Raw genomic sequence first — 115343 nt, forward strand, 5'->3', positions numbered from 1 at the left:
GGGTTCCCGACCCCCTTTGCTCCGTGGAGGACACATCCATGTGCGGGATCATCGCTGTCGTCCGGCGGCCTTCGACTCGACCGACACCCGCCGCGGCTGACGTCGTCACACCGCTGACCGACCTCGCCGCCGCCCTGGGGTCGGCCGAGGACATCACCTCGGCCCTCCGCCGGGCCGGCGACGAGCTCGAGACAGTCGATGCGCTTCTCCGTGGTGTCCCCGGTGTCCGGCTCCTGCTCGAGGACGCCTCGGTCGCGCCGGCGCTGAGCCATCACTGCGCCGCGGTCCAGGCTGCGGTGGAGGCGATCGAGGCGGCGATGGAAGCCGGTGCGGCTCTGCCCACCGCGGAGCTGGAGCGCCGCAATCACGAACTCATCCGCGTTCGCGACGGGGTGTGGGCGATCACCCGCGACCGGATCCGCGCCGCGGAGGTCGTGGCCGAGCTCGCCGGCGATTCCCGTTCGGCCGGTGCGCTCGAAGCGTTCCTCTCGGTGCACCAGGCACTCTCCGCGCTCGATCGTCTCGAGGTCCGCGGTCGCGACAGTGCGGGCCTGCACCTGCTCGTCCACGACCACGCACTCGATCTCGCCGACCCCGCGGTCCAGGCGCAGATCGAAGCCCGCTCCGGCGACGCCAACTTCGGTTCCGGCAGCGTCCGTGTCGTCGACGGTGTGTTCAGCGTCGTCCACAAGACCGCGGCGGAGATCGGCGAGCTCGGCGACAACACCGCCGTCATCCGTCGGGCGTTCGCGGAGGACGAGCTGCTCCGGGCCGCCCTCGCCAACGACGAGGCCCGCACCCTCGTGCTCGGGCACACCCGCTGGGCGTCGATCGGCATCATCAGCGAACCCAACGCGCATCCGTTGAACAGCGAGCTGGTCGACGCCGAGGGCCCCTACGTCGTTGGCGCGCTCAACGGCGACGTCGACAACTTCGCCGATCTCATCGCCGAGGAAGGTGTCACGATCACCCCGGCGATCACGACCGATGCCAAGGTGATCCCGAGCCTCATGAGTTGTCGGCTGGGTGAGGGCCTCGAGTCGGCCGAGGCCTTCCGCCGCACGGTCGCCACGTTCGAGGGCTCGGTGGCGATCGCCGCGTCCACTGCGTCGGCGCCCGACAAGCTCCAGCTCGCCCTTCGCGGCAGCGGACAGGCGCTCTACATCGGCCTCGCCGAGGACAGCTACATCGTCGCGTCGGAGCCCTACGGCGTGGTCGAGGAGACCGCCCGCTACGTCCGCATGGACGGCGAGACGCCGGGCAATCCGGAGAACCCGAACGCGAGCCGTGGCCAGATCGTCGAGCTCGACGGTGCCTCCGCCGGGTCGCTCGAGGGCATCCTGCGGCGCGCCTACGACGGCACCGATCTGCCGGCGACCGAAGACGATGTCGCCGTCGCCCAGATCACCACCCGCGACATCGATCGCGGTGACCACCCCCACTACCTCATGAAGGAGATCGGCGAGGCCCCGACCTCGTTCCGCAAGACCCTCCGGGGCAAGATCGTCGACGGCGACAACGGGCTCGAGGTCGCCCTCGGTCCGGAGATCGTCCCGGTCGAGGTGCGCGAGGGTCTGCGCGACGGCTCGATCACCCGGGTCCTCGTCATCGGCCAGGGAACCGCCGCGGTCGCCGGCCAATCGCTCGCGGCGGCGTTGGACGTGCTGATCCCCGAGGGTGAGGTCAGCGCGGAGGCGATCCTGGCCACGGAGCTGTCCGGGTTCTCCCTGCGGTCGGACATGAGCGACACGCTGATCGTCGCCGTGAGCCAGTCGGGCACGACAACGGACACGAACCGCACGGTCGACATCGTCCGCAACCGCGGGGCGAAGGTGATCGCCATCGTCAACCGCCGGGGCAGTGATCTCACCGACCGCGCCGATGGCGTGCTCTACACCTCCGACGGGCGCGACGTGGAGATGAGCGTCGCGTCCACCAAGGCGTTCTACTCGCAGATCGCGGCGGGCCTTCTCCTCGCCGTCACCATCGCCGACGAACTCCTGGGCGAGGTCGGCAGTGAGGATCGTCGCTCGCTGCTCGAAGGCATCAACGCGATGCCGGCGGCGCTCGAGACGGTGCTCGGCCGGCGCGACCTCATCGGGGAAGCCGCTCGGCAGTTCGCCCCGAGTCGCCGCTACTGGGCGATCGTGGGGAATGGCGCGAACCGCATCGCGGCCCAGGAGGTGCGGATCAAGCTGTCGGAGCTCTGCTACAAGTCGATCGCGGCGGACAGCACCGAGGACAAGAAGCACATCGACCTCTCGTCGGAGCCGCTGATCCTCGTCTGCGCGGCCGGGCTGTCCGGCTCGACCGCCGACGACGTCGCCAAGGAGGTCGCGATCTTCCGGGCCCACAAGGCGGCCCCGATCGTCGTGGCCGACGAGGGCGAGGCCCGGTTCGACGCGGCGCTCGCGGTCCTCCCGGTGCCCTCCGTCGACCCCCGCCTCGGCTTCATCCTCTCGACGATGGCCGGTCATCTCTTCGGCTACGAGGTCGCGCTCGCGATCGACGCGCAGGCCATGCCGATGCGCGAGGCCCGCAGCGCGATCGAGCAGGTCGCGGCGCGCGACGACGTGGACGGCGAAGCCGCGCTCGAGCTGGTCCGCCCCGCGCTCGAGCGGACGGCGACGGCGTTCTTCGACGGTGTGCGCACCGGCGCCTACAACGGTCACCTCGAGGCCGGTACCGCGGTCAAGGTGGCGTCGCTGCTGCGCTTCGCGCTCGGCTGGTCGCCGCTCGAGGCGTATCAGATCGAGTACGGCAAGGTCGGCACGCCGGCGGTCGTGCTCGACGATCTCGCGGCCGCGCTCACGCTCAGCATCGAGGAGCTGACCCGCCCGATCGACGCCATCAAACACCAGGCGAAGACCGTCACGGTGGGAATCAGCCGCTCGGACGAGACGCTGCTCGAGGCCGCCCTGGCCCGCGCCGCGCTCGAAGCCGGCGCCCCGCGCGACCGACTCAGCTATGCGTCGCTGCGCACCCTCGCCGATCTCGATCCCGCGGTCGCCGAGGTGCTCGGCCACACCCGCTACCGGATCGAAGGGCTCGACGAGGACGGGTCCGGCGAAGCCGCGGCGGTGGTCGTGGACCGGGGCGGCATCAGCCGCAACATCCCGAGCCGCACCGACCGTTCGCCGACGCTGCGGGGCACGAAGCACCAGGTCGCGCTGGAGCGCCGGGTGTTCGTCGCCCGGGGGCGCAGTGACGGTCGCACCGTCGTGATCGTGCCGGAGCTCAAGGACAACGTCACCACCGGGCTCACGCTGCTCCAGGTGCGTTTCGCCGACGAACTCTCGCCGGGGGCCGCCCGTGGCGTGCTCCAGGGCTACCGGAACCGGTACTCGGCGTTGCGTGACGCCGTGATCGAGACCGAGGACACCTTCCGTGAGGACCTGCTCGGTGAGCAGGACGTCGCCGACCTCCTCACCCTGCCGATCAACGCCCTCGCCGATCGCTGGCGACTGAGCTGACGGGAGCGCCCGGGTAGTCTCCGGGCATGTTGGGTATCGGGACCGACCTGGTCGACATCGACCGCTTCCGCGAGGTCCTCGCGCGCACGCCGAGTATCGCCGAACGGCTCTTCCGTCCGGGCGAGCGGGCCTACGCCGAAAAGGCGGCCGACCCGACCGCCCGCCTCGCGGCTCGTTTCGCCGCCAAGGAGGCGACGCTGAAGTCCCTCGGGCTCGGCCTGGGGGGCATGAACCTCGCCGACATCGAAGTCGTCAAGCACGACGACGGCCGGCCCGAGCTCCGGCTCCACGGTGCGGCCGCCGAGGTCGCCGGCGCCGCAGGGGCGACCCGGTTCCTGCTGACGATCAGCCACACCGACACGCTCGCGCAGGCGACGGTGGTGGCGCTCGCCTCGTGATCCCGATTCTCACCCCCGCGCAGATGGCCGCCGTCGATGCCGTGGCCGCGGACCGCATGGACGACCTCATCGACCGCGCCGGGCGCGCCGTCGCCCTCGCCGCCCTCGACATGCTCGGCGGGACCTACGGGCGCCGCGTGACCGTACTCGTCGGACCCGGCAACAACGGCGCCGACGGGCGGGCGGCGGCCGCCCACCTCCGCCGGCGAGGCGTGCGGGTCGAGATGGTCGACGCACTCGCCCCCGGCGATCGTGCGCTGCTCGCCGACCTCGTGATCGACGCGGCGTTCGGGAACGGTCTGTCGCGTCCCTACACACCGCCACCGATCGACCCTGCGTCGCCGGTGCTCGCGGTGGACCTGCCGTCCGGGGTGAACGGGCTCACCGGCGAGCGGCTCGGCGATCCGTGGCCCGCCGACCGCACGGTCACCTTCGTGGCGCTCAAGCCCGGGTTGGTGCTCGAGCCGGGTCGCTCGCTCGGCGGTGACGTGCAGGTCGTGGACATCGGGCTCGACGCCGGGGCCGTGTCGTCCTGCGCGGTCGACGACGGGGATGTCGCGGCCCTCCTGCCGCGACGACCGGTCGACGATCACAAGTGGCGCGCCGCGGTGCGGGTGATCGGTGGGGCGCCCGGCATGACCGGTGCGGCGTCCCTTGCCGCCCGAGCGGCGGTACGCCTCGGCGCCGGCATCGTGCAGCTCGCCCTTCCCGGCGGGCGGGGTGACGAGGGCCCGACCGAAGTCGTCGGTCACCCCTTGCCGGCGACGAACTGGTCGGCGGAGGCGACGGACGGCCTCGAGCGGATCGGATGCGTGCTGGTCGGCCCGGGTCTCGGTCCGGCCTCCCTCGACGACCTTCTCGCGGTCGCGGCAACCGATGCGGCCCTCGTCGTCGACGGGGACGCGCTCCAGCCGGAGTTGCTCGCCGCGCTGTCCGCTCGGTCGGCGCCGACCGTCCTCACCCCTCACGACGGTGAGTGGGCCCGGCTCGGCGGCTCGACCGATCCGGATCGGCTCGCGGCCACGAGCGCGTTCGCCATCGCCCACGGTGTGACCGTGGTGCGCAAGGGGCCCACGTCCGTCGTCGCGGGGCCGAAGGGCATCAGCCGGGTCGTCACGTCGGGCACGGCCGCGCTCGCGTCCGCGGGAACCGGCGACGTGTTGGCAGGAGCGATCGCCGCCCTGCTCGCCCGCGGCCTGGACGGTCGCGACGCGGGCGTCGTGGCCGCTCACCTGCACGGGCGGGCCGGCACCGAACTCGGCGTCGGCCTCCTGGCGTCGGAGGTCGCCGATCGGCTGCCCGACGTCGCCCACCGGCTCCGATGACGATGCGAATCGACCTCGTCGAACCGTTCCTCGGTGGCAGTCACGAAGCGTGGGCGCGGGGTTGGGCCGTTCGCTCCCGCCACGATGTCGACCTGTTCGGCCTCGCCGCGAATGCGTGGCGCTGGCGGATGCGGGGGGCGTCGACCACGCTCGCCGCGTCGGTGGACGAGCGGGCGGCGGTCGAGGGTCCGCCGGCCCTGCTGGTCGCCTCGGACATGGTCGATCTCGGCGACCTGCTCGGCCGCCTCCGGCGCACGCACCACGCCGTTCCGGCCGTGCTGTACCTCCACGAGAACCAGCTCACCTATCCGCGCCAACCCGGTGAGCCGCTCGACCCCGGGCTTGCGTGGACGACCTGGCGCAACCTCACGGTCGCCGACGAGATCTGGTGCAACTCGGCGTTCCATCGAGACGAGCTGCTCGCGGCCCTGCCGCCCTTCCTCGCCGCCGTGCCGGACGGCGACCACCTGCACCTGCTGTCCGCCGTGACCGCCAAGATGCGGGTCCTGCCGGTCGGGGTGGATCTGCCACCGGAGAACCCGGGACCGCGGGCGACGCCGCCGCTCGTGGTCAGCAACCAGCGGTGGCACCACGACAAGGACGTGGACGCGGTCGTGCGTGCTCTCGGGCAGCTCGCCCGCGACGGCCTCGACTTCCGGGTTGCGGTCCTGGGCGACGGGCACGGCGGCCACGCCGACCGGATCGACCCGCTGCTCGACGAGCTCGGCGATCGGGTCGTCGCCCGCGGCCATCAGCCCCGCACCGAGTACCTGCGCCTGCTCGCCGACGCCGAGATCGTGGTGTCCGCGGCCCGCAACGAGTTCTTCGGGATCGCCGTGATCGAGGCGGTGGCGGCCGGGGCCACGCCCGTCCTCCCGTCCGCCGTCGCCTATCCGGAGACCATGCCCGCGTGGGCCCATCCCGTCGCGCTGTACGAGCCCGGCACGCTGCGCGCCGCGCTGCGGACGGCGATCGTCGACGCCCCTGCCCGGCGTCGGGCCGTGGCCGGGCTCTCGGCCGAGATGGCGCCGTTCGGCTGGGATGTCCTCGCGCGGATTTACGACGATGCGGCCGAGCGGGTCGCCGCCACGGTCGAGGGCTAGCGTCGGCTGCGTGGAACTCGCCGTCGCCGGACTCACCGTCGGTCACTGGACCGACCCGGAGGCCCGTACCGGCTGCACGGTGGTGCGGTTCCCGAGCGACACCGTCGCCTCGGGGGAGATCCGGGGTGGCGCGCCGGCCAGTCGTGAGTTCGCGTTGCTCGAACCGACCCGTCTCGTTTCCCACATCGACGCCGTGGTGCTGACCGGCGGGAGCGCGTTCGGCCTGGCCGCCGCGGACGGCGTCGTCGCCGTGCTCGAGGACGAGGGCCGCGGCTTCCCCACGGCGAACGGCCCGGTGCCGATCGTGGTCGCGCTCGGGTTGTACGACCTCGGCGTCGGGCGGGCCGACGTGCGGCCCGATGCCGCCGCCGGAGCCAGTGCGGCGCGGGCCGCCGACGCCGATCCGGCGACGGGCGCGGTCGGCGCCGGTGCGGGCGCGATGGTGGGGAAGTGGCGGGACCCTGCCGAGGCTCGCCCGGGAGGCATCGGGATCGTCAGCGTGACCCGCGGTGAGCTCGCGGTGAGCGTGATCCTGGCCAACAACGCGGCGGGCGATGTCGAGGACGGTCTGGTGAGCGCGACCGTGCGGGCCGGCACGTTCCCGGGATTCCCGGACCGTGAGGGCTACGCCAGCAATACGGTGATCGGGGTCGTGGCGACCAACGCCCGACTCGACAAGGTCGGGTGCCGTGTGGTCGCCGAGGGCGCTCACGACGGGCTCGCCCGGGCCATCACGCCACCCCACATGCGCTCCGACGGAGACGCGTTCGTCGCCGCGTCCACCGGGCTCGTCGAGGCGCCGGTGGACGAGGTGCGCCTCCTCGCCGTCGTCGCGGTGGAGCAGGCCGTGCGGGAGTCGGTCGGTAGCATCGAGGGGTGAAATCCGCCTCCGAGATCCGGCTTCGCACCGCCACTGCCGCGCAGACGCGTGGCCTCGCGGCCGCGATCGCGCCTTTGGTCGGCGATGGCGACCTGCTGATGCTCGTCGGCGATCTGGGCGCCGGCAAGACCGCCTTCACCCAGGGTCTCGCGGCGGCGCTGGGCGTGACCGAGCCGGTCACGAGTCCCACCTTCACCCTCGCCAACCGGTACGAGGGTCGTCTCGTGGTCAACCATCTCGACGTCTACCGCATCGAGGCGTTGGAGGAGGCCCAGGACCTCGCCCTCGTCGAACTGCTGGAGGAGGGCGTCACGTTGATCGAGTGGGGCGACATCATCCTCCCGGCGCTGCCCGAGGACCGGCTCGACGTCCGGATCACGTTCGGCGACTGTGACGACGACCGCGAGTTCGTGATCGCGGCCGTCGGCGCGCGGTGGACCGGGCGCATGGAGGCACTCCGGGGCGCACTGGGGGAGTGGGCCGCGTGAACGCACCCCTGATCCTCGCGATCGAGTCCGCCACCTCGTGTGTCGGCTGCGCGCTCGGCACGGTCGACGGTGCCCTCGCGGCGACCCACACCGTGCAGGCGCGGCGCCACGCCGAGTCGTTGGCGCCGCAGATCCGGTCGGTACTCGCCGAGGCGGGGCGCGCCGTGCGCGACATCGACATCGTGGCGGTGGATGTCGGCCCCGGTCTCTACACCGGCCTCCGCGTCGGCATCACCACCGCGCGGGCGATGGCCCACACGCTCGGCGTCCCGATGGTCGGGGTCACGTCGCTCGAGGCGGTCGCCTGGCAGGCGGGCGTCGACGTGACCGTCGCGCTCGATGCCCGTCGCCGCGAGGTCTTCCACGAGACCTTCACGGCCGGGATCGGGAGCGGGCCGGCGGTCGGCCCGCCGACGGATGCCATCGCCGCGGGCCGGACGCTCGTCGGCGACGGTGCGGCGGAGTACGAGTCCGACGTCCTCGCCGCCGGCGCGACCGTGGACCACACCGTCACCGCGTACCCCCTGCCGGAATCGATCCTCGCGCTCGCCGCCGGTCGGGTCGGCGAGGCGGGAGCTCCCGAGACGATCCGACCGCTCTATCTCCGCGCCCCGGACGCCGTCGCGAAGTTCGGTCCGGCATGACCGCACTCCGGATCGAGCCCATGAGGGCCCGTCACATCGATGCCGTCCGGGCGGTCGACGAAGCCGTCTACCCGAATCCGTGGTCCGTGGACACCTGGCGCAAGGAGCTCGGGGGTGCCGACCGGCATCATCTCGTTGTGATCGACGACGATCGTCTCGTCGCCCATGCCGGTCTGTTGTTCGTGCTGGACGAAGCCCATGTCACGACCGTCGCCGTCCTGCCGGACCGCCAGAGCGAAGGAATCGCCACCGCCCTGCTCCTCGCCCTGCTGACCGAGGCGCGGCGTCACGGGAGCGCGGCGGCGACGCTCGAGGTGCGCGCCGCGGACGAACGGCCGCAGCAGCTCTACGCCCGCTTCGGCTTCCGACCCGTCGGGGCCCGGAAGGGCTACTACTCCGACCCCGACGACGACGGGATCGTCATGTGGTTGACCGATCTCCAGTCCGACGAGACCGCCTCCCGGTTCGCGGGTCTGACCGCCGCCCTCGCCCCGGCCCCGGAGGCCTGACATGACCGCTGACATCATCCTCGGCATCGAGACCAGTTGCGACGAGACCGCCGCCGCCGTGGTGGTGGGCGGGTCGGACGTGCGGGCGAACGTGGTCTCGTCGCAGGTCGACATCCACGCGCGCTACGGCGGCGTCGTGCCCGAGGTCGCGAGCCGAGCCCACGTCGAGACGATCATGCCGGTCGTGGACGAAGCCCTGGCGGTGTCGGGGCTGCGACCCGACGAGATCGACGCGGTCGCCGCCACCCACGGCCCGGGCCTCGTCGGCGCATTGCTCGTCGGGGTGTCCGCGGCGAAGGCGATGGCGCTCGTGTGGGATGTGCCCTTCATCGGCGTCAACCATCTCGAAGCCCACCTGTACGCCTCGTTCCTCGAGGAGCCGGACCTCGAGATGCCGCTCGTGATCCTGCTCGTGTCGGGTGGCCACACGATGCTGATCCTCATGGAGGATCACCTGCGCTATCGCGTGCTCGGCGCGACCGTCGACGACGCGGCCGGCGAGGCGTTCGACAAGGTCGCGCGCGTCCTCGACCTGGGCTATCCCGGCGGGCCAGCGATCGATCGGCTGAGCGCCGATGGTGACCCGGATGCGATCCCGTTCCCGCGGGCGATGGCCAACGACGGATGGAACTTCTCCTTCAGCGGCGTGAAGACCGCCGTGGTCAACCATGTCCGCAAGCACCCCCACACGCCGATCGCGGACGTGGCGGCCTCGTTCCAGGAGGCGGTGGCGGATGTGCTCCTCACCAAGGCGCGCAAGGCGGCCCGGCAGTACGGCGCCAGCGGCCTCTGTCTCGCCGGCGGCGTCGCCGCGAACTCGCGCCTGCGCGAGCGGGTCGCCGAGGCGGCGGCCGCGGACGGGCTCCGCGCCTTCCTCCCGAGTCGTGCGATGTGTACCGACAACGCCGCGATGGTTGCCGCCGCGGGCTGGTGGCGCCTGGCTGCGGACGGTCCATCGGGCCTGGATCTCGGCGCCGATCCGTCATTGCGTCTCCCGACGAACTGAGTCGAACGGCCCCTTCGGCCCGGACCATCGTCGGTGGTCGCTGAAGTGACACAAGACCCGGGACGATCGGAATGGTGTGAACCGTTTCGCGCGCCGCCTCCTGCAACGTGATGTGCCGCTCGATGCCCGCTTCCAGCGCGGCATCCGGGCGGGCTTCCTCGTTGCCGCGGTCCTGGCGTTGGGGACGCTGGTCCTCACCGAGGTCACCAGCACCTCGCTCGAGCGGGACGTGGCCGCCCTCGACGAGCTCAGTGAGCAACGAGCCGAGGTCGCCCGCATCGGGTCCCTTCTGCCCGTGCTCGCGGGGGCAGAAGACCCGGCTCTGGCCGACGACCTACGCATCGAGATCGGCGTCGCGCTCGAGTCGGTCGCCGCCCGCCAGATCACCCTGCGGATCGACCATCCGGAGATCGTCGGGAGCGACGTCGAGTTCGATGGATCGACCATGCGCTTCGATCAGGCTTTCCAGCGGATGACGGCCGAGGTCGAGATCGCCGTCGAGGAGCTTGCGGACCCGAATCTCGCCGCGGGTTCTCGGATCGATGTCGTCGGCGACGCCGCCGTCGCGGTCACGGCCCTCGACGTCAGCTATGCGGGCGCCGCGGACGGTCGTGCCGGGGACGGTCTCGCCGCCGCCGGCGCACTGCGGGTGATCGGCCGCTGGGTCGCCGGCATCGGCATCCTCCTGGCCGCCGTGCGGCTTCTCGTCCTCGGGCGGCCGCTTGTCTCGCAGCTCCGGACCGACCAGGTCATGCACCAGAGCGTGGCCGACGAACAGCAGGAGGTGCAGATGCGCACCCTCGTCAACTCACGCCTCGTCGAAGGCCTGGAGGCGGTCGACACCGAGGCCGGGATCCAGGTCGCACTCACGCGGATCGTCGGACGCCTCTTCGGTGACCGGCCCGCGGAGGTCCTGCTCGCCGACTCCTCGCAGGCGCATCTCAGCCTCTTCGCCCACAACGAGACCCTGCCCGCCCCCGGATGCCGCGTGCAGTCCCCCTGGTCGTGCCCCGCGGTGCGGCGGGCCGGCACCCAGATCTTCGACGACTCCGAGGGCATTCGGACGTGTCCTTACCTCTCCGACCGGTCCGGCGGCGCCTGCTCTGCCGTGTGTGTGCCGGTGACGTTCGTCGGCGAGTCCATGGGTGTGCTCCACGTCACCGGTGAGGTCGGGTGGACGCCCAGCGACTTCGACATCTACGCGCTGGAGGCCGTCGCCGGTCAGACCGCGGTCCGGCTCGGCGCGATCCGCTCGTTCGAGAAGGCGGAACTCCAGGCCAGTACGGATGTCCTCACCGGCTTGCCGAACCGCCGAGCGGTCGAGGATCGCCTCGCCCGGTTCATCGCCACCCGCGCCCGTGGCGCCGTGGCGATGGCGGATCTCGATCGCTTCAAGCGGCTCAACGACACCTACGGCCACGAGGCTGGCGATCGTGCCCTGCGCATGTTCGCAGACGTCGTTCGGGGCGCGGTTCGCACGGACGACCTCGCCGGCCGGTGGGGTGGGGAGGAGTTCGTCCTGCTGCTCCCCGGTCTCTCGGCGCGAGAGGCGGCCGAGGTCCTCGATCGGATCCGGACCGATCTCGCCGCCGCGTGCGAACGCAGCGACGGGCCGCCCTTCACCGTGTCGATCGGCGTCGTCGACACGACCGCGGGAGACAGCGTCGACGCGCTCGTGGGGCTGGCGGACGATTGTCTGTACGCCGCGAAGGAAGCGGGCCGCGATCGGGTGATCGTGGGGCCGGTCTCGTCGGCGGGCGACACCGCGTCGACCCACGTAGGGGTCATGGCATGAGGCGCCTCCTGCGGAAGCGGCCGAGGAAGCGGACGCAGAAGCCACTGCACACGCGGTTCGCCCGCGGGTACATCGCGGGACTCGTCGCCGGTGTCGTGTGCGGAGCGGGCGTGTGGTTCACGACCCAGACGACACTCGACGCCGTGGGTGAATCGAACCGTGAGTCTCGGGTGGCCAACTCCATCGTGGCCGAGACCCGCTCCGTCGCTGCGACGCTCGGCGCGGTCGAGGACGAGCCGCACTCCATCGTCCTGCGCTCCACCCTCGGGCGTGAGCTCGCCGAGCTCGATGAGATGTGGGCCATCCTCCTGGCTTCGGACGACCTGCCCGACGACGTCGCTCTCGTGCTCGCCGGATCGAGCGGGCTCGGAGCGCAGATGGACTCGTTCATCGCGGATGCCTCCGCGCTCGCGGCCGATGCGTCACTCGGCACCGCCGCGCTGGGAGCGGCCGATGGGGTGGAAGCAGGTCGACTCGAATCCACGGCGGCGACCATGACCGGTCGGCTGGAGAGCATCATCGCCTCCTTCGAGGCGCGCGGCGACGATGCGATCGCGGGCATGCGAACGACCAGCCACGCCACGTTCGTCTTCATCGCGTTCTTCATGGTGGTCCTCGTCGGGGTGCTGCTCCGCCCACTCAAGGAGCAGCTGAAGAACGAGTCCGAGGCTCTCCGGGATGCCAATCGTTCGCACAAGAACGAAGCTCAGCGCCAGGAGCTGGCCTCGCACCTGAGCGATGGACTCGAGGCGGCGGAAACGGAAGAGGAAGCGCAGCTCGTCGTCGGCCGGGCCTTCAGCCGGCTGCTCCCCGACCACCCCGTCGAGATGCTTCTCGCCGGCACGGACCACGGCACGCTGCGCCAAACGGTGACCCACCCCCAGCACGGTGGTCCCGGTTGCGGTGTCGAGGACCCGTGGACGTGCCCGGCGGTGCGCCGGGGGCGGACCATGAACTACGACGATTCCCGAGCGATCAACGCCTGTCCGCACCTCGCGAAACGAGAGGGTGGCGCGTGCGCGGCGACGTGCGTCCCGGTCAGCTTCATGGGTCAGTCGATGGGTGTCCTCCACACCACGCGAGCGGTCGGCGCAGAGGCGCCGCGGGCGGGCAACGAGATCCTCGGCCTCATCGCGAGCCAGGTGTCGATTCGTCTCGGCACGCTGCGATCGTTCGCCCAGGTCGAGATGCAGGCGTCGACGGACGCGCTCACCGGCCTGCCGAACCGCCGCGCGACCGAAGACCGACTGCGCCGGCTGTTGAACGCCGGCACCGGCGGCGCCTTGGCGATGGCCGACCTCGATCAGTTCAAGCTGCTCAACGACCGCTACGGCCACGACGCCGGCGATCGGGCGCTGCGCATGTTCGCCGAGGCGGTCGCCGAGGCGTTGCGGGGTGACGATTGGATCGGTCGCTGGGGAGGGGAGGAGTTCCTCCTCGTCATGCCGGGACTCGATGTCCACGAGGCCAAGGAAGCGCTCGACCGTGTGCGTGCCCATCTCGCCGACGCGTGTGCGCGGGCCGAAGCGCCGAGCGTGACCGTGTCGATGGGTGTCGTCGACACCACGGCCGCATCCGGCGCCGACGACCTCGTCCGGCTCGCGGACGACGCACTGCTCGTGGCCAAGGCCCAGGGCCGTGACCGGGTCATCACGGGTCCGGTCCTGGGTCCGATTCCCGACGACGCGGACGCGATCACCTCATGATCCGTGCGCGAGCGGCCGTGTCGAGCTGGTGGTCCGGCGTCGAGCGACACGCTCGCCTCAAGGGCGCGGTGCTGCTGTGCCTCGGGGTCCTGTTCGCCCTGGTGGTCGCCTTCGTCATCACCGTGCGAACGCTCGCTGTCCAGGCGGAGGTCGGGCTCGGACATGTCGACGAGTTCTCGTCCGCGGCCGCTCAATCCGAGAACGTGGGCGTGCTCCTCGGTACCGGGATGATCTCCACGGACGAGGCCCGCACCGAACTGGTCGCTGCGCTGGAGGCACTTACGCGCGACATGGATGTGATCGATCCCGACGGCACGTCCGACGCGGCGGGCGAGTTGGCCGAGCTGACCCGGTCCGTTTCGGAGTACGTCGACGCGTCGGCGGACACGAGAACCCTGCTCGAAGGAACCATGCGTGACCTCGCCGGCCGCTTCGAAGACCTGGCGGTCCAGCTGGAGGTGGAGAGCCGCATCCAGACCACGGCGACGCTCGACCACCTCGATCGTGTGTTCACGATGATGCAGATCGTGGCCGTGAGTGCCGCGATCATCTTCCTCTTCGTCGTCGCGACGCAGATCCTCCCCCTGACGCGTTCGATCCATCGCTCGATGGCGAAGCTGCGGGAGTGGAACGAGCTCGCCGCGTCGGAGTCCCGTCGTCGCACCCTGTCGCGTCAGGTCATCGAGGGGCTGGACGATGCGGTCGACGAGTCCGCGGCCTATGGGGTCATCGCCCGTTCCCTGCGTCTCGCAACCCCTGACCATCGGGCCGAGATGCTCCTCGCCGACTCGTCGCAGGCCCACCTGCGCGCCGCCGTGGTGCATCCCGAGAACGGCTCGCCGGGTTGCGGCGTCGTGTCCCCGTGGTCCTGTCCGGCAGTCCGCCGCGGGACCACGCAACGCTTCTCCGACTCCGAGGCGATCCGGGCCTGCCCGCACCTGGCCCGTCGTGACGAACCGTGCTCCGCCGTCTGCGCCCCGATGACGTTCATGGGCGAGCCCATGGGCGTCCTGCACGTCACCGGCCCGGTCGGGGAAACGGCGACCGACGAGCTCGTCACGGACATCTCGATGCTCGCGGCCGAGTCGGCGACCCGCGTGGGCACGCTGCGGGCATTCGCCCGCGCCGAGCTGCAGGCTGCAACCGACGTGCTCACCGGTCTGCCGAACCGGCGGGCGTCGGAGGAGCGGTTGCGAACCCTGCTGGGCACCGATCACGGTGGCGTGGCCGCCGTGATCGAGATCGTCGGGCTCCGGGCGATGAACGACGAGCACGGCACCCCTGCCGGCGACATCGCGCTCAAGGTTGCGGCGGAGGCCCTGTCCCAGGCGATGCGGGCCGACGACTGGTGCGGCCGCTGGGCCGGCGCGGAGTTCGTGGCCGTCCTGCCGGGCGAACGAGCGACGACCGCCCGGGAGGTCGTGGCGCGGGTCGAAGCACACATCCGCGACATGCTCGCCGCCGCGGACATGCCGGAGCTGCGCACCGTCGTGGGCATCGCGGACACGCGTGGGGCCCGCACGGCGCACGGGATGATGGGCCTCATGGGTGACGCGCTCGCCGACGCCCGGCGCGACGCGGGGGAGACCCCGGAGGAGACGGCGGACGCAGACGAGAAAATTCTCTCCGATCCGCAGTTGTCCACTCCGTGAGTCGGTTCTAGCATTAGCACTCGCGACATCCGAGTGCTAACGATCCGTTGGCCCCTCGTGATGAAGCGAGTGTCAACCAACCGATCTCGGAGGATCGAATGAGCTTGCAGCCCCTCGAAGACCGCATTGTGGTCCGCTCCAGCGAAGCGGAGTCCACCACGGCCAGCGGTCTGGTCATCCCCGATACTGCGCAGGAGAAGCCGCAGCAGGGTGAAGTCATCGCCGTCGGCCCCGGCCGTCGCTCGGAGCAGACCGGGGAGATCATCCCGGTCGACGTCGCCGTCGGCGACACCGTCGTCTACAGCAAGTACGGCGGCACCGAGATCACCGTGCAGGGCGAGGAACTGTTGATTCTCAACGCCCGCGACGTCCTCGCCAAGATGGGCTGAGGTACGAACCATGTCGAAAGAACTGAAGTTCAACGAAGATGCGCGCCGTCGGCTCGAAGCCGGCGTCAACAAGCTGGCCGACGCCGTCAAGGTCACCCTTGGCCCGAAGGGCCGCAATGTGGTGCTGGACAAGAAGTTCGGTGCGCCCACGATCACCAACGACGGCGTCTCGATCGCTCGCGAGATCGAGCTCGAGGACCACTTCGAGAACATGGGTGCCCAGCTCGTGAAGGAGGTGGCGACCAAGACCAACGACATCGCGGGTGACGGCACCACCACCGCCACCGTGCTGGCGCAGGCCCTCGTCAAGGAAGGCCTCCGCAACGTCGCCGCCGGCGCCAACCCCATGGGCCTCAAGAAGGGCATGGAGAAGGCCGTCGCCGCCGCGGTGGACAGCCTCGCCACCCAGGCCGTGCAGGTCGACGACAGCAAGGACAAGATCGCTCAGGTCGCGTCCATCTCGGCTGCCGATCCCGCCATCGGCGAGGTCATCGCGGAAGCGATCGACAAGGTCGGCAAGGACGGTGTGCTCACCGTCGAGGAGTCCAACACCTTCGGCATGGATCTCGAGTTCGTCGAGGGCATGCAGTTCGACAAGGGCTACCTGTCGCCGTACTTCGTCACGGATGCCGAGCGCCAGGAAGCCGTGCTCGAGGAGCCCTACATCCTGTTCAACCAGGGCAAGATCTCGAACGTGCAGGATCTCCTGCCGGTGCTCGAGAAGGTCATGCAGTCGGGCAAGCCGCTGCTGATCGTCGCCGAGGACATCGAGGGTGAGGCTCTCGCCACGCTCGTGGTGAACAAGATCCGCGGCACGTTCAACTCCGTCTCCGTCAAGGCCCCCGGCTTCGGCGAGCGACGCAAGGCGATGCTCCAGGACATGGCGATCCTCACCGGTGGCCAGGTCATCGCCGAGGAAGTCGGCCTCAAGCTCGACACTGCCGACCTCAGCCTGCTGGGTCAGGCCCGCAAGATCGTCGTCACCAAGGACGACACCACCATCGTCGAGGGCGCCGGTGACAGCGCCGACGTCGAGGGTCGGGTCAACCAGATCAAGGCCGAGATCGACAACACCGACTCCGACTGGGATCGCGAGAAGCTCCAGGAGCGTCTCGCGAAGCTGGCCGGTGGCGTTGCCGTCGTCCAGGTCGGCGCGGCCACCGAGGTCGAGCTCAAGGAGAAGAAGCACCGCATCGAAGACGCCGTGTCGGCGACCCGTGCGGCGATCGAGGAAGGCATCGTCGCCGGTGGCGGCACCGCCCTGCTCCGTTCGCGTGCTGCGGTCAACGACATCCTCGGCTCGCTCGAGGGCGACGAGGCCACCGGTGCCCGGATCATCGCGAAGGCGCTCGAGGCTCCGGCCAAGCTCATCGCGGCGAACGCGGGCCACGAGGGCGCCGTCATCGTCCAGACCGTCGAGGCGGCGTCCGGGGCCACCGGCTTCAACGCAGCCACCGGCGAGATGGTCGACCTCATCGAGGCCGGCGTCATCGACCCGGTCAAGGTCACCCGTGCGGCGCTGCAGAACGCGGCGTCGATCGCCGGTCTGCTCCTCACCACCGAGGCACTGATCGCCGACAAGCCCGAGGAAGCCCCGGCCATGCCCATGGGCGGCGGCGACCCCATGGGCGGCATGGGCGGCATGGGGATGATGTAACCCTTCCCCTTCTGTGAGTAGAAACCAGCACCTGGTGCTGACTTCTACTCACAGAACGAAGGATTGCGGGGCGGCCCGGGCTTCGGCTCGGGCCGTTTCGCGTTCAGGGACGGGGGCATCGATGCAGGGTGGGGGGTGGATAGCCTCGTCGGCATGGATCGACCGCCGCCGGACCCGCACAAGCTGCTCTCCCAATGGGAGGAGTGGGAACGCGGTGAGACCCCGCCCGGACGGGTGATGAGCAACCTGAAGACGGGTGGGCTCCCGGACCTGCTGCGGGCACTGATCGAGGGTGCTGACTCCTGAGCGATCCCACCGCCCCGCAGGACGAGTGGCCCGTGTCGACGGAGCCGCTTGCGCCCGTTCCGCCGGGCCGGGGTGGACCGCAACGTATTCCCCGGCCGGAAGGCGCGGCCCTCGGCGGCCCGCCGCCCTGGGTCGAGTCGCCACCGGAGTCCCGTCGGCCCTCCCTCGACGACGTCGTCGGCGCCCTGCACGGTCGCGGTTCGGTCCGTATCGGCGACGAGATGCCCGACGTCCGCCAGAGCGCGGTGTTGTGCCTGCTCTACGAGGAGGACGGCGAGGCCCATGTGGTGTTGACCCGACGGGCCCGGGGCATGCGCCACCACGCCCACGAGGTCGCGTTCCCTGGCGGCCGGCGCGACGACACCGACCCCGACCTGTGGGCGACCGCGGTCCGCGAGGCCGAGGAGGAGGTGGCGCTCGACGCCTCCGTGATCGAGCACGTCGGCGCGCTCGACAGCTTCGTCACCGTCGGCTCGCGCACGCTGGTGACCCCGTTCGTCGCCGTGACAGACCGTCGCCCCGATCTCACCCCGTCGCCGGTCGAGGTCGAGGAGATCCGCCACGTCTCGCTGTCCGAGCTGCTGCTCGACGAGGTCTGGCGCGAGGAGATCTGGCCCCTGCGCCACTTCGGCCGGCCGCGGGCGATCACGTTCTTCGAGTTGGAGGGTGACACGGTCTGGGGCGCGACCGGAGCCATGTTGCGTCAGCTGCTCGCCGTCACGACCGGGGCGCACGACCGCATCGTCGGGGGGCCGGGCTGATCCGGCGTTCGCGCCCTAGTATCGATCGATGCCCGAGATCCGTTTCAGCGCCGACACCCACCCCGAGTTGGTCCGCCAGGTCACGGTCTGGCTGGAGTCGACGGACGGCGACCGCACCGCGGTCGACGTGGTCGAAGGAAGTGCGGCGCTGACCAAGGACGCCCTACGGATCGTGGCCGCGGCCGCCCCTGCACCGATCGCCGACAGTGAGCTCGTCAGGCGCCTCACCGAGCTCGGCCATTCGGCGGTCGACGCCCAGCGTGACGCCACGCTCGCCGGCCTCGACGCGCTCGCCCAGGCGACCGACGGCACCCTGGTCAAGAAGGTGTCCGAGGGGGGCACGAAGGCCGCCTACGAGATGAACGCCAAGGTCGCCAAACAGCTCATGAAGTCGCTTCTCGGCGGCTAGGCTCCTCTCTTTCCACCCGGGCTCCCGCCGGTCGGCGAGGCCCGACGAAAGGTCGAGCGCGTGGCCGAGATCCAGATCGGGCAAGGCAAGAGCGGACGGCGGGGCATCGACCTCGCGGACGTGTCCATCGTGCCGGCACGGCGCACGCGCGACCGCGGCGACGTCGACTTGTCGTGGAAGATCGACGCGTACCGGTTCGCGCTCCCGTTCGTCGCCGCCGGCATCGAGCGGCCGTTGGGCACCGATGACGCGATCGCGGTCGGCGAGCAGGGTGCGCTCGCGCTGATCGACCTCGAGGCGATCTGGGCCGAGACCCCCGACCCGGGCGAGGTCAGTGCCCACATCGCCAAGGTCAAGAGTGCGGACGTGCGGGTCGCGGTGTCGGTGAGCGCGAGTCACGTCGAGGAGCTCGGCCCCCACGCGATCGCGGGTGAGGCCGACATCCTCGTGATCCAGGGAGACGTCGTGTCGGCCGAGACGGTGTCGTCGGACGAGACAACGCTCAACCTCAAGACGTTCATCCGCCGCCTCGACATCCCGGTGATCGTCGGCGGCTGTGGCAGCTACTCGGCCGCCCTGCACCTCATGCGCACCGGCGCCGCCGGCGTGATCGTCGGTGTCGATCTGCCCGACCTCGGAGTGGGCGTGCCCCTCGCCTCTGCGATCGGCGACGCCCGCAGCGCCCGCGTCCGCCACCTCGACGAGACCGGCGTCTACTGCCACATCATCGCCCGGGGCCCGATCGCGAGCGGCGCCGACGTGGCGCGCGCCGTCGCCTGTGGGGCCGATGCGGTCCTCGTCGACGCCTCCGTGGTCGTGAACGCCGATCCGCAGGCCGACGACGTCGTGGGCAACCTGCGGGCAGCGATGGCCACGTGCGGGTACACCGATCTCAAGGCCTTCCAGAAGGCGGAAGTGGTGGTTCGATGAACGCATCGGCCCCCGGCAGCGAGGAGCTCGTCCTCGTCGTCGACTTCGGCGCCCAGTACGCCCAGCTGATCGCCCGGCGGGTGCGCGAGGCCCACGTCTACAGCGAGATCGTGTCGCCCACGATCGCCGCCGCCGAGATCGCGGCGAAGGAGCCGATCGGCATCATCTTCAGCGGCGGCCCCGATTCGGTCCACGCCGAAGGGGCGATCGCCATCGATCCGGGCGTCTACGAGCTCGGCATCCCCATCCTCGGCATCTGCTACGGCGCCCAGCTCATCGCCCAGCAGAACGGCGGCCTCGTCGACCGCACCGATCGCGGCGAGTACGGCCGCACGACGCTCACCGTCGAGGGGCGCGACAGCACCCTGCTCGGCGGCACCCCGGCCGAACAGAAGGTCTGGATGAGCCATTTCGACGCGATCGTGAAGCCGCCCCTCGGCGTCACCGCCATCGCGAGCACCCCGGACGCCCCGGTCGCCGCGTTCGAGGACAGTGAGCAGAAGCTCTACGGGGTGCAGTTCCATCCGGAGGTCATGCACACCGAACACGGCCAGCACGTGATCGAGCAGTTCCTCGAGCACGGCTGTGGCGCGACGGGCTCCTGGACGATGGCGTCGATCATCGACACCGCGGTCGAACAGATCCGCGAGCAGGTCGGGGAACGCCAGGTCATCTGTGCGCTCTCTGGTGGTGTCGACTCCGCGGTGGCCGCCGCGCTCGTGCACAAGGCGATCGGCGATCAGCTCACGTGTGTCCATGTCGACACCGGCCTGATGCGCCTCCACGAGGCCGATCAGGTGATCGAGACCTTCGAGCGCAACTTCGGTGTCCATCTCATTTTCGTGGACGCGGGGGAGCGGTTCTTCTCGGCCCTCGCGGGCATCACCGAGCCCGAGGCCAAGCGCAAGGCGATCGGCGAGCTGTTCATCCGCGTCTTCGAGGACGCGAAGGCCGAGGCCCGGGGCGCCGAGTTCCTGGTGCAGGGCACCCTCTACCCCGATGTCATCGAGTCCGGCAGCGAGCACGCCTCGACCATCAAGTCGCACCACAACGTCGGCGGGCTCCCGGAGGACATGGAGTTCGAGCTCATCGAGCCGCTCCGCAGCCTCTTCAAGGACGAGGTCCGTCAGGTCGGATCGGAACTGGGTCTGCCGGACGAGATCGTCCAGCGCCAGCCGTTCCCCGGTCCGGGTCTCGGTGTGCGCATCATCGGCGAGGTCACGCCTGACAAGGTCGCGACGCTCCAACATGCCGATTTCATCGTGCGCGAGGAGCTCAGGAATGCCGGCCTGGAGGGCGAGATCTGGCAGTCGTTCGCCGTGCTGCCCGACATCCGCAGCGTCGGCGTGATGGGTGACGAGCGCACCTACGGCTATCCGATCATCATCCGGGCCGTCACCAGCGAGGACGCCATGACCGCCGACTGGGCACGCATCCCCTACGACGTGCTCGAGTCGATGAGCAGCCGCGTGATCAACGAGGTTCCCGGCGTCAACCGCGTCGCCTACGACATCACGTCGAAGCCGCCCGGCACGATCGAGTGGGAATAGCGGATGGGCGTGACCCTCGGCCCGGCCGAGGCGTACCAGCGGGCGGCCGCGCTGTTCGGGGAGACGATCACGGCACTGTCCGATGACGAGTGGGAGTTGGCGACCGGCGACGACTGGACGGTCGTCACCACGGTCGCCTGGGTCGTCGTGGGCGACTCCCACATCGCCACCGCCGTGGCCGGTGAGCCCCTCGGTGCCGTCGGTGAGTTCGACGCCGCCGTACTCGGCACCGCGCCGGTCGCGGCCTGGCGGGGGACGGCGGTCGGCGCCATCGCGGCGCTGCGCGAGCCGGGCGCGCTCGCCGGTGTGGTCAGCCACCCGGACGGAGAGCTCGCCGTCGCGGACCTCGTCGGCCAGCGCGTGAGCGAGAACCTGGTCCGCGCCTGGGACATCGGCCGCGCCGTCGGCCGGATCGTGGAGATCCCCGAGGATCTCGCCGACTGGTGTCTCGACTTCTGGGCCGCACACGCCGACGCCGTCCTGGCCGGTGGTGTGCTACCCGACACTCCACTCGAGCCGCCGGCCGATGCGTCGCCGGTCGAGCGGCTGCTCGCTCTCACCGGCCGCGCCTGACCGCCGTCTTCAAGGTTCGGTGTCAGGTTCGGGGTCTGGCCTGGGCTGCCGCAGTGTTCGCCGCCACGTTTTGCGACATGCGACAACGGTTCCCGCGATCGTCGCCGGGCCCGGTCGCCGGTGTCGGTGACATGCCGGCGCGCCCCGCTCATTGCTTGTTGCTTGTTGCTTGTTGCTTGTCGCTTGTCGCAAAACGTGGCGGGAGTCGTCGACTGCGTCTCGCCTTCAGCGGACGCCGCTGAGTCGCTCGACCACCGGGGCCATCGTCTCGAGCGCGTCGGCGCTCCAGGTGACGTAGGACAACCCCCACCGCTCCCGCCACGAGCGGATCGACGCACACATGTCATCGACGGTGCCGACGAGCGCGTGGGGCATGGTCGCCGCGTCCTCGGGGGTCCGACCGAACCCGGGCGCGAGTGCGGCCATGGTGCCGTCGCGGTCGTCCGTCTCCATGACGAAGTGGACCCGGGTCTGCAGCTCGACGTCGTCGAAGCGATCCCCGGCACCGGCACGGATGGCGTCGATCTTGGCGTCGGTCATCTCGGCCGTGCCGGTCGCTCCGGCCGCGACGTCGAACGCCCCACCGGCGAGCGAGAAGTTGATGCCGACGATGTCCGCCTCACGGCCGGCGAGTCGGAGCACCCGAGCGCCCCCGCCGGCGAGGAGCAGGGGCGGGTGCGGTCGCTGCGTCGGCGTGGGCCGGCCGACATGGCCCTGCACGCGATAATGCTCGCCGTCGTGGGAGTACGCGTCGCCGGCGAAGCACCGCCGCATGACGGCCACGGACTCGGCGAGCCGGGTGATGCGGGTGCCCGGCGGGTCCAGGGGGATACCCGTGCGCTCGTAGTCCGACGTCTGCCAGCCGGCCCCGATGCCCCAGTCGACGCGGCCGCCGGACAGGACGTCCAGCGTCGCCAACTCCTTCGCGAGCACGACCGGGTTCCGGAAGTCGTTCGCGAGCACGAGGGTGGTCAGCCGGATGGTGTCGGTCGCCCCGGCCGCGGCGGTGAGAGCGACGAGCGGCGCCAGTCCGTCGTCGAGATGGTCCGACATCGAGATCGACGCGTAGCCGAGCGCCTCGGCCCGCTCCGCGAGGGCCACGAACTCGTGGATGTCGGTGAGCGCACCACCGGAGACGCCGAATCGGAAGGGCTTCGTCATGGTCGGCGAACCTACCGCCGCTGGGGCTCGTTCACCGAGAGTTCAGGTCGTGCCGGTGGGGCGTTCACCCGGGCGGCTCCTCGATGCAAGACGGGGTTCGTACGTTGCCGGCCATGCAAACACCAACCAAGCGAAGCTCCCTGCTCGCCATCACCCTGCTCCTTCTCGTCAGCCTGTTCGCAGCGGCGTGCGGAGACGATGGCGACACCACGAACACCGAGGAGAACAACCAGTCCCCGGACGTCCCCGAGCCGACCGACGACGTCGGGTCGGCCTCAGAGATCGAGGGTCAGTTCCTCGTGTCCGGATCCTCGACCGTCTATCCGATCGTCCTGAAACAGGCGGAGGAGTTCTCGGCCGCCAACGGTGCGGTGGCGATCTCCGTCGAGGGGCCGGGTTCCGGTGACGGCGCCCAGAAGTTCTGCGCGGGGGAGGTCCCCATCGCGAACGCCTCCCGCCTCTTCAAGGACGAGGAGATCGAGATCTGTGAGGCCGCCGGCATCGAGTTCATCGAGATCCGGCGAGGGATCGACGGCATCTCCGTCATCACCTCCTCGTCGAACGACGCGATCGAGTGTCTGTCGTTCAACGACCTCTACGCCCTGCTGTCCGACGAGGCCTTCGGCTTCGAGTCGTGGTCGGACGCCAATGCCGTGACGGCCGACTGGTCCGGCACGGAGTTCCCCGACGAAGCGCTCGAGGTCTTTGCCCCCGGCCAGGAATCCGGTACCTACGACTCCTTCGGTGAGATCGTCATCGAGTCCGTGTACAAGGGCAAGACCGGGCTGGACGTCGAGGCCCGTGAATTCGTCGAGTCGATTCGCAACGACTACGCCGCGAGCGGCAACGACAACGTCATCATCGAGGGCATCGCCTCGAGCCCGTACAGCCTCGGCTGGGTCGGCTACGCGTTCGCCCAGGAGGCAGCGGATGCCGGCACCGTGAGCCTCGTCTCGGTGAGCGTCGAGGACGGCGGCGAGTGCGTCACGCCGACGCCGGAGACGATCGCCGATGCGTCGTTCCCGATCGCCCGCTACCTGTACACCTACGTCAACGCCGAGGCCGCGGCGAACGATCCGGCGGTCGCCGCCTTCGTCGACTACATGCTGAGCGACGCCGGCCTCGAAGCCGTCACCGCCGCCGGCTATGTGGACCTGTCGGACGCGGACCAGACCCTGGCGGCGGCGGTCTGGGAGAACCGGACCACCGGTCGCAGCTGGAACTGAGCCGGCGACGTTCAGTCGTCGAGGTCGTCGTCGTGGACCTCGTGGTGCAGTGGCTCCGTTGCGGAGATCACGATGCCCGCGAGGTTCGCGACGATGCGCTTCCAGTAGCGATACAGGATCGCCCGGGGCACGACCTCCGACCCCGGCTGATCCGAGTGCATGCACTCCCGGATCTGGGTCTCGAGTGAGAAGCGCAACGCATCGGCTCGTTCCCGGAACGCGGCGGCCGTCGTGGCGTCCGGTTCCGAGACGATGTCGGCGGTCTCGCCCATCATGGCGGAGATCTCCCGTCGGGTCGCCGTGAGTTCGGCCGAATCGGCGGTGCCGCTCAGGTCGACGCCCTCCTGGGCGAGGTCGAGGATGTTCTTGGCCTGGTCGCCGATCCGTTCGATCTTCTTGATCAGCAGGGTGTAGGCGAGGACCGCGCCGATGTCGTCGGTGCCCTGGACGGAGACGTGCACGACCAGCTCCCGTCGTAGCTCGTGCTCGGTCGCGTTGATCCGATCGTCGGTGCTGTACACGTCGTCGGCGACGGCCTCGTGGCTGGCGCCGCTGAGCAGTGCCGTCGAGGCCATGTCGAAGCTGTGGCGGGCGTCGGCGAGCATCGACACGGTGTGCGCGGTGATTGCCTCGAAACCACCCTCGGACCGGCGGAAGAACGACATGACCATGATGCGGGGCCTTTCAGCGGAACGTCGCGACGCCGACGAGCGGCACGATGAAGAAGACGGTCACCACATAGGTGACCGCCAGAGCTTGGCGGGTGACGGCGAGTTCGGCCAGCCCTTGGGCGAGCCGGATCGGGATCTCGCGCACCCGCTCGATCGGGTAGAGGAGCAGGATCCCCGTCACGTTGAAGATCGTGTGGACGAGCCCGACGGTCAGCGCCTCCGGGCGGGACGCGGCGAGCGCGGCCAGCAGCGCCGTGATCGTCGTTCCGACGTTGGCGCCGAGCGTGACGGGGAAGATGTTGTGCAGGCTCACCACGCCGGCCGCGGCGAGCGGAATCATGATCGACGTCGTGATGCTGGAGGACTGCACCGACACCGTGATGATGAGGCCGAGGAGCATGGCGACGGTGCCGCCGCCACGGCCGAGCACGGCATTGAGCGACCGCTCGACGCGGTCGGCGACGAGCTGGCGCATGTTCTTCGTGATGAACGTGAGCGCGAGGAGTACGACGACGAGACCGGTGATGACCATGACGGTGCCGAGGATGTTCTCCTCGAACCCGACGTCGGCGTAGACGTCCTGGATCCAGCCGACCGGCTCCTTCACCCACCGCTTGATCGGGCTCTTCCAGTCCGATCCGGCCGCCCCGACGAGCTGCTCGCTGATCGCCTCCGCGGCGGAGCTCAGCCACCCGGTGACCAACTCGACCGGGAGGAGGATGGCGACGGCGATCACGTTGAAGAAGTCGTGCACCGTGGCGGCCGCGAACGCTCGCTTGAACTCCTCCGACTGACGCATCGACCCGAGCGACACGAGCGTGTTGGTCACGGTCGTGCCGATGTTGGCACCCATGATCATCGGGACGGCGGCGTCCACGCCGAGCGTGCCGGCACCGACGAGGCCGACGATCACACTGGTACTCGCGGAGGACGACTGCACGAGCACCGTGCCGAGGATCCCGACGAACAGACCGGCGAGCGGATTGCTGACGCCCTCGAAGAGACTCTTCTGGGTGTCCTCGCCCATGACCTTGACGCCGGACTCGAGCAGCGAGACGCCGACGAGGAATCCGTAGATGAGCAGGAACACGAGCACGGAGCGCGCCCACGTCGGCATGCCGCGATCGTCCGGCCGCGCCGTCGTGCTCGTCATACGACGGCGAAACGTAACAGTTCGCCACGGACGCTGCTGGCGCTGTTCACCGGTTGTTCACCTGGAGCCAGCCGGCGTTCATCTCGGGGCCGGAGAGACGACACGCGGGCCCCGTAGATTCGCAACCGGTGACCGAGCTCCTGCCCCCCACGCGCGCCGATCGAGTCCGGGCCGTCGTCCTGGTGCTCACCTTGCTGGCGGTCTTCGGTGGGGTCGCGGCGATCGTCGACGCACTCGGTGACGAACCGACCGTGATCGTCCAGTCCCGCTCCACCACCGACGACGACAACGTCGGTCCGACCACACCGTCGGGCCCACTGGAGGGCTCGTTCCTCGTGTCCGGTTCGTCGACGGTGTACCCCATCGTGCTGAAGCAGGCCGAGGCGTTCGGTGAGGACAACGGCGGCGTCGCCATCGCGGTCGAGGGCCCGGGTTCGGGTGACGGCGCCCGCAAGTTCTGCGCCGGCGAGGTGCCGATCGCGAACGCCTCGCGTCTCTACAAGGACGAGGAGATCGAGATCTGCGAGGCCAACGGCATCGAGTTCATCGAACTCCGGCGCGGCATCGACGGCATCACCGTCATCACGTCGGCGGAGAACGACGAGATCGACTGCGTCTCGTTCAACGATCTCTATGCGCTGCTCTCGGACGAGGCCTTCGGCTTCGACTCGTGGGCGGACGCGAACGCGATCACGGCGAACTGGAACGGCACGGTGTTCCCCGATGTGCCGCTCCAGGTCTTCGCCCCCGGCCAGGAGTCCGGCACCTACGACTCGTTCGCCGAGATCGTCATCGAGTCGGTCTTCGCCGGCAAGACCGGACTCGACACCGAGTCTCGTGAGTTCGTCGAGTCGATCCGCAACGACTACACGGCCAGCACCAACGACACCGTCATCCTCCAGGGCATCGAGTCGAGCCGGTACAGCCTGGGCTGGGTCGGCTACGCCTTCGCCCAGGAGGCGTCCGACGGGGGAACGGCCCGCATGCTCCCCGTCTCCAAGGGCGACGGCGGGGCCTGCGTGGACCCGAGCCCGGAAACCATCGCCGATGCGTCGTTCCCGATCGCCCGCTTCCTCTACACCTATGTGAACGCCGAGGCCGCCGCCACCGACCCGGCCGTGGCCGCGTTCGTCGACTACATGTTGAGCGACGAGGGTCTCGAGGCGGTATCCGCGGTCGGCTATGTGGACCTGTCGCCGGTCGATCAGACCCGCACACAGACGATCTGGACGTCACGGCTCACGGGGACCGGCCAGTGGGAGTGAGTGTGCCGACGCTCCAGGCGCGGGCGTGGATCGGTGCCGTGGAGGTGTTGCTCTTCCTGGTCCTGGCGCTCGCCTTCGCTCTGGCCGAGTACTTCCTTTCGGGACTCTTCACCGACTTCGGGCCCTCGAACTTCTGGCTGGCGTTCGTCGTCCTCGCCGCGTGGAATGCATGGCACTTCGCGGGATCGCAGACGGCGCTCGGCGCGGTTGTCGGCCACACGGTCCTGACGCTCGACGGCCGACCGGCATCGGTGCTGACCATCGCCGTCCGCCAACTGATCCGCTTCGGCGTGCTCTACGGCATCCCCGTGCTCGCCATCGACTTCGACCTCCGGGTCGGGCTGCTGATCTGGGCGGTCGTCGGCGTGGTGGCCCGGTACACGCCGGGGCATCGGGCGCCGTGGGACCTCGCGGCGGGAACCATCCTGGCGACCGACTTCGGGTCGCCGAAGGGACTCGCCTCGCTCCCGCTCGTGCAGCAGCCGTCGGACCTCCGACTCGACCCCCGCCGCGCCAGGCTCGACCGGCGGGCCTCCCGGCTGATGTTCCTCGCCGGGCTCACCTCGGTCGTCATCAGTGCGTTGATCGTCTGGAACATCTTCACGGAGGCATGGACCTTCGTCGCCGACGACGAGTTCAGCTGGGGGATCCTGACCGATCGCGGGTGGTTCCCCCGCGACGGCGAGTTCGACCTCTCGACGCTCTTCGTCGGCACGCTCTGGATCACCGGCATCGCGATGCTCGTGGCCGGCCCGGTGGGACTCGGCGTCGCGTTCTACCTGTCCGAATACGCGTCACCGCGGGTGCGCGGCGTGGTCAAGCCGCTCATCGAGACGCTCGCGAGCGTGCCGTCGGTCGTGCTCGGACTCTTCGCGATCAGTTTCATCGCCCCCGAGATACTCCAGCGGATCTTCGACGACATCGGGATCTTCTCGCTGCTCGCGGCAGGCATCGGCGTCGGCATCCTCACCGTCCCGATCGTCGCGTCGATCTCCGAGGACGCGATGCGCGCCGTGCCGATGGAACTGCGCGAAGCCAGCTACGGGCTGGGTGGGCGCAAGGCCACCACGGCGCTGCGCGTGGTGTTTCCCGCCGCGCTCTCGGGCATCTCGGCCGCTGCGATCGTCGGCATCTCACGCGCGATCGGCGAGACGATGGTCGTCTTCATCGCGGCCGGGGGCAACGGCGTGTTCAACACCGACCCCGTCGACCAGGGGCAGACCATCACGGCGGCGATGGCGTCGCTCGGCGCCGGCACGGACCAGGTGGCCGGATCGGGCCTGGCGTTCCAGAGCCTGTACTTCCTCGGTGCGCTCCTCTTCATCATGACGATGCTCCTCAACGTCATCTCCGACGTGATCGTCCGACGATTCCGGCAGGCCTACTGATGGCCGGTCCAACGACCACGGTGGACCTCGGCGACCTGCGGGCCCGGCGCGGTGCCGACGTGCGCGGCCAGATCTTCCTGGCGCTGCTCGTCGCGTCCGTCGTCCTCGCGTTCGCGATGGTCGGTGCCGTCTTCTACGACGTCACCGTCGACGCGTGGGACATCATCTCGAACCGGCTCGGGGACTTCCTCCGCATGCCGTCGTCGTCCGATCCGACGAAGGCCGGCGTCGCCCAGGGCATCCGGGGCAGCCTCCTCATCGCCCTCATCGTGGTGGCCACGTTTCCCATCGGTATCGCCGGGGCGATCTATCTCGAAGAGTACGCCGACGACACCTGGAGCACCCGCCTCATCCAGGTGACCGTGCGGAACCTCGCCGGGGTGCCGTCGATCGTCTACGGCCTGCTCGGGCTGGCCGTCTTCGTGCAGTCCCTGCGCGGGCTGACCGGCGGGTCCTCGGTGATCGCGGCCGGATTGACCCTCGCGGTGCTCGTGCTTCCCGTGGTGGTCATCACGTCGGCCGAAGCGGTCCGCGCCGTCCCCCCGGCCCTGCGCGAGGGGGCCTACGGCCTCGGCGCCACCCAGTGGGAGGTCATCCGGACACAAGTCGTGCCCGCGGCGTTGCCAGGCATCCTCACCGGCACGGTGCTCGCCGTGGCGCGTGCGCTCGGTGAAGCGGCCCCGCTGCTCGTCATCGGCGCGGCCGGGTTCTACACGACCGGCAACCTCGACTTCCTCGAGCAGACCCAGGGCGCGTTCACCGCCCTCCCCATGAACATCGCCAACTTCGCCCGCCTCCCTGCGGAGACGTGGCGGGGCCACGCCGCGGCTGCGAGTGTGGTCCTGTTGGTGCTCGTGTTCATCGTCAACCTCGTGGCGATCACCGCCCGAGCCCGTATCTCCAAGAAACTCGGACGCTGATGCAGATGACTGAACCAACCACCCGGATCGAGACGAACGCGACCGTCGGCGCGAGCGAGTCCGTGCCGCCGGACCCGGCGAGCGAGGTCTTCGCCGTGCGCGATCTCAACGTCTACTACGCCGATCTGCGCGCCGTCGCCGACGTTGACCTCGACGTGCACGAGCGTCAGATCACGGCGTTCATCGGGCCGTCGGGCTGCGGCAAGTCGACCGTGCTGCGCTGCTTCAACCGGATGAACGACCTGATCGACATCGCCCGGGTCGAGGGGTCGGTTCGCTATCGCGGCATCGATCTCTACGACGCGGCGGTCGATCCGGTCGCGGTGCGGCGCCGCATCGGCATGGTGTTCCAGAAGCCGAACCCGTTCCCGAAGTCGATCTACGACAATGTCGCCTACGGCCCCCGGGTGGCCGGACAGAAGGGGAACCTGGACGACGTCGTCGAGCAGTCGCTGCGCGATGCCGGCCTCTGGGACGAGGTGAAGGATCGCCTCGACGGCTCCGCCCTCGGCATGTCGGGCGGGCAGCAGCAGCGCCTCTGCATCGCCCGTGCGATCGCCGTCAACCCCGACGTGTTGCTCATGGACGAACCGTGCTCGGCGCTCGACCCGATCGCGACCGGACGGATCGAGGAGCTCATGAAGGAGATCCAGAACGACTACACGATCGTGATCGTGACCCACAACATGCAGCAGGCGGCGCGGGTCAGCGACCGCACCGCCTTCTTCACCGCCGAGTTGGACGAGTCGACCGGCCAGCGGCGCGGCAGACTGGTGGAGCTCGACGACACCGGCACCATCTTCTCGAATCCCTCCGACGAGCGGACCGAGGCCTACGTGACCGGCCGATTCGGTTGAGTCGAGAGGAGACGCCGTGACCGAGATCCGCACCCAGCTCGACGATCGTCTGCGCGTCATCGAGACCAAGCTCCTGGAGATGGCCGAGCTCGTCTCGGTGCGGGTCGGCGACGTCACGTCCGCGATCCTCGAGGGGGATGTCGAGGCGGCCGACCAGCTGGTCCGGGCCGATGACGACATCGACCTGCTGTCGCTCCAGGTCGAGGAGGGCTGTATCGACACGCTCGTGCGCGAGCAGCCCGTCGCCCGCGACCTGCGGTTCGTGGTCGCGGCGATGCACATCAACACCGACATGGAGCGATCCGGTGACCTGGTCACCAACATCGCGAAGGCCGTTGGCCGGCTCCAGGGCGCGCACCCCGATGATCACGTCCGCGATCTGGTCGCCCGGATGTCCGCCCAGGCCCAGGTGCTGATGCGACGCGCCGCGGAGTCGTTCCGCAGTCGCGACGCGGAGCTGGCGGCGTCGATCGACGAGCTCGACGACGTGCTCGACGACCTGCACTATCGCTACATCCAGCACGTCATCAGCGACGCCCGCCGCGGTGACCTCGATCCCCAGCAGTCGCTCCAGCTCGCGCTGGTCGGCCGCTTCTACGAGCGCATCGGCGATCACGCGGAGAACATCGGCGAGCGGGTCCGCTACATCATCGACGGATGGCTGCCGGAGGCGCAGGCGGCCGAGCGGGCCCGGGCCCGGATCGCGAGTGACGAGTTCCGACCGACCCGGGGTCTGGCCGTGATCGACTCGGTGGCCGAGGAGCGCCGGATCGACGCCATCCGCCGCGACTTCGTCGCCAACGTGTCGCACGAGCTCAAGACGCCGGTGGGCGCCATCTCGCTGCTCGCAGAGACCCTCGCGTCGGAGCAGGACGAGACCGATCGCGATCGCCTCACGGACATGCTGCAACGCGAGGCGAAGCGCGTCGGCGACATCATCGACGACCTCCTCGAACTCACGCGGCTCGAGGAGACCGAGACGGCGACGAAGAAGATCGACGTGGACGACATCGTGCGCCGGGCGGTCGACAAGGCCCGCGGTCTCGCCGACGCCCACCGGGTGGAGATCGCCGTGGTCGGCGTGCCGAGCGACCTCGTGGTGCGGGGCGAGCGCCGTCAGATCGTCCGCGCCCTCACGAATCTCCTCGACAACGCCGTGCGCTACTCCGATCCCGACTCGCAGATCTCGCTCACGGTCGAGGCGGTCGAGGGCGCCGTGACCATCACGGTGCGCGACAGCGGCGTCGGGATCCCGCGGACCGAACTCGAGCGGGTGTTCGAACGCTTCTACCGCGTCGACCGGGCCCGCAGTCGCGAGACCGGCGGCACGGGCCTCGGCCTGGCCATCGTGCGCCATGTCGCCCAGAACCACGGGGGCAGGGTGCTCGTCGAGTCCAAGCCCGGCGAGGGGTCGAGCTTCACCCTCCAGCTACCGACCGTCGGTGCGGCCTCGCAATGACCGCGAATGTCAGCGTGCTCGTCGTCGACGACGAGCCGGCCTTTCGCGAGGGGCTCCGCCAGGCGCTGAAGCAGGAGGGCTTCATCGTCCACCTCGCCGCCGACGGCGAGGAGGCGCTGGAGGTCTGGCGTGCGTACAAGCCGGACGTCGTTCTGCTGGACGTGATGCTCCCGCGGATGTCGGGGATCGACGTCTGTCGCGCGATCCGTGCCGTCGACGAGACACCGGTGATCATGGTGTCGGCCCGCAACGAGGAGATCGACGCGGTCGTCGCCCTCGAGGTCGGCGCCGACGACTATGTCGCCAAGCCCTATCGGGTACGCGAGCTGGTCGCTCGGATGCGCACCGTGCTGCGGCGAGCCTCCGTGGCGGCACCCGCCAGCGAAGAGGACACCGTGCTGGAGGCGGCCGGCGTCCGGCTCGACCGGGAGCGGCACGAGGTCACCCGTGACGGCGAACTCGTCCAGCTGCCGCTCAAGGAGTTCGACCTGCTCGCGCTCCTCATGGAGAACCAGGGCCTCGTGGTGACCCGCCAGACGCTCATCGACCGGGTCTGGGGCTACGACTATGTCGGCGACACCAAGACCCTCGACGTCCACATCAAACGCCTCCGAGCCAAGATCGAACCCGACCCCGAACACCCCGCCGTGATCGTCACCATCCGCGGCCTCGGCTACAAACTCGCCGGCTAGCCGCTTCACCTGGGGTCTGACCCGCGCTTCACCTTCGGCCGGTCAGTTCTGCTGGAGGAAGATTTCGTTCCAGAGCTCGGCGAACGCGTCGGTCTCACCCCGGAGTCGTAGCCAGACGATCGCGAAGACGAGCGTGCCGATCGCCAGTCCGACGGCGCCGGGCCCCGGATCCGGCAGACCCCGCCGACGCAGGCGGACGATCCACACGATCGAGCAGGCCAGGGCGGCGAACACGAGCGCCACCAGGATCGGCGCGGCGCTTCCCATCCGCTCGTCCCACTCGCTGAGATGGTCGGCCAGCACGTCTGTGATCCTCGCGCAGTCGGGGCGGCCCTCGCTGTCAGCCCCCCTCGCTAGGGTGAGCCGGTGCCCGACTCGCCCCTCCTCGACGGCCTCAATCCCGCCCAGTTCGACGCCGTCATCCACAAGGGCGGGCCGCTTCTCGTCGTCGCCGGTGCGGGCTCGGGCAAGACCCGCGTTCTGACCCATCGCATCGCGCACCTCATGGAAGAGGGGATGTCACCGTTCGAGATCCTCGCCATCACCTTCACCAACAAGGCCGCCGGCGAGATGAAGGAGCGGGTCGGCGGGCTCGTCGGACCGGTGGCGCAGAAGATGTGGGTGTCCACCTTCCACTCGGCCTGCGTGCGGATCCTTCGCCGCGACGTCGAACGTCTCGGCTTCCCGTCGCGCTTCTCGATCTACGACCAGGCCGATGCGGTGCGCCTCACCGGCTACGTGATCCGCGATCTCAACCTCGATCCGAAGCGGTTCCCGCCCCGCTCGGTCCACGGCGCCATCTCGGCGGCGAAGAACGACAACATCGGCGCCGAGCAGTATGCGGAGGACGTCCAGCAGATCTTCGAGCGCAAGATCGCCGACGTCTACTTCGAGTACCAGAAGCGGCTGCTCACGGCCGGCGCGATGGATTTCGACGACCTGCTGCAACGCACCGTCGAGCTCTTCCGGGCCCACCCGGACGTGCTCGACGGCTGGCGACGCCGCTTCGGCCACGTCCTCGTCGACGAGTACCAGGACACCAACCCCGTCCAGAACGATCTCGTGCTGATGCTCGCCGAGGAGCACCGCCAGGTCACCGTCGTGGGCGACAGCGACCAGTGCCTCCCCCCTGGCACCCTCGTGTCCACCCCGGCGGGCGACCGGGCGATCGAGACGTTGGTCGAGGGTGACCTCGTCCTCGGGACCGGCGGCGGAGCCGACCTCGTCGCTCGACCGATCTCCCACGTGCACCGGTCGATCCACGCCGGTCGGCGTTACCGGATCCATGCGGGCGAGCACGTGATCGAGGGCACACCGCACCACATCATCCCGGCCCGACTCGGTGGCTACACGCCTGGCGCCTGGCTCCTCTGGGACTCGGTTCTCGGCTACCGCGTGGGCGAGTCCGTGCCGGTCGGCGCGAAGGCGTGGTCGATACCGCGGGAGGTCGTGGACGTCCCCGCGGGGACGTTGTTCGAGACGCTCGATCTCCATCCCGACTTCCCGCACGTCCGTCATGATTCGGCGGTCGAGCTCGCGATGTTCGAGGTCGACGGACGCCACCGCGTCGGTGAGATGGCCTTCACCTCCTACCGCGAAGCGACTTCGGCCGCCCGGCTCGTCGCCGGGGATAGCGGTCTCGAGATCGCTCGGCGGGCGGTGATCGATGGCGACGTTCATCCGTTCCAACCGCTGTCACACATCCGGCCCGGTATGACCGTCAAGGTCGTCGGTCCGGCTGGCTTGGTCGACGCGGCTGTGGATCGGGTCGAGATCGTCGAGACCGACGGGCCGGTCTACGACCTCGAAGTGGACGACATCCACACCTACGTGGCCGGCGGCGTGCTCGTGCACAACAGCGTCTATGGCTTTCGCGGCGCCGACATCCGCAACATCCTCGAGTTCGAGGACGCCTTCCCCGACGCGACGGTCGTCGTTCTCGAGCAGAACTATCGTTCGACCCAGTCGATCCTCGATGCGGCGAACGCGGTCATCGCGAAGAACGTGGGCCGCAAGCCGAAGGACCTGTGGACCGACCAGGGCCCCGGCGACAAGATCGTGCGCTACCACGCGGACGACGAATCCGACGAGGCCCAGTACGTCGCCAACGAGATCGCCCGGCTCCACGACCAGGAGCACATGCGCTACGACGAGATGGCGGTCTTCTACCGGACCAACAGCCAGTCCCGCGTGCTCGAGGAGTTCCTGCTCCGGGTCGGGATCCCCTACAAGGTCGTCGGCGGCACCCGCTTCTACGACCGCCGCGAGATCAAGGATGCGATCGCCTACCTGCGAGCGATCGTGAACCCCACCGACGAGGTGTCGGTCAAGCGGGTGATCAACACCCCCAAGCGCGGCGTCGGCGACTCGTCGATCGGCAAGCTCGACGCGTGGGCCACCCGCACCGGCGAGTCGTTCGACCAGGCGGTGGTGCGCTTCGACGAGGCCGGCGTGTCCGGCCGCGCCGCCACCGGCATCGAGAAGTTCCTCGTGCTGACCACCGAGATCCGCAAGCTCGATGCGAGTCCGGCGACCATCATCGAGGAGGCGCTCGATCGCTCCGGCTATCTCGAGGAACTCCAGGCCGAACGCTCGGTCGAGGCCGAAGGAAGGCTCGAGAACCTGTCGGAGCTGGTCGGCATGGCCCGCGAGTACGAGACGGTCGACGAGTTCCTCGAGCAGATCTCGCTGGTCAGCGACACCGATGATCTCGACGAAGCGGAGTCCACCGTCACCCTGATGACCCTCCACTCGGCGAAGGGGCTCGAGTACCCGGTCGTGTTCATCATCGGGATGGAGGACGGCGTGTTCCCCCACATCCGCGCCCTCGGCGAGCCCCACGAGCTCGAGGAAGAACGCCGCCTCGCCTACGTCGGCATCACCCGGGCGATGCAGAGGCTGCACCTGACGAGCGCGTGGAGCCGCATGCTCCACGGCACCACGCAGTACAACCCGCCGAGCCGGTTCCTCGACGAGATCCCGGCCGAGTTGGTCGAGGAGGTCGGTGGTGCCCGCATGCTGCGCAGTCGCAAGGAGCGCAGCTCCTACGGAGGCGGACACGGCGGCGACCGTCAGCGCGTCGGGGCGAGCCGTGAACACATCGTGGAGCAGGCGATCTCCGCGGGGGCCGGGCCCACCCCGTCGGGGGCCGACACGATGGGGCTGCGCATCGGCGACGACGTGCGCCACTCCCAGTGGGGCGAGGGCGTCATCATCGACATCGAGGGCAGCGGCGACAAGGCCGAGGCGAGCGTGCACTTCCCGTCGGTCGGGGAGAAGCGGCTCCTGCTCAGCTGGGCGCCCCTCGAGAAGATCTGACCCACCCGGCTCGGCGAGTTCGGGACGTGGGACTTTTGGCCCAGATCCGTTGATGCCGAAGGCCATCGGCCGACACGAGAGGTGACATGTCACTTGTTCCCGAGCGCGGCGCGCTTCGATGACGGACGTCCGCGTGCCGTCTGCTCCGACGACGATGGGTCGTCGCACGTTCCTCGGCCGGACGGCCGCGGTCGGCGTGGCGACCTGGGCCGTACCGACGGTGCTCTCCACGGACCCGGTGGCCGCGGCGACCGGCTCCTGCTCGGGCGTGTCCGTCTACGAGTTCACGTCCGGACTCGAGGGGTGGACCATCGACAACTCGTGGGGCTCCGGCGTCGACGGCCTGTGGAACCACAACACCGAGGCGAGCCGCGACGGCGGGTCGCTCCACTACGGTCGCGGCACGAACGGCAACTTCGAGACGGGCTCGAGCCGCAACAGCGGACGGGTGCTGTCCCCCGAGTTCGAGATCCCCTCGTCGGGGACCACCGAGGTCCGCTTCACGGTGTGGCGTGAGGTCGAGACGCAGGACGACGGCTACGACCGCCTCCGCCTGCGGATGGTCGGGCCACCGAACTCCACGCTCTATTCGGTCTCGTCGATCGGCAACACCTCGGGGTTCGAGCTCCACACCATCTCGCTGCCCGGCGGTGCGCGCGGCCGCACCGTGCAGTTCCAGTTCGACTTCGACACCCGTGACGGTCTCTACAACGACCACGAAGGCATCTACATCGGTCGCTTCGAGGTCGACGCCTGCCCGCCGCCGGGCGCGGGCGCATCCTTCGCCCCGCTCGCTGCGTCCCGCTTCAGCGCGTCGGCGTCCTCCGCGTCCTCCGCGTCCTCCGAGGATGCCGAGGCGGACGCGCCGCCTCCCCCGCGCCGCTGATCACTCGTCGGCGCAGCTGAGATCCGGACCCTCGGGTGCGGGATCGTCGTCCCCGTCACCCACTGCGGCGGCGACCTCCTCGGCCGTCTCGTTGAGGAACACGATCACCTTGTCGTCGATCACCTCGACCGGATAGCGGACCAGGCCGCACCCCAGCTCGTCGAACGTCACGTCGTCGCAGACCCGGTCGGTGCTCGAGACCATCGAGAACGTTGCGGTCGCCGGATCCCACACGACCGAGCAGTCGCGCGGGTCGCCGACCCGCCGGGCGGAGAACGCGAGCCAGCCGACGTCGGGGTCGTCGCCGACGTGCTGGACGTAGAGGTCGCGCTGGCCGCTGCTCCCCGCGTCGGCGTAGAGGATCGGCCCCCGGGCATCGATCTCCTCGGCCTGACGCGTGGTGAAGCCGGCATCGAACTGCGCATCGCCGAGCTGGATCTGCACGTCCCCGCTGCTGCGGGCGACCCACAGGACCATGCCGCCGAGCACGAGCGCGATGATGACGCCCGTCAGCCCGACGAGAATGGCGCTGCGAGCATTGATCTGCGGTCCGCGGGCGACGGGCATGAGCTCCTCGGCGAATGTGGAGGGGGTGCAGGGACCCGCCTAGTATCGCCCGAGTGCCGCCGTGGGGCCGCTTCGGCCGGTGCGGCACTTTTCGCGTCTTATCAGGAGGATCCGGTGGATCTATTCGAGCACCAGGGCAAAGAGTTCTTCGCCCAGTACGGCATGCCGGTCAGTCCCGGCGAGGCGGCGTTCAGCGTCGACGAGGCGGTCGCGGCCGCGGAACGGCTGGGCACGCCCGTGATGGTGAAGGCCCAGGTCCACACCGGTGGTCGCGGCAAGGCCGGGGGTGTGAAGTTCGCCGGCGACATCGATGCCGTCCGCGAGCATGCGGGCAACATCCTCGGGCTCGACATCAACGGTCACATCGTGCAGCGCCTCTGGATCGAGAAGGCCAGCGACATCGCCGAGGAGTACTACGCCTCGTTCACGCTCGACCGCTCGGCCAAGAAGCACCTCGGCATGCTGTCGAAGGAAGGCGGCGTCGAGATCGAGACGGTCGCGGAGGAGAACCCGGACGCGATCGCGAAAGTCTGGATCGATCCGGTGGACGGGCTGGACGAGGACGTCACCCGCGCCTGGGTCGCGGCCGCGAACCTGCCGGACGCCGCGGTCGAGGGCACCGTCGACATCCTCCAGAAGCTCTACACCGCCTACACGGAGGGCGACGCCGATCTGGTCGAGATCAACCCGCTCATCCTCACGCCGGAGGGCAAGGTGCACGTGCTCGACGCCAAGGTGACCCTCGACGGCAACAGCGAGTTCCGCCACGAGGACTACGCCCAGTACGACGAGACCCAGCCCCGCGACGAGCGCGAGGAGGCAGCCCACGCGAAGGGTCTGCAGTACGTCGGGCTCGAGGGCTCGGTCGGCGTCATCGCCAACGGCGCCGGCCTCGCCATGAGCACGGTCGACGTGGTGAACCAGGTCGGCGGCAGCCCAGCCAACTTCCTCGACATCGGCGGCGGCGCGAACGCCGACGTGATGGCGGGCGCCCTCGAGGTGATCAACAACGATCCGGCCGTGAAGTCGATCTTCATCAACATCTTCGGCGGGATCACCCGCGGCGAAGAGGTGGCGAACGGCATCATCGAGGCGATGAACCGGGTCGCCATCGACTCGCCGATCGTGATCCGACTCGACGGGACGAACGCCGACGAAGGTCGGGCGATCCTCGCCCCGAACCTCGACGACAAGCTGATGATGGAAGAGACGATGTTGGACGCGGCCCGCAAAGCCGTCGAATTGGCGAGCTGAAGGACCAGACGAACATGAGCATTTTCGTAGACGAGAACACCAAGGTCATCTACCAGGGTCTCACCGGCTCGCAGGGCAGCTACTACGGCCGCCTGAACGCCGAGTACGGCACCCAGGTGGTCGCCGGCACGCACCCGAAGAAGGCGGGATCCGACGTCGACGGCGTCCCGATCTACGCCAACGTGGGTGACGCGGTGGCGGCGACCGGGGCGACCGCGAGCTGCATCTTCATTCCCGCACCCGGCGTGCGCGGCGCGGTGATGGAGGCCGCCGAGGGTGGCGTCGAGTTCATCGTCGCCATCACCGAAGGGGTGCCGGCCCACGACGAGGCGTACTTCTACAACGAGCTGAAGCGGAGCTTCCCGAAGGTGCGCCTCCTCGGCCCGAACTGCCCGGGGATCATCAGCCCGGGCAAGTGCAACATCGGCATCACGGCCGGCCACATCGCCAAGGAGGGTGGCCCGGTCGGCATCGTGAGCCGCTCCGGCACGCTCACTTACCAGGCGCTGTACGAGCTCAAGCAGAAGGACATCGGCGTGACGACGTGTGTCGGCATCGGCGGCGATCCGGTCCCGGGCACCTCGTTCATCGACTGCCTCGAAGCGTTCGAGGCCGACCCGGAGACCAAGGCCGTCATGATGATCGGCGAGATCGGTGGCTCGGCCGAAGAGGAAGCCGCCGACTTCATCAAGAACCACATGACCAAGCCGGTCGCCAGCTACATCGCGGGCGTCACCGCTCCTCCCGGCAAGAAGATGGGGCATGCCGGTGCCATCGTCTCGGGCGGCAAGGGCACGGCTGCCGCCAAGATGGAAGCGCTCCAGGACGCCGGTGCGAAGGTCGGCAACAACCCGACCGAAGCCGGCGAACTCATGGCCGAGATCGTCGCCGGTCTCTGACGCATTCGAGAGAGGGGACGAGATGGGACGGGGCTCTGAGCCCCGTCCCATCTCGGGGTGTCACCACTTGGGGTCCGGTGGCTGACAGCGTGGAGTCGTGATCCCTCGCGCCCTGGTGGCTGTCGCTCTTCTCGCCGCCGCGTGTGGGACCTCCTCGGTCGAGCTCGCGGACGAGCCCGACGTCGTCACGCCCAGCACGGTGACGTCCTCGACGACCACCACCACGACCACGACGACCAGCACCACGACGACGACCACGACGACGACCCTGCCGGTGCCGCCGCTCGCCTTCGACGAGCAGGGGGTGCCGATCAACGGCCAGACCTCCGGCGTCGTCCGCACCCCGACCGGCTGGGTCGTGCCCGTGCTCGAGCGGCTCGACGACGGTTTCCGCGTGTGGACGCCATGCGGGAGCGAAGCGGTGATCGGGTCCGGCACGTTCGTCGACTCGGTCGACATCGTCATCGACCCGGGACACGGCGGCTCGGAACCGGGTGCGGTCGGTCCGGGCGGCACCAAGGAAGCGGACATCAACCTCCAGGTGAGCCGGCGCGTGCGCGACGGTCTCGAGGCCGCGGGATACTCGGTGATGCTCGTGCGGGACGCAGACGTGCGGGTGCCGATCGTGACCCGCGCCGAGATCGGACGGGCCCTCGACCCGATCGCCTTCATCTCGATCCACCACAACGCCGGCATCGACGCGCTCAGCCCGACGCCCGGCACCGAGATGTTCCACCAGGTCGCGTCCGAGGAGTCCCGCCGGCTGGCCGGCCTGCTCTACGAGGAGACGCGCGAGGCCCTCGATGGGTACGGGTCGGAGTGGTACGCGATGAGTGACGCCGGCGCCATGCCGCGCGAGAACCGCGAGGGGCTCGACTACTACGGCGTGCTGCGGCGCCCCGGCCCGGTGCTCAGCGTGCTGGCCGAGTTCGCCTACATCACGAATCCGGTGGAGGAGGAGCTGCTGAACCGGGCCGACGTCCAGGATGCGCTCGCCGGTGCCGTCGTCGATGCCGTCGACCGGTTCACCGGAACGGACGATCCGGGCTCCGGGTTCACGGAGGACCCGATCTTTCGCGGCTACGGACCGACGGGTGCCGGGCGCACCACCAACTGCGACGATCCGGAGCTGGAGTGAGGCGGCCGCTCGCGGTCGGCGCGCTCGTCGTGCTGCTCGCCGCCGCCTGCACGGGCGACGAAGGAGGCGATCCGGTGCCCACCCTGTTCGACGACTCGACGTCGACCAGCGAGGTTCCGGCCGACGGCTCGAGTTCCTCCACGACCACGACCACCACGGCCCCGATCTCCACCCGGCTCCCCCCGCTGCCGACGGACATCCCCGGCGCGGTGCGGGCGGCGGACGGCACCCTGCGCGCCGTGACCGGCACGGATGGTGAGGTGTGGAACATCCGGGGCGCCTGCCGTGAGACCGCCGTCGAACCGGCGTCGACCGCGGTGCTCGTCGGCCCGCAGCACGTCGTGCTCGACCCGGCCGGTGGGGGAGCCGACGATGACGACGCGGCCCGGGTCCTCGTCCTCGCCGAAGCCGTCGCCGAGGACCTGCGGGAGCACGACATCGCGGTGACGTTGACCCGCACGTCCGACAGCCCCCTGTCCGGCGAGACCCGCGGCGCGGCCGGGGCCGCGGTCGGGGCCGCCGCGTTCATCACGCTCGCGCTCGGCGACGGCGGCGAGTCGACGACGACGCCGCGGCCCGCCGTGCACCACCAGAGCGACGATGCGGAGAGCCGGCGGCTCGGGGGCCTCGTCCACACCCACCTGCGCGCCGCGCTCGTGGCGATCGGCGGGGAATGGTCTGCCCTCGCGGACGCCGGGGTGCGCCCGCTGCTGAACCAGCGGGGTGAGGACTACTTCGCCGTGCTCCGCGCGAGCGCGCCGCCCGCCGTGCGCGTCACGGTGCTGGCGTCGGCCGGGCGCGAAACGGCCCTCCTCGACGACGAGGAGGGCCGATCCACGATTGCCATGGCACTGGCCGAAGCCATTGCCCGCTTCCTCGTCACCGACGAGGTCGGTGACGGGTATGTCGAACCGGACAATCCGGTGCGGCAGGCGCCGACGTCGAATGCGCCGGGCGGCTGCCCCTGAAGCTCAGAACTGCGTGGGGGCTTCGCCGCCGCCACCGTCCGTCGCCCGCATGTCCATCACCGCAGCGGCGACGATCACCGCGGAAGCGATGAAGCCGAGCAGCACGCCGATCTCGCTCGGACCACCGAGGAAGAAGCCGAACAACGGAACGAAGGCGATCATGCCGAGCATGAAGTGGAGCTGGTTGTGGTCGAAGCCGAGGATCTTGTCCGGCATCTTGACCCCCGCGAACTGCTGGGCGGCGACCCCGCCGGCGACGGCGGCACCGATCAGGAACACGAAGATGCCGAACAGTCCGAAGGCGTCGTTCTCCCAGCCGCTGACCCCGAGGTCCGGGCTCCCGCTTCCGAAGACGTCGTCGAAGTCGATGTTGAATCCGATCTCCGCCCAGTCGAGGAACGTGCTGATGGCCAGCACCACCCCTCCTGCGATCAGCATGATCGTGCTCGGCTTGATGTCGTTGTTTTCCATGAGCCCTCCCGCGGCTACACCTGAACCGACACAGTAATACCAAGAGGGGGTCGTCGCCGTGGAAGGTCGCTCACGACGGCTTTGCTAGGTTCGCCCGTGATGTCGAACGAACCCGTCCGTCGCGCCCTTCTGTCCGTCTACGACAAGACCGGAATCGCCGATCTGGCCGCCGGTCTGGTCGACCTCGGGTGGCAGCTGATCTCGAGCGGCGGGACGGCCCGGGCGATCGCCGACGCCGGCCTTCCCGTCACCGACGTGGCCGAACACACGGGTTCGCCGATCATGCTCGGCCACCGCGTCGTGACCCTGCACCCGAAGGTCCACGGCGGGATCCTCGCCGATCGCGACGACCCCGAGCACCGGGCCGACATGGCCGAGCACGACATCGTGCCGATCGACCTCGTGGTCGGCAACCTCTACCCGTTCGGCACGAGCATCGCCGAGTTCCAGCACGGCGCGGGCCGACCCGAGGAGCTGATCGACATCGGTGGCCCGGCGATGGTGCGGGCCGCGGCCAAGAACCACGCCCAGGTCGGCGTCCTCGTCGATCCCGAGGACTACGGCACCGTGCTCGCCGAGTTGCGCGCCGAAGGGTGGCTCTCGCACGCCACTCGCTGGCGCCTCGCCCGGTCCGCCTTCGCCCAGACCGCGGCGTACGACGCCGCCATCGTCACGTGGTTCGACGAGACGGACGAGGAGGCGGACACCCTGCCGCCCACGATCCATCTCGCGCTCGAGCGCCGTGACGTGCTCCGCTACGGCGAGAACCCCCACCAGTCCGGTGCCCGCTACCGCCCGATCGGCGAGACGAGCATGTGGGACACCGTCGAGCAGCACGCCGGCGTCGCCCTCAGCTATCTCAACCTCTTCGACGCGGACGCGGCCTGGCGGCTCGCCCACGACCTCGGCGATCAACCCGCGGTCGCGATCATCAAGCACGCCAATCCGTGCGGTGCCGCGATCGCCGACGACCTCGCGACGGCCTACCAGCGGGCGTTCGCCTGCGACCCGCGCAGCGCGTTCGGTGGCATCGTCGCGACGAACCGGATCATCGACCTCCCCACGGTCGAGGCCATGGAGGACGCGGCGCAGGCGGACGTGGTGATCGCGCCGGGCTACGCCGACGGCGTGATCGAGCGACTCGTCGCCAAGCGCAAGAACACCCGCCTGCTGACGGCCGCCCCTCCCGCGCCGGCCACCGGGCTCGAGATCCGCCAGATCGGCGGCGGCTATCTCGTGCAGGACGCCCACCACTTCGCGGCGGAGCCCGCCGACTGGCAGGTGGTCACCCAGCGTCAACCGACGGCCCAGGAACTCGCCGACGCCGCGTTCGCCTGGCGGATCTGCGGGCACGTGAACTCGAACGCGATCGTGCTGGCCAAGGACGGCGTCGCGTGGGGCATCGGCGCCGGTCAGCAGAATCGCGTCGAGTCCGGGGAGATCGCGGCGACGAAGGCCGACGGACGGGCCAAGGACGGTGCCTGCGCGAGCGACGCGTTCTATCCGTTCCCCGACGGGATCGAGGCGGCGGCGGATGCCGGCGCGGCGATCATCGTGCAGCCGGGTGGCTCGGTCAACGACGAGAAGACGATCGCCGCGGCCGACGCGCGGGGGATCGCAATGGTGTTCACCGGCGAACGCCACTTCCTGCACTGATGACCGGATCGGATGCGGCCGAGACCGACGATTCCGTCGGGGAGAAGCCGGCGAAGAGTCTCGAATGGGCCCAGCGGGTCGGCCACAACCGCTCGTCGCTCGCGTTCTACCGTGTCGTCCACTTCCTGATCCGCACCCTGCTGCATCGCTGGTTGCGGACGCAGATCCGCGGCGCCGAACACCTCAGCACCGAGGGGCCGGTGATCATTGCTCCGGTCCATCGCTCGAATCTCGACGCCCCGCTGATCGCCGGGGCCGGCACCCGCCGGATGCGGGCGCTCGGCAAACGCTCGCTGTTCACCAACCCGGTGAGTGCCTGGGTCTGTGCCGCGCTGGGCGCCATCCCACTCCGACGCGGGGAAGCGGACCGGGACGCGATGCGGGCGGCTCGCACGATCCTGGACGACGGCGAGATGATGATCGTCTTCCCCGAGGGCACGCGGCAGTCGGGTGACCGGGTCCAGGGCGTCTTCGACGGGATGACCTATCTCGCGAACAAGACCGGCGCCGTGATCATCCCGATCGGGATCGCGGGGACCGAGGCGGCCCTGGCGTCCGGCTCCAAGGGGATCAAGCGGGTCCCCACGGCGGTGGTCGTCGGTGAGCCGATCGCCGCGCCAGAGGGGCGGATGAGTCGCCCGGCGCTGACCGCCTTCAGCGAGGACGTGGGCGCACGACTCCAGGCGGTGTTCGACGAGGCGAACGAGCTCATCCGGACATGACCGGTCGCGCCTCTGGCGCGTGCAACGATTGGGGAATGCGAATCACGGCGGCCCTCCTTCTCGTGGCGATGCTCGCGAGTGCCTGTAGCGACGACGCGGGCGACAACGCGTCGACGACCACGACGTCCACGACGACGTCGACCACGGCTCCGACGTCCTCCACCACGTCGACCACGACCACGACGAGCACCACCACCACGACCACGACGAGCACCACCACCACGACGACATCCACGTCGACCACCACCACGCTGCCCCCACCCAGCACGACCGATCCCGCCCTGTTCGAGTCGTTCACCACCGCCGAGATGCAGGAGGCGCTGGCCGACACCCACGTCTATCTCGGCGGCGCGATCATCGACGAGGCGTTCGACTGGGCCGTCGAACAGTGGGGGCTGGGCACCGTCGACGATGTCGTCGCCTGGTACGACGTCGGCGGCGACATGGAGGTGTGGGTCTCCGAGCTCATCGAGCGCACCGACGACGGCATCCCGATCTGGCACCGGACCGACCTCGTCCTCACGACCTACCTGCCGGAGAACGGCTGGGCGTTCTCCGCCCGCTGCCGGCTCGGCGGCGACCCGACCGAGGGCGTGTTCGCCTGGTACGACCCCGGCGACGGCTCGGCCCAATGGGTCCCTGCGGTCGAGGCATGGCGAGTCGACTTCCCCTCGGGCGTCGCCGCCCCGATCAACGCGGGTGTGGTCGACTGCGAGAACGAGGGATTCGGCATCTGATCGCCCGGTTCCGGGGCGATTCTGTCCCGGTTCGCGGAACGATTCCGGTCTGTGGAACACGCCGCGTTTCGGTTCCGTGAATGAGTCGAATGCCCCGGTTTCGGCACGAAGCTAAGGCGTACCTTGGTGCGCCATGACCACGATCCGTGATCTGCTCGAACGCGGCCGCACCCTCTCGTTCGAGTTCTTTCCGCCCAAGACCCACGAGGCCCGGTCCAAGCTGCGCGCCACGGTCGACCTGCTCGAGAAGGCCGAACCCGACTTCGTCTCCGTCACCTACGGCGCCGGCGGCACGACCCGTGAGACCACCCGCGACACGGTGCTCGACTTCATCGAACACCGCACCTTCCCGGCGATGCCCCACCTCACGTGCGTCGGGCACAGCTACGCCGAGGTCGTCGACCTGATCGACGACTACAAGGCCCACGGTGTGCACAACATGCTCGCCCTCGCCGGCGATCCCCCCGAGGACGGCAGCCCCAATCCCGGCGACTTCCGCTACGCGCTCGAGCTCGTCGAGGCGTTGCGGGAGCACAGCGACATGTCGATCGGCGTCGCCGCGTTCCCGGAGATCCACCCCCGCTCCGTCTCGCGTGAATCGGACCGACACCATCTCGCGGAGAAGCTCGACGCGGCGGACTTCGGCATCACCCAGTTCTTCTTCGACCCCGCCGACTACTTCGCCATGATGGAGGACCTCGCGGCGCTCGGTTGCGACACACCGGTGCTTCCGGGCGTGATCCCGGTGATCAATCCGGCGAGCGTCCGTCGTTTCGCCGACATGAACGGCTCGGCGGTCGACGAGGAGCTGTGGAGCCGCCTCGAGGCGGCTGCCGATGCCGACGAGCGGCTCGAGATCGCCGTCGACGCGACGGTCCGCCAGATCGACGAGTTGCTGGCCGGGGGCGCCCCCGGCGTCCACATCTACACGCTCAATCAGGCTGCCGCGACCGTCCGGATCTGCGAGCGGATCGACATCCGCTGACGTCTCGTTTCGGGGGCGCATCGGTATAAGGTCGCCCGCATGGCTGACAAGATCACGATGCAGGACGACGGCACGCTCGCCGTACCCGACAACCCGATCATCCCCTTCATCGAAGGTGACGGCACGGGGGTCGACATCTGGCCTGCCGCGAAGCTCGTGCTCGACGCCGCCGCCGGCAAGTACGGCCGGACCATCGAGTGGCGGGAGGTCCTCGCCGGGGAGAAGGCCTTCAACGAGACCGGCGACTGGCTTCCCCAGGCGACGATCGACGATTTCAACGAGTACCTCATCGGCATCAAGGGTCCGCTGACCACGCCGATCGGTGGTGGCTTCCGCAGCCTCAACGTTGCGATCCGTCAGATCATGGACCTCTACGTCTGCCTGCGCCCGGTGCGCTGGTTCACCGGCGTGCCGTCACCGGTCAAGGAGCCCCAGCTCGTGGACATGGTGATCTTCCGCGAGAACACCGAGGACATCTACGCGGGCCTCGAGGTCGAGTCCGGCACGCCGGAAGCCAAGAAGATGATCGAGATGCTGCACGACGCATTCGGCTGGGAGATCCGCGAGGACTCCGGCATCGGCGTGAAGCCCATCTCGAAGATGGGGTCCCAGCGCCTCCAGCGTGCCGCGATCGAGTACGCGGTCAAGCGGGGCCGCAAGCGGGTCCACTGGGTCCACAAGGGCAACATCATGAAGTTCACGGAGGGCGCCTTCCAGAAGTGGGGCTACGAGCTCGTCCGTGAGGAGTTCTCGGATGTCGCGGTCGGTTGGGACGACTGCGGCGGCGACGCGGGCGACAAGATCCTCGTCCAGGACGCCATCGCCGACATCGCCCTCCAGCAGGTGCTCACCCGCCCGTCGGAGTTCGACGTGATCGCGACGATGAACCTCAACGGTGACTATCTGTCCGACGCCCTCGCGGCCCAGGTCGGCGGCATCGGCATCGCGCCGGGGGCGAACATCAACTACGTCACCGGCCACGGTGTGTTCGAGGCCACCCACGGCACGGCGCCGAAGTACGCCGGCCAGGACAAGGTGAACCCGTCATCCGTACTGCTCTCGGGCGTGATGATGTTCGAGCACCTCGGCTGGCAGGACGCCGCCGACGACATCATCACCGCGGTCGAGGCCACCATCGGCGACAAGGTCGTCACCTACGACTTCGCCCGACTCATGGACGGCGCCACCGAGGTCAAGTGCTCCGAGTTCGCCTCCGCGATCGTCGACCGCCTCTGACGGTGCGAGGGGTCCGGCGCTCCGTCGCCGGCGACGACATCGTCGACCGCCTCTGAAAATCGTCGCGGCCTCGTGGGGGGCCGCCGATACCGTGGCTCCGTGACAGAAGTGGTCGGGGCGCGCCTCGAAGGCGGCGAGGTCGAGCATGTGTGGCGACGGGGCGGTCGGCTGATCGCCCGGTCCCTGCGCGCCCATCCGTGGCCGCACCTGACGGCCATGGTCGCGGCGCTGCTGTTCGTCCTGGCGGCGGTGGGCGGCGCCTGGGTGCTGCGCGCCATCACCGACGATCTGATCGTCCCGGCGTTCGACGACGGCCGGGTGGACGGGGGCGACGTCTGGCGGGCCGTGGCCGCGCTGGTCGGCGTGTCGATGGCCCGGGGGGCCACGGTGGTCATGCGCCGGCTCTTCCTGTCCATGGCCGAGTACCGCACGCAGCGCGACTGGCGCCGGGATCTCCTCCGGCACTATCTCGAGGTGCCCCTGCGCTTCCACCGCTCGAAGCCCACCGGGGAGCTGCTGGCGCACGCCGACATCGATCTCGTGCAGGCCACCATGGTGCTGAAGCCGCTGGCGTTCTCGGTCAGCGTCGTGCTGCTGGTCATCGTCGCCATCGTCAGCATCCTGCTCGTCCACTGGACGCTGGCGCTCATCGCCGCCGTGCTGTTCCCCGCCCTGGTCGTGCTCAGCCGCATCTACACGGCGAAGGTGGAGGGCCCGGCCGCTCTCGCCCAGCAGCGGGTCGGCGAGGTCTCGGCGGTCGCCCATGAGAGTTTCGACGGTGCCCTCGTCGTGAAGACCCTCGGCCGCCAGGAGGACGAGGTCCGCCGCATGACCGAGGCGTCCGACCGTCTGCGTCAGGCGCGGATCCACGTCGGTCGGCTGCGGGCCAACTTCGAACCGGTCATCGACGCGTTGCCGAACGGCGGGATCGTCCTGCTCATCCTCACCGGCACGTGGCTGATCTCGCGGGGCGACGCGACCCCGGGCGACATCGTGTTGGCGGCGAGCCTTTTCGGTCTCCTCACGACCCCGCTGCGCGTCTTCGGGTTCTTCCTCGAGGAGATGCCCCGGTCGGTGGTGTCGCTCGAACGCGTCGACCGGGTGATGGCGTATCCCGTCGAGCCACGCGGTGGTCAGGGCGGGCTGGCCGAGACCCCGCTGGACGTCGTGGTGGACGGACTCACGGTTCGCTACGGCCACCACGACGTGCTGCGCGACGTCTCGTTCACGGTGGCCGCCGGTGAGACCGTCGCGATCGTCGGCGCGACCGGATCGGGCAAGACGACCCTCGTCGAGTCGATCGTCGGCCTCCTCGATCGCGAACGGGGAACCGTGCACATCGGTGGGGTCGACGTCGAGCAGCTCGCCCCCGAGGAACTGGCCGCCCGCGCCGCGCTCGTCTTCCAGGAGGCGTTCCTCTTCGCCGAGTCGGTCGCGGAGAACGTCGGCATGGGCCGCGCGTCGGACGACGTCGTCGCGCGGGCGTTGGCGATCGCCCGGGCCACCGAGTTCGTCGAGGCGATGCCCGAGGGCGCCGACACCGTGGTCGGCGAGCGCGGCCAGACCCTCTCCGGCGGGCAGCGACAACGGGTCGCCCTGGCCCGCGCCCTGGCCCGCTCTCCCCGCCTGCTGCTGCTCGACGATGCCACCAGCGCGGTCGATCCGCTCGTGGAGGCCGAGATCCTCGACAACCTCCAGCGCGAGCTCGACACGACCCTGCTCGTCGTGGCCCATCGCATCTCGACGATCACGCTGGCCGACCGGGTCGTGTACCTCGACGACGGCCGGGTCGTGGCGATCGGCACCCATGCCGAGCTGCTCGGGCGCGACGACTATCGCACGCTCGTCACCGCCTACGAAGCGGAGTCGTCATGACCGCGGTGCCCGGCCAGCCCGACCTCGACGACCCGGTGCGCCTCCTCGACGACGATTCCGTCGACGACGTCTCGGCGATCATGGTCCTGCGCCGCGGGCTGGCGATCAGCCCCGAACTGCGGACCGGCCTCCGGGTCACGGTCGCCCTCGCCCTCGTCGCGGCGGTCGGTCGCCTGATCATCCCGATCACCATCCAGCAGGTCCTCGACCGTGGCGTACTCAGCGACGACGGGTATCGCCCCGGGTTCGTCTGGGCGGTCTCGCTGGGTGCGTTCCTCATCGTGATCGGAGTGATGGCGGCGAGTCGTGTCGCCCACATCCGCCTCGTCATCGCGGCCGAGGCCGTCCTGCTCGGCCTCCGGACCCGGGCCTTCGCCCACATCCACAAGCTGAGCCTGGCCGACCACAGCGAGAGCCGCCGCGGCGTGCTGGTGAGCCGGGTGACCTCCGATGTCGAGTCGCTCGCCCAGTTCACCCAGTGGGGGGCGATCAGCTGGATCATCAACTCGGCGATCATCTCCGGCGCCCTGCTCGTGATGCTCGTCTACAACTGGCAGCTCACCCTGGTGGTCATCGCGTGCCATCTGCCGCTGTTGCCCTTCCTCAAGTGGGTGCAGGTGAAGCAGTTCAGCGCCTACAGCCTCGTGCGCACGCGCGTGGCCGAGACGCTCGGCGAGACCTCCGAAGCGGTGACCGGTGCGCCCGTGATCCGGGCCTACGGCTACGACGCACCGGTGCGGGCCCGGCTCGACGACGCGATCGACAACCAGTACCGATCGCAGATGCGCTCGACGATCTGGTTCGCCGGCCTGTTGCCGGTCGTGGACTTCTTCTCGTCACTGTCGCTCGCCGCCGCGGTCGGCGTGGGTGTCTGGTACGCCGACATCGTCGACGTGGGGGTCGGCGAACTCGTCGCGTTCCTGTTCCTCGTGAACCTGCTGCTCAACCCGATCGCCGAACTCGGCGAGGTCCTCGACCAGACCCAGACCGCGTTGGCCGGCTGGTGGAAGATCCTCCGCGTGCTCGACGTCCCGATCGACGTCGAGGAGCCGGAGCTCGGCGCTCACCTCCCGAGCGGCCCGCTGGCGGTCGCCGCGACCGGCGTCAGCTTCCGCTATCGCACGGGCGAACAGGTCCTCCACGACGTCGACGTGCGGATCGAGGCCGAGGCGAACGTCGCGATCGTGGGTGAGACCGGCAGCGGCAAGACCACGTTCGCCCGCCTCCTGGCCCGACTCGCGGACCCGATCGAGGGGGTCGTCGAGATCGGCGGGCTCGATCTCCGGACGGTCGACCCGGCGTCGCGCCGCGCCGCCATCCGCATGGTCCCCCAGGACGGCTTCCTCTTCGACACCACGATCGAGGAGAACATCCGCTACGGCCGGATCGGCGCCTCCCGCGCCGACGCCGAGGAATCGATCTCGTCGCTCGGTCTCGGCGCCTGGTTGGCGAGCCTGCCCCTCGGCATCGACACCCCGGTCGGCGAACGCGGCGGCCGGCTCTCGGTCGGCGAACGCCAGCTCGTGGCGCTCGCCCGGGCCCAGGTCGCCGACCCCGGTCTGTTGCTGCTCGACGAGGCGACCTCCGCGGTCGATCCGGAGACCGAGGAAGCCCTTGCGTCAGCGCTGGCGCGGCTCGCGGTCGGACGGACCACCATCTCCGTCGCCCACCGTCTCTCCACGGCGGAACGGGCCGATCTCGTACTCGTGTTCGACGCCGGCCGCATCGTGCAGCAGGGCCACCACGACGAACTCGTCGCGGTCGACGGGATCTATCGCGGGCTCCACGAGTCCTGGATCGGCAACACCCGCTCCTCGGGCTGACGCGCCAGGAGCACCGCGACGGCAGCGAACGCGAACACGACGAACGGCGCGAGCGGGGAGGCATCGACGACGCCCTTCCCCAGGTGCACCAATCCCAGCGCCCACACCCCGGCGACGATGCGCACGTCGATGTGCCCGCGGTCGAGCAGGACCAGCGTGGCGAAGAGCAGTAGGGCGCTGTCGTAGTAGATCGTGTGCGGTCCGACGAGCAGGAGCCCGGCGGTGGTGATCGCGAACCGGGCATCGAGGGCGAGTCGCCCCTGCCACCACACGGTCGTCAGCACGGCGATCACGGCGGCGGACACGAGCCCGCCGACGAGGAGCGCAGCGGTGCTCTCGGTGCCCCACAGGGCGTGCAGGAAGCCGATCGGCGCGATCTCGTTCGCCGCGTTCACCTCGGCGTCGGCTTCGAGCAGGGGACGGACGCCGTCGAGCCAGTCGGTGATCCACGCCGGGCCGAGCAGCGCGGTGTTGACGAGCCAGACGCCGATCGCCCCCGCGCCGGCCCAGGTGACGGCGCGCCAGTGTCGTCCTAGAAAGAGCAGGCCGACGAGCGGGATCGCGTACTGGGGTCGGAAGAGCAACAGGGCGAGCGCGAGGCCGGTCAGTGCCTCGCGATCGTCGTGCAGCGTTCGCCAGACGGCGGCGAGGAGGAACAGCGAGAGCGCGGTGTTCTGTCCGCCCCCGACGCCGACGAACACGGGGTAGGCGGTCATCACGGCGGCGAGCGTGAGAGGGAAGTAGCGGTCGACGGCGGGGACGAGCGGCCGGAGCAGCTGCAACGTCCCGACGAGGAGGCCGACCATGAGGGCCGTGTGGACCGCGTACGCGACCCGGTACGGCAGCGCGGACAGGGGGGCGTAGGCCGCGGCGACATGGGGTGCGTAGGGGAACATGATGAACCCGTCCTCGTCGCCGAGGAGATCCACCTGCGCCGCCTGCTGGACCTCCAGGTTCCACAGCTGGTCGATGTCGCCATCGGCGACGATGGTGCCGGCGCCGTAGAACGCGGGGAAGTCGCCGCCCACCCGGCCGGACGCGGTGTCGGACCCGGAGCCGCTGACCAGGACGAGCACGAACGCGAGGGCGAGCGCGCCGAGGAGCGCCTTCGGGTACCGGGAGAGTCGTTCGTCGGGCGCGGCCGGGGCGGGTGCGGTCAGCGTCGTCACAGTGTCCAATCGGCGGGAGACCACCGAGGATTGAGGGGCTAGGCGCCCCGGGTGGACCGCTTCACCTCGTACATGGCGTCGTCGGCGGTGGCGAGCAGCCGGGCGGCCGTGGGGTGGTCGCCGGTCATCGCGCTGCCGATGCTGACGCCGACCTCCACGAGTTGGTCGCCGGCGAAGATCGACTCGCTCAGCGCCGCACGGATGCGATCGGACACTTCGTCGCGGATCGCCTCGTCGGCGCGGGGCAGCACGACGACGAACTCGTCACCGCCGAGGCGGCCCACGAGGTCGCCCGGTCGCAGCGAGCGCTCGAGACGCCGGGCCACCTCCACGAGGACCTGGTCGCCGGCCGCGTGCCCGATCCGGTCGTTCACCGCCTTGAAGCCGTCGAGGTCGCAGAACAGCACGACGATCTCGTTCTGGAAGCCGTCGTCGACGAAGTCGTCGAGCTTGGCGAGCAGGGCTCGACGGCTCAGCAGGCCGGTGAGGCCGTCGTGGTCCGCCATGTGGCGTAGCGCCTGCTGGGTGGTCTTCAGGTCCGTGATGTCGGTGGCGGACACGACGTAGGCGGCCACCAGCGGATCGTTACGGAGATCCGTGATCGACAGGTCGACGGTCACGAGCTCGCCGTCGGGGCGGATCATCCGCGCCTCGAGCCGCTCCGTCCGCTCCGATCGGAGCATCGCGCCGCGGACCAGGGCCCGGTCGTTCGCCTCGACGAGCATCTCGAACGGCTCCCCGGCGACGAGCGCGAGGTCGTGGTGCAGCATCCGCGACAGTTCGGCGTTGGCCCGCAGGATGCGGCCCTCTTCGTCGAGGGTGACGAGCAGCGAGGTCGCATGGTGGACCAGGGCGCGCAACTGTTCGGGATTGCCGCCCCCCAGCTCGAGCTGCTGACGGTCTGCCACGTCGCGCAGCACGACCACGATGAACCCGTCGTCGCCGTCGCCGGCCGGGACCATCCGCCCTCGGATCTCGAGCTGTCGCCAGGCACCGAGTCCGTCCTTGACCCGGACGTCGATCAGGGACCCGCGTTCCTGCGTGGCGACACCCTCGAACGCCGCGAACGCGATGGCATGGTCGTCCTCGTGCAGGAGCTCGAAGACGCTGCGACCCAGCCACGTGGCCGGGTCCAGCTTGATCAGATCGACCGCGGCGTGGTTGACCCAGGAGATCGCACCATCGGGTTCGAGGATGACGATCGCGTCCGGAAGCTCCACCGCGATGCGTCCGAGATCGGTGGTGAACCCAGGCATGGGTCTCCGTCGGCGGCGGCGCACATCCCTTCAATGGGCCATTCGGCCCGGTTCGACGCTAGGTTTTCGTGGGTTTTGCCCACAATCTCAACCATCCGTACACGGAGAAGAAATCATGAACGAGCCCGTTCGCGTTGCCGTCACCGGCGCCGCCGGCCAGATCGGCTACAGCCTCCTCTTCCGCATCGCCAGCGGCTCGATGCTCGGCCCGGGTCAACCGGTCATCCTCCAATTGCTCGAGATTCCGCCCGCGATGGGCGCCCTCGAAGGTGTCGCCATGGAGTTGGATGACGGCGCGTTCCCGCTGCTCGCCGGTATCACCCAGAGCGACGATCCGAACGCCGCGTTCGACGGGGCGAACATCGCCCTGCTCGTCGGCTCGCGCCCCCGTTCGAAGGGCATGGAGCGCAAGGACCTCCTCGAGGCCAACGGGGCCATCTTCACCGTCCAGGGCAAGGCCCTCAACGACAACGCGGCGGACGACATCAAGGTGCTCGTCGTCGGCAATCCGGCCAACACCAACTCGCTCATCGCCATGAACAACGCGCCCGACATCGACGACGCCCGCTTCACGGCCATGACCCGCCTCGACCACAACCGGGCGAAGGCTCAGCTCGCCCAGAAGCTCGATGCCTCGGTCAACGACATCACCCACATGACGATCTGGGGCAACCACTCCGCCACGCAGTACCCGGACCTGTTCCACTGCGAGGTCAACGGCCAGAACGCAGCGGCCGCCGTCGGTGATCAGGACTGGCTGGAGAACACCTTCATCCCCACGGTGCAGCAGCGGGGCGCGGCGATCATCGAGGCCCGCGGCCTCTCGTCGGCGGCGTCGGCGGCGTCGGCCGCGGTCGACCACGTCCACGACTGGGTGCTCGGCACGCCGGACGGTGACTGGGTCTCCATGGCAATCCCGTCGGACGGCAGCTATGGCGTGCCCGAGGGGCTCATGTCCTCCTTCCCGGTCACCTGCTCGGGCGGCGAGTACTCGATCGTGCAGGGGCTCGACATCGACGAGTTCTCGCAGAGCCGGATCGACGCGACCGTCGCCGAGCTCGCCGAGGAGCGCGACACCGTCCGGGATCTCGGACTGATCTGAGCGCATCGCCACAGCCGGGTACGCTCGTCGGCATGGCCGAGTCGGTACCGGACGACACGAGCGAAGCGGGCGCGGACATCGTGCTCTTCCCGGTCGGTGGCCGGGACATGCGATGGCGCGACGTCGTCGGCGACGTGCTGCGTGACGAACGCCGGCGGCAGGGCCGCACGCTCGCGGAGATCGCCGAGACCGCCGCGGTCTCCGTGCCGTATCTCTCCGAGATCGAGCGGGGCCGCAAGGAGGTCTCCTCCGACGTCCTCCACGCGGTCCACACCGCGCTCGGGTTGGACCTCGGCGACGTGCTCGAGCGATCGACCCGCCGGCTACGGCCGCAAGGCCAGGGCCCCGTCCTGCTCGCCGCCTGACGCCGGCATCCGATCCACGACACGATCGGCGATCCCGTAGTCCACCGCCGCCGGGCCGGCGAGCACGAGAGCCCGGTCGGTGTCCGTTCGGATGTCCTCGACCGTTCGCCCGGAGTGGGTGGCGAGCAGTGTCTCGGCCTCGATCCGTACCCGCGCCAGTTCTGCCGCCTCGAGTGCCAGATCACTGATCGAGCCTCGCGTGCCCTCGGTGTGGGGCTGGTGGAGCAGCACCCGGGCATGAGGGAGCACCGCCCGCTTTCCCGGGGCCCCGGCGGCCAGCAGGATCGCCGCAGTGGAGGTGGCCTGGCCGATGCACAGCGTCGCCACGTCGGCGGCCACGTACTGCATGGTGTCGTAGACCCCCATCATGGCGCTGAACGAGCCGCCCGGGGAGTTGAGGTAGAGCTGGATGTCGGTCGCCGACTCGGCGGCGAGGTGGAGGATCTGAGCGACGATCACGTTGGCCACGCCGTCGTCGATCGGCGTGCCGACGAACACGATCCGCTCGCCGAGCAGGCGGCTGTAGATGTCGGAGACCCGTTCGCCCCGCGGGGTCGACTCGACCACGGTGGGAATCGTGTAACTGCTCATCGATCCGATCCCACCAGTCCGATGCGGCGGGTGGGGCGCGCCGGCACGATCTCGTCGATCGACGACACGACATGGTCGACGAACCCGTACGCCTTGGCCTGTTCGGCGTCGAACCACCGGTCGCGCCCGACATCGTCGATCACCTGCTCGATCGGGTGGCCGGTGTGGCGGGCGATGATGCCGCGCATCCGGTCGAGGGTGGCGGCGAGGTTGGCGGCCTGGATCTCGACGTCGGCCGCCGAACCGCCCAACCCGGCCGACCCTTCGTGCATGACCACCTGTGCGTTGGGGAGCGCGTAGCGCTTCCCCGGGGCACCCGCGCACAGCAGGATCTGACCCATGCTCGCGGCGAAGCCGACGGCCACCGTTGCGACGTCGTTGGGGATGAGCTGCATCGTGTCGTAGACGGCCAGCCCGGCGAGGACCGATCCGCCGGGGGAGTTGACACAGAGGCAGATGTCGCTGTCGGGGTCGTCGTCCGCGAGCACGAGGAGCTGGGCGACCAGCCGGTTGGCGCTCTCGTCGCCGACCTCCTCGCCGAGCAGCAGGATGCGCTGTTCGAAGAGGCGGTCGGTGAGTGCGGGAGCCGAGTTGGAGGAGAGGGTCATGTCCCGAGTGTGGCAACGGCGAACGGTGGGGAGGAGCCGTTCTGCCAGAGGCAGAATCGCACCTCGGGGCCTAGCCTTTCGTCCATGCCGGAGTTGCCGGAGATCACCGCCCACGCCGAACGGCTGGCGGACAACTGGTTGGGGGCCGAGCTGACGGCCTTCCGTCCGCTCCACCTGACCGCGCTCAAGACCTACGCACCCCGCCCCGACGACGCGTACGGCCGCGCCCTGACGGGGACGGGGCACCGCGGAAAGTACCTCTACCTGCACTTCGACGACCTGACCTTCGTCATCCATCTCATGCAGGGTGGCCGCCTCCGGCCGGACCCCAAGCAGGCGAAGAAGCCCCGCGGCGGTATGGCCCGCTGGGTCTTCGCCGACGGCGGCGCCCTGTTGCTGACCGAGGCCGGCACGGAGCACAAGGCCGGTGTCTGGCTCGTGGCCGGTGACCCCGAGGGCCAGGAGCCGGTCGATCATCTCGGCCCGGACGCGACGTCGATGAGCCGTGACGACCTGGCGGCGGCGCTGGCGTCCGAGAACACCCGCGTCCACGGTTTCCTGCGCGATCAGCGCCGCATCGCCGGGATCGGCCGGCTGCTGTCGAACGAGATCCTCTGGACCGCGAAGCTCTCGCCGTTCGCCATGACGAAGAAGCTTCCCGCCGACGACATCCACCGGCTCCACGACGCGATGCAGTCCGTCATTCGGCACCACATCGAGTTCGAACGCACGCTCGACGACATCGGGAAGTCGGCGGACCGACCGAGCGCGGTGCACCACCGGATCGGCTTTCCGTGCCAGGACTGCGACGACGAGGTCCGCTCCGTGGAGTACCGGCGCTACACGGTGGCGTACTGCCCGACGTGTCAGACGGGCGGCAAGGAGCTGGCGGACAACACCACGAGCAAGTTCCTCAAGTAGCGCGGAGCAGGGCGCCCAGCTGGGCCAGTGCCTCGCGGTTCGCGAGCAGGGCGGCGATGTCGCCGCCGACGCGGAGGTCGCCGTCCAGGAAGGCGCGTTGGGCGGACCCGTCCCCGGCCGCGAGCCGTGCCGCCACCTCACGACTGGTCGCCACCGACACATCGGCGTCCGGATCGGGCCCGGCGGCCACGGTGACCTCGCCGTCGGCGATGACGACGTGCCACACCGCCTCGTCGTCGAAGCGCTGCTCGATGCGCAGCGCGAGCTCGGCGGGCGGGGAGAGGTCGGCGGCGCGGGCCTGGAGGCGGGCGAGCCAGCTCGCGGGATCGAGGTCAGCCACGTGGTCAGGCTAGGGGCTGCGCTCCTAGCCTCGGCTTCTTGACGACGCGAGAACTCCCGGCCGGGCTCGGCTGGCGCTTCGGCGCCCGGATCATCGACGTGGTGGCGTTGACGTGGCTCGTGGTGTTCGTGCTGGTCGAGATCGACCAGCGGCTGCTGGGCGGCGACCCGCTCGGTCAACGGCAGGCCCGGCTCGGGTTCGACTCGGCCCGGTCCGTCGTGCTCCTGCTCGTCATCGTGGCGGCGTACGAGGTCGTACCGGCGGTGCTGTGGGGGGCCACCGCGGGCAAGGCGCTGCTGGGACTGCGCATCCGGCTCACCAGCCGGGCCCCGGGCGCACTGATGGCCCTCGGTCGCGCCGCGGTGCTGTACCTCCCGCTCATCTTCCTCGGCGTGTTCGGGTTGGTCGTGGTGCTGGTGCTGCTCGTCTCGATCGTGATCGCGGCCGACGGGCGGGGTCTGCACGACCGCCTCCTCGGTACCCTCGTGGTGTCCCTGCCCCGTGAGGATGAGCGTTGATCCTTTCCCGACTTCGACTGGCCGCCCTCGTGCTCGGTGTCGCCCTTCTGCTGCTCGCGTGTGGTGACGATTCGGGCGCGCCCGCCGGCGACGTCGATGCGGGGGCGACGGGTGACGCGGGCGGCCAGGCACTGGAGTCGGTCCGCACCGTCCGCACCGGCGGCATGGGCACGGCGTTCGACGACAGCGAGCGGGCGTTCAGCCTCACGGCCCGCAACGTGAACCACTACGAGCGCCAGGCGTTCGCCGACGGCAAGGACGTGTTCGAAGCGACCTGGGACCCGCGTCCGGGCGAGGAGTTCTCCGGCCTGGGACCGAACTTCGACGCCCGCGCGTGCGCCAACTGTCACCTCGAGGACGGCCGCTCCGCCGGCCCGGCCGGCGATGGGCCGTTGCCGACCGGGATGACCGTGCGGCTGACCACCGATGATCCGTCGATCATCGACCACTACGGCGCCGGGCTCTCGTCCCAGGCGTTCGACGGCGATCCGGAAGCACTGGTGACCGTCGCCTACGAGGAGATCGCAGGCGTCTACGACGACGGCACGCCGTATTCGCTGCGCCGACCGATCTACACGGCGACCGTCGCCGAGGGCCCCGGGCTCCCTGACGACGCGGTGCTCGGCGTGCGCGTCGCTCCGCAGCTTCCCGGCATGGGCCTGCTCGAGCTCATTCCGGATGCCGATCTCGTCGCACTCGCCGACCCCGACGACCTCGACGGCGACGGCATCAGCGGCCGTCTCGGTGAGGCCGTGCATCTACTCACCGACGAGCCGGCCATCGGTCGATTCGGGTGGAACGCGACCCAGCCGACCGTCGAACAGCAGACGGCGACTGCGCTCTTCAACGACATGAGCCTGACGTCGCGCTACTTCCCGTCGGATCTCTGCGACCGTTGGGCGCCCTGCCTGCGGGCGGGGGTGCCGCTCTCGACGGAGTACAACGTCGAGGACTACGGGGACCCGAACTTCGGTGTCCAGGAGCCGGCCGGCGGCGAGGTCACGGACCGACAGCTGCTCGATCTCACCGTCTACACGCAGATCCTCGCGGTTCCGGGGGCTCGCGACATCGGCGATCCGGTCGTCGAACGCGGCAGCGAGCTCTTCATCGACGCCGGCTGCGCGAGCTGTCACACCGGCGGCTACACGACCCGGAAGGGGCCGATCCAGGGTCTCAGCAACCAGCTCATCCAGCCCTACTCGGATCTGCTGCTCCACGATCTCGGCATCGAGTTGGGTGACCGGACCGTGGGCGGCGAGCTCGTGGCGACGGAATGGCGCACGCCGCCGCTGTGGGGCATCGGCCTGCTCGACACCGTGAGCGGCCACACGACCCTGCTGCACGACGGCCGGGCCCGCGACTACGAAGAAGCCGTGTTGTGGCACGGCGGTGAGGCGACCGCGAGCGCCGATGCATTCCGGGCGATGTCCGCGGACGACCGCGCGGCCCTCCTGGCGTTTCTCGAATCGCTCTAGGCCCCGGACCGGGGCCGCTGGTCAGGGACGCTCGGGGACCTGGATGGCGTCCAGATCGAGCACCATGGGGACGTCGATGGCCGGCATCGGCGGATCGGTGAGCGGGTCGCCGGGCATGGTCTCGAAGTTCAGCTCCGGGGCGGGGATGTCCTTGTAGTCCACCGGGTCGAAACCGACGTTGAACTTCTCGAGCAGCTCGAGCAGCGTCAACAGTTCGGCGGTGTCGGCGCCGTCGCACGGCAGCACCGTCTCGATGTCCGCCGGCGTGGTCGCGCCGGTGGTGTTGCCGGAGAAGCAGTTGCCGTTGCCGCCGTTCTCGTTGCTGTACAGCGCCATCAGCAGGTCAGCCTCGAGTGTGGATCCCTCGATGACGTTGTCCCGGATGATGTTGTCCGCCGCGAGATGGTCGCGGCCGTTGCCGTTGGCGAAGATCGCGTCGATCCAATCGACGACGATCACGCCGGCCCGTTCGTTGTCCACGATCAGGTTGCGTTCGACGATGTTGTTCGTCGTGCCCGTCAAGACCACGCCGCTGCCGAGACCGGTCTGGAAGCCGGTGTTGCGGCTCGGGACCTCGGTGTTGTTGTTGTCGTGGATGTAGTTGCCGATGATCGTGGTGCCCGCGTTGGGGGCGAGCTCCTCGCCGTCCTGGCTGTTCGGCACGACACCGATCATGTTGTCGTAGAACTCCGAGTTCGCCACGATCGTGCCGGTCGAGTTCGTGCCCGAGTAGCCGAGCTGGCTGTTGACGCCGACGACGTCGTAGAGCAGGGCGTTGCAGGGGTTGCACTGGCCGATGTAGAAGCTCGAGTCGTCGCTGGCGCCGGCATACGCGTGGTCGATCTGGCCGTTCACGGCGTTGAACGCGTACATGCCGTAGACGCCGATGTTGTGGGCCGTCACGTAGGAGGCGCGATAGCCGTCGACGAGGATGTCGCTGCCGTAGTCGCCCGTCCAGAAGAGACCGTTGCCGGTGTAGTTGCGCACCGTCAGGTTCTCCACGGCGACGCCGTTCGAGAACACGATGACGCCGTTCTCCATGCCGTCGGCGTGTTCGCCGTCGAGGATCACGGTGTTGCGGTCGACGCCGCGGATGACGATGTTGTCGGTCTGGACGACGACGGCCTCGTGGTAGACGCCGGCGTCGATCAGCACGAGATCGCCCGGCTCGGCGGCATCCACCGCCGCCTGGATGGTGGGGTAGTCCGCCGGGACGTTGTGGGTCGTCCAGTCCTGCTCCGGGGGCGTGTCGCCGTCGTCGCCGGTGTCGTCGGAGCCCGTGTCGTCACCGGAGTCGTCGGCCGTGTCATCAGAGCCGGTGTCGTCGCCGCCGTCGTCGGTGTCGCCGGACACGACGTTGGCATCGTTCGAGTCGCCGTCGTCACCGCAGGCGGCGGCGATGAGGCCGAACACGGCGAGGAGGGCGAGGAGCTTGAGCAGTGGGCGTCGCAACATGGACGCCGATGCTACGGGTTTGTCGCCGCGCCCGCAGACTCGGGGCGAACCGCGTTCGGCTTCAGCCGGCGCCGACGATCACGTAGCCGGTCTGTCCGCGGGTGCTCGTGCCGTGGATCGAGCAGTAGAACGGGTAATCGCCGGGGGCGTCGAGAACCAACGCCTGCGGGCCCCCGGCGAGCGCGTCGTCGGAGATCGGCGGGAAGGCACCCTCGGCCGACGGGCGCACGTTGTGGGTGTTGGCCCCGCGGTTGACGAACACGATCTGGGTGCCCGGATCGACCCGGAAGAAGCGGGCGTCGAAGACGTTGTCGCGGATCTCGATCTCCACGATGTCCTGACCACGGAAGTCGACGAACTTGTCGGCGGACGGGCGGGGGAAGTCCTCGGCGATCGGCGGGAAGACCGTGGTGGTGGTGACGACGCTCTCGTCCTGGGTGCTGTCGCTCGGTGGGGCCGTGGTCGTCGTCTGGGCGGTGATCTCGAAGACGAGCGGGTCGTCGGTGGCACACCCGAGCAGGGCGAGCGACGTGAGGCCGATAAGCAGGGCGCGGCGGAGCGTGTGCACCCGATGAGACTACGAGGGGCCACGGTGGCGACGACCAGTCGGCCCGGTGCCCGGGCGCGGCACGTCAGCGGGTGATGGCCAACTGGCGGGACTGGGCGAGAAGGCGTCCGTCACTGGACCAGATGTCGCAGTCCTCGTCGGCGAAGCCATCCGCCACATGGCGGGTCGTGCACTCGGCGTAGACCCGCTCGTCGGGCGGCGCCGGATCGAGGGGGAGCGAGGCCCGGATGTGGACGGTGAGGTCGACCGTCGGCATCGCGGCCCGCTCCGTCATACGCGGGAAGCCCGCCGGCGGGAGGGCGTCGGCGATGGCGACGAGTTCGATCGCGTCCAATGGTCGTGGCTCCGCGGCGCGGATCCACTGGCCGACGCGCGACGAGCCCTCACCGGAGAAGAAGGGCGCGTCGGTGATCGGATGACCGGTCCAGTTCCGTGCCACGGGCGGTCGGACGCTGTCGTGATCGACGCCCTCGTCGTCGGCATGGGCCGACAGGGGCACCGACCATCCGGCCACGGCCGACTCCCAGGGGATCGAGAAGGCGGCGATCGCCGAGCAGATCGGTCGGTCACCCTGGGTCATCGTGGCGTGAACGGTCGACAGGCTGCGACCGGAACGGATGACGTCGACCGAGATCTCCGCCTCGTCGAACTCGGGCCGGGCCAGGAAGTGCACGGTCAGCGAGCGGAGGCCGCGAGCCGGATCGGCGATCGTTTCGGTCATGGACCGGGCGATGAGCGCCGCCAGGTAGCCGCCGTTGGGTCCGGCGACGATGTTCCAGCGGTCGAGCAGCGTGGTGCCGTAGCGATCGTCGCCGAGTGCGGTGACGGCGGTGTCGGCGTCGAAGTCGGGGAGTTCGTCGGTCACGGGCCCAATCCTGCCGGGCGGCGTGGCGTCTGCCACCCTGGCGTGATGCACGTCACCGAGGCGGACGACCGGGGTGTCCCGAGGGCCGCCGACATCGATCTGATCGAGGTGGACTTCGTGGCCGAGGACCGATCGATCGCGGGGTGGCTGCGGCTCGACGTCCGCCGGACGGCCGGCGCCACGCGCTTCCTGGTGGCGCTCCTCCCCGCCGGCGAGGACCCCGTGGTGGTCGTCGACCACGACCTCCCGGTCGTCTCCGGCGCCTTCGAGTTCCGCGCCCCGGGTGTGTGGACCGAGTTCTGCTGCGAGACGCCGCTCGACCACTGGACCATCGGGCTCGAGGCCTTCGGTCTCGTCGTCGACCCGGCCGAGACGATCACGCCCGCGACCTACGGCGAGCGGGTGCCCGTCGGGCTCGATCTCGACCTGGACACCGTCGGTGCGCCCGAGGGCGACGCGTCCTCGTTCGGGATGGACATCCGTGTCCACGGCGAGGTTCTGATCGCGGATCGGACGTGGGATCTCGACGGCACCGGACGGCGGCGGCGGGCGTCACACGATCGGTCGCGCCCGCAGGAGCAGGCGATCGAGGCGGCCCTCACGGTGGGCCTGCCGAACGACGATGGCGTCCTCGTGCCCGTGCGACGCGGGTGGGTCGGGGGGAACCGACCCGGTTGGGTCGACCTGCCCGCTCAGTCGGCCGTGTAGCGGGCGCCGACCCGGGCAATCCCGAGCACGACGATCGCCGCGAGCACCGCCAGCAGGCTGGGCCCGACCCAGTCGCCCGCCTCGGCCGGCCATTCGAGGCCGGTGCCGTCGATCACCTCCGTCTGGTCCTCCGAGATCACGCCGACACCGTTCGGCCAGGGCCACAGCACCCGCAGCGATCCGACCATGAGCCCGATCAGTGCCGCCATGACGGTGTCGAACGCCCGATCCATCACGAAACCGAGGATCGAGGAGAACACGGCGAGTCCGATGACACACCCGAGCCCGATGAGGAGGACGTCCACGATCTCCCGTTCGTCGATCGTGTGGATCACGGCCGCGTACATCCCGATCATCAACAGGATGAAGGACCCGGAGATGCCGGGGAGGATCATGGCGCAGATGGCCAGCGCGCCAGCGCCGACGAAGACCAACGGCGACGGGTCGAGGACCGGCCCGGACTGGTAGCCGAGCAGGAGGAAGACGAGGACCGCGACGGCGGCGATGATCAGCCCGGCCTGCGCCGTTCGCTCCGTCAGCAGGCCCAGCGCGACCACGATGGAGGCGACGACGAGCCCGAAGAAGAGTCCGGCCATCGCCTCGGGGTTGTCGTGCAGCTGGGTCTCGATGACCGACGCCAGGGCGCCGACCGCGATCAGGATGCCGAGGCCGAGCGGGACGATGAACCAGAAGTCGATGGCGCGCATGCGGGTCCAGAAGCCCTTCACATCGCCGCGCAGCAGCGTGCCCAGCGCCCGGGCGCCGTCGCGGATCGTGTCGATCAGCTTCTGGTAGATCCCCAGGACGAGGGCGATCGTGCCGCCGGACACCCCCGGCACCACATCCGCGGCACCCATGAGGAATCCGCGGACGAGTTGGGCACCGGCCTTCTGGATCACGGGGGCCGACAGTACCGTTGGCGCCGATGACTGACGCGGCAAGCGAGGCAGCACGAGGCGAGGCGGTCCGGGTCGGCGACGTCGACCTGTGGGCCGACATCCAGGGACCGGTGGACGGCGAGGCCGTGGTGTTGATCGCCGGGTCCGACGCGCCCGGGTTCCGGTGGTCGTCGGCGATCGTCGATCCGCTCGTGCGCGACGGCTACCGCGTGCTCCGCTTCGACCATCGTGACTGCGGTCGATCGACCCGGTTCGGCCCCGACGACGCCTACCGCCTCGACGACATGGTCGCGGACACCGTCGGTCTGCTCGACCACTTCGGCATCGAGGCGGCGCACGCCATCGGCCGGTCGATGGGCGGCATGATCGCCCAGCTCCTCGCGTTGGACCACCGGGAACGGGTCCGTTCCCTCACCCTGTTCGGGTCGAGCCCCGCGCCCGGCGACGATCGACTTCCCGGCCCGCTCGACGAGTTCCTCGAGAAGATGACGGAGCGACTCTTCGCGGGCCCGCCTCCGGACCGCGAGGGCCGTGTGCGCTGGCTGGTCGAACTCGACGAGCTGCTCAGCGGGCCGGGCTATCCCGTCGATGGGCCACGCCAGGCGGCGTTGGCGGACGCGGAACTCCGCACGGGCTGGGCGCCCGAGACCGGCCACGGGATCGCCGTCCATTCCAGTCCGGGCCGCCTCGATCGGCTCGCGTCGATCGACGTCGCCACGATGATCGTGCACGGCACGGCCGATCCCGTCTTCCCGCCGGCCCACGGGCGGGCGCTCGCGGCCGGCATCGAGGGCGCGGTGCTCGTGGAGGTCGAGGGGCTCGGCCACGATGTCCCCGACGCGCTCGCCCGGGACCTGATGCCACGGCTCCTCGCCCATCTCGGGGAGGCCAAAACGGCCAGATGAGACACCCCGGGGCGGGGGTGCCTCATCTGTGAAGGAAGGTCCTCACCACGCCGTCGCAGCATTGGAATCTTCTCTCTGGAGCGCTTCTCCTCACACCTTCGTAGAGGTGCTTCGGGCGCGAGAAGCTCGTGGGAGCGGTTCCTGCCACGTTTCGTCGTGGGTTCGTATGGCGGTATCTGAGGCGCACGGTTTCCGTTGGCCGGATCGTGCCGTGCTTCGAAGCGCCGTCCTCCCTTCGGTCACCGATCCTGACGGTGCGTCGAGGCGAGTGCGTCGAGCGGGTGACACCGGCAGAACCAACTGGATGTGACGTTTGTCACCGTCGCGCCGGAGGCGGAGAACGTCAAGGGGAACCTCGCGCGGTGGCCGATTGTGAACCCGCGTACGAGCGCGGCCGGTCGGGCTACTGCGACGCCAGCGAGCGGTTCTTGATCTTCGCCTTGACGTAGTCGCGGTTCATGAACGCGATGAAGTCGAGGCTGATCTCCTTCGGGCAGGCGTCGTGGCACTCGCCATGGTTCGTGCACGACCCGAAGAAGTCCTCCATGGTCTCGACCATGGCCTCCGTGCGCTTCCACCGTTCGGACTGGCCCTGGGGCAACACGTTGAGGTGGCCGAGCTTGGCGGAGGTGAAGAGCTGGGCGGCGGAGTTCGGACACGCGGCGACGCAGGCACCGCAGCCGATGCAGGCCGCGGCGTCCATCGCCGTGTCGGCGACCTCCTTGGGGATGAGGGTCGCGTTCGCGTCCTGGGGCGTGCCGGTCGGGACGGAGATGTAGCCGCCCGCCTCGATGATCCGGTCGAACGCCCGCCGGTCGACCATCAGGTCCTTCAGCACCGGGAACGCCTCGGCCTTCCACGGCTCGATGACGATCTCGTCGCCGTCGTGGAACTTGCGCATGTGGAGCTGGCACGTCGCCGTGGCCTTTTCCGGGCCGTGGGCCTGACCGTTGATCATCACGCCGCACGTGCCGCAGATGCCTTCACGGCAGTCGTGCCCGAAGGTGACGGGTTCGACGTCGTCGGCGATCAGTCGTTCGTTGACCATGTCGAGCATCTCGAGGAACGACGCGTCCTCGGGGATGTCGTGCGCGTCGACCTCGAGGAACGCCCCCTGCGAGTGGGGCCCGTCCTGGCGCCAGATCTTCAGCTTGAGGTTCAGCATGCCGCTCACTTGTAGCTCCTCTGGGTCAGCGCGACGACTTCGAACTCGAGGTCCTCCTTGTGGAGGGTGGGTTCGTTGTCCTCGCCCTTCCATTCCCACGCACCCACGTAGGCGAAGTTCTCGTCGTCACGCAGCGCCTCGCCCTCGGGGGTCTGTGACTCCTCGCGGAAGTGGCCGCCGCAACTCTCCCGGCGATGGAGTGCGTCGCGGACCTTCAGCTCGGCGAACTCCATGAAGTCGTCGACCCGGTTCACCTTCTCGAGCATCGTGTTGATGCCCTCGCTGCTGCCCAGCACCTTGACGTTCTTGCGGAACTCGTCGCGCAGGGCGGGGATCTCGGTGAGCGCCTTCTGGAGGCCGGCCTCGTTGCGGGCCATGCCGCAGTACTCCCAGACGATCTTGCCGAGCTCGCGGTGGTAGTGCTCGACACCGTGGGTGCCTCGCTTGGCCGTCCACTGACGGTTCTTCTCGGCGATCGTCGTGAGCGCGTTGCCGAACACGGGATCGTCGGTCGGCACCGCGTCGTCGCCGAGCTTCGGGGCCAGATAGTCACCGATCGTGTAGGGCAGCACGAAGTAGCCGTCGGCGAGGCCCTGCATCAGTGCGGACGCACCGAGCCGGTTCGCGCCGTGGTCGGAGAAGTTGGCCTCGCCGAGGGCGTAGAGGCCGGGCACCGTGGTCATCAGGTTGTAGTCCACCCAGAGGCCACCCATCGTGTAGTGGGTGGCGGGGTAGATGCGCATGGGCCGCTGGTAGGGGTCCTCGCCGGTGATCCGTTCGTACATGTCGAACAGGTTCCCGTAGCGCTCCTTGACCGCTTCGACACCGTCACGCTCGATGGCCGCGGCGAAGTCGAGATAGACGCCGTTCTTCAGGGGGCCGACGCCGCGACCCTCGTCGACAACGGTCTTCGCGTTGCGGCTCGCCACGTCGCGCGGCACGAGGTTGCCGAAGCTCGGGTACTTCTCCTCGAGGTAGTAGTAGCGCTCGTCCTCGGGGATCTCGGCGGCGGCGCGGGAGTCGTCCCGGCTGCTCGGCACCCAGATGCGGCCGTCGTTGCGCAACGACTCCGACATCAGCGTGAGCTTCGACTGGAACTCGTCACTCGCCGGGATGCAGGTCGGGTGGATCTGGGTGTAGCAGGGGTTGGCGAAAAGGGCGCCCCGGCGGTGGGCCCGCCACGCCGCGGTGACGTTGGACGCCATCGCGTTGGTGGACAGGTAGTAGACGTTGCCGTAGCCGCCCGTCGCCAGCACGACCGCGTGACCGTTGTGGGCATGGACCTCGCCGGTCAGCATGTCGCGGGTGATGATGCCGCACGCCTCGCCGTCCTTGGTGACGATGTCGAGCACGTCGGAACGGTTGTAGAGCGTCACCTTGCCCGCCGCGACCTGGGCGGCGAGCGCCTGGTACGCCCCGAGCAGCAGCTGCTGGCCGGTCTGACCGCGGGCGTAGAAGGTGCGGCTCACCTGGGCGCCGCCGAACGAGCGGTTGGCCAGCAGGCCGCCGTACTCGCGGGCGAACGGCACGCCCTGCGCGACGCACTGGTCGATGATGTTGACCGACACCTGGGCGAGGCGGTGGACGTTGGCCTCGCGGGACCGGTAGTCGCCACCCTTGATCGTGTCGTAGAACAGGCGATGGACGGAGTCGCCGTCGTTGCGATAGTTCTTCGCCGCGTTGATGCCGCCCTGGGCGGCGATGGAGTGGGCCCGCCGCGGCGAGTCGTGGAACGTGAAGACCTTCACGTTGTAGCCGAGCTCGGCGAGCGAGGCGGCGGCCGAGGCGCCGGCGAGCCCGGTGCCGACGACGATGATCTCGAACTTGCGCTTGTTGGCCGGGTTGACGAGCTTCACCGAGAACTTGTGGTTGTCCCACTTCTCGGCGATCGGCCCGTCCGGGATCTTGGCGTCGAGGGTGACCATCAGTCGCCTCCTCCTTCGCTGTGGTCCACATCGGTGTCGATCACGTCCTCGGTGAACCCGATCGGATCGGCCCGATTGTCCTCGTCGATCAGGCCGAACTGCACGGCGAGCGGGAAGCTCAGGTTGCCGACCAGGATCACCCCGGCGAGACCCTGGGCGATCCCCCGACGCAGCGAGTTGAACCGGGGGTTGTTGATGCCGAGGCTCTGGAACATCGACCATGCGCCGTGGAAGATGTGGATCGCCAGGGCGACGTTGGCGGCGATGTAGATCAGCGCGATCGGGACGGCACTCATCGAGCTGTAGACGTTGTGGTACGGATCGCCCCGGACCCAGTCGTCATCGACCCAACCCCAGGTGAGGTCGGCGAGGTGGAACAGGACGTAGAGCAGGATGATCGGGCCGGTCCAGCGCATGGTGCGGCTGGCGAACGTCGCCGCGGTGTAGGTGCGGGCGCCGACATAGGCGCTGTCGGCCTTGTGGCTCATCCGGCTCAGCGACCAGGCGCTGTGGATGTGGACGGCGAACATGCCGATCAGCCCGAGCCGCATCACCCACAGCAGGAACGTGCGGGGGGCGAGGTGGCCGCCGAGGTCACGCAGGGCCTCGGCGTAGGCGTGCACCTGGTACGGGCCCTCGTAGAGGTGGAGATTGCCGATCATGTGCACGAGGACGAACCCGAGCAGCCCGATGCCGGTGATCGCCATCGCGTACTTCTTGCCGACGGCGGTCTGGTAGATGTTCAGCGGCCACGGGAGTCGTGGCGGCCGTTTCCGGACCGGTGCCACGTCGTGTCGCGACGGTGATGTTGCCTGTGCCATTCCGGTGCACCTTCTTCTCACGCGGGTATCGCGCACGGTACTTCCCCGGCACGGCTGCGGCCCACTTCTGCCCGCCGCTACCTCACCGGTGCGGAGTAGCGGTTCGTGACCGAGAGGTCGGCGCCGGTGAGGTCGAGATCGACGACGATTCGGTCCGTCCCGTCCGGCACGACGAACGAGAGCTCGCCGATGCGTGAGCACTCGTCGGCGGCGATGGCGCCACCCCAGGCCTGGGTCTGCGTGTCGATCGTCTCGCCGGTCCCGTCGTGGGAACGCACCGTCGCCCGCACCACGGCGTCGTCGATCGTTTCGCGCCGGTCGGACACCACGTGGATCGCCACGGCCAGGGCCTCGCCCCGGTGCGCGACGGCCGGAAGGGGATCGGCGACCACGATGACCGGTCGACAGGCGTCCACCAGGGCCTGCCACGCGGGTTTCGGGCGGCGATCGTGGTCGAGCACGCCGAAGCCGCCGGCCGGTGACGGATCGGCGAGGTAGAACTGGGCGAAGCCGCCGGTCGGCCGGTACTTGAGCCGGCGCAGCAACTCGACGCTCGTGCGGATCACCTCGGCCTGGGCAGCCTGGGTGAGCCGGGCCCAGGCCGCGCCGTCCTCGACACCGGTGGGCGGGACGAGGTGGTGCAGCGACCCGACGGACGCGCCCAACGCCGCGGCGAGGGCCTCCCAGTCGACGGCGGGCCAACGCGGATCCGCCACGAGGTCGCTCCCGGGGTCGACCGACGCCGCGCCGAACGCCGTCACGAACCGGGCCATGCGCGGCACCCGGGCCGCGGTGGCGGCGAGGTCGCCGGCTCGGCCCTCGTGCCAGCCGAACCAGAGGTGGCTGGTGGTCCCGTCGAACGACGGGAAGTGCGGCGGCACCGCCGTGTGGGAGATGACCGGACGGGAGCCGTCGGTGCGGGTGAGCACCCGCTTGACCGAGCGGTCGAGGATGTCGCGGTTCCACGACGGCGGTTGCTGTCCGACGACCGGCGGCGTCGCCGTGGGCGGGGTCGGTCGCCGGAAGGGTTCGTCGTGGACGCACCACACGGCGAGGGCCGGATGGTGCCCGAGGAGGTCGACGGCTTCGCGTGCCTGTCGGGTGGCCTGCCCCCGCACGCCACGGGCCATGACGCCGCGCAGTGGCATCTCCTGCCACAACAGCACGCCGAGCTCGTCGGCGGCGTCGTAGAGCTCCGGGCGGGCGATGTGGGCGATCACCCGGAGCAGGTCGAGCCCGGCGTCGCGCGCGGCACCGACGTCGCCCGCGACCTGCTGGGCGGTGGCGTCGCCGGGGCGGGGCGTGGTCGGGAGGATGCCGGCTCCCTTGAGGAAGAGCCGTTCACCGTTGACCGAGACGGTCCAACCCTTCATGGCGACGGACCGGAACCCGACGCGCACCGCCCGGTGGTCGTGGACGACCTCGTCGACGACGACGTCACAACGCAGATCGTGCAACGGTTGGTCGCCGAGTCGGTGGGGCCACCACAGGGCCGGGGCGGGCACGTCCAGCGTCCACTCGATCCGGTTCTCGCCGACCGCCGCCGAGTGGACGTGCTCGTGCTCGTGTCCCGCGACGCGGGTGCGCAGGGTCACCGTTCCGCCGTCGGGGACGTCCAGCACGCAGCGCATGGACATGCGGGCGCGGGTCGGATTCGCGTCGAGGCAGATGGCGCGGAAGAACCGGATGGCCACGCTTCCGGTCTCGTGGATGTGCACCCGGCCCCAGACGCCGCCCGGGTTCTCTCCGGCGGCCCCGGAGAGCTCCGGGTCCTGGAGGGCGCCCATCATGCCGGTGCGACCGTCGGGATCGCCGAAGCGACTGCAGTTCACGTCGATCCCGAGCACGTGCTCGCGTTGGTCGGCCAGGAGGTCGGTGATCTCGAAGCGGTGGGGGACGAAGTAGCCGTCGGTGTTGCCGACATACCCGCCGTCGAGCCAGACGTCGCCCTGTTGCGCGATCCCGTCGAGACACAGGAAGCGGCGACGCCCCTCGGGGACGGGGCCGAGTTCGAATCGGGTCCGGTGCAGCACCGAGCGGGCCGCGGTCAGCCCCTCGACCGTCGACCAGTGCCCCGGCACCGGTACCGCGCTCCACCCGCGATCGTCGAGGTCGGGCTCGTGGAACGTGCGCCGTAACTCCTCGGTCGCCGGAGCGGCCCGCCACACCCCCGACAGATCCATGGGGCGGAAGGCTAGGCGCTTGTTTGTCGGACTGTCCGCCCGGCTAGGGTCGCCGCCATGTCGAGACCAGAGACCCTCGGTGCCCTGCGCGACAGCGGTTGGGTGTCCACGCCGCTCCGCGAGGAGATCCGCCGCAACGCGATCGAGCGGATTCGGTCCGGCGAGCCGCTGTTCCCCGAAGTCCTCGGCTACGAGAACACCGTCACGCCCCAGCTCGAGAACGCCCTCATCGCGGGGCACGACATCATCTTCCTCGGCGAGCGGGGCCAGGCCAAGACGCGGATGATCCGTGGTCTCACCGGCCTGCTCGACGAGTGGATGCCGATCGTGGCGGGGTCCGAGATCAACGACGACCCCTACGCACCCATCTCGCGGTACGGGCGGGACCTCGTCGCCGAACAGGGCGACGACACGCCGATCGCCTGGGTGCACCGCGACGAGCGCTACGGCGAGAAGCTCGCCACCCCGGACACCGCGATCGCGGACCTCATCGGTGAGGTCGACCCGATCAAGATCGCCGAGGGTCGCTACCTGTCCGACGAGCTGGTGCTCCACTACGGCCTCGTGCCCCGCACCAACCGCGGCATCTTCGCGATGAACGAGCTGCCCGATCTCGCCGAGCGCATCCAGGTCGGCCTGCTCAACGTGCTCGAGGAACGCGACGTGCAGATCCGCGGCCACAAGGTGCGCCTGCCGCTCGACGTCATGCTGGTCGCCTCCGCGAACCCGGAGGACTACACCAACCGCGGCCGGCTCATCACGCCGCTCAAGGACCGCTTCGGCTCCCAGATCCGCACCCACTACCCGCTCGATGTCGACACCGAAGTGGCGATCGTCGAGCAGGAAGCGGACATGCCGACGATCGACGGCGTCGACGTGGCCGTGCCGAGCTTCATGACGGAGATCTGCGCCAACATCAGCCACGCGGCGCGTGCCAGTCAGCAGGTCAACCAGCGCTCCGGCGTCTCCGTGCGGCTGTCCATCTCGAACACCGAGGTGATGGTGGCCAACGCGGTGCGCCGCAGCCTGCGCTCCGGTGCGACCCATGTCGTACCCCGCGTCGTCGACCTCGACGCGCTGCCCGCGTCAACCTCCGGCAAGATCGAGATCGAGACGCTCGACGAGGGCCGTGACCACGAGATCCTCGAGAACCTCGTGCGGGCCGCGACGCTCGCGGTCTTCAAGGACCGCGTGCCGCCCGACACCCACCGCGCCGTCGTCGACGCGTTCGAGGGCGACGTCGTGGTCGACACCGGCGAGGACGTCACCGACGAGGCCTACGCCGGCCTGATGGAGCAGATCCCCGCCTTGGCCGTGCCGGTCAAGGCGCTGCTGGCCGACGAGGACGCCGCCGACGCCGAGTCGCCGGCCATGGTCGCCAGCGCGATCGAGCTCGTGCTCGAGGGTCTGCACCTCTCCAAGCGGCTCAACAAGGACGGCTCCGGCCAGAAGTCGCAGTTCCGAAGCCGCAGCTGATCAACCGCGGGCGGCGTCGCGGAACGTGGCGGCAGCCGGGCGGTGGGATCGGTCACGGCGCAGGAGGCCCCGCGGGGCGTCGAATCCCTTCTTCCACTCGTAGCCGTCGACGCCCGCGTCGTGGAAGTAGCCGCAGAGACCGACGTCGGCGGCGGCTTCGCGCACATGGGCGAGACCTCGCGCGAGCTGATCGTCCTGCCAGGCGTCGTCGGTCGTGGCGATGCCGTGGCCGGCGACGGCGATCGAGTGATCGGGGAGTGTCTCGACAGTGCGGTGGATCGCCTCGGCCAACTCATCCGGCTCGGGCGCGAAGCCGTCGGCCGCTCGGCGGGCATCGGGCGGCCACGGCCCCAACGCGCCCTGCGGGCCGACGCCGATCGGGTGATCGTGGACGATGCCGACGATGTCGACCTCGTTCACGAAGGCGGGGACCTCCGTGGTCGGCCGACCCTCGATCTCGAGCATGCCGTTCGCGTGGGCGCGCAGCCAGGTGCCCCAGAGCAGATCGTCCCAGCGGCGGGTCGCCTGCTCGGCCTCGACCGGGATGCGGCCGTCCTCCTCGGCCCGCGCGTGCACCGGGTCGGCGCGCCACGTGGTCATCACCGACTGGCGACCGGACGACAGCAGCCGGACCGCGTCGTGCACGGCGAGGATCGCGCCCTCGACGGCCTCGCGCATCCACCGGGGATCGGTGCGCCCGGGTGGTCGGGTCCCGAGTCCGTAACCCCGCAGGGCCCAGCCGATGGGGTCGTCGATCGGCACGAAGCCGTCCGCGAACTCGTCGAGTTCCTCGGCGACGCGGTCGACGTGGCGGGCCCAGAACCGGCCGCGGGCGCCGGCATCGCGGTGCCCGCCCTCGTCGTCGAGATACCACCCGGGCAGCGAGGTGTGCTGGAGCGTGAGCCAGTTGCGCAGGCCGGCGTCGCGAGCCGCGGCGAGGATGTCGCGGTACCGATCGAGCGCGTCGCTGTCGAGGCGTCCCTCCTCGGGTTCGATCCGGGCCCACTCGATCGTGACGCGCCAGTCGGTGCAGCCGAGCTCGGCGAACTGGGCGACGTCGTCGCGGAAGTCCTCGTGGAGGCCGAACCCGTCGCCCGAGCGCGGGGCGCGGCCGTCGCTCTCCCACTCGGACCAGTCGGCGTAGGGCGACACCCCCTCGGCGGAGACCGATGAGGAGGTGACGCCCCAGCGGAACTCAGCGGTTGGTGAAGACACCGGCGTCGAAGACGACGCGGTCGCCGACCCGGGTCTGGAACAGCGTCTCGTCGCCCTCGTTCCACATGTGGACGTCGAGCGTTTCGCCCGGCATCACCGGTGACTTGAACCGGCCTCCCATCGAGCCGAAGCGGTCCGGGTCCGAGTCGCAGAGTCCGTGCAGCAGGGCACGGCCGGTGAAGCCGAAGGTGCACAGCCCGTGCAGGATCGGCTTGTCGAAGCCGGCCATCGCCGCGAACGACGGGTCGGAGTGCAGCGGGTTGCGGTCGCCGTTGAGGCGGTAGAGCAGCGCCTGGTCGTCCCTCGTCTCGTAGCTGATCACCTGGTCGGCGTCCCGTTCGGGCAACGCCCAGTCGCTCGCCGGGCCGCGGTCGCCGCCCCACCCGCCCTCGCCCGAGATGAAGAGGCCGCTGCGCGAGGTCCACAGCGGGTTGCCGTCCGCGTCGGTCACGGTGGTCTCGAGTCGGACCAGCGCCGCCTTGCCCTTGTCGTAGATCGCGGCGACCTTTCCCTGGCCGACGGCGGTCCCCGCCGGCGGCACGGTCTGGTGGATCTCGATCGCCTGCTCGCCGTGCAGCAGCGCCGCGAGGTTGAAGTCCCCGAACTTCGGCATGCCGCCGGAGCCCATCACGACGACCTGCGTCGGCAGCGCCTTCTGTTCGGTCTCCTGGGTGTTCTCGGTGGTGAACTCCAGCTCGAACCCGGTCGGGTCGGTGACGCCCGCGCCGACGCCGAGGGCGTAGAGCAGGCTGTCGTCCGACGTCCAGGTGATGGTGCCGGGTTCGGACGTGTTGCCGACGGCGTTCGGGTCGATGGGCATGGTTTCTCCTGTCGATGGGTGGTGTGGGCGGTTCAGGGGGTGGGCGCGGCGAGCGTCGCCATCGCCATCGCGGTGATGCGGTCGGCGAGCCGATCGGCATCGAGATCGGCGGTCGCCGTTGTCGTGATCAGGCCGATCGCCCCGGACACGAGCACGCGGGCGTCCGCGTCGGTCAGCTCGGGTCTGGCCGAGCGGAGTTCGTCGCTCCACTCGGTCGACCAGGCCCGGAGCCGACGGGTCATCGGCGATCGGCGCTGCGAGGACAGATGGCGGGCTTCGCTCGTCCACACCGAGATCAGCGCCGAGCGTTCGAGGGCGACGCGGACATAGGCGCGGACATAGCCCTCGAGGACACCCATCGGGCCGGAACCCGAGACGCGGGCGTTCTCGTTCGCCTCGTGGACCTCGTCCGCGGCCATCTGGATGGCCTCCAGGAGGATCTCCTCCTTCGAGGAGAAGTGGCGATAGATGGCGGGACCGCTGACGTCGACGGCCTTGCCGATGTCGTCGACCCCGGTTGCGGGATAGCCGCGCTCGTGGAACAGGTCGATCGCGGCCGCGAGGATCAACTCCCGGCGGTTCGACGGTCGCCGCGACGGCGCCGCGTCGACCGCGTCCGCGAGGGCGTCGTCATCGAGTGGGCGGGCGGCGTCCGACATGGTTAGTGAACGTTAACAAGAGTGAGGAGGCGGGTCGAAGCCGAGGCGGGACGATGGGTCCGAGGCGGTGACGGCGGGTTAGGGTCCGGACATGGTCTTCCGTCGTCGTCGCCGCCAGCGGCGTCAGCCGCCCCACTTCACCTATTCGCGTTGGGACGGTTCGCAGACGGGCTTCCAGGTCGACGCCGACCATCTCTTCGACGAGCTCGCCGACGACCTGCTCTACCACGGCGACGTCAACAACGCCCTGCGCCAGATGATGCAGGGCGGCATGCAGGACATGGACGGGCGCCGGATGGAGGGCATCCGCGACATGCTCGACAAGCTGCGCGAACGCCGCCGCGACATCCTCGACAAGCACGACCTCGGCGGCGTGTTCGACGACATCGCCGACGCGCTGCGTGAGGTGGTCGAGGAGGAGCGTCAGGCGTTGAACGACATGGTCGAGAACGCCGCCGACTCCGGCGACGAACGGCGAGCCGAGCTCGCGAGCGACTCGGCCACGATGAAGAACATGGAGCTCGACATGCTCCCGCCCGACCTCGCCGGACAGGTCAAGGGGCTGCAGAGCTACGAGTTCGAGAGCGAAGAGGCACAGCAGAAGTTCGAGGAGCTGATGGACAAGCTCCGCGAGCAGCTGATGCAACAGCAACTCGACCAGATCGCCGACGGCGTCAACAACATGTCGCCCGAGGACATGCAGCGCATGAAGGACATGCTGGCCGAGCTCAACAACATGCTCGAGCAGCGGGCCAACGGGGTCGAGCCGGACTTCGAGAAGTTCATGGAGGACTACGGGGACTTCTTCCCGGAGAACCCGCAGACCCTCGACGAGCTGCTCGAGGTCATGGCCCAGCGGATGGCACAGGCCCAGCAGATGATGAACTCCATGTCGCCGGAGCAGCGCCAGCAGCTCCAGGAGCTGAGCAACCAGCTCATGGAGGACATGGACCTCAACTTCCAGATGAACCAGCTGGCCGACAACCTGCGCGAGCAGTTCCCCCAGATGGGCTGGGGCCAGGGCTACGACTTCCAGGGCCAGGACCCGCTCGACATGCCCCAGGCGATGGACATGATGGGCGAGTTGGGCGACATCGATCAGCTCGACAACCTCCTGCGGGGTGCCACCAATCCCGGCGCACTCGCCGAGGTCGACATCGACCGGGCCCGTGACCTGCTCGGCGACGAGTCGGCCGAGTCACTCGAGCGCATGGCCGAGCTGGCGCGCATGCTCGAAGAGGCCGGGCTGATCGAGAACCGCGAGGGGCGCTACGAACTGACGCCTCGGGCCATCCGCAAGATCGGCAACGGTGCCCTCGAAGAGATCTTCAAGCAGATGTCCGACGACATGATGGGCAAGCACGAGCTCCACAAGGCGGGCCAGGGCCACGAGCGGGAGTACGAGACCAAGGCCTACGAATACGGCGATCCGTTCAACCTCCACATCGAACAGACGCTGCGCAACTCCATCGCCCGGTCCGGCGGGGGCACGCCGGTCCGTCTCCATCCGGACGACTTCGAGATCGAGCGCACCGAACAGCAGGTGCGGTCGGCCACCGTGCTGATGCTCGACATCTCGATGTCGATGGCGATGCGGGACAACTTCCTGCCCGCGAAGAAGGTCACCATGGCCCTCCATTCGCTGATCTCCAGCCAGTACCCACGCGACTTCCTCGGGATGGTGTCGTTCAGCGAGGTGGCCCGCGAGTTCAACGCCGCCACCCTCCCCGAGCTCAGCTGGGACTATGTGTACGGCACCAACATGCAGCACAGCTTCCAGCTGGCCCGCAAGATGCTCGCCCGTGAGACCGGCACGAAGCAGATCATCATGATCACCGACGGCGAGCCCACCGCCCACATCACGAAGTCCGGCCAGCCGTACTTCAACTATCCGCCCTCACAGGAGACGGTGGACCTCACGCTCGCCGAGGTCGCCAAGTGCACCCGCGAGGACATCCGCATCAACACCTTCGTGCTCGATGTCACCCACTACCTGCGTCACTTCGTGGAGCAGATCTCCCGCATGAACGGCGGCCGCGCCTTCTTCACCACCAACGACAACCTCGGCGACTACATTCTCCATGACTTCGTCGAGCACAAGAAGTCGATGGTGCGTGGAAGGCGATAGCGCTGAACGACCCTCAGCCTCAACGTGACACCGCCGCCGCCGATGGGCAGGGGGTGAGTGCATCCGGAGGGGAGACCGTGCGTCCCGAAGTCGGTTCCGAAGCGTGGCACCAGTTGATCGCGGGCGAGCTCCAGCGGTCGGTGGTCGAGCTCGCCGATGCCCCCCTCGACGGGTTCGACGAGGTGCTGGTCGACGTGTTCGGCCGGTTCGGCCGCCTTCTCGGGGCGAATACGGTCGGCGAGGCCACGACGACGGACGAAGGCGTCGTGTGGTTCGACGACACGCTCACAACGCTGGAGGAGGTCGAGGCGTTCGGTGTGATCGCCCGCTCGCTGGAAGAGGTCACCGGCCTCACCACCGTGAAGGGTCCGCGAGGCTGCCCCATCGTCGCCGCGCCGGCGAACAGCGGAGGGTTCTCGAAGTTCACCGCCTTCATCGGCGAGCCCGGCTGCGTGCCCGGCGTGGACATCCTCCGCGCCCTCGGGATGCTCAGCGCGATCGTGGGTGCCGCCCGCCAGCGCATCTGCGCCGAGCGCGAGCTGCGCGACCGGGCCGAGCGCCAGGACCGTCTCAACGAGCTGTCGGAGATGGCGGCCACGGCCACACCGGATCCCGAGACGCTCGAAGCCATGCTGGAGCTGGCGCGCACGTCGCTCGACACCACTGCCGCCTCCACGCTCGTGCGCGACGGCGACGAGTTCGTGCTCGTCGCGTCGACGGACGTGTTCGGCGAGCGACCGGTGCCGATCGGCACGCGGACCAGCGACACCGTTGCCCGCTTGCTCGAGAGCGCCAACGCCGGCCATCTGGTGCGCCCGCTCGAGGACTTCGTGCGATCGCCCGACGCGCTGGTCAACTCGGTCGGCGACGTGCTGGTCGTGCCCCGCTACGTCGGTACCGAGGTGGCGGGCGTCGTGGTGTTCATGGACGCCCGCAACCGCACGTGGCTCGAGGAGGACATCGAGTTCGCGAAGTCCGTCTCGCGCAGCATCCAGAATCTCGTGCTGCGAACCGACATGGATGCCCGCCTCCGCCGTCGACACGAGCTCGATCGGATGATCTCGGCGGTTGCGACGATCGCGGCGCGGACCACCCTCGAGGCACTCGACGAGGTCATGGAGGAGACGCTCCGACTCGCCATCGAGGGATTCGGGCTCACGGGCGCGAGCATCTGGGCCTCCGTGGACGATCGGGCCGTGCGGGTGGCCTCACGCGCTGCCGACGGCGAGCTCAGCCACGATCGGGTCAGTGCACCCTTCGACGAGGATGGCGGGCGACGACTCGTCGAGAGCGGTGTCCGATTCGTCGAGGTCTCCTCCTTCGAACTGGACGGTCCGCCGTTGACGCCCTCCGGGACGGGGCTGGTCGTCCCGATCGGGGTCGCTCCCAGCGGCTTCGTGGTCTTCATCGCCGACGACAAGACCTGGACCGACGACGAGATCGCCGCGGCGAAGGCCCTGGCGTCCCTCGCCGAGCAGACGCGTGTGCGCCTCCGGGGAGACGCCGCGATCCACGAGCGCCTCCGGGGCGAGGCGCTCACGGCCGCGGTTGCCGCCGCGGCCGTCGACACGACCACGGCCAACGTGGACGAGCGGGTCGCGACGATCCTGCGGCTCGTGCAGGACCACTTCGGCGTGGTCGAAGCGTCGATCTGGCGGTTCGGTCCCGACACGATCTGGTGCGACGCTGCCGTGCGAACGGACGGACGTCCCGCCGCGGCGGGGTGGACGATGCCGCTGCCACCTGGCGACGGCATCCGATCACGGGGCTGGGGGATCATGCGGCTCGGGTCGCTCGATCTGGGCGACAACCGGCAGCTCGATCCGGACGACACCAAGCTCCTGGTGGTCGGCTACGGCAGTGCCGTCGATCTCATCGGCGGAGTGGTACTCACCGACCACACGGGCCGCTGGTGGCACGAGGAGGACATCGCGACGGTCCGCAGTGTCGGCGCGATCATCGGGCAGCTCCACCTCCGTATCCAGTACGCCCGTCGACTCGAACGCCAGCAGTCGATCGAACGGGTGCTCGCCGACACATCGGCGCGCTTCGTCCACGCCACGCTCGACGATGCGAACCAGGTCGTGGAGGACGGGCTCGAGGAGCTGCGCCGCCACTTCGGCCTGGCGTCGCTCACCCTGCTCCACCTCGATCGTCCTTCCCTGCAGATGCAGGTGTCGTGCGAGGTGACCGAAGACGGCCTGGCGATGCTCGCCTCGCTGCCGCCCCTCGACCGCGATGCACCCGCCATGGCCCGGATCCTCGATCCCGCCGCGAGTAGCCGCTGGCCGCTGAGCGATCTCTTCCCGACCGCACCGGCCGGCATCGAGACCATCGTGCTCCCCACCGTTCGTGGCCGCGACGTCGTGATGCTCGTCGCGACGGTACGCGCCGGGAGCACCTTCTCCGAGGACGCGGAGCCCTCGTTGCTTTCGATGGTCGGTTCGATCGCCCAGCTGCGCCGTCGTCTCCTGCTCGAGCGGCACTCCCGGCGGCGGGCGGAGGCCGATCAGCTGGTCGGCTCGATCGCGCGATCGTTCATCGAGCAGCCTCCTCACGACCACAACAGTGCCGTCGCGGAGGCACTCGAGCGCATCGGTACGTTCTTCGGGCACGTCGCGATCAGCTACTGGGACGTGCCGGCCGACGAACCCTTGCGTCGCGTCTTCGGATGGTCGGACCCGGACCACGCCGACCTCGATGCCTCCCGGATCGAGGTCTCCGGCGCGGGTCACCCATTGTCGAGTCTGCTCGCGACGTCGGCCGAGTCCGAGGTCGTGGAGCTCGGCGCCCACGCGCCGATCCCTGAACTGAGCAGCCACACGATGCTGATCCAGCGTTTCGGGTACGACGACTTCGAGTGCGGACTCGCGGCCCAGATCGCCCGGCCGAAGCACCAGATCGACGATCTGGACATCCAGCTCGACGTGCTGGAGAACGTCACGCGGCTCGTCGAGCAGCTCTGGCAACGGGCGGACGCCGAGTTGCTCGTCAGCCGCAGACTCCAGCACGAGGATCGGCTCCGTCGATTCGCCACCACGCTCCTGTCCGTCGATGCGGATTCCAACGAGACGGCCGAGGCGGCGTTCGCCGAGCTTGTCGCCTCGGTCGGCGTCGATCAGGCCACCATCTGCCGCTTCGCGGCGGGGCCGGAAGGATTCGACTGTGACGCGGTGCTCCATGTCGCGAAGGACGGCGTCGGCGCGCTCGACGAGCGCTTCCAGTCGTTCGTCCTGCCGCTCGGGTTCACGGACCCCGCCACGGCGCCGCACTTCTCCGCGTCCGCCACCCAGTGGCCGATCGACGAAGCGCCGGCCGGGACCCAGCAGATGCTGCGAGCCACGGTCCCACCGGGCCCGCGTCAGATCGCGTTCCTGCCCGCGCCGGGTTCGGACCATCGGGGCGACGGCAGCTACCTCACCCTGTCGCGACCGGGCAATGGCCCCTTCGCGGCCGAGGATCTCGAGCTGTTCCGGTCGGCCCACTCCATCCTCGTGCAACACGAGGCCCGGGTGGCCGCGGAGCGCTACTTCGGTGCGGCCTTCAATTCCGCGCCCGTCGGGATCAGCCTGCGCGACCGCGACCTCCGGTTGCTGCACTGCAACGCCGCCTACTGTGATCTGCTCGGGCGCAGCCACGACGCACTCGTGGGGACGGACCTCCACGAGGTGATGCCGCGTGACATGGCCGATCAGCGGGTCGAGCAGCTCGCCGATGCCCACGAGGGCAGCAGCGAGACCGAGTCGGTCTACCGGCGTCCGGACGGCACGATCCGTTGGGCATCGGTGCGTTCGACCGCCATCACGATCCCGGGCCGCCGTGGTCCTCTGTATCTCAGCTACGCCGAGGACATCACCGACCGCCGCCGCAACCGCGAGATGCTCGAGTACCAGGCGACCCATGACGAGCTCACCGGTCTCCCGAACCGGCGATCACTGGTCGCGGAGATCGCCCAGGAGCTGGCGCACCAGAGCGACTGTGCAGTGCTCGTTCTCGACCTCGACCGCTTCAAGGTCGTCAACGACTCGCTCGGACACAGTGTCGGTGATCAGCTCCTCATCACCTGCTCGGACCGGATCCGCCTGTCCCTGCGGCCCGGCGATGGTCTCTGCCGGCTCGGCGGCGACGAGTTCGCGATCCTGCTCCGCGCCCCCGCCGACGCCCATGCCGCCGGCGTGGTCGCCGACCGACTCCTCACCCTGTTGCGCGAGCCGGTGATCGTCGGCGACGACGAGGTCTTCCCGAGTGCCTCGATCGGCATCGCGATCCCGAACGAGGGTGACTCCGTCGAGGACCTGCTTCGTCATGCCGACGCGGCCATGTACCAGGCGAAAGGCCTGGGCCGGGATCGCTGGGAGGCGTTCGACGGGTCGATGCGCCAGGCCGTCGTCGATCGCATCCGCACCGAGACCGATCTGCGGCGGGCCATCGAGAACGGTCAGCTCGAGGTGCACTATCAACCCGAGTTCCTGCTCGAGACCGGCGAGATCGTGGGCACCGAGGCGCTGGTCCGTTGGCGCCACCCGGAGCGGGGTCTGCTCGCCGCGGGCTCGTTCATCAGCCTCGCCGAGGAGACCGGTCTCGTCGTCGACCTCGGACGCTGGGTCCTCACCCAGGCCACGTTGCAGGGGGCCGCGTGGCTCGCGGCCGGTCACGACATCATCACCCGCGTCAACTTGTCGGCCCGCCAGCTGCGCGGCGCCGTGGTCGCGGAGGTCGAGGAGGCATTGCGCCACGCCGGGCTTCCCGCCAACCGCCTGTGTCTCGAGCTCACCGAGACGGCGATCATGGACGACGTGCAGGAGTCCGCGCGCATCCTCGCCCGGTTCCGTGAACTCGGGGTGCAGGTCGCGATCGACGACTTCGGCACCGGTTTCTCGTCCCTCGCGTACCTGAAACGGTTCCCCGTGGACATCCTGAAGATCGACCGCACCTTCGTGGACGGTGTGGGAGTCGATCCCGACGACACAGCCATCGTCCGATCCGTGATCGGTCTGGCCCGCACCCTGCGGTTGGAGGTCGTCGCGGAGGGCATCGAGGACGCGTCCCAGGTCGGGGAACTCGTCCGGCTCGGGTGCGTGCGGGGGCAGGGCTTTCACCTCGCGCGTCCGGCTCCGGCGGAGGATGTCTCGATGCTCCTGGCCGGCACCAGGGCGCCCATTCGCGAGTAGTCCTCGCAAAAAACCCCTTCGCGGCCTTTACAAGAGCGGAAACACAGTGATGTAATTACATCCGTGGCAGCAGGGCGGAGGGGATCCACATCCGGATCCCGTCGAGCGCCACGGAGGATTCATGGCCATCACTTCCGACACCGAAGCCGAGGAGAAGGCGTGGCAGGACTACGCCAACTGTCTCGGAGTCGATCCTGATCTGTTCTTCCCCGAGCGGGGAGCGTCCACCCGCGAGGCGAAAGAAGTCTGTCGAGGGTGCGTCGTTCGCGACGACTGCCTCGAATACGCCTTGCAGAACGGCGAGAAGTTCGGCATCTGGGGCGGGATGAGCGAGCGGGAGCGCCGCCGGATCCGCCGTCAGCGGGCCCTGGCCCGTGCCGCGGCAGCTGCCCAGGCCGGCTCCGTCACCGCCTGATCGACCCGATTGCGCTCAGGGTCGGCCGTCACCGGCCGACAATCTTCGTGAGCGGCTTTCGTCGAATCTTGCGCGGCCCTCATACGTTCTTCACGTCTGAAGGGGTACTGTCGGACCATGCTCGCCATCATCAACGGAAATGAATGGATCTATCTGCTGATCCTCGTCGTCGTCGTGTTCGGGGGCGCCAAGATTCCGCAGCTCGCTCGCTCACTCGGGCAGGCCCAGAACGAATTCAAGAAGGGTCTGTCGGAGGACGCCGACGACAACGACGAGGACGACGCCAAGTCCAGCAAGTGATCCACCGTCACCGTGCCCGGTGACACCCAGCGAGGATCGGCCGATGCCGTTCCCACGTGGGAGGAGGTCGCGCGTGACCACTTCCGATTCATGTATGCCGTCGCGTACCGACTGGCGGGGAACCAATCCGATGCCGAGGACGTTGTCCAGGAGGCGTTGCTCCGGGTGAAGCGGGGCCTCGTCACCTACACCCCCGGCTCACTCCAAGGATGGCTCGCCCGCATCGTGACCAACGTGTTCCTCGACGAGACCCGGCGCCGCAAGCGGCGACCGCAGACGGCCCTGCCCGACGACCCCGATCGCGTGATCGCGGGCGGACCCGCCGCGGACGAGGACCTCGCCATGCGGTCGCTGCCCGACCACATCCAGACCGCCGTGAACCAGCTGGCGGACGAGTTCCGCACCGCCGTGGTGCTCTGTGACGTGGCCGGGCTCAGCTACGACGAGATCGCTACCCACACGGGCGTGCCGGTCGGGACGGTCCGCTCGCGGGTCCACCGCGGCCGCTCGCGACTGCGGGAGCTGCTGACATGATCGGCGAGTTGCTGTCCGCCCACCTCGATGGTGAGCTCGACGACGCCGAGCGGGCCGCGGTCGACGCTGCGCTCGCCGCCGACGCCGCGCTCGCCGCGGACTACGAGGACCTGCGGCGGGTGCGGGCGTTGTTGCGCGGCGAAGCGGTCGACCCGCCCGGCGGCGTTCAGGAGCGCGTCGTCGCGGCCGTCGACGCCGTGCGTGCGGTCGATGCGGTCGAGGATGCGCCCGCCGTCGTCGTCTCGCTGCGAGCGCGGCGCCGCGTCCCCACGTTTGCCGCCGCTGCCGCCGCGTTGGTGATCATCGCCAGTGTGGTGGGTGGTGTGGGCGGGGCGAACGCACTGCCCGCGATCGGTGACCTCGTCTCCCAGCACGAGGTCGCAGCGGCCGTCGTGGAGGGCGCCCCGATGCCCGACGAGATGATGGCCATGGCCGAACTCCCGATGGACGACGCGATGGCGGCTGCGCCGCCGATGCCGGGGGACGTCGAGATGGCCCACGCCTTCTCGAACGGGCCGACGATCCATCTCGTCTACGTCACGTCCGCCGGCGAGCCCATCTCGGTGTTCCGCCACGAAGGCGACGCCGACGTCGATGCCCTCGGGTCGGGGTCCGTCGTCCGCGCCGATGAGGCGTCGATGTGGTCGGCGCCGCGCGACGGCGCCTACGTCGCGGTCATCGACGGCAGCGGGTACGTCTGGGTCGTCGTGAGCGCCGAGCCCCACGACGCGATGATGGACGACATGATGCACGACCTGCCGAGCCGGTCGCCCTCGTTCGGCGAACGACTCCGCGATGCGGCCGACGTCGTGGCCGAACCGTTCCGCGTCTGGGACTAGAGGGTCTCAGCTCGCGAGCGCGATGGTCTCCTGGCGACGCGCCTTCAGGATGCGACGCCGCTGGCGCTCGCTCGTGCCACCCCACACGCCGTGGTCGATGCGGTTCCGCAGCGCGTACTCGAGGCAGCGCTCCTGGACCGGACAGCCGTCGCAGATGCGGCGGGCCACCTCCACACCGACGCCGTCGGAGGGAAAGAAGGTGTCCGGGGGGTGGGTGGCGCAATTTCCTGCGGCCATCCAACTGGTGTCCATGGGGGATTCTCCTTGGGCTCGGGTCCGCACGCTGACGCCCGCACTGCCGAAAGCCCGCTCTCGGTAGTGGTAGTACGCCCAGATGACGGGGAAAGTTCCCGTAAAACATGATTCGACCGACCCATGCCACCCACTGAAGCGATATCCCCACTCTGCGTGTGAATTTCCGGAGAGTTCGCGGAACCAGCGGGCGTGAGGCGGGACGAAGCTGCTCGTTTACACTGGCGTCCATGACCGACACCGCAGACCTCGAGACCGACGAGCCGCCGATCGGCCAGGCGACCATCGTCTATCTCGGTCCGACCGCGCCCCACTGGGAGATCCGGGCCGTGTACGGCGAGCGCGACGTGATGGACGGCTTCCGCGACCGGGTCAACGCCCGACTCCTGCTCCTCCCGCCGCACGATCCCCAGTTCCGTCGCAATCGCGAGCGGGTGAACCGCGACGGTGAGCGCGAGCGCATCGTCGTCGAGTGGGACCTCGGCTACCCGGAGGACGACGAGGCCACTGCGTGACGCCGGGGACGGGCGGCAACGCGTGATCTCCATCGGCGTCGATCTCGGCGGCACCAAGACCATGGCGGTCCTCGTCGAGGACGGCCGCATCATCGACGAGGCGAAGAAGTCGACGCCGCGCGTCGGCGGGCCCGACGACGTGCTGGACGCCATCGCCGCGGTCGTGGCGAAGATCGACCCGGACCATCGCGCCCCGGCGATCGGCGTCGGCGTGCCCGGCCCGGTCCGTCCCGGCACCGGCGTGCTCCCGGTGGCGAGGAACCTCCCGGGTTGGGATCACGACGTCGACGTCGCCGCGGGGCTCGCCGAGCGGTGCGAAGGCCGACGCGTCGTGGTGGACAACGACGTGAACGTCGGCACGCTCGCCGAGGCGCGGATCGGTGCCGGGGCCGGCGTCGCGGACCTGCTCGGCGTGTTCATGGGCACCGGCGTGGGCGCCGGACTGGTGCTGGACGGCCGGCTCCGGCAGGGCCCGCGTGGCGTTGCCGGCGAGCTGGGCCACGCGTACGTCGCGTTCCGGGACCTCCACGACGCGGCGGTCGGTCGCGGCGAGCTGGAAGACTATGCCGGTCGCCGGATGATGGAGGCGCGCGCCCGCGCCCACCACGACGCCGGTGAGGCGACGGCGCTGGTCGAGCTCGTGGGCGACGGACGCATGAAGTCGAGCACCTGGGCGAAGGCCCTGGAGGCCGAGGACCCCGTTGCGGCCCGGCTCGTGGACGATGCGACAGAGGCCATGGCCGCCGCACTCGCCAGCGCCGTCGCCCTCGTCGACGTGGAGCTGATCGTGCTGGGTGGCGGGATGGCCGAGCGGCTCGGTGAGCCGTTTCGGGCCGACCTGGAAGCGCGCGTCGCCGCCCGCGCCTTCGCCGGCGTGGGCGCGCCGGTGCGTTCCGCGATGCTCGGTGACACCGGCGGTGCACTGGGGGCCGCCCTGCTGGTCGAGGTCGCCGCGTGAACGAGTCGTCGCGCTCGGCTCGGGTCGGCGGCTGGGACGTCAACGACACCGACCTGCTCAACCGCGAGCTCAGTTGGCTCGCGTTCAACGCCCGGGTGTTGGCCCTGGCGGACGACCCCGACACGCCCCTGCTCGAACGCGTGGCGTTCCTCGCCATCTACGCCAGCAATCTCGACGAGTTCTTCCAGGTACGCGTCGCCGGCCTCGACGACCAGGTCGCGGGCGGGATCTCCACGCCCGGGCCGGACGGCCGCACGCCGCGCGAGCAGGTCGCGGCCATTCGTGACGTCGTCACCGAACTGGGGGCTCGGCACGAGGACGCGATCGTCGACGACATGATGCCCGCCTTGCGGGACGCCGGGATCGAACTCGTCGCCGCGGCCGACCTGACCGACGCCGAACGGGCCGAGCTGGCCGAGCACTTCCGCCAACGGATCTTCCCGATCCTCACCCCCTTGGCGGTGGACCCCGGCCATCCGTTCCCCTACATCTCCGACCTGTCGCTGAACCTCGCGGTGGTCGTGCGGGACCGGGTCGACGGCCGGTCCCTCTTCGCCCGGGTCAAGGTGCCGAACACCATCGACCGGTGGCAGAAGATCGGCGACGGGCGCTATGTCGCGCTCGAAACGGTGATCGAGGCGCATCTCGACCAGCTGTTCGAGGGCATGGAGATCATCGAGTCGCATCTGTTCCGCGTCACCCGCAACGCGGACCTCACGCTGGAGGACGCCGAGGCCGACGATCTGCTCGCCGCGGTGGAGATGGAGCTGCGTCGCCGTCGGTTCGGGCGGGCCGTGCGGCTCGAGGTCGCGGCGACGATCTCCGACGCCGTTCTCGACCTCCTGATCCGGGAGCTCGACCTCGAACCCCACGAGATCTACCCCACGGCGGCGCCGCTCGACGCGACCTCGCTGTTCGAGATCGCCGGGCTCGATCGTCCCGAGTTGAAGTGGCCGGACTGGCAGGGCGTCGTGGAGCCCGCGCTCGTCGGCGAGGACGGACCGGCGGAGTTCTTCGCGGCGATGCGCCGCGGCGATGTGTTCCTCCACCACCCGTACTCGTCGTTCGGATCATCGGTGGTCGAGTTCATCCGACAGGCCTCGCGGGACCCGCAGGTGCTGGCGATCAAGCTGACGCTCTACCGCACGTCGGGCGACAGCACGATCATCGACGCGCTGATCCGGGCGGCCGAAGGCGGCAAGCAGATCGCCGTCCTCGTGGAGCTCAAGGCGCGCTTCGACGAGGCGGCCAACATCGGCTGGGCCCGGCGGCTGGAGCAGGCCGGCGTGCACGTGGCCTACGGGATCGTCGGTCTGAAGATCCACTCGAAGATCTGCATGGTCGTGCGCCAGGAGGGCGATGGCATCCGGCGCTACTGCCACGTCGGCACGGGCAACTACAACCACCACACGGCCCGCATCTACGAGGACTTCGGGGTCCTGACCGCGGACGCCGAGGTGGGCGACGATCTCGCCGACCTCTTCAACGGACTGACCGGCTACAGCCACGCGCAACAGTTCGCCCGCCTGCTCGTCGCGCCGCACCACCTGCGCTCCGAGCTGTACCGCCTCATCGACCGGGAGATCGAGTCGGGTCGGGGGCGCATCGTCATGAAGATGAACAGCCTCGTCGACGCCGACATGATCGCGAAGCTCTACGAGGCGTCGCAGGGCGGCGTGGACATCGATCTCGTCGTGCGGGGCATCTGCTGTCTGCGTCCGGGTGTGCCGGGTCTGTCGGACCGCATCCGCGTCCGTTCCGTGGTCGGGCGCTACCTCGAGCACTCGCGGATCTATCGGTTCGGCAACGGGAACGGCCCCGGCGAGCCGTTGACCTACATCGGCAGTGCCGACCTGATGACCCGCAACCTCGACCGCCGGATCGAGGTCCTCCTGGAGCTGCGGGACGAGGCGACGCTCGCCCGGTTGCAGGAAGCGATCGACGTGAACCTCACCGACGATCGCCTCGCGTGGACCCTCGACGGGTCCGGGGTGTGGACGAGACGTCGGGGTACGGTCGGCGTCGATGCCCACGAGCGGTTCCAGCAGCTCGCGCGGGCGAGGAGTGCGGCCCATGCGTGACCTTCGGGCGAAGCTGACCGAGGTCCATCCCGACGTCGAGGTGTGGGCGGCGGGCGGCGTCGTCATCCGCGACGCCGGCGGCGAGCTCGAGGTGCTGCTGGTCCACCGCCCGGAGCAAGCGGACTGGTCGTTCCCGAAGGGGAAGCTGGACCCCGGCGAGACCCTCGGACGCACAGCCGAGCGCGAGGTCCGAGAGGAGACGGGCTACCGCTGCAACCGGCTCCAGCGCCTTCCCGAGGTGCGCTATGTCGCCAAGGGCAAGCAGAAACTGGTCGTCTACTGGACGATGGAGATCCTCGACGGCACGTTCGAACCGAACGACGAGGTCGATGCCCTCGGGTGGTTCGACCTCGTCTCGGCCGGCCGCGTGCTGACCTACGACCGTGACGTCGACCTGCTCGACGCGATCCGGCCGACCCAGGCGCACCTTAGGATGCGGGCGTGACCGACTCGGGCTGGCGCCCACTCCGGCGACCCCAGCCCGAGACGCGAGGGGCCGAAGGATTCGTCGTGACGCCCTTCGTGCGTCTCGCACGGGTCCACGCCGTCGCGGCCGCGTCCGACGGCGCCATCACCGCCGCCCTCGCCGGTTCGATCTTCTTCTCGATCAGCCCGGAGGAGTCACGCGGTCGGGTCGCGCTCGCCCTCCTGTTGACGATGGCGCCCTTCGCGGTCGTGACCCCGCTCATCGGGCCGGCGATCGACCGGGTGCGGGGCGGTCGGCGGATGATGATCCTGGCGACCCTCGTCGGCCGGGCGATCATCGCCTTCTTCATGATCCAGCACTTCGACACGTTGCTGCTGTTCCCCGAAGCGTTCGGCATCCTGGTGCTCCAGAAGGGCTATGCGGTGGCGAAGAGCGCTGTCGTGCCCCAGCTCGTGCGCAGCGAGCAGGATTTCGTCGGGGCCAACAGCCGGCTCGCGCTGCTGAGCTCGATCGCAGGCCCGTCCGGCGCGGCCGTGGCGGGGCTGTTCTCGATCCTCGGCGGGCCCGCGGTCGCCGCCGCGATCGCGATGATCGGCTTCATCGTCTCGACCGTGCTCGCGGTCCAGCTCCCGAAGGTGGTCGTGGCGGATTCGCCGTTGGAGGCGGACGAGAAAGCCGAGCTGCGTGACGCCCGCATCCTCCTCGCCGCCACCTCGATGGCGGTGATCCGCGGCGCGGTCGGCTTCGTCACGATGCTCGTCATGTTCGAGCTGCGCGGTGGCAAGGACGGCGTGGACGTGAGCACCGAGGGCGCGGCGTTCGGCGGCTCCACGGCGACCGTGCGCGACATCGACATCACCGGCGATCCCCGTGCCTCCCTGCTCGATTTCGCGCTCGTCGGCCTGTTCGCCGTCGGCGGTTCGCTCAGCGGGGCCCGCCTCGCCCCGGCCATCCGTCAGCGGATCACCGAGGAGCGGATGCTGGCCGGGGCGCTCGGCATCATCGTGGCCGCCAGCGTGTGGGCCGGGCTCACGGGCGACATCCTCGGCACCGCGCTCCTCGGGTTCTCCGTCTCGTTCGGCACCGTCACCGGCAAGCTGGCGTTCGACGCCCTGGTGCAGCGCGACGCGCCGGGGGCGAACTACGGGCGGTCCTTCGCCCGGTTCGAGGCCCGCTTCCAGCTGTTCTTCGCGATCGGCGCCTTCATCCCTGTGATGATCCGCATGCGCGTGCCGTTGGGCGCCTGGGTGGTCGCGATCGCGGCCGGCGCTGCGCTCGTGTCGTACGTCGCCGGTGGCCCGGGCCGCGGTGGCTGGCAACGGCGACGACCCGCGGTGCCCGAGTCGGCGACGCCGGAACCCGACGGGGAGGACGACACCGCGGAGCTCACCGACGAGGACCTGCAGGCGTCGCAGCCCGCACCGCCGGCGGCCGCGACGGAGCTCGCCGCCCCGGACTACTGGGACGACACGACGCCCTACGTGTCGTCGATCGACGGGGTCGAAGTCGATCCGTCACCGCCCCCGACCGACAGCCGAGACGGCGACGACGCCCGCTACTGAGCCGCGTCGGGTTCGTCGTCGTCGGGGAGGTCGATGCGGGCGAGCCAGAGCCCCGGCGCGTCGACCTCGTTGGGCGTCGGCAGGTTGCCGGGTTCGGCGAACAGGCGGTTGAGCCCGTCGGAACCGGCGCGCTCGACGATGCCGGCGACGAACGCGGTGCCCCGTTCGTACTGCGCCCGGTCGAGTTCGAGGCCGAGGATCCGTTCGACGAACCGATCGCTCGCGTCCGCCTCGACCCGGCGGCGCCGCAGCGCTTCGGTCAGCATGGCGTAGCTGCCGATGAGGGTGCCGCCGGTCTGATCCATCACATGATCCACATAGCCGGTGACGGCGGCGACGAGCGCGGTGAGCTCCGGCTGGAGCGCCTCCTGGGCCGGTGAACGAACGGCACCCAGGATCTTGTCGGGGTCCGACAGCGTCTCCTGCAGCTCGGCGAGGGCGTCCGGTCCGGCGGACAGGTCCAGCTCGTCGAGTCCGGCGCCGATACCGGCCGGATCCTGTTCGAAGCCGCCGGCATGGCGATGGAGCAGGTCCGTGAGCCGCTCGCGCACGTGGGGGACGTTGAGGACCGCGTGGTGGGCCACCTCGTGGAGGCAGACCCACAGCCGGAGATCGTCGCGATCGAGCGACCACTCGGCGCCGAAGTGGTCGACGTTGCGCAGCAGGACGAGCAGGGGAGCGTCGGGCGGACGGGGCACCGGCAGTGAGTAGCCGCCGAGCGCGCTGCGGGCGAGGTTGCCGACCATCGAGCCCGTGGTCATGCCGAGCATCATCGGGCCCATCATCTGCGAGAACCCGGCCATCATCTGCGCCATCGGGTCGGACTCGGGGACGTCGTCCGGCAGGGCCATGGTTGCGGTCATCGCCGCGGCGAGGGTCTCGAAGAGCGGGCGATAGTCATCGATCGTCTGGTCGGCCCACTGGGAGCGGTTGGCGACGGTGACCCGCAGCGCACCATGGCGAGCGACCGGGAGGTCGGTCGCATCCTGCACCCGGAGCTCGGCGACCCGGACGAGCTCCTCGAGGGCGATGCGGTCCGCCGGGTCGATGTTCGCCTCCGACTCACCGTCGTTGGCGATGGTGCGGGCGAGCTGACGAGCCGCGTCCGTGCCACCCCCCGCCTGGCCCTGGAGCATCCGCATCAGCTCACCGATGAACGGGATCCCGCCGAAGGGATCGCCGTCGGGTGGCAGATCGTCGCTCATGACGGCATCGTAGGTGTGTGCCCGCCCCGTTCCTCATCACCACATGACCCGCGTCGTCGTCACCGGCGCCGCCGGCGCGATCGGGTCCCGGGTCGTGCGTCAGCTCGCCCGCACCGACGGCATCGACGTGTTGGCGGTCGATCGCGTCGGCACGCCCGTCGCGCCGGACATCGAATCCAAGCGGGTCGATCTCGCCGCGGGGCCGCTCGCGTCGATCTTCGCCGGGGCCGATGTGATCGTGCACCTCGCGTCGGCCGCGACGCCCGGCCTCCCGGATCCGACCGCGGAGGAGCTCGACCTGGCCATCGCCCAGCGGGTCCTCGACGGGGCGGCCGAAGCCGCCGTCGGGCAGGTGGTCATCCTCTCGACCGCGATGGTCTACGGGGCGTGGGCCGCCAACCCGGTGCCGCTCACCGAGGACGCGCCGGTGCGACCGAACCCGGACCTGTCGTGGGCGGTCGCCCGCGCCGAGGTCGAGCGGCTGGCGCTCGAATGGGGAAGTGCCCGTCCCGACGCGGCGGTGGCGGTGCTCCGACCGACCGCGATCGTGACCGACGATGCCCTGGGCGGACTCGCCCGCGTCCTGCACTCCGCCCGCGTCGGTGTCGCGGCCGACGGTGACCCGCCGGTTCAATACCTCCATCTCGACGATCTGGCGGCGGCCGTGGTCGCCGCGGTCACGGGCCGCCTCGACGGCGTGGCGAACGTGGCCCCCGACGGCTGGATCCCGCCCGACAACCTCTCCGACCTCGAGGGTCCGAAGCCGCGGCTGCGGGTGCCCTCGTGGGTCGCCCGCGCGTTGGCGGCGGCCCGCTGGCGCTTCGGTGTCGCCCCGATCCCGCCCGGTGTCGTTCCCTACACGTCCCACAGCTGGGTCGTGAACAACGACCGCATGCGCGAGCTCGGTTGGTCGCCGAGCTACTCCAACGAGGAGGCGTGGGTCGTCAGCCACGAGCCCGGCCCGCTCGATCGGATGCCGGCCCGTCGGCGTCAGGAACTCGCGCTCGTCGCCTCCGTCCTCGCGATCGTCGGCGTGGTCGTCGGCGCGGTGCTGATCGTGCGCCGGCTGCGTCGCTCAGGCCGCGTGGTCGAGGACTGAGTCGAGTTCGACCACGCAGGTGATCGACTCGCCGTCGCGATCGACCTCGATCGCGACCGTGGTACCGGGTTCGTAGCTGCGCAGCGAGGCGACCATGGCTTCCATGCTGTCGACCGGATTCTGGCCGATCGCCGTGACGATGTCGCCGACCTCCACCCCACCCGATGCCGCCGGCCCGTCCTCGGTGAGGGCGGTGATGAGCGACCCCAACGGCTCTTCGGCATGGGTGCGGGCGGTGACGCCGAGCCACGGATGGTCGGCCGCGCCATCGGCGATGATGTCGTCGGCGACGGCGCGGGCGATTCGGATCGTGACGAGCGCCGCCGGCGCGGTGTCGGCCGTCGCGGTGGCGACCCCGACCAGTGACCCGGACGCGTCGTAGGCCGGACTCCCCGGCGCGATCTCACCGAGTCGCCCGTCGAGTTCGACGATGCCGACGATGGATGCGCCGTCCTTCAGGGCCGTCGCCGATGCCGGTTCGACGACGGTCTGGGTGCTCTCCGCGCCGTTCTGGAGCGCGATCGTGACGACATCGCCGGCGGCGAGGTCCGCGTCGGCGTCCGGGGCCGGTGCGCTCGGCATCGTCGTGTCGAGCCGGATCACCGCGATGTCGGTCGCCGCGTCGTGGCCGACGACGACGCCGTGGGCGGTGGTGGCGCCGAACGACACCATGACCTCGTCGGCGCCGCCGACCGCCTGCCCGCTGGTGATCACGTAGCCGTCGCGCACGGCGAGCGCGGCGCCGAGGGTCTCCGTCGAATCCGGCGCGCGGACCAGGATCATGTTCGCGGGGGCGGCGTCGAGCCCGAGCAGAGCGGCGACCGCGGTGGTCGACGGCAGCGCACCACCGGCGGGCCCGACCGACGCGAGGTCGGCGGACACCGTGACCTCGGTCGGGCCGGACTGGCTCAGCCACAACACGGCGGCGGCACCGGCCACGCCCAGGATCGAGATCCCGGCCCGGCGGCGCCGGCGGCGTCGCGCCGTCGTCACGATCTGCCGCGCCTCCATCGCTGCTTCGGCGGGGTGACGCCACACGCGGTCGGCGCGCGGGAGCGGCGGCCGTCCCGCGGGCTCCGCGCCGTCCGTCTCCCCGTCTGCCACGATCCGCGAGCGTACCGATGCGAGGCGACCTGGGGGGCGCGCCCCGCTCCCGGTCCGGCCGGCACGGGGGTCGGTGGGGTGGGCGGTGGTGATGCCGGGCATACGATTGGTCGCCGTGCTGATCCCTCCTTCCGACACCGACGATTGGCTGGGCCTGACCGAGGCCGTTCTCCCCGTCGGTGCCGCCGCCGACTGGGCGGTTCTGCCCCGCTGTGGCGCGGTGGTGCTGTTCAGCGGCACCGCGCGGGATCACGCACCGGGCCGTGAGGGCGTGGAGCAGCTCGAGTACGAGGCGTACGAGGAGCATGTCGTCCCGCGGCTCACCGAGATCGCGGCGACGATGCGCGAACAGTGGCCCACGCTCGGTCGCGTGGCGTTGCTCCACCGAGTCGGGATCGTGCCCGTCGGGGAGTCCTCCGTGGTGGTGGTGGCCTCGGCCCCCCATCGCGTCGAGGCGTTCGCCGCGGCTCGGTTCGGTATCGACACGCTCAAGGCCACCGTGCCGATCTGGAAGCGCGAGACGTGGAAGGACGGTGAGTCCTGGGGCCTCGAGGCCCAGCACATCACCGAGGTCGCAGGCGATGCCGGGAGCACCGGGGGCGCCGCGTGAACTCCGCCGCCCTCTTCCTGCTCGTCGCCGCGCTCGCCGCGGTCCTCGGATCGTTCGTGATCTACGCCGTCAATCGGGTCCGGCGGCCGAGTCCGCTGGACTTCCAGGAGCAGCTGCGGGCCATCGCTCCGTCGACGGGCAAGGGGACGGGCGAACAACCGAGCGGTATCGTTCCCCTGGACCCCGGGGCCGACGAGGAGCGCTGAACCCTGGCACGAGACCTTGCGATCGATCTGGGGACGGCCAACACGCTGGTCTACGCCCGGGGTGAGGGCATCGTCTTGAACGAGCCGTCCGTGATCGCGCTCAACAGTCGCAACGGCGAAGTGCTCGCGATGGGCCACGAGGCGTGGCAGATGATCGGCCGCACGCCGAGCTACATCGTTGCCGTCCGGCCGCTGCGCAAGGGCGCGATCACCGACTTCGACGTCACCCAGCGCATGATCCGGCTGCTGTTGCAGCGGGTCGGCGTGTCGCGGCTCAACCGGCCCCGCGTCGTCATCTGCGTGCCCTCCGCCATCACCGCCGTCGAGCGTCGGGCCGTGACCGAGGCCGCCAAGCGCGCCGGTGCCGCCGATGCCCGGCTCATCGAGCAGCCGGTCGCCGCCGCCATCGGTGCCGACCTGCCGATCAACGAGCCCATCGGCAACATGGTGATCGACATCGGTGGTGGCACCACCGAGACCGCCCTCATCTCCCTCGGCGGCGTCGTGGCGCTCGAGGCGGTGCGGGTCGGCTCGTTCGACATCGACAACGCGATCCAGGGTTACGTCCGCCGGGAGTACGGCATCGCGGTCGGTGAGCGCACCGCCGAGGAGATCAAGATCGTGCTGGGCTCCGCCGACCCCACCGAGGACGAGGTCAACGCGGAAGTGCGGGGCCGCGAGCTGATGAGTGGGTTGCCGAAGACCGTCATCCTCACGCCGGGCGAGATCCGGGAGGCCATCGACGAACCGGTCACCGCGATGGTCGATTCCGTCCTCTCCTGCCTGGCGCAGGCACCCCCGGAGCTCGCCCAGGACCTCATCGTGCAGGGCATCCACCTCGTCGGTGGCGGCGGCATGCTCAAGGGAATGGACAGCCGTCTCTCCCGCGAGGCCGAGGTGCAGGTCCGCCTGGTCGACGCGCCGCTCGAGGCCGTCGCCTACGGCGCCGGTCGGGTCATCGAGCACTACGAGTCCGTGCAGGCGATGTTCATGGAGGGCGGCAGCTCCCGCCGCTGATCGACGCGGGGATCACTCCCCGCGTGCACTCAGTCCAGGGGCCCGAGCAACTCGTCCACCGCGTCGCGGACCTGACGATCGCGGTCCTCGCGGGCCCGGGCGAACGCGGCGTCGACCTCCGGACCCTCGAACGGCGCCAGGCACAGGACCGCGCGTCGGCGTACCGCCGGCTTGTCCCGGGTCGCGGTCAGGATCGCCTCGAGGCCGCGTACGTCGCCGATGGCGCCGAGGGCCGCCACCGCGGCTTCGCGCACGAGCGGGTCGTCGTGGTCCGTCGCCACGGTGGCCAGGGCGGTGATCGTGGCTTCGTCCGGACCGGGGCGTTCGCCGAGGGCCCACGCCGCGGCTTCGACCACCATCGGCTCGGTGTCGTCGAGCAGGGCGCGCACGGGCGGCCCGTCGCGACGGGCCGCGAGCTCCAGCGCGGCGATGCGGACGCCCGGATCCGGATCCGCGAGGGCGGCGCCGAGCACCGACTCGCGCAGATCGCCCAGCCGGTCGAGGGACCGCATCGCGGCGATGCGCACCCGCGGATCGGCGTCGTCCCAGGCGGCTTCGGCCGTGGCGCGATCGCCGGTGTGGCCGGCAACGGCGGCACGGCGGCGGCGGTCGCGGGCGTCGTCGTTCACGGCCCGACCCTAGCGACGGCCATGGGCCGAAAGCCTCAAGCGGACCGGGGGTTCTGCCGACGGGAGGAATCGGCACCCATCCGTCGAAGGAGTCGACCATGAGCCACATCGTCATCCACGAGGACACGCACAACGTCACGCAGTACGCACCGTTCGACGACGTCCAGTCGGCCGCGGCCTACCTGGAAGAGCTCCACAACGCCGACGGCCCGACCAACGCCCGCCTCTTCGCGCTCGAAGAGGTGCAGTTCGCCGTCCGTTCCTACGTGAAGGTCGAGATCGACGCCGCCGGTCCCATTTCCGAGGTCGACCCGGCTCCGGTGTTCACCGATGCGCCGGCCGAGCCCGTGGTGACCGCCGAGACCGGCGAGCGGGCCGAGGACGACGACTGGGACGACGACGCCGACACCGTCGAGTACGTGGAGGCTGCGATGGCTCCGGTCGATGCGTACGCGCCGCCCCCGGTCGATGATCTCGACGAGGCCGCGCCGGGTGAGGTGCGACGCGGGCTCTTCGGACGCTGATCAGCCGATCGCCTGCTCCAGCAGGAATCCCAGGGCGAGGAAGAACAGACCCACCACGGTCGCCAGCAGCACGCCCAGCGTGATGATGATCACCGCGAGCACGATGATGGCGCGGACCCGCTCCCACATCCGGACGTAGGCCTTCTTGCCGACCACCGGTTGGTCGACCCGCTTGCGAACCAGACCGATGGCGCGCAGGGAGTCCATGACGATGGAGTTCTCGTCGTCCACCGGGGCCGTGCGCAGCACATCGATGCGAGTCACCCGGCGTGCGGTGCCGGTAACGCGCACGACCGTGGCAGGCTGAAGCGCCGCCGGCGGCCGCCGGCCGAAGACGATGAATCCCGCCCCGAGGACGAGCACGGACACGATGACAGAGGTGAACACGCCGTCGCCGATGCTACCGCCGCCAGATGCCCCGGACGCGCGCGCCGACCGGCGCCGACCACGCTGGCTCACCCGGTCGGGCACCGCGGTGCTGGTCCTCGTCTGTCTGGTCGCGCTCTCGTTCGTGGTGCCGGCGCAATGGCTCGGCCGCGTGGTCCCCGGTCACGCGATGATCGACGATCCGACGGTCGCCCAGAAGCCGGGTTCGGCCCGTGCCACCAACGCCCGCGTCGAGATCAGTGCCGCCGATGTCGACGATCCGGACGGGGCGATCCTCTTCACCACGGTCGCGCTCGACAGCACGATCACCGTGTTCGACTGGTTGCGAAGTGAGTTCGACGACGACATCGTTCTGCGCCCTCGGGTCGAGGTGCTCGGGACCCGCAGCATCGAGGAGAACCGCGAGCGCAACCTCGAGATGATGCGGGTCTCCAAGGACGGCGCGGTCGTCACCGCCCTCGAGTATCTCGGTTTCGACGTCATCGACGAGACCGGTGTCGCCTTCGAATCCGTCATCGACGACGGACCGGCCCACGAGATCCTCGAACCGGGCGACGTGATCGTCGCGATCGACGGGGACCCGGTCACCAGCGTCACGTCGCTGCTCGACATACTCGCCACGAAGGTGCCGGGCGACGTGGGCGTCATCACCGTCGACAACATCGACACCGGCGAGATCCGTGATGCCGAGCTCACCTGGGGGGAGAACCCCGAACGGGAGGGCGCCTTCATCGGCATCGCCAATGTGGTCCCCCGCCAGGAGGAGCTGCCGCTTCCCTTCGACGTGTCGATCGACTCGGGGAACATCGGTGGCCCCTCGGCGGGACTGGCCTTCACGCTGACGATCATCGATCTCCTCACGGAGGGGGACCTCACCGGCGGGCAGAACGTGGCGGTGACCGGCACGATCGAACCGGGCGGCAACGTCGGCAACGTCGGCGGCGTCGGGCAGAAGGCAGCCGCCGCCCACGAGGCCGGAGCGGTGGCGTTCGTCGTGCCCGTCGAGTCCGTGGAGATCGCCGAGGAGCACGCGCGCGACATGCCGATCATCGGCGTCGAAACCCTGGAGGAGGCGCTGGATGCCCTCGCCTCGCTCGGTGGTGACACGACCGATCTCACGCTCGTCTCGGGCTGAGCAGGCCTCCCCGGCCCGACGCGGCGGGGGATACCCACCTCCGGTCTCCGGCATCCCTACGATCAGGGTGTGAATTCGGCCGACGACATCGACCCCACGCGCCTCGAGAGTGCCTCCTTCGAGATGGTGCGGCGGGGCTTCGACCCCTCCGAGGTCCGCGCCGAGATGCAGCGCGCCGCCCAGGAGATCCGCCGTCTGCGCCTGGAGCGCGACGAGCTCTCGGGCCGTCTCGCGGAGTACGACGGGGTGTCGGCCGAACAACTCGAGGCGCATCGGGTCGCGGAGGCGCTCGGGGCGGAGGCGACGCAGGTGATCGAGGCGGCGCATCTCGCCGCGAGGGAGCGGGCCGAACGGGCCGAACGCGAAGCTGACGCCGTCCGCGAGGAAGCGCTCGCCGCGGCCGAGGCCACCCGAGCCGAGGCCCAGGCTGCTCGCGACGAGCTGCTCGCGGAGGCCCAGAAGGAGTCGGAGACCATCGTCAACGAGGGTCGCGAGCGCGGCCGGGAGATGGTCGCCGAGGCGCAGGCGGTCCGCGAGCGGATGCTCAAGGACCTCGCCCGCAAGCGACAGACCGGACGGGCCCAGGTCGAGCAGCTCCGAGCCGGGCGTGACCGGCTCATGGAATCGCTGTCCATCGCCCAGGCGAGCCTCGACACCGCCGTGACCGATCTGATCGCGTCGGTGCCCGAGGCCAGATCGTCGGCCGAACGCGCCGGCCTGCGGGTGACATCGGAGCCGACCCCCACGGTCGACGAGCTCGAGGGTGAGATCGAGGCGGCTCGCCTCGTCGGGCATCCGCTCGTCGACGACGTCGTGGATCCCGGACCGATCGACGAGGCGTTCATCACCGGCGAGGTCGAGGCCCTGACCCATCTCGACGTGCTCGACGACCCGGTACTCGACAACCCGGTACTCGACAACCCGGTACTCGACAATGATGTGCTCGACGACGTGCTCGAGGGCGATGTCCCTGACGACGATGGGGACGCAACCGAACCCGACGACGCGGTGCCGGAGCCCGATTCCGGCGCGGAGGACAGTGCGCCCCCCGAAGACAGTGCGCCCCCCGAAGACCGTGCCCCCCACGAAGACAGTGCCGAGCTGTACGACGTGGAGGCCGAAGAGCCCGTCCCGGAGCCGGAGCCCGAGCCCGAGGAACCGGCGGCCGACGTGGACGACGTGTTCGCGAAGCTGCGTTCCGCCCACGAGGCCGACGACGAACCGGAGCCCCCCGAGGCCGAGGCCTCGGCCGAATCCGAACCCGAGCCCGAACCCGAGCCGGACTCGGAGCCCGAACCCGAGCCGGACGCCGACACGGAGGGTCTCGACGTCGCCCGGGCCGGTGCTCGCAAGCGGGCGGCCGACGCGGCAGCCAAAGCCATGAAGAAGGTGCTGGTCGAGGAGCAGGGCACCCTGCTCGACGGAATCCGCCGTAGCGGGGCCGACGCCCTGAGTCTCGTGATCGACGACGATGCGAGCCATCGTGCCGACTACGAGAAGGCGGCGGCGCCGGCGCTCAAGGAGTTGGCTTCCGAGCTCGGCGGATCGAAACGGGCGAAGCTCACCGCGGCCTACGACCAGATCGACGCGATCGCCCTCGCGCCCGTGCGCCAGCGGCTCCGCGATGTCGCCGACCGGGTCGACGACGACGACGAACTCTCGGACACCGTGCGGGCGCTCTACCGCGAGTCCCGGGGTCGGCGCCTGAACGAAGCGGCGGCGGCCGCCGCCGTGGCCGTCGACGGACTCGTGGTGATCGCCACGGCGTCGGGACCGGTCCAATGGCGGGTGGAGTCCGGAGGGCCCTGCGGGCCGGACTGTGCGGACAACGAACTGGCGGGGGAGCTCGCGGCGGGCAAGCAGTTCCCCACCGGCGACGCCCACCCGCCGGCCCATCCCGCCTGTACGTGTTGGCTCGCGCCGGTCGACTGACCACACGGATCGGCGGCGCCGAGTCCGCCACGCGCTGAGCGGCCGATAGCCTGCACCCGATGCGCGCTGCTGATGATCTGCCCCGTCGCGAGCCTGGAGCCGGGAGCGGTCGCGGGCGAGTGATCGCCGTCGTCGCCGTGATCGTCCTGATCGTCCTGGCGACGTCGCTCTCGGGCCTCGCCGGCTTCTACACCGACTATCTGTGGTTCGAGTCGCTGGGCCAGTCGGCCGTCTGGCGGCGGGTGCTCGGCGCCAAGGTCGTCCTCACGCTGATCTTCGGCGGCATCTTCTTTGTGTTCATGTGGCTGAACCTCTTCCTCACGGACCGCGCCGCGCCGACCTTCCGCCCGGCCGGGCCCGAGGAGGAGCTGCTCGCCCGCTACCACGATGTGGTCGCCGGTCGGAAGGGACTCGTCCGCACGGGCGTGTCGTTGCTGTTCGCCCTGATCGCCGCCGCCGGCGTGTCGTCGGAGTGGGAGACCTGGCTGCTCTTCACCAACCGGCAGGACTTCGGCATCGAGGACCCGCAGTTCGGCCAGGACATCGGTTTCTACGTGTTCCAGCTCCCGTTCCTCACCTTCGTGGTGAGTTGGGCGTTCGCCGCGTTCGTGATCATCTTCATCCTGACCGCGGTGAGTCACTATCTGAACGGCTCGATCCGGATCACCGCGGTCGCCGGGAGCCGGGCGACGCCGAACGTGAAGGTCCACCTCTCGGCGATCCTCGCCGTGCTCGCCCTGATCAAGGCCGCCGACTACTGGTTGGACCGCTATCAGCTCACCCTGTCCGACCGCGGCGTCGTGGACGGTGCGCTCTACACGGACGTCAACGCCCAGCTTCCCGCGATCTACCTGCTGATCGCGATCTCCCTGTCCGCCGTGGTCCTGCTGGTCATCAACCTCCGCCTCCGGGGCTGGACGATGCCCGTGCTGGCCGTCGGGTTGTGGGCGTTCACCGCGATCGTCGTCGGCGGGATCTATCCCGCCTTCGTGCAGCGCTTCCAGGTCGAGCCGAACGAGACCACCCGCGAGGCCGAGTTCGTGGCCCGCAACATCGAGGCGACGAACTTCGCCTTCGGTCTGGACACCATCCAGCCCGTGGACTTCACCTACACCGAGGAGCTGACGGCCGAGCAGTTGCGCGAGCACGGTGACGCAGTCGCCAACGCGCGGCTGCTGGATCCCGTCGCCGTGCACCCGACGTTCGAGCGCGAGCAGGCCGAGCGGGAGTTCTACCGCTTCGTCGGCGAGGAGCTGTTCGATCCGGGTCGTCGCGCCGGCGCGGATCCCCAGCTCTACCTCGACACCGACCGCTACGAGATCGACGGCGAGCTCCGTCAGGTCGTCGTCGGCGCCCGCGAGCTCGACCTCGGCGGGGGGTTGAGCTGGGAGCGCCAGCACGTGCGGCTGACCCACGGTTACGGCATCGCGATGGCGACCGCCGACTCGACCACGAGCTCCGGATCCCCGGACTTCGTGGTGGCCGGTCTCCCCACGACGTCCGACGAGTCGATCGACATCGAGATCGAGAACCCGCAGATCTACCACGGTGAGGATCTCGGCGGCTACGCCCTCGTCGCCACGACGGTCGACGAGATCGACTATGTCGACTCGGTCACCGGCACCGACGTGCCCTACCTCTACACCGGCACCGGCGGCGTCGAGATGAGTTCGTTCCTCCGCAAGGCGGCGTTCGCACTCCGCTTCCGCGAGATCGACCCGCTCATCTCCAACTTCGTGGATGACGGCACCCGCATCATCTACAACCGCGACGTCCACAACCGGGTGGAGGCGCTCGCCCCCTTCCTCGACTTCGATGCCGATGCGTATCCGGTGCTCGTCGACGGCCGCATCTTCTACGTCATCGACGGCTACACCACGTCGGACCGCTTCCCCTACAGCGAGAGCAGCGACAACGGACGTCTCCGTGACGGCGGACTCGCCGGTGCGGACTTCAACTATGTCCGCAACTCCGTGAAGGCCGTGGTCGACGCCTACGACGGCACCGTCTCGTTCTACGTCATGCCGATCGACGATCCGATCATCCGGGCGTGGCAGGGCGCGTTCCCGAATCTGTTCTCCGATTTCGAGGAGATGCCCGAGGCGCTGCGCGACCACCTGCGCTACCCACAGGACCTGTTCCGGGTCCAGACCAACATGTACGCCCGGTACCAGGTCAACGATCCCGAGGCGCTCATCATCGGCACCGAGGCGTGGGCGGTCTCGCAGGACCCGGGCCGTTCGGTGCGCGCCGGCGGCACGGCCGAGACGAGCGTCGACGATCTCGGGGTGGAGACCACCCGCGAGCAGCGCGTCAACCCCTACTACACCCTGATGCAGCTTCCCGGGGAGGAGGAGGACTCGTTCGTCACGCTGCGCACGTTCGTGCCGTCGTCCGACGACGACACCCGCAAGGAGCTCGAAGCCTTCATCGTGGGCGAGACGACCGCCGATGGACGGTCGCGCCTCGTCAGCTACGAGATGAATTCCGCGTCCGTGCCCGGTCCGGTCCTGGTGGCCACCAGCATCGGCCAGAACGACGAGATCTCCGCGCTCCTGACGCTGCTCGACGCCAACGGGTCGGCCGTCGAGTTCAGCGACGTCCTGCTCATCCCGATCGACGATGCCATCCTCTGGGTGCGGTCGCTCTACGTCGCAGCCGAGGGCACCAGCGTGCCGACGCTCGAGAGCGTCATCGTGTCGGTGGGTGAGGGCGAGCAGCTCGCGATCGGCAAAACGTTCCGGGAAGCGCTCGAGAACCTCTTCCCGGGCGAGCAGTTCGACGATCTCGTCGCCGTCCCGGCCGGGGGTGAGCTGGCTCCGATCATCGATCCGCCCCCGACCAACGGTGACGGCGATCCGCCGCCCGACGACGGCCTGCCGGACACGGAGGCCGAGCTGCTGATCGAGATCGACAGGGAGTTCCGTGCCGCGGACGAGGCGCTCGCCGAGGACCCGCCGGACCGCGTCGCCTGGGCCGAGGCGCAGGATCGCATCGCCGAACTGCTCGACCACTTCCGTTCGCTGAACGAGCCGCCCGAGCCGGTCGATCCCGGCGAGGTCGACAGCTGACCGATCGGCTCGGCCTGCTCCGCCGTCTCTACGGCGCGTCGGCCGACGGCCTGGCCCGTGAGATCGACGTCCGCATCGCCGGCGTGGAGCGGCCGGCCCGGGACCGGGCGCGCTGGACCGAGCACGATGCCTGGCTGATCGCTTACCCCGATCACTTCGGGGCCGGCGGTGTCCGCGCGGTCGCCGAGGTGGTGGACCGGTTGGCGCCGACCCTCAACGGCGTCCACATCCTGCCCTTCCATCCGTCCTCGGGCGACGGCGGTTTCAGCGTGGAGGACTACGCCGTCATCGACCGGGCGTTCGGGGAGTGGCGCGACCTCGCCGATCTCGGCGCCCGGCACCGGCTGATGGTGGATGCGGTGATCAACCACGTCTCGTGCCGTAGTGAGTGGTTCCGGGCCTGGCTCGCCGGGGAGCCGGCCGTCGACGGGTTCTTCCGCGTGGTGCCGGCGGCCTCCGATCTCGGCGCCGTCGTTCGGCCTCGCGCCGGCGCGCCGGTTGCCTCTTTCGAGCGAGGGGGTACGGCGGTCGATGTGTGGGCGACCTTCAGCGCCGACCAGGTCGACCTCGACTATCGCAGCCCGGCGGTCCTGCTGGCGGTCGTCGACGTCCTGCTGCGTTATGTCGTCGCGGGCGCCGACGCCATCCGGCTCGACGCGATCGCCTACCTCTGGAAGGACCCGGCCCGGCCGTCGATCCACGAACGCGAGACCCACGCCCTCGTCGCGGTGATCCGCAGCATCCTCGACGACATCGACCCGTCGCTCGTGTTGATCACGGAGACGAACGTTCCCCATGCCGACAACGTGTCCTACTTCGGCTCGGCCGCGGAGCCGGAGGCCGACGCGGTCTACCAGTTCACGCTGGCTCCGGTGGTGCTGCATGCCGCCCTCACCGGCGATGTCGCCCCCCTGCGGTCGTGGGCGGCAGAACTCGAGCGCCCGGCCGGCGCGACCTTCGTGAACTTCCTGGCGAGCCATGACGGCGTCGGCGTGCGCCCCGCCCGTGGGTGGCTCGACGACGACCAGATCGAGGCGCTCGCCCGGAGCTGTCGCGCCGTTGGTGGCGTGGTCAACGAGGCGGAGTCCGGCAGTGGTCCCGAGCCCTACGAGCTCGCGGCGACCTGGCGAGCGCTGTGCGGGCACGGGGTGGACGACACGACGGCGCGGGCCCGGGTCGTGGCGACCCATGCGGTGATGTTCGCCCTCGCCGGCGTGCCGCTCGTCTACGCCCCATCGCTCGCGGGCTCGCCGAACGACACGGCTCGCTACGCCTCCTCCGGCCACGGGCGGGATCTCAACCGGGGCCGGTTCGCCTCACCGGCGGACTTCCTCGGTGAGGTGTCGTCGTTCGGGTCACCCCTCGTCGCCATGCTCGACCGGCGACGGTCCTGCCCCGCGTTTCATCCCGACGCGGACCAGACGATCCATCCGCGAAGCGACGCCGCGATCGTGATCGAGCGTCGGGCCGGATCGTCTCGAGCGCTGGTGGCGGTGAACTTCGGGCCGCAGGCCGCGACGGTGGAGATCGGCGATGGGTGGTGTGATTCCGCCGGTGTGGTCCTCGACTCCACCGTCTCCGTGGATCCGCTCGCGGTCGTGTGGCTTGTGTCCGATTCCTGACGGAACCGACGTCCGGTCGCTGACGGACGCTTGTGTTCGATCTCGACACAATGGGAATCAGTTCTTGGGCGGCGGTCCGAGAACTCCGGTGTGGGGCGCGGCGGCCCCCACCGGAACCCTCGTGGCTCGGGTCTCTCCCTTCGGGAGGGGCCCGAAGTCGCGTCGGGGCGTACTACCGTTGGGCATCCATTCGCCCGGAGGTCCCCCCATGGTCGTGTCCACTCGTGCCCGTCTCGCCGTGCTGTTCGCCGTACTCGCCCTCGTCGCCGCTGCGTGCGGCGACGACGGCGGCGGCGGCGGCGACGATCAGGCCGGGGGAGACGACGGTGTCGTCACCGATGAGACCACGACGACATCGACGACCACCACCGTGCCGGGGACGACCCAGCCGATCCCGGACGACGGCACCGCGCTCGTCGACCTGCAGGTCTCGGTCGTCGAGTTCGGCGACGAGGGCTTCGTCACCATCGTGAACCAGGGCGACGAGGACGTCGATCTCAACGGCATCAACCTCTGCCAGTTCCCCAACTATCAGGATCTCGGCACGATCGTCGACGGCGCCACGCTCGCGGCGGGAGCGTCCATCGACATCGCCGCCGAACACTGGGGCGGCCTCGACGCCGCGAGCGGCGAAGCCGCGCTGTACGAGGGCTCGAACTTCGGGTCGCCGGACGGCATGCTGTCCTACGTGCAGTGGGGCGAGGGTGGCCACGAGCGGGCCTCCGTCGCCGCCGACGCCGGTCTCTGGCCTTCGGCCGACGCCTTCGTCACACCGGATCCGGCCTTCAACAACATCGAATCGGGTGGCTTCGCGGCCGATCCCGAGTCCTGGAGCTGAGTCAGGCCGCCAGCGTCGCGGCGAGACGCTCGCGGCGTTCGTCGTCGAACCAGCGTGGGTCGACGGGGAGGGCGTCGGCCCCGCTGATCATCCTGCCCTCGGCGTTGCGCAACGCGATCTGGTCCAGCCGGATGAGGCTCGGATGCTCGACGCCCATGGCGTGGGACAGCGCCAGCAGGTCGTGGCGTAGGGCGCGGATGTAGCCGGCGGTCCGGTTGGCCTTGTCCGTGGGATCGAGGCCGCGGACGAGGCGGCGCTGCTGGGTGGCGACCCCGGTGGGGCAGTGGCCGGTGTGGCACTTCTGCGCCTGGATGCAGCCCACCGCCAGCATCGCCTCGCGGCCGACGGCGATCAGGTCGACGCCCATCGCCAGGGCGATCGCCGCGTCGGGAACGAAGCCCAGCTTCCCCGCGCCGACGAACACGACGTCGTGGTGCAGTCCTCGCTCGGCGAACGCGTCGAAGACCACCGGGAAGCCGTCGCGGAAGGGCAGGGCGACATGGTCGGAGAACACCAGCGGCGCTGCACCGGTGCCGCCCTCGCCGCCGTCGACGGCGACGAAGTCCGGGCCCCGCCCGTCGCGGGCCATCATGTCGGCGAGGTCCGTCCAGAAGCCGGGATCGCCGACGGCGGACTTGATGCCGACCGGGAGGCCGGTGGCATCGGCGATCGTCTCCACGAAGTCCACGAGGCCGGCGATGTCGCCGAACGAGGCGTGGCGGCTGGGGCTGCGGACGGTCACCCCGACCGGCACGCCGCGCGCCGCGCTGATCTCCCGCGACACCTTCTCGGCGGGGAGCACACCGCCGAGCCCCGGCTTGGCGCCCTGACTGAGTTTGATCTCGATGGCTCGCACCGGTGTGTCCACGATCGATTCGAGCAGCGCGTCCATCGAGAATCGTCCGTCGCCGTCGCGGGCGCCGAAGAGCCCGGTGCCGATCTGGAACACGAGGTCGCCGCCCTTGCGGTGATGGTCGCTGATGCCGCCCTCGCCCGTGTTGTGCGTGCAGCCCGCCAGTGCGGCTCCCCGGTTCAGCGCCTCGATCGCCGGGCCGCTGAGGGAGCCGAAACTCATCCCCGAGATGTTCACGATCGATGCCGGCCGGAACGCGCCCGCCCGACCGGTGCGGGCGCCGATCACCTTGGCGCCGGGAAGCGGGTCGGGCGAGGCATCGAGCGGTCGGTCCGCCGCCACGATCGGGAAGGCGCTGTGGCGGAAGGTCGGGTAGCCGACCGCCTCGGTGCGATTGTCCGTCCCGAAGCCGAAGTAGGGGTTCTCACCCTTGGCCGAGGAGTAGACCCAGCGGCGTTGATCGCGGCTGAACGGACGTTCCTCGTCGTTGTCGGTGACGATGTACTGCCGGAGTTCGGGCCCGACCCGCTCGAGCAGGTAGCGAAGGTGGCCGACGATCGGGAAGTTCCGCAGGATCGCGTGCTTCTTCTGGGTCACGTCGTACAGGGCGAGCAACACCAGCGCGCCACCGACGATCACCAGAACCCAGAGCCACCACGGCATGCCCCGACCGTAGTGGTGCCCGCACGCGTCGGACGGGCACCACGACCGAGGCCGTGATGCCCGTCCGGTCGGACCGGGGGAGCGGTCCGGGGCAGTTGCTCAGGCGACGGCGCTCAACGCATCCCGCAGGGCGGCCGCGGCGGCCTTGGCGTCGTCGCTGGCGGCCTCGAGTTCGGCGTGGGTCGTGCGCAGGTCGCTGCGAGCAGCGTCGAGGACCGGGCCGCCGACCCCGTCGTTGAAGCTCTGCGGCGTGACCGCGAGGACCGCGTCGGCGACCCCGTCGTTCGCCGCGTTGGCCGCGTCGAGGTGGATGAGGGACTGGTCGCGGAGGGCCTGGGCCTCGCTGATGTCGACGCCGGCCGCTTCGGCCCGCTCGAGGGCTTCGTCCAGCTGGTCGATCACGTCACTGCCGGCCCGCACGGCCGCCTGGGACCGGTCGGCACCCACCGTCAGATGGGTCTGGGGCAGGACGACGAGATACACGCGGTAGCCCGGGGCGACCGTGGCACAGAGGCGAATCACGGCCTGTGGTTCGTCCGCGGCCTCGACCTGGTTCTGCAGCACGGTCAGGCCGGTCTGCGTCGAGTCGATGATGCCGTCGATGGCGAGTTCGTGGGCCGGGGTGAGGGCCACGACGTGCTCGACGCGGGCCTGTGCCCTCGCGAGATCGTCGAGGCGCTTGTCGATCGCCTCGTGGCAGGCCCTCTTGAGGTCCGGCAGCGAGTGCTCTGCGGACTCGGCGTCGGCTTCCGGTTCGACGTCGTCCTGGGCCATCGCCGGATTGGCGAGACCGAGGGTCAGACAACCGACGAGCAGAGCGCCGGCGAGGGTGGGGAATCGGGACTTCATGGTTTTCTCCTGTGTTTGGGAAGGGGTGGGCGGGGACCGGGGGGCGACACCTCAGCCGGACGCCTGGGCCTCGGCGTCGGCAGCGAGGTCGGATCCGACGCCGTCGATCTCGTCGTCGAGCCCGGCGAGCAGATCGTCGAGGGCGTCGAGCGCGTCCTGGGCCGCGGTGACGGCGGCATCGTCGACCGGATCGACTGGAGGCACGGTGGTCGTGGGCACGGTGGTCGACGGCACGGTGGTCGTGGGCACGGTGGTCGACGGCACGGTGGTCGTGGGCACGGTGGTCGTGGGCACGGTGGTCGTGGGCATGGTGGTCGTGGGCACGGAGCTCGCGGGCGCGGTGGTCGACGGCACGGTCGTCGACGGCGGGACCGTCGAGGTCGTGGCGTCGACGGGCTGCTCCTCGATCTCGGCGGTGATCGCGGCCGTCGGGTCCGGCGTCGTGTCCGCCTCGTCGGCGGACGGGCCGCAGGCCGTCAGGGTGAGGGCGGCGAGGGCGAGGGCGGTGGCGGGGAGGTGGCGGGAGAACATGTTCCCGACAGTGGGCCCGCCGTGCGTGCAGCCGACGAGGAAGCTGTGAGGAAGCTGTGAGGGCGGCTCTTACCCGTCGCTTACCGAAGGCGCTGGATTTCCCACAACAGCTGCGATTCGCCGTGGATCAGGCGCGCCTCGACCTGGCGGAAGCCGAGCTTGTTCAGGACGCGGGCGCTGGCGGTGTTCTCGGGGTCGGTGATGGCGTGGATCAGGTCGCCGGTGTAGCGCTCCCATGCGTCCGCCAGGATCACGTGGCCCGCCTCGGTGGCGAGTCCCTTGCCCCAGTGCCGCTTCGACAGCGTGAAGCCGAACTCGACCGGCGCGCCGTCGACATCGAACAGGTGCTGGAGACCGGCCTCGCCGATCAGTCCGCCGGTCTCGGCATCGCGGATCGCCCACAGGCCCCAGCCCTCGGCCTTCCAGCAACGTTCGGCGGCCGCGAGGGCGGACTTGGTCTGATCACGGGTGCGCACGCCGCCGTCGACGTAGGCCATGACGTCCTCGTCGCCGTAGAGCGCCCCGACCTCGTCGAGGTCGTTGGCACTGAGCGGCAGGAGAATCGTCCGTTCGGTTCGCAGCGGTGATGCGCTCACCCCCCGATCGTGTCACTCTGGAGCGCGAAAGGGGAGCGCAATGGGCAGGTCTCGTGGGAATTGAGTGTCAGCCGGTCACCGGCACCCTCGGCGCGGAGGTCACCGGCGTCGACATGGCGAACCCGACCGACACGATGATCGACGAGTTGAAGAAGGCGTGGCTCGACCACAAGGTCCTCATCGTGCGCGACCAGCACATCACGACCGAGGAACACATCGCGTTCGGACGCCGTTTCGGTGAACTCGAGATCCACCCGTTCGCGACGGGTCGCAAGGACCATCCCGAGATCGTCAAGATCAAGTCCACCCCCGAGAGCCGCTACGCCGCGTCCAACTGGCACTCGGACGTGACCTGGCGTCAGGAGCCCTCGATGGGGTCGATCCTGCGCGGGGTCGTCATCCCGCCCGTCGGAGGCGACACGACGTTCGCCGACGCGGCCGCCGCCTATCGCCGCCTGCCCGAGGACGTCCGCGAGGAGGTCGACGACCTGTTCGCCATCCACGACTTCAGCAACACGTTCGGCCGGCGCATGTCACCGGAGGACCGGGCCGCGAAGCAGAAGGAGTTCCCGCCCGCTCGCCATCCCGTCATCCGCACCCACCCGGACACCGGTGAGCGCTCGATCTACACCAACCGTTCGTTCGTGTCGCACATCGAGGGGGTCTCCGAGGAACGAAGCCGTGAGCTCCTCGACATCCTCGAGCGGGCGATCATGAACCCGAGCGTGCAGATGCGGGTTCGCTGGGAGGTCGACACCTTCGTGTTCTGGGACAATCGGGCGGTCCAGCATCACGCGGCCAACGACTTCTGGCCGGAGGTCCGCCACGTCGAGCGGGTCACGATCGTGGGCGACAAGCCCTTCTAGGAGCAGGCCATGACTCTCGAGATCACCCAACTGAACGGCTTCTTCGGCGCCGAGGTCGGCGGCGTCGACATGGCCGATGTGGACGATGCGACCCGTGACGAGCTGCGCAAGGCGTGGCTCGACCACAAGGTGCTCGTCCTGCGCGATCAACCCATCTCGATCGAGGAGCACATCGCGTTCGGGCGTCTGTTCGGCGACCTCGAGGTTCATCCGTTCACCGAGGGCATCGAGGGGTACCCCGAGATCGTGAAGCTCGAGGCCGGGGGCGACTCGGGGAAGACCTTCGTCGCCGCCGGCTGGCACTCCGACGTGACCTGGCGGGCCGAACCGTCGATGGGATCGATCCTGCGGGGCCGCATCGTGCCCGATGTGGGCGGCGACACCTGTTTCGCCGACGCGACGGCCGCCTACGACCGATTGCCCGACGACATCAAGGAGGTCGTCGACGACGCGTTCGCGATCCACGACTACGCCCGGGTGTTCGCCAGCCGGGTCGATCCGGCCGAGGTCGACGAGGTGCGGGCGAAGTACCCGCCCCAGCGCCATCCGGTCATCCGCACCCACCCCGAGACCGGTGCGCGCGGCATCTACACGAACATCGGGTTCACGTCCCACATCGAGGACATGGAGCCCGACGAGTCGCGTCGGATCCTGCGCCGTCTCGAACGGGCGATGATGGATCCCTCGATCCAGATCAGGGTGAGCTGGCGGCCCGACACGTTCGTGATGTGGGACAACCGGGCGGTTCAGCACGCTGCGACCGCCGACTTCTTCCCCGCTCACCGGGTGATGGAGCGGGTGACCGTCATCGGCGACCGGCCCTTCTGAGCATCGCTCGATGATCCGGCCGATGCCGCCGCGCGGGCGGGCGCGGCTGCCGTGGGACGCCGCGGTTCCCGATCCGGTGGCGGCGATCGCCGCGGATCGGGCGGACCTCGGCGACACGTTCGCGATCGAGTCCGGCGCCATGACGTACCTGTTCGTCTTCTCGCCGGACGGCGTGCGCGCGTTCTACGACCTGCCCGAGACGGCGGCGAGCAAGGGCATCGCCGACATGCGGATGCTCGGGCGCAAGGTGCCCGCGGACCTCTTCTTCGATCGCCGAACCATCCCGCACGACATGTTCACCCGCGATCTGGCGGACGCCTACCTCGGTCAGGTCGCGTGGGCGCTCGACACGGAGGTCGGGATGCTGGGCGATGCCGGCGAGGTGGACGTGTTCGACCTCACCCGCCGGCTCGGCCACCGGTTCGGTCTTGCCAGCTGGGGCGGCCCCGGGGCGGCGGCGGGGGCGACGTTCGCCGCGCTCGTCGACGCGCTCGACCGGCTCGATGCGTCGGCCGCCTTCGTCACCCCCGAGCTGGCGGCGGAGATCGCGGCCAACGACCACGCCGACGAACGAGCGGCGCTGGACGAGATCGCCGAGCTCTACGGGGGAATCGTCGAAGTCCACGTGGCGGATCCGCGGCCCGGCATGTTCGCGACGATCGTGGATCGCTGGGCAGGCGCGCCCCAACGGGTCCGTGGCATCGCGCATGACGTGGCGCTGGTGCACCTCGGCTCGATGTCAAACCTCTTCGCTGCCGTGGGCTGGTCCATCGTGCATCTCGTGCAACGCCCCGCGATCGCCGCCGCGGTGGCGGGTGGTGACCGGGCGCGGGCCGAGCGCTGTGCCCTGGAGTCGACCCGGCTCGCGCAACGCTCGATCATGTTGCGGGAGGTGCTGACCCCGACCGAGATCGACGTCGACGGCATCACGTACTCGCTGGATCCCGGCGCGACCGTCGCCACGCTGCTCCCGCTGACCAACACGTCCGCCGCGCCGGGGCTCGACCGTTACGACCCCGAGCGCTGGAACGGCCGTCGCCTGGGCGAGCACGCCGATCTGGCCGCGCGCGAGCTCGTCACCGTGTTCGGCCACGGCTCCCACACGTGTCCGGCGCAGCCGTTCTCGCCGCGGGTGATGGTGGACACCCTGGTGCGCCTGTTCGCCGAGTTCGAGTTGACGCTGGTCGATCCCGACCCGCGACCGCGACGGGGGCAGATCGGCGGCGTCGCCCGGAGCGAGGCCCCGTGTCGGGTGGCCTATCGTTCCCGTCCATGACCTTCGGACCCCTCGTCACTGCGGACTGGCTCGCCGAGCATCTCGAGGACGAGGACCTCGCCGTCATCGATGTGCGCTGGTCCGTCGCCGACGGACCCAAGCGGGCGGATTACGAGGCGGGCCACATCCCCGGCGCCCGGTTCGCCGATCTGGACGTCGACCTCTCCTCGTCGCCCTCACCGGAGACCGGCCGCCATCCGCTGCCGGCGCCGATCGCCTTCGCCGAGGCGATCGGACGTCTTGGCGTGGGCGACATCACGAAGGTCGTGGTCTACGACGACGCCGGCGGCATGATCGCAGCGCGGCTCTGGTGGATGCTCGACATCATCGGCCGCGACGTCGCCGTGCTCGACGGCGGCATCGATGCCTGGACCGGCACGCTCTCGACGGCAAAGGTCGCGCCCAGTGCCGCCACGTTCACCCCCCGGCCCTGGCCGGTCGACCACCGGATCGCGATCGACGCGCTCGAGTCCGTGCTCGGCCCGGACACCGTGGTGCTCGATGCCCGGTCGCCGGACCGCTACGCCCACGGTGCCGAGATCGACCCCCGCCCCGGCCACGTGCCCGGGGCGTTGAGCGCGCCCGCCACCGACAATCTCGACGGCGATGGTCGCTGGAAGTCGCCCCGTCGGCTCCGCCTGCACTACGAGGAGATCGGGGCCGACGGCGACAACGTGATCGCCTACTGCGGCAGCGGCGTCACCGCGTGCGCCGACCTGCTCGGTCGTCGTCTCGCGGACCTGCCCCCGGCTCGGCTCTACGTGGGCTCCTGGTCACAATGGGGGAGTGACCCCGACCGGCCGGCGACGGAGGGGCCCCGGCCCTAGACCGGCGAGCCTGTCGGCATAGCGCGTGATCAGCGGGGCGAGGACCGCGGTGATGAGCACGTAGGCGGCTGCCAGCGTGCCGAGATCCTCGCCGTCCGCCAGACCTGCGCCGAGCGACGCGATCACGATCGAGAACTCGCCGCGGGCGATGAGGATGGTGCCCGCCCGCAGCCGAGCGGGGGCACCGACGCCGAGTCGGGCGGCGGCGTACCAACCGGTCGTCGTCTTGGTGACGATGCCGATGGCGGCGAGAAGGATCGCCGGCACCGCCACGGCGGGCAGGTCGGCGGGATCGATGCCGAAGCTGAAGAAGAGGAAGAACGTGCCTGCGAAGAGATCCCGCAACGGGCTGACGAGGCGCAGGGCCCGTTCCTCGACGGGACCGGACAGGGCGAGTCCGGTGAGGAACGCCCCGACGGCGCCGGACACCTCGAAGGACTGGGCGATCCCGGCGACGACGAGGGTGAGACCGAAGACCGCGAGGAGCAGCGACTCGTCGGAGTCGGTCAGGATCAGCCGGCTCACCTGCGTCCCGAACCGGAGGGCGATCCACAGGATGAGGAGCACGATCGCGACGGCGATCGCGACGGTCGTCGTGGTCTCCGCGAGGGAACCGCCCACGATCAACGCAGCGACGATCGGGAGATAGAGGGCCATCGCGAGGTCCTCGATGACGAGCAGGTTGAGGACGCTGGGCGTTTCGCGGAAGCCGAGACGACCCAGGTCGCCGAGCGTCTTGGAGATGATGCCGGAGGACGAGATCCAGGTCACGCCGCCGAGCAGAACCGCAGGCAGGACGTCCCAGCCGAGGATCAGCCCCGCGGCCACGCCGGGACCGGCATTGAGGACCATGTCGGCCAGCCCGGGCGGAATGCCCGTGCGCAGGCCGCTGCGGAGCTCGGCGTCGGAGTACTCGAGGCCGAGGGTGAAGAGCAGGAGGAGCACACCGATCTCAGCGGCGAGGGATGCGAAGTCCGCGCTCACGTCGATCTCGGCGATGCCGCCCTCGCCGAACGCCAGACCCGCGAGCAGGTACAGCGGAACGGCCGTCATCCCGAGGCGGTGGGCGATCCGGCTGAGCGCGGCAAGGCCGAGCGCCAGCGCGCCCACCTCGAGAAAGGCGTTCGCAGCTTCCGCGCTGCCGGCCGCGACGAGCATCGCGCTACGCGCCGAGCAATGTTCGGAGTTCGTCGAGCGAGTCGGCCGATCCCACGGCGACGATCAGGTCGCCGGCCTCCAGGACGAAGTCGGCTTCCGGCGACGGCATCGGTTCGCCGTCGCGCAGTACCGCCACCATGCTCGCCCCGGTGCGGGTGCGGTACTCGCCGCTGCCGATCGTCGTGCCGTCTCGGGCCCCGTTCTCGTCGACCCGGATCCAGGCGATCGACTGTCCTTCGATCTCGTGCTGGGCTTCCTGGACCTCTTCGACCACCTGGGTCGCACCGAGCAGCTCCGACAGCGTCCGCGTGTCGTCGTGGCTCAGCTCCACACTCGAACAGGTGTCGTTGTCGCCCTGATCGTAGATGAGGATCTCGCGGTGACCGTCGTGGTGGACGAGGACGCCGACCTGTCGGCCCGCATCCGTCCGGAACTCGTGGCGGACACCGACGCCGGGCAGCTTCACTTCTGACACGTCTCGCATGTCGCCATTCTCGCGGACCGTCGCCCGGATCGTGCACCTGCGGCGTCCAAACCGCTTGACGGACGTCTCCCCGCCTTGTGAAATGAATCACAAGCAGGAGGGAGCGCACGAGTGGTCGAGCGCCGTCATCATGTCGTGGTCGTCGGAGCGGGGTTCGGAGGTCTCGCCGCGGCGCGGGTGATGGCGGACCTGCCGGTCGACATCACGGTCGTCGACGCCCGGAACCACCACACGTTCCAGCCCCTCCTCTACCAGGTGGCGACCGCCGGACTCGATGTGGACGACGTCTGCTACGCCGTGCGGGGCGTGTTCCATCGGCAGCGCAATGTGCGGGTACGGCTCGGCCGTGTCACCGGCGTCGACCCGGCCACCCGGGTCGTGACGCTCGACGGCGGCAGCGACGCACTGGGCTACGACTCGCTGATCCTCGCCTGCGGTGCCGTCACCAACACCTTCGGTGTGCCCGGGGTGGACCGGTTCGGGTTCGGCCTCAAGAGCGCGGCGGATGCCGTAGCCCTGCGCGATCACGTCCTCGGGCGCTTCGAGGCGGCCGACGCCCGTCCGGAGCTGATCGACGACGGCGCGCTCACGGTCGCCATCGTCGGCGCGGGCCCGACCGGCGTGGAGATGGCGGGGGGCACGGCGGAGTTGGTCCACCGCGTCCTGCGACGGGACTTCCCGGCCCTGGACGTCGGGCGCACCCGGATCGTCCTGATCGAGGCCGCCGAGCGCGTGCTCGGTACCTTCGACGAACGGCTCGCCGGCAAGGCGCGCCGGAGCCTGGAGAAGCTCGGCGTCGAGGTGATGACCGGTGCCGCGGTCGAGTCGGTGGACGCCCGCGGGGTGCACTTCGGTGACGGATCGACGCTGCCGACCCAGACCCTCGTGTGGGCGGCCGGCGTGAAGGCCAACCCGATCGCCGCGGCGAGCGGACTCCCGACCGGCCCCGGCGGCCGCATCC

At 69.8% G+C, this 115343-nt stretch carries 106 protein-coding genes and 1 pseudogene (1 of these 107 cut by a window edge); 74 read left to right on the top strand and 33 right to left on the bottom strand.

Translation table 11 applies throughout. The features are described from left to right. The first annotated feature begins 38 nt into the window (after positions 1-38). The 20 genes from R8F63_19480 to R8F63_19575 all read left to right on the top strand — a co-directional run bounded on the left by R8F63_19480 (position 39) and on the right by R8F63_19575 (position 21554). Complete coding sequence (locus tag R8F63_19480; protein MDW3220790.1) at positions 39-3473, top strand: SIS domain-containing protein; 3435 nt, start codon at positions 39-41, stop codon at positions 3471-3473. A gap of 26 nt (positions 3474-3499) precedes the next feature. Further along, entirely contained in the window at positions 3500-3871 is a 372-nt protein-coding gene (locus tag R8F63_19485; protein ID MDW3220791.1) for a holo-ACP synthase, read from the top strand. Then, positions 3868-5196 (top strand): NAD(P)H-hydrate dehydratase, encoded by a 1329-nt coding sequence (locus R8F63_19490; protein MDW3220792.1) that lies wholly within the window; start codon positions 3868-3870, stop codon positions 5194-5196. Before R8F63_19485 ends, R8F63_19490 begins: the two co-directional genes overlap by 4 nt. Then, on the top strand, positions 5193-6299 hold the full coding sequence (locus R8F63_19495) for a DUF3524 domain-containing protein (GenBank protein MDW3220793.1): 1107 nt from the start codon (positions 5193-5195) through the stop codon (positions 6297-6299). Before R8F63_19490 ends, R8F63_19495 begins: the two co-directional genes overlap by 4 nt. Before the next feature lie 10 nt (positions 6300-6309). Next, positions 6310-7179, top strand: a complete 870-nt coding sequence (locus tag R8F63_19500; protein ID MDW3220794.1) for a P1 family peptidase — start codon at positions 6310-6312, stop codon at positions 7177-7179. Continuing rightward, on the top strand, positions 7176-7667 hold the full coding sequence (gene tsaE / locus R8F63_19505) for a tRNA (adenosine(37)-N6)-threonylcarbamoyltransferase complex ATPase subunit type 1 TsaE (GenBank protein ID MDW3220795.1): 492 nt from the start codon (positions 7176-7178) through the stop codon (positions 7665-7667). The genes R8F63_19500 and tsaE overlap by 4 nt, the downstream gene beginning before the upstream one ends. Continuing rightward, positions 7664-8311 carry a tRNA (adenosine(37)-N6)-threonylcarbamoyltransferase complex dimerization subunit type 1 TsaB gene (gene tsaB, locus R8F63_19510; GenBank protein MDW3220796.1) on the top strand — a complete coding sequence of 216 codons (648 nt, stop codon included), beginning with the start codon at positions 7664-7666 and terminating at the stop codon, positions 8309-8311. Before tsaE ends, tsaB begins: the two co-directional genes overlap by 4 nt. After that, positions 8308-8820 (top strand): ribosomal protein S18-alanine N-acetyltransferase, encoded by a 513-nt coding sequence (gene rimI, locus R8F63_19515; GenBank protein ID MDW3220797.1) that lies wholly within the window; start codon positions 8308-8310, stop codon positions 8818-8820. Before tsaB ends, rimI begins: the two co-directional genes overlap by 4 nt. A gap of 1 nt (position 8821) precedes the next feature. Then, complete coding sequence (gene tsaD, locus R8F63_19520) at positions 8822-9826, top strand: tRNA (adenosine(37)-N6)-threonylcarbamoyltransferase complex transferase subunit TsaD (protein MDW3220798.1); 1005 nt, start codon at positions 8822-8824, stop codon at positions 9824-9826. Positions 9827-9902: 76 nt separating this feature from the next. After that, positions 9903-11621: a GGDEF domain-containing protein gene (locus tag R8F63_19525; GenBank protein MDW3220799.1), complete on the top strand. Its 1719-nt coding sequence runs from the start codon at positions 9903-9905 to the stop codon at positions 11619-11621. Continuing rightward, entirely contained in the window at positions 11618-13327 is a 1710-nt protein-coding gene (locus R8F63_19530; protein ID MDW3220800.1) for a GGDEF domain-containing protein, read from the top strand. The genes R8F63_19525 and R8F63_19530 overlap by 4 nt, the downstream gene beginning before the upstream one ends. Continuing rightward, positions 13324-14979, top strand: a complete 1656-nt coding sequence (locus tag R8F63_19535; protein MDW3220801.1) for a GGDEF domain-containing protein — start codon at positions 13324-13326, stop codon at positions 14977-14979. Before R8F63_19530 ends, R8F63_19535 begins: the two co-directional genes overlap by 4 nt. Positions 14980-15077: 98 nt before the next feature. Beyond that, complete coding sequence (groES, locus tag R8F63_19540) at positions 15078-15368, top strand: co-chaperone GroES (protein ID MDW3220802.1); 291 nt, start codon at positions 15078-15080, stop codon at positions 15366-15368. A 10-nt stretch (positions 15369-15378) separates the two neighbouring features. Then, positions 15379-17025 (top strand): chaperonin GroEL, encoded by a 1647-nt coding sequence (groL, locus tag R8F63_19545; GenBank protein ID MDW3220803.1) that lies wholly within the window; start codon positions 15379-15381, stop codon positions 17023-17025. A 153-nt stretch (positions 17026-17178) separates the two neighbouring features. Then, positions 17179-17331 (top strand): hypothetical protein, encoded by a 153-nt coding sequence (locus R8F63_19550; GenBank protein MDW3220804.1) that lies wholly within the window; start codon positions 17179-17181, stop codon positions 17329-17331. 32 nt (positions 17332-17363) lie between these two features. Continuing rightward, positions 17364-18092 carry a CoA pyrophosphatase gene (locus tag R8F63_19555; protein ID MDW3220805.1) on the top strand — a complete coding sequence of 243 codons (729 nt, stop codon included), beginning with the start codon at positions 17364-17366 and terminating at the stop codon, positions 18090-18092. Positions 18093-18120: 28 nt separating this feature from the next. Then, on the top strand, positions 18121-18501 hold the full coding sequence (locus R8F63_19560) for a hypothetical protein (protein MDW3220806.1): 381 nt from the start codon (positions 18121-18123) through the stop codon (positions 18499-18501). Between the two features lie 60 nt (positions 18502-18561). Then, the gene (locus R8F63_19565) at positions 18562-19431 is read left to right on the top strand and encodes an IMP dehydrogenase (GenBank protein MDW3220807.1); all 870 of its coding nucleotides are present in this window, start codon (positions 18562-18564) and stop codon (positions 19429-19431) included. Further along, a complete protein-coding gene (gene guaA, locus R8F63_19570; GenBank protein MDW3220808.1) occupies positions 19428-20981 on the top strand; it encodes a glutamine-hydrolyzing GMP synthase in 1554 nt (517 codons plus the stop codon). The genes R8F63_19565 and guaA overlap by 4 nt, the downstream gene beginning before the upstream one ends. 9 nt (positions 20982-20990) lie before the next feature. Beyond that, positions 20991-21554, top strand: coding sequence for a TIGR03086 family metal-binding protein (locus R8F63_19575; protein ID MDW3220809.1), 564 nt, complete (start codon positions 20991-20993; stop codon positions 21552-21554). Between the two features lie 225 nt (positions 21555-21779). Here R8F63_19575 and R8F63_19580 read toward each other — a convergent pair whose 3' ends face one another. Continuing rightward, the gene (locus tag R8F63_19580; GenBank protein MDW3220810.1) at positions 21780-22715 is read right to left on the bottom strand and encodes a TIGR03621 family F420-dependent LLM class oxidoreductase; all 936 of its coding nucleotides are present in this window, start codon (positions 22713-22715) and stop codon (positions 21780-21782) included. A 113-nt stretch (positions 22716-22828) separates the two neighbouring features. Here R8F63_19580 and R8F63_19585 point away from each other — a divergent pair, with 113 nt between their 5' ends. Continuing rightward, on the top strand, positions 22829-23941 hold the full coding sequence (locus tag R8F63_19585; protein MDW3220811.1) for a substrate-binding domain-containing protein: 1113 nt from the start codon (positions 22829-22831) through the stop codon (positions 23939-23941). Positions 23942-23952: 11 nt separating this feature from the next. Here the strand turns inward: R8F63_19585 and R8F63_19590 are convergent, their stop codons facing one another. Together R8F63_19590 and R8F63_19595 are read right to left on the bottom strand one after the other, a co-directional pair. Beyond that, positions 23953-24612 (bottom strand): PhoU domain-containing protein, encoded by a 660-nt coding sequence (locus R8F63_19590; GenBank protein ID MDW3220812.1) that lies wholly within the window; start codon positions 24610-24612, stop codon positions 23953-23955. A gap of 13 nt (positions 24613-24625) precedes the next feature. Then, positions 24626-25765 carry a Na/Pi symporter gene (locus tag R8F63_19595; GenBank protein MDW3220813.1) on the bottom strand — a complete coding sequence of 380 codons (1140 nt, stop codon included), beginning with the start codon at positions 25763-25765 and terminating at the stop codon, positions 24626-24628. Between the two features lie 128 nt (positions 25766-25893). On the opposite strand from R8F63_19595, the gene R8F63_19600 reads away from it, so the two are divergent. From R8F63_19600 to R8F63_19625, 6 genes are read left to right on the top strand one after another with little or no spacing between them, the layout of a single operon-like run. Further along, the gene (locus tag R8F63_19600; GenBank protein ID MDW3220814.1) at positions 25894-27030 is read left to right on the top strand and encodes a substrate-binding domain-containing protein; all 1137 of its coding nucleotides are present in this window, start codon (positions 25894-25896) and stop codon (positions 27028-27030) included. Then, positions 27027-28418 (top strand): phosphate ABC transporter permease subunit PstC, encoded by a 1392-nt coding sequence (gene pstC / locus R8F63_19605; GenBank protein ID MDW3220815.1) that lies wholly within the window; start codon positions 27027-27029, stop codon positions 28416-28418. Before R8F63_19600 ends, pstC begins: the two co-directional genes overlap by 4 nt. Beyond that, on the top strand, positions 28418-29338 hold the full coding sequence (pstA, locus tag R8F63_19610; protein MDW3220816.1) for a phosphate ABC transporter permease PstA: 921 nt from the start codon (positions 28418-28420) through the stop codon (positions 29336-29338). The genes pstC and pstA overlap by 1 nt, the downstream gene beginning before the upstream one ends. A 5-nt stretch (positions 29339-29343) precedes the next feature. Next, entirely contained in the window at positions 29344-30195 is an 852-nt protein-coding gene (pstB, locus tag R8F63_19615; protein MDW3220817.1) for a phosphate ABC transporter ATP-binding protein PstB, read from the top strand. A 16-nt stretch (positions 30196-30211) separates the two neighbouring features. After that, positions 30212-31654: a phosphate signaling complex protein PhoU gene (phoU, locus tag R8F63_19620; GenBank protein ID MDW3220818.1), complete on the top strand. Its 1443-nt coding sequence runs from the start codon at positions 30212-30214 to the stop codon at positions 31652-31654. After that, complete coding sequence (locus R8F63_19625; GenBank protein MDW3220819.1) at positions 31651-32346, top strand: response regulator transcription factor; 696 nt, start codon at positions 31651-31653, stop codon at positions 32344-32346. The genes phoU and R8F63_19625 overlap by 4 nt, the downstream gene beginning before the upstream one ends. 42 nt (positions 32347-32388) lie before the next feature. On the opposite strand, the gene R8F63_19630 is transcribed toward R8F63_19625, so the two are convergent. Continuing rightward, positions 32389-32649: a hypothetical protein gene (locus R8F63_19630; protein ID MDW3220820.1), complete on the bottom strand. Its 261-nt coding sequence runs from the start codon at positions 32647-32649 to the stop codon at positions 32389-32391. Between the two features lie 63 nt (positions 32650-32712). Here R8F63_19630 and R8F63_19635 point away from each other — a divergent pair, with 63 nt between their 5' ends. Further along, positions 32713-35664, top strand: coding sequence for a 3'-5' exonuclease (locus R8F63_19635; GenBank protein MDW3220821.1), 2952 nt, complete (start codon positions 32713-32715; stop codon positions 35662-35664). Between the two features lie 118 nt (positions 35665-35782). Continuing rightward, the gene (locus tag R8F63_19640; GenBank protein MDW3220822.1) at positions 35783-36550 is read left to right on the top strand and encodes a hypothetical protein; all 768 of its coding nucleotides are present in this window, start codon (positions 35783-35785) and stop codon (positions 36548-36550) included. Here the strand turns inward: R8F63_19640 and R8F63_19645 are convergent, their stop codons facing one another. Further along, complete coding sequence (locus R8F63_19645) at positions 36551-37117, bottom strand: hypothetical protein (protein MDW3220823.1); 567 nt, start codon at positions 37115-37117, stop codon at positions 36551-36553. It abuts the gene before it with no gap. A gap of 114 nt (positions 37118-37231) precedes the next feature. Here R8F63_19645 and sucC point away from each other — a divergent pair, with 114 nt between their 5' ends. The 4 genes from sucC to R8F63_19665 all read left to right on the top strand — a co-directional run bounded on the left by sucC (position 37232) and on the right by R8F63_19665 (position 41376). Next, positions 37232-38371: an ADP-forming succinate--CoA ligase subunit beta gene (gene sucC / locus R8F63_19650; protein MDW3220824.1), complete on the top strand. Its 1140-nt coding sequence runs from the start codon at positions 37232-37234 to the stop codon at positions 38369-38371. 14 nt (positions 38372-38385) lie between these two features. Next, positions 38386-39270: a succinate--CoA ligase subunit alpha gene (sucD, locus tag R8F63_19655; GenBank protein MDW3220825.1), complete on the top strand. Its 885-nt coding sequence runs from the start codon at positions 38386-38388 to the stop codon at positions 39268-39270. Between the two features lie 97 nt (positions 39271-39367). Continuing rightward, a complete protein-coding gene (locus R8F63_19660; protein ID MDW3220826.1) occupies positions 39368-40408 on the top strand; it encodes an N-acetylmuramoyl-L-alanine amidase in 1041 nt (346 codons plus the stop codon). Next, positions 40405-41376, top strand: a complete 972-nt coding sequence (locus R8F63_19665) for an N-acetylmuramoyl-L-alanine amidase (GenBank protein ID MDW3220827.1) — start codon at positions 40405-40407, stop codon at positions 41374-41376. Before R8F63_19660 ends, R8F63_19665 begins: the two co-directional genes overlap by 4 nt. A 3-nt stretch (positions 41377-41379) precedes the next feature. Here the strand turns inward: R8F63_19665 and R8F63_19670 are convergent, their stop codons facing one another. Then, a complete protein-coding gene (locus tag R8F63_19670; GenBank protein MDW3220828.1) occupies positions 41380-41847 on the bottom strand; it encodes a hypothetical protein in 468 nt (155 codons plus the stop codon). Positions 41848-41946: 99 nt separating this feature from the next. Here R8F63_19670 and purH point away from each other — a divergent pair, with 99 nt between their 5' ends. The 7 genes and pseudogenes from purH (at position 41947) to R8F63_19705 (ending at position 50881) form a co-directional block, all read left to right on the top strand. Further along, positions 41947-43503 (top strand): bifunctional phosphoribosylaminoimidazolecarboxamide formyltransferase/IMP cyclohydrolase, encoded by a 1557-nt coding sequence (gene purH, locus R8F63_19675; protein ID MDW3220829.1) that lies wholly within the window; start codon positions 41947-41949, stop codon positions 43501-43503. After that, a complete protein-coding gene (locus R8F63_19680) occupies positions 43503-44225 on the top strand; it encodes a lysophospholipid acyltransferase family protein (protein ID MDW3220830.1) in 723 nt (240 codons plus the stop codon). The genes purH and R8F63_19680 overlap by 1 nt, the downstream gene beginning before the upstream one ends. Before the next feature lie 35 nt (positions 44226-44260). Further along, complete coding sequence (locus R8F63_19685) at positions 44261-44962, top strand: hypothetical protein (GenBank protein MDW3220831.1); 702 nt, start codon at positions 44261-44263, stop codon at positions 44960-44962. Positions 44963-45095: 133 nt separating this feature from the next. Continuing rightward, positions 45096-45947 (top strand): methylenetetrahydrofolate reductase, encoded by an 852-nt coding sequence (locus tag R8F63_19690; protein MDW3220832.1) that lies wholly within the window; start codon positions 45096-45098, stop codon positions 45945-45947. 36 nt (positions 45948-45983) lie between these two features. Continuing rightward, positions 45984-47183: pseudogene (icd, locus tag R8F63_19695) on the top strand (NADP-dependent isocitrate dehydrogenase). 99 nt (positions 47184-47282) lie between these two features. Beyond that, a complete protein-coding gene (locus R8F63_19700; GenBank protein MDW3220833.1) occupies positions 47283-49058 on the top strand; it encodes an ABC transporter ATP-binding protein in 1776 nt (591 codons plus the stop codon). After that, positions 49055-50881, top strand: a complete 1827-nt coding sequence (locus R8F63_19705; GenBank protein MDW3220834.1) for an ABC transporter ATP-binding protein — start codon at positions 49055-49057, stop codon at positions 50879-50881. The genes R8F63_19700 and R8F63_19705 overlap by 4 nt, the downstream gene beginning before the upstream one ends. On the opposite strand, the gene R8F63_19710 is transcribed toward R8F63_19705, so the two are convergent. Together R8F63_19710 and R8F63_19715 are read right to left on the bottom strand one after the other, a co-directional pair. Continuing rightward, positions 50830-52050 carry a glycosyltransferase family 87 protein gene (locus R8F63_19710; GenBank protein ID MDW3220835.1) on the bottom strand — a complete coding sequence of 407 codons (1221 nt, stop codon included), beginning with the start codon at positions 52048-52050 and terminating at the stop codon, positions 50830-50832. The genes R8F63_19705 and R8F63_19710 overlap by 52 nt on opposite strands. A 38-nt stretch (positions 52051-52088) precedes the next feature. Further along, complete coding sequence (locus tag R8F63_19715; GenBank protein MDW3220836.1) at positions 52089-53306, bottom strand: sensor domain-containing diguanylate cyclase; 1218 nt, start codon at positions 53304-53306, stop codon at positions 52089-52091. A 115-nt stretch (positions 53307-53421) separates the two neighbouring features. Here R8F63_19715 and R8F63_19720 point away from each other — a divergent pair, with 115 nt between their 5' ends. Then, positions 53422-54408: a malate dehydrogenase gene (locus R8F63_19720; protein MDW3220837.1), complete on the top strand. Its 987-nt coding sequence runs from the start codon at positions 53422-53424 to the stop codon at positions 54406-54408. Between the two features lie 32 nt (positions 54409-54440). Continuing rightward, complete coding sequence (locus R8F63_19725) at positions 54441-54773, top strand: helix-turn-helix transcriptional regulator (protein ID MDW3220838.1); 333 nt, start codon at positions 54441-54443, stop codon at positions 54771-54773. On the opposite strand, the gene R8F63_19730 is transcribed toward R8F63_19725, so the two are convergent. Next, on the bottom strand, positions 54732-55364 hold the full coding sequence (locus R8F63_19730) for an ATP-dependent Clp protease proteolytic subunit (GenBank protein ID MDW3220839.1): 633 nt from the start codon (positions 55362-55364) through the stop codon (positions 54732-54734). The two genes, R8F63_19725 and R8F63_19730, sit on opposite strands and share 42 nt — an antisense overlap. Next, positions 55361-55972, bottom strand: a complete 612-nt coding sequence (locus R8F63_19735; GenBank protein ID MDW3220840.1) for an ATP-dependent Clp protease proteolytic subunit — start codon at positions 55970-55972, stop codon at positions 55361-55363. The genes R8F63_19730 and R8F63_19735 overlap by 4 nt, the downstream gene beginning before the upstream one ends. Positions 55973-56056: 84 nt before the next feature. Between R8F63_19735 and R8F63_19740 the strand changes: the two genes are divergently transcribed. After that, positions 56057-56893 (top strand): DNA-formamidopyrimidine glycosylase family protein, encoded by an 837-nt coding sequence (locus tag R8F63_19740; GenBank protein MDW3220841.1) that lies wholly within the window; start codon positions 56057-56059, stop codon positions 56891-56893. On the opposite strand, the gene R8F63_19745 is transcribed toward R8F63_19740, so the two are convergent. After that, the gene (locus R8F63_19745; GenBank protein ID MDW3220842.1) at positions 56886-57233 is read right to left on the bottom strand and encodes an SCP2 sterol-binding domain-containing protein; all 348 of its coding nucleotides are present in this window, start codon (positions 57231-57233) and stop codon (positions 56886-56888) included. The two genes, R8F63_19740 and R8F63_19745, sit on opposite strands and share 8 nt — an antisense overlap. A gap of 38 nt (positions 57234-57271) precedes the next feature. On the opposite strand from R8F63_19745, the gene R8F63_19750 reads away from it, so the two are divergent. Beyond that, positions 57272-57751, top strand: coding sequence for an RDD family protein (locus R8F63_19750; GenBank protein MDW3220843.1), 480 nt, complete (start codon positions 57272-57274; stop codon positions 57749-57751). Further along, positions 57748-59226 carry a di-heme oxidoredictase family protein gene (locus R8F63_19755; GenBank protein ID MDW3220844.1) on the top strand — a complete coding sequence of 493 codons (1479 nt, stop codon included), beginning with the start codon at positions 57748-57750 and terminating at the stop codon, positions 59224-59226. Before R8F63_19750 ends, R8F63_19755 begins: the two co-directional genes overlap by 4 nt. A gap of 21 nt (positions 59227-59247) precedes the next feature. On the opposite strand, the gene R8F63_19760 is transcribed toward R8F63_19755, so the two are convergent. The 3 genes from R8F63_19760 to R8F63_19770 form a co-directional block, all read right to left on the bottom strand. After that, a complete protein-coding gene (locus tag R8F63_19760) occupies positions 59248-60681 on the bottom strand; it encodes a right-handed parallel beta-helix repeat-containing protein (GenBank protein MDW3220845.1) in 1434 nt (477 codons plus the stop codon). A 61-nt stretch (positions 60682-60742) separates the two neighbouring features. Then, entirely contained in the window at positions 60743-61249 is a 507-nt protein-coding gene (locus R8F63_19765) for a plastocyanin/azurin family copper-binding protein (GenBank protein MDW3220846.1), read from the bottom strand. Positions 61250-61313: 64 nt separating this feature from the next. Continuing rightward, positions 61314-62114: a thioesterase family protein gene (locus R8F63_19770; GenBank protein ID MDW3220847.1), complete on the bottom strand. Its 801-nt coding sequence runs from the start codon at positions 62112-62114 to the stop codon at positions 61314-61316. Positions 62115-62159: 45 nt separating this feature from the next. Between R8F63_19770 and R8F63_19775 the strand changes: the two genes are divergently transcribed. Continuing rightward, a complete protein-coding gene (locus R8F63_19775; GenBank protein ID MDW3220848.1) occupies positions 62160-62822 on the top strand; it encodes a hypothetical protein in 663 nt (220 codons plus the stop codon). Here R8F63_19775 and R8F63_19780 read toward each other — a convergent pair. Then, entirely contained in the window at positions 62807-63721 is a 915-nt protein-coding gene (locus tag R8F63_19780; protein MDW3220849.1) for a DUF368 domain-containing protein, read from the bottom strand. The genes R8F63_19775 and R8F63_19780 overlap by 16 nt on opposite strands. A 26-nt stretch (positions 63722-63747) precedes the next feature. On the opposite strand from R8F63_19780, the gene R8F63_19785 reads away from it, so the two are divergent. Continuing rightward, on the top strand, positions 63748-64626 hold the full coding sequence (locus R8F63_19785) for an alpha/beta hydrolase (protein MDW3220850.1): 879 nt from the start codon (positions 63748-63750) through the stop codon (positions 64624-64626). Positions 64627-65029: 403 nt separating this feature from the next. Here R8F63_19785 and R8F63_19790 read toward each other — a convergent pair whose 3' ends face one another. The 4 genes from R8F63_19790 to R8F63_19805 form a co-directional block, all read right to left on the bottom strand. Continuing rightward, the gene (locus R8F63_19790) at positions 65030-65791 is read right to left on the bottom strand and encodes a succinate dehydrogenase/fumarate reductase iron-sulfur subunit (GenBank protein ID MDW3220851.1); all 762 of its coding nucleotides are present in this window, start codon (positions 65789-65791) and stop codon (positions 65030-65032) included. A gap of 5 nt (positions 65792-65796) precedes the next feature. After that, positions 65797-67716, bottom strand: coding sequence for a fumarate reductase/succinate dehydrogenase flavoprotein subunit (locus tag R8F63_19795; GenBank protein MDW3220852.1), 1920 nt, complete (start codon positions 67714-67716; stop codon positions 65797-65799). Further along, a complete protein-coding gene (locus R8F63_19800) occupies positions 67716-68504 on the bottom strand; it encodes a succinate dehydrogenase cytochrome b subunit (protein MDW3220853.1) in 789 nt (262 codons plus the stop codon). The genes R8F63_19795 and R8F63_19800 overlap by 1 nt, the downstream gene beginning before the upstream one ends. Positions 68505-68614: 110 nt before the next feature. After that, positions 68615-70720, bottom strand: coding sequence for a hypothetical protein (locus tag R8F63_19805; GenBank protein MDW3220854.1), 2106 nt, complete (start codon positions 70718-70720; stop codon positions 68615-68617). A gap of 57 nt (positions 70721-70777) precedes the next feature. On the opposite strand from R8F63_19805, the gene R8F63_19810 reads away from it, so the two are divergent. Then, positions 70778-72196, top strand: a complete 1419-nt coding sequence (locus R8F63_19810; protein MDW3220855.1) for a sigma 54-interacting transcriptional regulator — start codon at positions 70778-70780, stop codon at positions 72194-72196. On the opposite strand, the gene R8F63_19815 is transcribed toward R8F63_19810, so the two are convergent. Genes R8F63_19815 through R8F63_19825 form a run of 3 tightly spaced genes read right to left on the bottom strand, consistent with a single transcriptional unit; the run spans position 72197 to position 74890 of the window. Further along, positions 72197-73411, bottom strand: a complete 1215-nt coding sequence (locus R8F63_19815) for a family 1 glycosylhydrolase (GenBank protein MDW3220856.1) — start codon at positions 73409-73411, stop codon at positions 72197-72199. Continuing rightward, the gene (locus R8F63_19820) at positions 73392-74231 is read right to left on the bottom strand and encodes a MaoC/PaaZ C-terminal domain-containing protein (protein ID MDW3220857.1); all 840 of its coding nucleotides are present in this window, start codon (positions 74229-74231) and stop codon (positions 73392-73394) included. The genes R8F63_19815 and R8F63_19820 overlap by 20 nt, the downstream gene beginning before the upstream one ends. Before the next feature lie 32 nt (positions 74232-74263). Next, the gene (locus R8F63_19825; GenBank protein MDW3220858.1) at positions 74264-74890 is read right to left on the bottom strand and encodes a TetR/AcrR family transcriptional regulator; all 627 of its coding nucleotides are present in this window, start codon (positions 74888-74890) and stop codon (positions 74264-74266) included. Positions 74891-74981: 91 nt separating this feature from the next. Between R8F63_19825 and R8F63_19830 the strand changes: the two genes are divergently transcribed. From R8F63_19830 to R8F63_19855, 6 genes are all read left to right on the top strand, one after another. Beyond that, positions 74982-77018, top strand: coding sequence for a hypothetical protein (locus tag R8F63_19830; GenBank protein ID MDW3220859.1), 2037 nt, complete (start codon positions 74982-74984; stop codon positions 77016-77018). Positions 77019-77095: 77 nt separating this feature from the next. After that, entirely contained in the window at positions 77096-82189 is a 5094-nt protein-coding gene (locus R8F63_19835; protein ID MDW3220860.1) for an EAL domain-containing protein, read from the top strand. A gap of 121 nt (positions 82190-82310) precedes the next feature. Beyond that, the gene (locus R8F63_19840) at positions 82311-82604 is read left to right on the top strand and encodes a WhiB family transcriptional regulator (GenBank protein MDW3220861.1); all 294 of its coding nucleotides are present in this window, start codon (positions 82311-82313) and stop codon (positions 82602-82604) included. Between the two features lie 117 nt (positions 82605-82721). Further along, positions 82722-82904, top strand: coding sequence for a twin-arginine translocase TatA/TatE family subunit (locus tag R8F63_19845; GenBank protein ID MDW3220862.1), 183 nt, complete (start codon positions 82722-82724; stop codon positions 82902-82904). A gap of 12 nt (positions 82905-82916) precedes the next feature. Continuing rightward, complete coding sequence (locus R8F63_19850) at positions 82917-83438, top strand: sigma-70 family RNA polymerase sigma factor (protein ID MDW3220863.1); 522 nt, start codon at positions 82917-82919, stop codon at positions 83436-83438. Continuing rightward, on the top strand, positions 83435-84277 hold the full coding sequence (locus R8F63_19855; protein ID MDW3220864.1) for a zf-HC2 domain-containing protein: 843 nt from the start codon (positions 83435-83437) through the stop codon (positions 84275-84277). The genes R8F63_19850 and R8F63_19855 overlap by 4 nt, the downstream gene beginning before the upstream one ends. Positions 84278-84283: 6 nt before the next feature. On the opposite strand, the gene R8F63_19860 is transcribed toward R8F63_19855, so the two are convergent. Beyond that, complete coding sequence (locus tag R8F63_19860; protein ID MDW3220865.1) at positions 84284-84529, bottom strand: WhiB family transcriptional regulator; 246 nt, start codon at positions 84527-84529, stop codon at positions 84284-84286. A 230-nt stretch (positions 84530-84759) separates the two neighbouring features. Between R8F63_19860 and R8F63_19865 the strand changes: the two genes are divergently transcribed. From R8F63_19865 to R8F63_19885, 5 genes are read left to right on the top strand one after another with little or no spacing between them, the layout of a single operon-like run. Further along, positions 84760-85044 carry a hypothetical protein gene (locus R8F63_19865; protein ID MDW3220866.1) on the top strand — a complete coding sequence of 95 codons (285 nt, stop codon included), beginning with the start codon at positions 84760-84762 and terminating at the stop codon, positions 85042-85044. 22 nt (positions 85045-85066) lie between these two features. Then, positions 85067-86002, top strand: a complete 936-nt coding sequence (locus R8F63_19870) for an ROK family protein (GenBank protein MDW3220867.1) — start codon at positions 85067-85069, stop codon at positions 86000-86002. Next, a complete protein-coding gene (gene ppk1, locus R8F63_19875) occupies positions 85999-88083 on the top strand; it encodes a polyphosphate kinase 1 (protein MDW3220868.1) in 2085 nt (694 codons plus the stop codon). Before R8F63_19870 ends, ppk1 begins: the two co-directional genes overlap by 4 nt. After that, positions 88076-88528: an NUDIX hydrolase gene (locus R8F63_19880; protein MDW3220869.1), complete on the top strand. Its 453-nt coding sequence runs from the start codon at positions 88076-88078 to the stop codon at positions 88526-88528. The genes ppk1 and R8F63_19880 overlap by 8 nt, the downstream gene beginning before the upstream one ends. After that, positions 88525-90072, top strand: a complete 1548-nt coding sequence (locus R8F63_19885) for a hypothetical protein (GenBank protein MDW3220870.1) — start codon at positions 88525-88527, stop codon at positions 90070-90072. Before R8F63_19880 ends, R8F63_19885 begins: the two co-directional genes overlap by 4 nt. On the opposite strand, the gene R8F63_19890 is transcribed toward R8F63_19885, so the two are convergent. Next, positions 90066-91277: a zinc-dependent metalloprotease gene (locus R8F63_19890; protein ID MDW3220871.1), complete on the bottom strand. Its 1212-nt coding sequence runs from the start codon at positions 91275-91277 to the stop codon at positions 90066-90068. The two genes, R8F63_19885 and R8F63_19890, sit on opposite strands and share 7 nt — an antisense overlap. A 43-nt stretch (positions 91278-91320) precedes the next feature. Here R8F63_19890 and R8F63_19895 point away from each other — a divergent pair, with 43 nt between their 5' ends. Beyond that, positions 91321-92376, top strand: a complete 1056-nt coding sequence (locus tag R8F63_19895) for an NAD-dependent epimerase/dehydratase family protein (GenBank protein ID MDW3220872.1) — start codon at positions 91321-91323, stop codon at positions 92374-92376. Here the strand turns inward: R8F63_19895 and R8F63_19900 are convergent. Beyond that, complete coding sequence (locus tag R8F63_19900) at positions 92353-93480, bottom strand: PDZ domain-containing protein (GenBank protein ID MDW3220873.1); 1128 nt, start codon at positions 93478-93480, stop codon at positions 92353-92355. The genes R8F63_19895 and R8F63_19900 overlap by 24 nt on opposite strands. A gap of 115 nt (positions 93481-93595) precedes the next feature. Here R8F63_19900 and R8F63_19905 point away from each other — a divergent pair, with 115 nt between their 5' ends. The 3 genes from R8F63_19905 to R8F63_19915 are packed head-to-tail and all read left to right on the top strand — an operon-like array spanning position 93596 to position 95313. Continuing rightward, positions 93596-94090 (top strand): molybdenum cofactor biosynthesis protein MoaE, encoded by a 495-nt coding sequence (locus R8F63_19905; GenBank protein ID MDW3220874.1) that lies wholly within the window; start codon positions 93596-93598, stop codon positions 94088-94090. Further along, positions 94087-94296, top strand: a complete 210-nt coding sequence (locus R8F63_19910; protein ID MDW3220875.1) for a hypothetical protein — start codon at positions 94087-94089, stop codon at positions 94294-94296. The genes R8F63_19905 and R8F63_19910 overlap by 4 nt, the downstream gene beginning before the upstream one ends. 3 nt (positions 94297-94299) lie before the next feature. Then, complete coding sequence (locus tag R8F63_19915; protein MDW3220876.1) at positions 94300-95313, top strand: rod shape-determining protein; 1014 nt, start codon at positions 94300-94302, stop codon at positions 95311-95313. Positions 95314-95342: 29 nt separating this feature from the next. Here R8F63_19915 and R8F63_19920 read toward each other — a convergent pair whose 3' ends face one another. Further along, positions 95343-95942 (bottom strand): HEAT repeat domain-containing protein, encoded by a 600-nt coding sequence (locus tag R8F63_19920; GenBank protein ID MDW3220877.1) that lies wholly within the window; start codon positions 95940-95942, stop codon positions 95343-95345. A gap of 98 nt (positions 95943-96040) precedes the next feature. Between R8F63_19920 and R8F63_19925 the strand changes: the two genes are divergently transcribed. Then, complete coding sequence (locus R8F63_19925; GenBank protein MDW3220878.1) at positions 96041-96466, top strand: hypothetical protein; 426 nt, start codon at positions 96041-96043, stop codon at positions 96464-96466. Here R8F63_19925 and R8F63_19930 read toward each other — a convergent pair whose 3' ends face one another. Next, complete coding sequence (locus R8F63_19930; protein ID MDW3220879.1) at positions 96467-96853, bottom strand: hypothetical protein; 387 nt, start codon at positions 96851-96853, stop codon at positions 96467-96469. A gap of 10 nt (positions 96854-96863) precedes the next feature. Between R8F63_19930 and R8F63_19935 the strand changes: the two genes are divergently transcribed. The 5 genes from R8F63_19935 (at position 96864) to R8F63_19955 (ending at position 105451) form a co-directional block, all read left to right on the top strand. Then, positions 96864-97988: a S16 family serine protease gene (locus tag R8F63_19935; protein ID MDW3220880.1), complete on the top strand. Its 1125-nt coding sequence runs from the start codon at positions 96864-96866 to the stop codon at positions 97986-97988. A 69-nt stretch (positions 97989-98057) separates the two neighbouring features. After that, positions 98058-99920, top strand: a complete 1863-nt coding sequence (locus tag R8F63_19940) for a hypothetical protein (GenBank protein ID MDW3220881.1) — start codon at positions 98058-98060, stop codon at positions 99918-99920. Positions 99921-99979: 59 nt separating this feature from the next. Then, the gene (locus R8F63_19945; protein MDW3220882.1) at positions 99980-102991 is read left to right on the top strand and encodes a UPF0182 family protein; all 3012 of its coding nucleotides are present in this window, start codon (positions 99980-99982) and stop codon (positions 102989-102991) included. 83 nt (positions 102992-103074) lie between these two features. Next, positions 103075-104613: an alpha-amylase family glycosyl hydrolase gene (locus R8F63_19950; protein MDW3220883.1), complete on the top strand. Its 1539-nt coding sequence runs from the start codon at positions 103075-103077 to the stop codon at positions 104611-104613. A 208-nt stretch (positions 104614-104821) separates the two neighbouring features. Next, positions 104822-105451, top strand: coding sequence for a hypothetical protein (locus R8F63_19955; protein ID MDW3220884.1), 630 nt, complete (start codon positions 104822-104824; stop codon positions 105449-105451). 1 nt (position 105452) lies between these two features. Here R8F63_19955 and R8F63_19960 read toward each other — a convergent pair whose 3' ends face one another. The 4 genes from R8F63_19960 to R8F63_19975 form a co-directional block, all read right to left on the bottom strand. Beyond that, on the bottom strand, positions 105453-106967 hold the full coding sequence (locus R8F63_19960) for an FMN-binding glutamate synthase family protein (protein ID MDW3220885.1): 1515 nt from the start codon (positions 106965-106967) through the stop codon (positions 105453-105455). Between the two features lie 99 nt (positions 106968-107066). Next, positions 107067-107816 carry a hypothetical protein gene (locus R8F63_19965; GenBank protein MDW3220886.1) on the bottom strand — a complete coding sequence of 250 codons (750 nt, stop codon included), beginning with the start codon at positions 107814-107816 and terminating at the stop codon, positions 107067-107069. A 51-nt stretch (positions 107817-107867) separates the two neighbouring features. Continuing rightward, entirely contained in the window at positions 107868-108347 is a 480-nt protein-coding gene (locus R8F63_19970) for a hypothetical protein (protein ID MDW3220887.1), read from the bottom strand. An 80-nt stretch (positions 108348-108427) separates the two neighbouring features. After that, entirely contained in the window at positions 108428-108943 is a 516-nt protein-coding gene (locus R8F63_19975) for a GNAT family N-acetyltransferase (protein MDW3220888.1), read from the bottom strand. A 53-nt stretch (positions 108944-108996) separates the two neighbouring features. Between R8F63_19975 and R8F63_19980 the strand changes: the two genes are divergently transcribed. The 4 genes from R8F63_19980 to R8F63_19995 are packed head-to-tail and all read left to right on the top strand — an operon-like array spanning position 108997 to position 112740. Continuing rightward, positions 108997-109809, top strand: a complete 813-nt coding sequence (locus R8F63_19980; GenBank protein MDW3220889.1) for a TauD/TfdA family dioxygenase — start codon at positions 108997-108999, stop codon at positions 109807-109809. A gap of 9 nt (positions 109810-109818) precedes the next feature. Further along, the gene (locus R8F63_19985; protein MDW3220890.1) at positions 109819-110637 is read left to right on the top strand and encodes a TauD/TfdA family dioxygenase; all 819 of its coding nucleotides are present in this window, start codon (positions 109819-109821) and stop codon (positions 110635-110637) included. Positions 110638-110647: 10 nt separating this feature from the next. Then, positions 110648-111913, top strand: a complete 1266-nt coding sequence (locus R8F63_19990) for a hypothetical protein (GenBank protein MDW3220891.1) — start codon at positions 110648-110650, stop codon at positions 111911-111913. Then, on the top strand, positions 111910-112740 hold the full coding sequence (locus tag R8F63_19995) for a sulfurtransferase (protein MDW3220892.1): 831 nt from the start codon (positions 111910-111912) through the stop codon (positions 112738-112740). The genes R8F63_19990 and R8F63_19995 overlap by 4 nt, the downstream gene beginning before the upstream one ends. On the opposite strand, the gene R8F63_20000 is transcribed toward R8F63_19995, so the two are convergent. Further along, positions 112687-113898: a cation:proton antiporter gene (locus R8F63_20000; GenBank protein ID MDW3220893.1), complete on the bottom strand. Its 1212-nt coding sequence runs from the start codon at positions 113896-113898 to the stop codon at positions 112687-112689. The two genes, R8F63_19995 and R8F63_20000, sit on opposite strands and share 54 nt — an antisense overlap. Positions 113899-113902: 4 nt before the next feature. Next, positions 113903-114382 (bottom strand): TrkA C-terminal domain-containing protein, encoded by a 480-nt coding sequence (locus R8F63_20005; GenBank protein MDW3220894.1) that lies wholly within the window; start codon positions 114380-114382, stop codon positions 113903-113905. A 111-nt stretch (positions 114383-114493) separates the two neighbouring features. Between R8F63_20005 and R8F63_20010 the strand changes: the two genes are divergently transcribed. Then, positions 114494-115343 carry the 5' portion of an NAD(P)/FAD-dependent oxidoreductase gene (locus R8F63_20010; protein ID MDW3220895.1) on the top strand. It continues 431 nt past the right edge of the window, so 850 of the gene's 1281 nt are visible here — the first part of the coding sequence; its start codon is at positions 114494-114496; the stop codon falls past the right edge of the window.

This window comes from Acidimicrobiales bacterium (genome assembly GCA_033344915.1).
Classification (GTDB): Bacteria; Actinomycetota; Acidimicrobiia; order Acidimicrobiales; family Aldehydirespiratoraceae; genus JAJRXC01.

What these genes read in the sequence shown, in the direction of transcription:
- R8F63_19760 (MDW3220845.1), bottom strand. Translation starts at nt 60,681, where the DNA reads ATGTTGCGACGCCCACTGCTCAAGCTCCTCGCCCTCCTCGCCGTGTTC.
- R8F63_19865 (MDW3220866.1), top strand. Translation starts at nt 84,760, where the DNA reads ATGACCGACACCGCAGACCTCGAGACCGACGAGCCGCCGATCGGCCAG.
- R8F63_19535 (MDW3220801.1), top strand. Translation starts at nt 13,324, where the DNA reads ATGATCCGTGCGCGAGCGGCCGTGTCGAGCTGGTGGTCCGGCGTCGAG.
- R8F63_19585 (MDW3220811.1), top strand. Translation starts at nt 22,829, where the DNA reads ATGCAAACACCAACCAAGCGAAGCTCCCTGCTCGCCATCACCCTGCTC.
- R8F63_19965 (MDW3220886.1), bottom strand. Translation starts at nt 107,816, where the DNA reads ATGAAGTCCCGATTCCCCACCCTCGCCGGCGCTCTGCTCGTCGGTTGT.
- R8F63_19860 (MDW3220865.1), bottom strand. Translation starts at nt 84,529, where the DNA reads ATGGACACCAGTTGGATGGCCGCAGGAAATTGCGCCACCCACCCCCCG.
- R8F63_19580 (MDW3220810.1), bottom strand. Translation starts at nt 22,715, where the DNA reads ATGACGAAGCCCTTCCGATTCGGCGTCTCCGGTGGTGCGCTCACCGAC.
- R8F63_19805 (MDW3220854.1), bottom strand. Translation starts at nt 70,720, where the DNA reads ATGGATCTGTCGGGGGTGTGGCGGGCCGCTCCGGCGACCGAGGAGTTA.
- R8F63_19840 (MDW3220861.1), top strand. Translation starts at nt 82,311, where the DNA reads ATGGCCATCACTTCCGACACCGAAGCCGAGGAGAAGGCGTGGCAGGAC.
- R8F63_19735 (MDW3220840.1), bottom strand. Translation starts at nt 55,972, where the DNA reads ATGACCCTCTCCTCCAACTCGGCTCCCGCACTCACCGACCGCCTCTTC.
- purH (MDW3220829.1), top strand. Translation starts at nt 41,947, where the DNA reads ATGTCGAACGAACCCGTCCGTCGCGCCCTTCTGTCCGTCTACGACAAG.
- R8F63_19985 (MDW3220890.1), top strand. Translation starts at nt 109,819, where the DNA reads ATGACTCTCGAGATCACCCAACTGAACGGCTTCTTCGGCGCCGAGGTC.
- R8F63_19705 (MDW3220834.1), top strand. Translation starts at nt 49,055, where the DNA reads ATGACCGCGGTGCCCGGCCAGCCCGACCTCGACGACCCGGTGCGCCTC.
- R8F63_19485 (MDW3220791.1), top strand. Translation starts at nt 3,500, where the DNA reads ATGTTGGGTATCGGGACCGACCTGGTCGACATCGACCGCTTCCGCGAG.
- R8F63_19530 (MDW3220800.1), top strand. Translation starts at nt 11,618, where the DNA reads ATGAGGCGCCTCCTGCGGAAGCGGCCGAGGAAGCGGACGCAGAAGCCA.
- R8F63_19995 (MDW3220892.1), top strand. Translation starts at nt 111,910, where the DNA reads ATGACCTTCGGACCCCTCGTCACTGCGGACTGGCTCGCCGAGCATCTC.
- R8F63_19550 (MDW3220804.1), top strand. Translation starts at nt 17,179, where the DNA reads ATGGATCGACCGCCGCCGGACCCGCACAAGCTGCTCTCCCAATGGGAG.
- sucD (MDW3220825.1), top strand. Translation starts at nt 38,386, where the DNA reads ATGAGCATTTTCGTAGACGAGAACACCAAGGTCATCTACCAGGGTCTC.
- R8F63_19775 (MDW3220848.1), top strand. Translation starts at nt 62,160, where the DNA reads ATGCACGTCACCGAGGCGGACGACCGGGGTGTCCCGAGGGCCGCCGAC.
- R8F63_19725 (MDW3220838.1), top strand. Translation starts at nt 54,441, where the DNA reads ATGGCCGAGTCGGTACCGGACGACACGAGCGAAGCGGGCGCGGACATC.
- R8F63_19895 (MDW3220872.1), top strand. Translation starts at nt 91,321, where the DNA reads ATGACCCGCGTCGTCGTCACCGGCGCCGCCGGCGCGATCGGGTCCCGG.
- R8F63_19730 (MDW3220839.1), bottom strand. Translation starts at nt 55,364, where the DNA reads ATGAGCAGTTACACGATTCCCACCGTGGTCGAGTCGACCCCGCGGGGC.
- R8F63_19810 (MDW3220855.1), top strand. Translation starts at nt 70,778, where the DNA reads ATGTCGAGACCAGAGACCCTCGGTGCCCTGCGCGACAGCGGTTGGGTG.
- R8F63_19955 (MDW3220884.1), top strand. Translation starts at nt 104,822, where the DNA reads ATGGTCGTGTCCACTCGTGCCCGTCTCGCCGTGCTGTTCGCCGTACTC.
- guaA (MDW3220808.1), top strand. Translation starts at nt 19,428, where the DNA reads ATGAACGCATCGGCCCCCGGCAGCGAGGAGCTCGTCCTCGTCGTCGAC.
- R8F63_19855 (MDW3220864.1), top strand. Translation starts at nt 83,435, where the DNA reads ATGATCGGCGAGTTGCTGTCCGCCCACCTCGATGGTGAGCTCGACGAC.
- R8F63_19685 (MDW3220831.1), top strand. Translation starts at nt 44,261, where the DNA reads ATGCGAATCACGGCGGCCCTCCTTCTCGTGGCGATGCTCGCGAGTGCC.
- groL (MDW3220803.1), top strand. Translation starts at nt 15,379, where the DNA reads ATGTCGAAAGAACTGAAGTTCAACGAAGATGCGCGCCGTCGGCTCGAA.
- rimI (MDW3220797.1), top strand. Translation starts at nt 8,308, where the DNA reads ATGACCGCACTCCGGATCGAGCCCATGAGGGCCCGTCACATCGATGCC.
- R8F63_19970 (MDW3220887.1), bottom strand. Translation starts at nt 108,347, where the DNA reads ATGTTCTCCCGCCACCTCCCCGCCACCGCCCTCGCCCTCGCCGCCCTC.
- R8F63_19785 (MDW3220850.1), top strand. Translation starts at nt 63,748, where the DNA reads ATGACTGACGCGGCAAGCGAGGCAGCACGAGGCGAGGCGGTCCGGGTC.
- R8F63_19740 (MDW3220841.1), top strand. Translation starts at nt 56,057, where the DNA reads ATGCCGGAGTTGCCGGAGATCACCGCCCACGCCGAACGGCTGGCGGAC.
- R8F63_19960 (MDW3220885.1), bottom strand. Translation starts at nt 106,967, where the DNA reads ATGCCGTGGTGGCTCTGGGTTCTGGTGATCGTCGGTGGCGCGCTGGTG.
- R8F63_20000 (MDW3220893.1), bottom strand. Translation starts at nt 113,898, where the DNA reads ATGCTCGTCGCGGCCGGCAGCGCGGAAGCTGCGAACGCCTTTCTCGAG.
- groES (MDW3220802.1), top strand. Translation starts at nt 15,078, where the DNA reads ATGAGCTTGCAGCCCCTCGAAGACCGCATTGTGGTCCGCTCCAGCGAA.
- R8F63_19680 (MDW3220830.1), top strand. Translation starts at nt 43,503, where the DNA reads ATGACCGGATCGGATGCGGCCGAGACCGACGATTCCGTCGGGGAGAAG.
- R8F63_19715 (MDW3220836.1), bottom strand. Translation starts at nt 53,306, where the DNA reads ATGCCTGGGTTCACCACCGATCTCGGACGCATCGCGGTGGAGCTTCCG.
- R8F63_19645 (MDW3220823.1), bottom strand. Translation starts at nt 37,117, where the DNA reads ATGCCCGTCGCCCGCGGACCGCAGATCAATGCTCGCAGCGCCATTCTC.
- R8F63_19480 (MDW3220790.1), top strand. Translation starts at nt 39, where the DNA reads ATGTGCGGGATCATCGCTGTCGTCCGGCGGCCTTCGACTCGACCGACA.
- pstB (MDW3220817.1), top strand. Translation starts at nt 29,344, where the DNA reads ATGACTGAACCAACCACCCGGATCGAGACGAACGCGACCGTCGGCGCG.
- R8F63_19820 (MDW3220857.1), bottom strand. Translation starts at nt 74,231, where the DNA reads ATGCCCATCGACCCGAACGCCGTCGGCAACACGTCCGAACCCGGCACC.
- R8F63_19795 (MDW3220852.1), bottom strand. Translation starts at nt 67,716, where the DNA reads ATGGTCACCCTCGACGCCAAGATCCCGGACGGGCCGATCGCCGAGAAG.
- R8F63_19825 (MDW3220858.1), bottom strand. Translation starts at nt 74,890, where the DNA reads ATGTCGGACGCCGCCCGCCCACTCGATGACGACGCCCTCGCGGACGCG.
- R8F63_19625 (MDW3220819.1), top strand. Translation starts at nt 31,651, where the DNA reads ATGACCGCGAATGTCAGCGTGCTCGTCGTCGACGACGAGCCGGCCTTT.
- R8F63_19945 (MDW3220882.1), top strand. Translation starts at nt 99,980, where the DNA reads ATGCGCGCTGCTGATGATCTGCCCCGTCGCGAGCCTGGAGCCGGGAGC.
- R8F63_19690 (MDW3220832.1), top strand. Translation starts at nt 45,096, where the DNA reads ATGACCACGATCCGTGATCTGCTCGAACGCGGCCGCACCCTCTCGTTC.
- tsaD (MDW3220798.1), top strand. Translation starts at nt 8,822, where the DNA reads ATGACCGCTGACATCATCCTCGGCATCGAGACCAGTTGCGACGAGACC.
- R8F63_19640 (MDW3220822.1), top strand. Translation starts at nt 35,783, where the DNA reads ATGACGGACGTCCGCGTGCCGTCTGCTCCGACGACGATGGGTCGTCGC.
- R8F63_19830 (MDW3220859.1), top strand. Translation starts at nt 74,982, where the DNA reads ATGGTCTTCCGTCGTCGTCGCCGCCAGCGGCGTCAGCCGCCCCACTTC.
- R8F63_19720 (MDW3220837.1), top strand. Translation starts at nt 53,422, where the DNA reads ATGAACGAGCCCGTTCGCGTTGCCGTCACCGGCGCCGCCGGCCAGATC.
- R8F63_19590 (MDW3220812.1), bottom strand. Translation starts at nt 24,612, where the DNA reads ATGGTCATGTCGTTCTTCCGCCGGTCCGAGGGTGGTTTCGAGGCAATC.
- R8F63_19990 (MDW3220891.1), top strand. Translation starts at nt 110,648, where the DNA reads ATGATCCGGCCGATGCCGCCGCGCGGGCGGGCGCGGCTGCCGTGGGAC.
- R8F63_19595 (MDW3220813.1), bottom strand. Translation starts at nt 25,765, where the DNA reads ATGACGAGCACGACGGCGCGGCCGGACGATCGCGGCATGCCGACGTGG.
- R8F63_19670 (MDW3220828.1), bottom strand. Translation starts at nt 41,847, where the DNA reads ATGGAAAACAACGACATCAAGCCGAGCACGATCATGCTGATCGCAGGA.
- R8F63_19880 (MDW3220869.1), top strand. Translation starts at nt 88,076, where the DNA reads ATGCGTGACCTTCGGGCGAAGCTGACCGAGGTCCATCCCGACGTCGAG.
- R8F63_19935 (MDW3220880.1), top strand. Translation starts at nt 96,864, where the DNA reads ATGCTACCGCCGCCAGATGCCCCGGACGCGCGCGCCGACCGGCGCCGA.
- R8F63_19845 (MDW3220862.1), top strand. Translation starts at nt 82,722, where the DNA reads ATGCTCGCCATCATCAACGGAAATGAATGGATCTATCTGCTGATCCTC.
- R8F63_19890 (MDW3220871.1), bottom strand. Translation starts at nt 91,277, where the DNA reads ATGAGCGACGATCTGCCACCCGACGGCGATCCCTTCGGCGGGATCCCG.
- R8F63_20005 (MDW3220894.1), bottom strand. Translation starts at nt 114,382, where the DNA reads ATGCGAGACGTGTCAGAAGTGAAGCTGCCCGGCGTCGGTGTCCGCCAC.
- R8F63_19495 (MDW3220793.1), top strand. Translation starts at nt 5,193, where the DNA reads ATGACGATGCGAATCGACCTCGTCGAACCGTTCCTCGGTGGCAGTCAC.
- R8F63_19925 (MDW3220878.1), top strand. Translation starts at nt 96,041, where the DNA reads ATGAGCCACATCGTCATCCACGAGGACACGCACAACGTCACGCAGTAC.
- R8F63_19790 (MDW3220851.1), bottom strand. Translation starts at nt 65,791, where the DNA reads ATGCTGAACCTCAAGCTGAAGATCTGGCGCCAGGACGGGCCCCACTCG.
- R8F63_19560 (MDW3220806.1), top strand. Translation starts at nt 18,121, where the DNA reads ATGCCCGAGATCCGTTTCAGCGCCGACACCCACCCCGAGTTGGTCCGC.
- pstA (MDW3220816.1), top strand. Translation starts at nt 28,418, where the DNA reads ATGGCCGGTCCAACGACCACGGTGGACCTCGGCGACCTGCGGGCCCGG.